The sequence below is a fragment of the Niallia sp. Man26 genome (assembly GCF_022049065.2).
Classification (GTDB): Bacteria; Bacillota; Bacilli; order Bacillales; family Cytobacillaceae; genus Niallia.
Genome location: NZ_CP095744.1, coordinates 1,038,089 through 1,153,431 on the forward strand (window position 1 = coordinate 1,038,089; position 115,343 = coordinate 1,153,431).

At 34.3% G+C, this 115,343-nt stretch carries 113 protein-coding genes (2 of these 113 running past the window's edge); 82 read left to right on the forward strand and 31 right to left on the reverse strand.

The annotated features are described in order from the left end of the window. On the forward strand, positions 1–88 hold the final stretch of the coding sequence (locus L8T27_RS24725; RefSeq protein ID WP_481858878.1) for a YczE/YyaS/YitT family protein. It extends 521 nt beyond the left edge of the window; the window shows 88 of its 609 coding nt (coding positions 522–609); its start codon lies beyond the left edge, outside the window; its stop codon occupies positions 86–88. 14 nt (positions 89–102) lie between these two features. After that, on the forward strand, positions 103–801 hold the full coding sequence (locus L8T27_RS24730) for a cyclase family protein (protein ID WP_233317947.1): 699 nt from the start codon (positions 103–105) through the stop codon (positions 799–801). A 225-nt stretch (positions 802–1,026) separates the two neighbouring features. On the opposite strand, the gene L8T27_RS24735 is transcribed toward L8T27_RS24730, so the two are convergent. Beyond that, positions 1,027–1,929 (reverse strand): LysR family transcriptional regulator, encoded by a 903-nt coding sequence (locus L8T27_RS24735; RefSeq protein WP_237943558.1) that lies wholly within the window; start codon positions 1,927–1,929, stop codon positions 1,027–1,029. A gap of 127 nt (positions 1,930–2,056) precedes the next feature. On the opposite strand from L8T27_RS24735, the gene L8T27_RS24740 reads away from it, so the two are divergent. Beyond that, positions 2,057–3,097 carry a 2,3-butanediol dehydrogenase gene (locus L8T27_RS24740; protein WP_233317942.1) on the forward strand — a complete coding sequence of 347 codons (1,041 nt, stop codon included), beginning with the start codon at positions 2,057–2,059 and terminating at the stop codon, positions 3,095–3,097. Positions 3,098–3,615: 518 nt separating this feature from the next. Next, positions 3,616–4,527: a CPBP family intramembrane glutamic endopeptidase gene (locus L8T27_RS24745; protein WP_237943560.1), complete on the forward strand. Its 912-nt coding sequence runs from the start codon at positions 3,616–3,618 to the stop codon at positions 4,525–4,527. A 108-nt stretch (positions 4,528–4,635) separates the two neighbouring features. Here the strand turns inward: L8T27_RS24745 and pdxR (L8T27_RS24750) are convergent, their stop codons facing one another. Further along, a complete protein-coding gene (gene pdxR, locus L8T27_RS24750) occupies positions 4,636–6,012 on the reverse strand; it encodes a MocR-like pyridoxine biosynthesis transcription factor PdxR (RefSeq protein WP_237943562.1) in 1,377 nt (458 codons plus the stop codon). 184 nt (positions 6,013–6,196) lie between these two features. Here pdxR (L8T27_RS24750) and L8T27_RS24755 point away from each other — a divergent pair, with 184 nt between their 5' ends. Next, the gene (locus L8T27_RS24755; RefSeq protein ID WP_237943564.1) at positions 6,197–7,066 is read left to right on the forward strand and encodes a dihydrodipicolinate synthase family protein; all 870 of its coding nucleotides are present in this window, start codon (positions 6,197–6,199) and stop codon (positions 7,064–7,066) included. A gap of 333 nt (positions 7,067–7,399) precedes the next feature. On the opposite strand, the gene L8T27_RS24760 is transcribed toward L8T27_RS24755, so the two are convergent. Next, positions 7,400–8,803 carry an MFS transporter gene (locus L8T27_RS24760; RefSeq protein WP_233317933.1) on the reverse strand — a complete coding sequence of 468 codons (1,404 nt, stop codon included), beginning with the start codon at positions 8,801–8,803 and terminating at the stop codon, positions 7,400–7,402. 915 nt (positions 8,804–9,718) lie between these two features. On the opposite strand from L8T27_RS24760, the gene L8T27_RS24765 reads away from it, so the two are divergent. After that, the gene (locus tag L8T27_RS24765; protein WP_237943566.1) at positions 9,719–10,159 is read left to right on the forward strand and encodes an SRPBCC family protein; all 441 of its coding nucleotides are present in this window, start codon (positions 9,719–9,721) and stop codon (positions 10,157–10,159) included. 512 nt (positions 10,160–10,671) lie between these two features. Here L8T27_RS24765 and L8T27_RS24770 read toward each other — a convergent pair. The 3 genes from L8T27_RS24770 to L8T27_RS24780 are packed head-to-tail and all read right to left on the reverse strand — an operon-like array spanning position 10,672 to position 12,009. Next, positions 10,672–11,196, reverse strand: a complete 525-nt coding sequence (locus tag L8T27_RS24770) for a permease (RefSeq protein ID WP_233317929.1) — start codon at positions 11,194–11,196, stop codon at positions 10,672–10,674. Further along, on the reverse strand, positions 11,193–11,675 hold the full coding sequence (locus tag L8T27_RS24775) for a hypothetical protein (RefSeq protein WP_233317927.1): 483 nt from the start codon (positions 11,673–11,675) through the stop codon (positions 11,193–11,195). The genes L8T27_RS24770 and L8T27_RS24775 overlap by 4 nt, the downstream gene beginning before the upstream one ends. Positions 11,676–11,679: 4 nt before the next feature. Beyond that, positions 11,680–12,009, reverse strand: coding sequence for a PadR family transcriptional regulator (locus L8T27_RS24780; protein ID WP_237943567.1), 330 nt, complete (start codon positions 12,007–12,009; stop codon positions 11,680–11,682). Between the two features lie 397 nt (positions 12,010–12,406). On the opposite strand from L8T27_RS24780, the gene L8T27_RS24785 reads away from it, so the two are divergent. After that, positions 12,407–12,862 carry a DinB family protein gene (locus L8T27_RS24785; protein ID WP_237943570.1) on the forward strand — a complete coding sequence of 152 codons (456 nt, stop codon included), beginning with the start codon at positions 12,407–12,409 and terminating at the stop codon, positions 12,860–12,862. Positions 12,863–13,429: 567 nt separating this feature from the next. Here the strand turns inward: L8T27_RS24785 and L8T27_RS24790 are convergent. Beyond that, on the reverse strand, positions 13,430–13,888 hold the full coding sequence (locus L8T27_RS24790; RefSeq protein WP_233317920.1) for a nucleoside deaminase: 459 nt from the start codon (positions 13,886–13,888) through the stop codon (positions 13,430–13,432). A gap of 567 nt (positions 13,889–14,455) precedes the next feature. Between L8T27_RS24790 and L8T27_RS24795 the strand changes: the two genes are divergently transcribed. The 23 genes from L8T27_RS24795 (at position 14,456) to L8T27_RS24905 (ending at position 34,232) form a co-directional block, all read left to right on the forward strand. Next, positions 14,456–14,794, forward strand: a complete 339-nt coding sequence (locus tag L8T27_RS24795) for a ribonuclease E inhibitor RraB (RefSeq protein ID WP_233317918.1) — start codon at positions 14,456–14,458, stop codon at positions 14,792–14,794. A 251-nt stretch (positions 14,795–15,045) separates the two neighbouring features. Next, entirely contained in the window at positions 15,046–15,519 is a 474-nt protein-coding gene (locus tag L8T27_RS24800) for an 8-oxo-dGTP diphosphatase (RefSeq protein WP_233317915.1), read from the forward strand. Positions 15,520–15,656: 137 nt separating this feature from the next. Continuing rightward, complete coding sequence (locus tag L8T27_RS24805; RefSeq protein ID WP_233317913.1) at positions 15,657–16,133, forward strand: GNAT family N-acetyltransferase; 477 nt, start codon at positions 15,657–15,659, stop codon at positions 16,131–16,133. Positions 16,134–16,375: 242 nt separating this feature from the next. Further along, positions 16,376–16,915: an SMI1/KNR4 family protein gene (locus L8T27_RS24810; RefSeq protein ID WP_237943572.1), complete on the forward strand. Its 540-nt coding sequence runs from the start codon at positions 16,376–16,378 to the stop codon at positions 16,913–16,915. 336 nt (positions 16,916–17,251) lie between these two features. Continuing rightward, complete coding sequence (locus L8T27_RS24815) at positions 17,252–18,208, forward strand: HEAT repeat domain-containing protein (protein ID WP_237943573.1); 957 nt, start codon at positions 17,252–17,254, stop codon at positions 18,206–18,208. Between the two features lie 209 nt (positions 18,209–18,417). Further along, positions 18,418–19,041, forward strand: a complete 624-nt coding sequence (locus tag L8T27_RS24820) for a hypothetical protein (protein ID WP_237943575.1) — start codon at positions 18,418–18,420, stop codon at positions 19,039–19,041. A gap of 234 nt (positions 19,042–19,275) precedes the next feature. Further along, positions 19,276–20,571: an IS110 family RNA-guided transposase gene (locus L8T27_RS24825; RefSeq protein ID WP_237943578.1), complete on the forward strand. Its 1,296-nt coding sequence runs from the start codon at positions 19,276–19,278 to the stop codon at positions 20,569–20,571. Between the two features lie 498 nt (positions 20,572–21,069). Next, positions 21,070–21,561, forward strand: coding sequence for a GNAT family N-acetyltransferase (locus L8T27_RS24830; protein WP_233317905.1), 492 nt, complete (start codon positions 21,070–21,072; stop codon positions 21,559–21,561). Between the two features lie 265 nt (positions 21,562–21,826). Continuing rightward, positions 21,827–22,267 (forward strand): SMI1/KNR4 family protein, encoded by a 441-nt coding sequence (locus L8T27_RS24835; RefSeq protein WP_233317903.1) that lies wholly within the window; start codon positions 21,827–21,829, stop codon positions 22,265–22,267. A 260-nt stretch (positions 22,268–22,527) separates the two neighbouring features. After that, complete coding sequence (locus L8T27_RS24840) at positions 22,528–22,965, forward strand: SMI1/KNR4 family protein (RefSeq protein WP_233317901.1); 438 nt, start codon at positions 22,528–22,530, stop codon at positions 22,963–22,965. 903 nt (positions 22,966–23,868) lie between these two features. Next, positions 23,869–24,273 (forward strand): hypothetical protein, encoded by a 405-nt coding sequence (locus tag L8T27_RS24845; protein ID WP_233317899.1) that lies wholly within the window; start codon positions 23,869–23,871, stop codon positions 24,271–24,273. Positions 24,274–24,469: 196 nt separating this feature from the next. Next, positions 24,470–25,309 carry a tyrosine-type recombinase/integrase gene (locus L8T27_RS24850; RefSeq protein WP_237943581.1) on the forward strand — a complete coding sequence of 280 codons (840 nt, stop codon included), beginning with the start codon at positions 24,470–24,472 and terminating at the stop codon, positions 25,307–25,309. Positions 25,310–25,526: 217 nt separating this feature from the next. Next, positions 25,527–25,982 carry a hypothetical protein gene (locus tag L8T27_RS24855; RefSeq protein WP_237943583.1) on the forward strand — a complete coding sequence of 152 codons (456 nt, stop codon included), beginning with the start codon at positions 25,527–25,529 and terminating at the stop codon, positions 25,980–25,982. A gap of 164 nt (positions 25,983–26,146) precedes the next feature. Beyond that, on the forward strand, positions 26,147–26,569 hold the full coding sequence (locus tag L8T27_RS24860) for a hypothetical protein (protein WP_237943585.1): 423 nt from the start codon (positions 26,147–26,149) through the stop codon (positions 26,567–26,569). 293 nt (positions 26,570–26,862) lie between these two features. After that, positions 26,863–27,234 carry a cupin gene (locus L8T27_RS24865; protein WP_233319559.1) on the forward strand — a complete coding sequence of 124 codons (372 nt, stop codon included), beginning with the start codon at positions 26,863–26,865 and terminating at the stop codon, positions 27,232–27,234. 167 nt (positions 27,235–27,401) lie between these two features. Continuing rightward, positions 27,402–28,697, forward strand: a complete 1,296-nt coding sequence (locus L8T27_RS24870) for an IS110 family RNA-guided transposase (RefSeq protein ID WP_237943578.1) — start codon at positions 27,402–27,404, stop codon at positions 28,695–28,697. 589 nt (positions 28,698–29,286) lie between these two features. Next, positions 29,287–29,850, forward strand: coding sequence for a hypothetical protein (locus tag L8T27_RS24875; RefSeq protein WP_237943586.1), 564 nt, complete (start codon positions 29,287–29,289; stop codon positions 29,848–29,850). 240 nt (positions 29,851–30,090) lie between these two features. Then, positions 30,091–30,447, forward strand: a complete 357-nt coding sequence (locus tag L8T27_RS24880) for a hypothetical protein (RefSeq protein ID WP_237943588.1) — start codon at positions 30,091–30,093, stop codon at positions 30,445–30,447. Between the two features lie 44 nt (positions 30,448–30,491). Next, positions 30,492–30,845 (forward strand): kanamycin nucleotidyltransferase C-terminal domain-containing protein, encoded by a 354-nt coding sequence (locus L8T27_RS24885; protein ID WP_237943590.1) that lies wholly within the window; start codon positions 30,492–30,494, stop codon positions 30,843–30,845. Between the two features lie 99 nt (positions 30,846–30,944). Next, the gene (locus L8T27_RS24890) at positions 30,945–31,664 is read left to right on the forward strand and encodes a GNAT family N-acetyltransferase (RefSeq protein WP_237943592.1); all 720 of its coding nucleotides are present in this window, start codon (positions 30,945–30,947) and stop codon (positions 31,662–31,664) included. Positions 31,665–31,707: 43 nt separating this feature from the next. Further along, positions 31,708–32,205 carry a GrpB family protein gene (locus L8T27_RS24895; RefSeq protein WP_237943594.1) on the forward strand — a complete coding sequence of 166 codons (498 nt, stop codon included), beginning with the start codon at positions 31,708–31,710 and terminating at the stop codon, positions 32,203–32,205. Between the two features lie 155 nt (positions 32,206–32,360). Further along, the gene (locus tag L8T27_RS24900; RefSeq protein WP_237943595.1) at positions 32,361–33,656 is read left to right on the forward strand and encodes an IS110 family RNA-guided transposase; all 1,296 of its coding nucleotides are present in this window, start codon (positions 32,361–32,363) and stop codon (positions 33,654–33,656) included. 429 nt (positions 33,657–34,085) lie between these two features. Beyond that, positions 34,086–34,232, forward strand: a complete 147-nt coding sequence (locus L8T27_RS24905; protein ID WP_237943596.1) for a hypothetical protein — start codon at positions 34,086–34,088, stop codon at positions 34,230–34,232. 108 nt (positions 34,233–34,340) lie between these two features. Here the strand turns inward: L8T27_RS24905 and L8T27_RS24910 are convergent, their stop codons facing one another. The 5 genes from L8T27_RS24910 to L8T27_RS24930 form a co-directional block, all read right to left on the reverse strand. Further along, a complete protein-coding gene (locus tag L8T27_RS24910; protein ID WP_237943597.1) occupies positions 34,341–34,919 on the reverse strand; it encodes a CBO0543 family protein in 579 nt (192 codons plus the stop codon). Between the two features lie 610 nt (positions 34,920–35,529). Next, a protein-coding gene (locus L8T27_RS24915) for an IS3 family transposase (protein ID WP_237943608.1) occupies positions 35,530–36,680 on the reverse strand; the annotation gives its coding sequence in 2 pieces (ribosomal slippage) (positions 35,530–36,431 and positions 36,431–36,680; 1,152 coding nt in all). Between the two features lie 202 nt (positions 36,681–36,882). Beyond that, a complete protein-coding gene (locus tag L8T27_RS24920) occupies positions 36,883–37,323 on the reverse strand; it encodes a hypothetical protein (RefSeq protein ID WP_237943610.1) in 441 nt (146 codons plus the stop codon). A gap of 416 nt (positions 37,324–37,739) precedes the next feature. Next, a complete protein-coding gene (locus L8T27_RS24925; protein ID WP_237943612.1) occupies positions 37,740–38,378 on the reverse strand; it encodes a glycosyltransferase in 639 nt (212 codons plus the stop codon). Positions 38,379–38,680: 302 nt separating this feature from the next. Further along, positions 38,681–39,535, reverse strand: coding sequence for a LysR family transcriptional regulator (locus L8T27_RS24930; protein ID WP_237943613.1), 855 nt, complete (start codon positions 39,533–39,535; stop codon positions 38,681–38,683). Between the two features lie 135 nt (positions 39,536–39,670). Between L8T27_RS24930 and L8T27_RS24935 the strand changes: the two genes are divergently transcribed. Both L8T27_RS24935 and L8T27_RS24940 read left to right on the forward strand, forming a co-directional pair. Next, complete coding sequence (locus L8T27_RS24935) at positions 39,671–40,765, forward strand: NADH:flavin oxidoreductase (RefSeq protein WP_233317269.1); 1,095 nt, start codon at positions 39,671–39,673, stop codon at positions 40,763–40,765. Between the two features lie 135 nt (positions 40,766–40,900). Beyond that, entirely contained in the window at positions 40,901–41,548 is a 648-nt protein-coding gene (locus L8T27_RS24940) for a DsbA family oxidoreductase (protein ID WP_237943615.1), read from the forward strand. A gap of 194 nt (positions 41,549–41,742) precedes the next feature. Here L8T27_RS24940 and L8T27_RS24945 read toward each other — a convergent pair whose 3' ends face one another. After that, a complete protein-coding gene (locus L8T27_RS24945; RefSeq protein ID WP_237943617.1) occupies positions 41,743–42,555 on the reverse strand; it encodes an AraC family transcriptional regulator in 813 nt (270 codons plus the stop codon). A 508-nt stretch (positions 42,556–43,063) separates the two neighbouring features. Between L8T27_RS24945 and L8T27_RS24950 the strand changes: the two genes are divergently transcribed. The 6 genes from L8T27_RS24950 (at position 43,064) to L8T27_RS24975 (ending at position 49,524) form a co-directional block, all read left to right on the forward strand. Then, entirely contained in the window at positions 43,064–44,614 is a 1,551-nt protein-coding gene (locus L8T27_RS24950) for an extracellular solute-binding protein (RefSeq protein WP_237943627.1), read from the forward strand. A 74-nt stretch (positions 44,615–44,688) separates the two neighbouring features. Further along, positions 44,689–45,843 (forward strand): glycoside hydrolase family 88 protein, encoded by a 1,155-nt coding sequence (locus L8T27_RS24955; RefSeq protein WP_237943629.1) that lies wholly within the window; start codon positions 44,689–44,691, stop codon positions 45,841–45,843. A gap of 154 nt (positions 45,844–45,997) precedes the next feature. After that, positions 45,998–46,966 carry an ABC transporter permease gene (locus L8T27_RS24960; protein WP_233317264.1) on the forward strand — a complete coding sequence of 323 codons (969 nt, stop codon included), beginning with the start codon at positions 45,998–46,000 and terminating at the stop codon, positions 46,964–46,966. A 19-nt stretch (positions 46,967–46,985) separates the two neighbouring features. Next, positions 46,986–47,888 carry a carbohydrate ABC transporter permease gene (locus tag L8T27_RS24965; RefSeq protein WP_237943631.1) on the forward strand — a complete coding sequence of 301 codons (903 nt, stop codon included), beginning with the start codon at positions 46,986–46,988 and terminating at the stop codon, positions 47,886–47,888. A gap of 10 nt (positions 47,889–47,898) precedes the next feature. Then, positions 47,899–48,522, forward strand: a complete 624-nt coding sequence (locus L8T27_RS24970; RefSeq protein ID WP_237943633.1) for a YesL family protein — start codon at positions 47,899–47,901, stop codon at positions 48,520–48,522. 504 nt (positions 48,523–49,026) lie between these two features. Next, complete coding sequence (locus L8T27_RS24975) at positions 49,027–49,524, forward strand: HPP family protein (protein WP_237944203.1); 498 nt, start codon at positions 49,027–49,029, stop codon at positions 49,522–49,524. Positions 49,525–50,301: 777 nt separating this feature from the next. On the opposite strand, the gene L8T27_RS24980 is transcribed toward L8T27_RS24975, so the two are convergent. Next, positions 50,302–51,117 carry a Cof-type HAD-IIB family hydrolase gene (locus L8T27_RS24980; protein WP_233317294.1) on the reverse strand — a complete coding sequence of 272 codons (816 nt, stop codon included), beginning with the start codon at positions 51,115–51,117 and terminating at the stop codon, positions 50,302–50,304. A gap of 192 nt (positions 51,118–51,309) precedes the next feature. On the opposite strand from L8T27_RS24980, the gene L8T27_RS24985 reads away from it, so the two are divergent. The 6 genes from L8T27_RS24985 to L8T27_RS25015 all read left to right on the forward strand — a co-directional run bounded on the left by L8T27_RS24985 (position 51,310) and on the right by L8T27_RS25015 (position 58,996). Then, positions 51,310–52,209, forward strand: a complete 900-nt coding sequence (locus tag L8T27_RS24985) for an AraC family transcriptional regulator (protein ID WP_237943635.1) — start codon at positions 51,310–51,312, stop codon at positions 52,207–52,209. A 444-nt stretch (positions 52,210–52,653) separates the two neighbouring features. Next, a complete protein-coding gene (locus L8T27_RS24990) occupies positions 52,654–54,036 on the forward strand; it encodes an MATE family efflux transporter (protein WP_233317260.1) in 1,383 nt (460 codons plus the stop codon). A gap of 31 nt (positions 54,037–54,067) precedes the next feature. After that, on the forward strand, positions 54,068–54,688 hold the full coding sequence (locus L8T27_RS28845; protein WP_282581451.1) for a sugar O-acetyltransferase: 621 nt from the start codon (positions 54,068–54,070) through the stop codon (positions 54,686–54,688). 115 nt (positions 54,689–54,803) lie between these two features. Beyond that, on the forward strand, positions 54,804–55,520 hold the full coding sequence (locus L8T27_RS25005) for a GntR family transcriptional regulator (RefSeq protein ID WP_237943637.1): 717 nt from the start codon (positions 54,804–54,806) through the stop codon (positions 55,518–55,520). 171 nt (positions 55,521–55,691) lie between these two features. Continuing rightward, on the forward strand, positions 55,692–55,973 hold the full coding sequence (locus tag L8T27_RS25010; protein ID WP_233317258.1) for an HPr family phosphocarrier protein: 282 nt from the start codon (positions 55,692–55,694) through the stop codon (positions 55,971–55,973). A gap of 365 nt (positions 55,974–56,338) precedes the next feature. Continuing rightward, positions 56,339–58,996: a beta-glucosidase gene (locus L8T27_RS25015; protein ID WP_237943647.1), complete on the forward strand. Its 2,658-nt coding sequence runs from the start codon at positions 56,339–56,341 to the stop codon at positions 58,994–58,996. A gap of 282 nt (positions 58,997–59,278) precedes the next feature. On the opposite strand, the gene L8T27_RS25020 is transcribed toward L8T27_RS25015, so the two are convergent. Continuing rightward, complete coding sequence (locus L8T27_RS25020) at positions 59,279–60,544, reverse strand: helix-turn-helix domain-containing protein (protein ID WP_237943648.1); 1,266 nt, start codon at positions 60,542–60,544, stop codon at positions 59,279–59,281. A 344-nt stretch (positions 60,545–60,888) separates the two neighbouring features. Here L8T27_RS25020 and L8T27_RS25025 point away from each other — a divergent pair, with 344 nt between their 5' ends. The 6 genes from L8T27_RS25025 to L8T27_RS25050 all read left to right on the forward strand — a co-directional run bounded on the left by L8T27_RS25025 (position 60,889) and on the right by L8T27_RS25050 (position 67,079). Then, complete coding sequence (locus L8T27_RS25025) at positions 60,889–62,199, forward strand: ABC transporter substrate-binding protein (RefSeq protein WP_237943657.1); 1,311 nt, start codon at positions 60,889–60,891, stop codon at positions 62,197–62,199. Between the two features lie 133 nt (positions 62,200–62,332). After that, complete coding sequence (locus L8T27_RS25030) at positions 62,333–63,187, forward strand: carbohydrate ABC transporter permease (RefSeq protein WP_237944204.1); 855 nt, start codon at positions 62,333–62,335, stop codon at positions 63,185–63,187. Then, positions 63,187–64,014 (forward strand): carbohydrate ABC transporter permease, encoded by an 828-nt coding sequence (locus tag L8T27_RS25035; RefSeq protein ID WP_237943658.1) that lies wholly within the window; start codon positions 63,187–63,189, stop codon positions 64,012–64,014. Before L8T27_RS25030 ends, L8T27_RS25035 begins: the two co-directional genes overlap by 1 nt. A 51-nt stretch (positions 64,015–64,065) precedes the next feature. After that, on the forward strand, positions 64,066–66,117 hold the full coding sequence (locus tag L8T27_RS25040) for a beta-galactosidase (protein ID WP_237943659.1): 2,052 nt from the start codon (positions 64,066–64,068) through the stop codon (positions 66,115–66,117). Positions 66,118–66,502: 385 nt separating this feature from the next. Then, complete coding sequence (locus tag L8T27_RS25045) at positions 66,503–66,640, forward strand: hypothetical protein (RefSeq protein WP_237943660.1); 138 nt, start codon at positions 66,503–66,505, stop codon at positions 66,638–66,640. Between the two features lie 163 nt (positions 66,641–66,803). After that, positions 66,804–67,079 carry a hypothetical protein gene (locus L8T27_RS25050; RefSeq protein ID WP_237943661.1) on the forward strand — a complete coding sequence of 92 codons (276 nt, stop codon included), beginning with the start codon at positions 66,804–66,806 and terminating at the stop codon, positions 67,077–67,079. A 655-nt stretch (positions 67,080–67,734) separates the two neighbouring features. Here L8T27_RS25050 and L8T27_RS25055 read toward each other — a convergent pair. Beyond that, entirely contained in the window at positions 67,735–68,547 is an 813-nt protein-coding gene (locus L8T27_RS25055) for a MerR family transcriptional regulator (protein WP_237943663.1), read from the reverse strand. A 101-nt stretch (positions 68,548–68,648) separates the two neighbouring features. Here L8T27_RS25055 and L8T27_RS25060 point away from each other — a divergent pair, with 101 nt between their 5' ends. Further along, positions 68,649–69,860, forward strand: a complete 1,212-nt coding sequence (locus L8T27_RS25060; protein ID WP_237943664.1) for an MFS transporter — start codon at positions 68,649–68,651, stop codon at positions 69,858–69,860. Between the two features lie 146 nt (positions 69,861–70,006). Here L8T27_RS25060 and L8T27_RS25065 read toward each other — a convergent pair whose 3' ends face one another. The 3 genes from L8T27_RS25065 to L8T27_RS25075 are packed head-to-tail and all read right to left on the reverse strand — an operon-like array spanning position 70,007 to position 73,061. After that, the gene (locus L8T27_RS25065; protein WP_237943666.1) at positions 70,007–71,101 is read right to left on the reverse strand and encodes a Gfo/Idh/MocA family protein; all 1,095 of its coding nucleotides are present in this window, start codon (positions 71,099–71,101) and stop codon (positions 70,007–70,009) included. 34 nt (positions 71,102–71,135) lie between these two features. Beyond that, complete coding sequence (locus L8T27_RS25070; RefSeq protein ID WP_237943670.1) at positions 71,136–71,873, reverse strand: ThuA domain-containing protein; 738 nt, start codon at positions 71,871–71,873, stop codon at positions 71,136–71,138. Between the two features lie 27 nt (positions 71,874–71,900). Beyond that, a complete protein-coding gene (locus L8T27_RS25075) occupies positions 71,901–73,061 on the reverse strand; it encodes a Gfo/Idh/MocA family protein (protein ID WP_237943671.1) in 1,161 nt (386 codons plus the stop codon). A 264-nt stretch (positions 73,062–73,325) separates the two neighbouring features. Here L8T27_RS25075 and L8T27_RS25080 point away from each other — a divergent pair, with 264 nt between their 5' ends. The 7 genes from L8T27_RS25080 to L8T27_RS25110 all read left to right on the forward strand — a co-directional run bounded on the left by L8T27_RS25080 (position 73,326) and on the right by L8T27_RS25110 (position 81,158). After that, complete coding sequence (locus tag L8T27_RS25080; protein ID WP_237943672.1) at positions 73,326–74,177, forward strand: helix-turn-helix domain-containing protein; 852 nt, start codon at positions 73,326–73,328, stop codon at positions 74,175–74,177. A gap of 1,349 nt (positions 74,178–75,526) precedes the next feature. Continuing rightward, on the forward strand, positions 75,527–75,856 hold the full coding sequence (locus L8T27_RS25085) for a PadR family transcriptional regulator (RefSeq protein ID WP_237943673.1): 330 nt from the start codon (positions 75,527–75,529) through the stop codon (positions 75,854–75,856). 665 nt (positions 75,857–76,521) lie between these two features. Further along, on the forward strand, positions 76,522–77,013 hold the full coding sequence (locus L8T27_RS25090; RefSeq protein WP_233317243.1) for a hypothetical protein: 492 nt from the start codon (positions 76,522–76,524) through the stop codon (positions 77,011–77,013). A gap of 13 nt (positions 77,014–77,026) precedes the next feature. Continuing rightward, positions 77,027–78,046 carry a hypothetical protein gene (locus tag L8T27_RS25095; RefSeq protein WP_237943675.1) on the forward strand — a complete coding sequence of 340 codons (1,020 nt, stop codon included), beginning with the start codon at positions 77,027–77,029 and terminating at the stop codon, positions 78,044–78,046. A gap of 284 nt (positions 78,047–78,330) precedes the next feature. Then, positions 78,331–79,191: an EamA family transporter gene (locus L8T27_RS25100; RefSeq protein ID WP_233317241.1), complete on the forward strand. Its 861-nt coding sequence runs from the start codon at positions 78,331–78,333 to the stop codon at positions 79,189–79,191. A 271-nt stretch (positions 79,192–79,462) separates the two neighbouring features. Continuing rightward, complete coding sequence (locus L8T27_RS25105; RefSeq protein ID WP_237943688.1) at positions 79,463–80,641, forward strand: MFS transporter; 1,179 nt, start codon at positions 79,463–79,465, stop codon at positions 80,639–80,641. Positions 80,642–80,747: 106 nt separating this feature from the next. Continuing rightward, the gene (locus L8T27_RS25110; RefSeq protein ID WP_237943690.1) at positions 80,748–81,158 is read left to right on the forward strand and encodes a MerR family transcriptional regulator; all 411 of its coding nucleotides are present in this window, start codon (positions 80,748–80,750) and stop codon (positions 81,156–81,158) included. Positions 81,159–81,233: 75 nt separating this feature from the next. Here L8T27_RS25110 and L8T27_RS25115 read toward each other — a convergent pair whose 3' ends face one another. Then, positions 81,234–81,785, reverse strand: coding sequence for a CBO0543 family protein (locus L8T27_RS25115; protein WP_237943692.1), 552 nt, complete (start codon positions 81,783–81,785; stop codon positions 81,234–81,236). A gap of 278 nt (positions 81,786–82,063) precedes the next feature. On the opposite strand from L8T27_RS25115, the gene L8T27_RS25120 reads away from it, so the two are divergent. Continuing rightward, entirely contained in the window at positions 82,064–83,419 is a 1,356-nt protein-coding gene (locus L8T27_RS25120) for a TrkH family potassium uptake protein (protein ID WP_237943694.1), read from the forward strand. Between the two features lie 113 nt (positions 83,420–83,532). Beyond that, entirely contained in the window at positions 83,533–83,973 is a 441-nt protein-coding gene (locus tag L8T27_RS25125) for a cell wall hydrolase (protein WP_233317235.1), read from the forward strand. Between the two features lie 116 nt (positions 83,974–84,089). Here L8T27_RS25125 and L8T27_RS25130 read toward each other — a convergent pair whose 3' ends face one another. Continuing rightward, positions 84,090–84,452: a hypothetical protein gene (locus L8T27_RS25130; RefSeq protein WP_233317234.1), complete on the reverse strand. Its 363-nt coding sequence runs from the start codon at positions 84,450–84,452 to the stop codon at positions 84,090–84,092. Between the two features lie 217 nt (positions 84,453–84,669). Here L8T27_RS25130 and L8T27_RS25135 point away from each other — a divergent pair, with 217 nt between their 5' ends. Then, positions 84,670–86,748, forward strand: a complete 2,079-nt coding sequence (locus L8T27_RS25135; protein ID WP_237943695.1) for a methyl-accepting chemotaxis protein — start codon at positions 84,670–84,672, stop codon at positions 86,746–86,748. Between the two features lie 125 nt (positions 86,749–86,873). On the opposite strand, the gene L8T27_RS25140 is transcribed toward L8T27_RS25135, so the two are convergent. After that, positions 86,874–87,716 (reverse strand): SDR family NAD(P)-dependent oxidoreductase, encoded by an 843-nt coding sequence (locus tag L8T27_RS25140; protein ID WP_237943705.1) that lies wholly within the window; start codon positions 87,714–87,716, stop codon positions 86,874–86,876. A gap of 135 nt (positions 87,717–87,851) precedes the next feature. Between L8T27_RS25140 and L8T27_RS25145 the strand changes: the two genes are divergently transcribed. Then, a complete protein-coding gene (locus tag L8T27_RS25145) occupies positions 87,852–88,211 on the forward strand; it encodes a MerR family transcriptional regulator (protein ID WP_237943707.1) in 360 nt (119 codons plus the stop codon). Positions 88,212–88,300: 89 nt separating this feature from the next. On the opposite strand, the gene L8T27_RS25150 is transcribed toward L8T27_RS25145, so the two are convergent. Genes L8T27_RS25150 through L8T27_RS25160 form a run of 3 tightly spaced genes read right to left on the reverse strand, consistent with a single transcriptional unit; the run spans position 88,301 to position 90,766 of the window. Then, positions 88,301–88,771 carry a FixH family protein gene (locus tag L8T27_RS25150; protein ID WP_237943709.1) on the reverse strand — a complete coding sequence of 157 codons (471 nt, stop codon included), beginning with the start codon at positions 88,769–88,771 and terminating at the stop codon, positions 88,301–88,303. Between the two features lie 26 nt (positions 88,772–88,797). Continuing rightward, on the reverse strand, positions 88,798–90,183 hold the full coding sequence (locus tag L8T27_RS25155; RefSeq protein WP_396953843.1) for a PepSY-associated TM helix domain-containing protein: 1,386 nt from the start codon (positions 90,181–90,183) through the stop codon (positions 88,798–88,800). A gap of 10 nt (positions 90,184–90,193) precedes the next feature. After that, a complete protein-coding gene (locus tag L8T27_RS25160) occupies positions 90,194–90,766 on the reverse strand; it encodes a DeoR family transcriptional regulator (RefSeq protein ID WP_237943711.1) in 573 nt (190 codons plus the stop codon). A gap of 256 nt (positions 90,767–91,022) precedes the next feature. Here L8T27_RS25160 and L8T27_RS25165 point away from each other — a divergent pair, with 256 nt between their 5' ends. Further along, a complete protein-coding gene (locus L8T27_RS25165; RefSeq protein WP_237943713.1) occupies positions 91,023–91,661 on the forward strand; it encodes a YcnI family copper-binding membrane protein in 639 nt (212 codons plus the stop codon). Between the two features lie 90 nt (positions 91,662–91,751). On the opposite strand, the gene pdxR (L8T27_RS25170) is transcribed toward L8T27_RS25165, so the two are convergent. Then, the gene (gene pdxR / locus L8T27_RS25170; RefSeq protein WP_233317226.1) at positions 91,752–93,173 is read right to left on the reverse strand and encodes a MocR-like pyridoxine biosynthesis transcription factor PdxR; all 1,422 of its coding nucleotides are present in this window, start codon (positions 93,171–93,173) and stop codon (positions 91,752–91,754) included. Positions 93,174–93,319: 146 nt separating this feature from the next. Here pdxR (L8T27_RS25170) and pdxS point away from each other — a divergent pair, with 146 nt between their 5' ends. Together pdxS and L8T27_RS25180 are read left to right on the forward strand one after the other, a co-directional pair. Beyond that, positions 93,320–94,201, forward strand: coding sequence for a pyridoxal 5'-phosphate synthase lyase subunit PdxS (gene pdxS / locus L8T27_RS25175; protein ID WP_233317225.1), 882 nt, complete (start codon positions 93,320–93,322; stop codon positions 94,199–94,201). Positions 94,202–94,663: 462 nt separating this feature from the next. Beyond that, on the forward strand, positions 94,664–95,509 hold the full coding sequence (locus L8T27_RS25180; RefSeq protein WP_237943715.1) for an aldo/keto reductase: 846 nt from the start codon (positions 94,664–94,666) through the stop codon (positions 95,507–95,509). 84 nt (positions 95,510–95,593) lie between these two features. Here the strand turns inward: L8T27_RS25180 and L8T27_RS25185 are convergent, their stop codons facing one another. Beyond that, the gene (locus L8T27_RS25185; protein ID WP_237943717.1) at positions 95,594–96,598 is read right to left on the reverse strand and encodes an aldo/keto reductase; all 1,005 of its coding nucleotides are present in this window, start codon (positions 96,596–96,598) and stop codon (positions 95,594–95,596) included. 598 nt (positions 96,599–97,196) lie between these two features. On the opposite strand from L8T27_RS25185, the gene L8T27_RS25190 reads away from it, so the two are divergent. From L8T27_RS25190 to L8T27_RS25225, 8 genes are all read left to right on the forward strand, one after another. Next, positions 97,197–98,354 carry a sulfite reductase subunit alpha gene (locus L8T27_RS25190; RefSeq protein WP_237943719.1) on the forward strand — a complete coding sequence of 386 codons (1,158 nt, stop codon included), beginning with the start codon at positions 97,197–97,199 and terminating at the stop codon, positions 98,352–98,354. 345 nt (positions 98,355–98,699) lie between these two features. Further along, positions 98,700–99,020: a PadR family transcriptional regulator gene (locus L8T27_RS25195; RefSeq protein ID WP_233317292.1), complete on the forward strand. Its 321-nt coding sequence runs from the start codon at positions 98,700–98,702 to the stop codon at positions 99,018–99,020. A 51-nt stretch (positions 99,021–99,071) separates the two neighbouring features. Next, entirely contained in the window at positions 99,072–99,413 is a 342-nt protein-coding gene (locus tag L8T27_RS25200; RefSeq protein WP_233317221.1) for a DUF1048 domain-containing protein, read from the forward strand. 240 nt (positions 99,414–99,653) lie between these two features. Beyond that, positions 99,654–100,415 carry an ABC transporter ATP-binding protein gene (locus L8T27_RS25205; RefSeq protein ID WP_237943726.1) on the forward strand — a complete coding sequence of 254 codons (762 nt, stop codon included), beginning with the start codon at positions 99,654–99,656 and terminating at the stop codon, positions 100,413–100,415. Continuing rightward, positions 100,416–101,165 carry an ABC transporter permease gene (locus tag L8T27_RS25210; RefSeq protein ID WP_237943735.1) on the forward strand — a complete coding sequence of 250 codons (750 nt, stop codon included), beginning with the start codon at positions 100,416–100,418 and terminating at the stop codon, positions 101,163–101,165. Between the two features lie 201 nt (positions 101,166–101,366). Further along, complete coding sequence (locus L8T27_RS25215) at positions 101,367–101,903, forward strand: sigma-70 family RNA polymerase sigma factor (RefSeq protein ID WP_237943737.1); 537 nt, start codon at positions 101,367–101,369, stop codon at positions 101,901–101,903. A gap of 4 nt (positions 101,904–101,907) precedes the next feature. Then, positions 101,908–102,828: a hypothetical protein gene (locus L8T27_RS25220; protein WP_237943739.1), complete on the forward strand. Its 921-nt coding sequence runs from the start codon at positions 101,908–101,910 to the stop codon at positions 102,826–102,828. 72 nt (positions 102,829–102,900) lie between these two features. Continuing rightward, complete coding sequence (locus L8T27_RS25225) at positions 102,901–103,701, forward strand: SMI1/KNR4 family protein (RefSeq protein ID WP_237943740.1); 801 nt, start codon at positions 102,901–102,903, stop codon at positions 103,699–103,701. Positions 103,702–103,783: 82 nt separating this feature from the next. Here the strand turns inward: L8T27_RS25225 and L8T27_RS25230 are convergent, their stop codons facing one another. Next, positions 103,784–105,235 (reverse strand): alanine/glycine:cation symporter family protein, encoded by a 1,452-nt coding sequence (locus L8T27_RS25230; protein ID WP_237943742.1) that lies wholly within the window; start codon positions 105,233–105,235, stop codon positions 103,784–103,786. A 298-nt stretch (positions 105,236–105,533) separates the two neighbouring features. On the opposite strand from L8T27_RS25230, the gene L8T27_RS25235 reads away from it, so the two are divergent. Further along, complete coding sequence (locus L8T27_RS25235) at positions 105,534–105,770, forward strand: DUF3953 domain-containing protein (protein WP_237943744.1); 237 nt, start codon at positions 105,534–105,536, stop codon at positions 105,768–105,770. Positions 105,771–106,123: 353 nt separating this feature from the next. Here the strand turns inward: L8T27_RS25235 and L8T27_RS25240 are convergent, their stop codons facing one another. Further along, positions 106,124–106,345 carry a hypothetical protein gene (locus tag L8T27_RS25240; RefSeq protein WP_237943746.1) on the reverse strand — a complete coding sequence of 74 codons (222 nt, stop codon included), beginning with the start codon at positions 106,343–106,345 and terminating at the stop codon, positions 106,124–106,126. A gap of 205 nt (positions 106,346–106,550) precedes the next feature. Between L8T27_RS25240 and L8T27_RS25245 the strand changes: the two genes are divergently transcribed. Genes L8T27_RS25245 through mnhG form a run of 7 tightly spaced genes read left to right on the forward strand, consistent with a single transcriptional unit; the run spans position 106,551 to position 112,282 of the window. Next, entirely contained in the window at positions 106,551–108,950 is a 2,400-nt protein-coding gene (locus L8T27_RS25245; protein ID WP_237943748.1) for a Na+/H+ antiporter subunit A, read from the forward strand. Further along, entirely contained in the window at positions 108,937–109,359 is a 423-nt protein-coding gene (locus L8T27_RS25250) for a Na(+)/H(+) antiporter subunit B (RefSeq protein ID WP_237944206.1), read from the forward strand. The genes L8T27_RS25245 and L8T27_RS25250 overlap by 14 nt, the downstream gene beginning before the upstream one ends. After that, positions 109,359–109,700, forward strand: a complete 342-nt coding sequence (locus L8T27_RS25255) for a Na(+)/H(+) antiporter subunit C (RefSeq protein WP_237943750.1) — start codon at positions 109,359–109,361, stop codon at positions 109,698–109,700. The genes L8T27_RS25250 and L8T27_RS25255 overlap by 1 nt, the downstream gene beginning before the upstream one ends. Further along, on the forward strand, positions 109,693–111,174 hold the full coding sequence (locus L8T27_RS25260) for a Na+/H+ antiporter subunit D (RefSeq protein ID WP_237943752.1): 1,482 nt from the start codon (positions 109,693–109,695) through the stop codon (positions 111,172–111,174). The genes L8T27_RS25255 and L8T27_RS25260 overlap by 8 nt, the downstream gene beginning before the upstream one ends. Before the next feature lie 4 nt (positions 111,175–111,178). Then, positions 111,179–111,655: a Na+/H+ antiporter subunit E gene (locus L8T27_RS25265; RefSeq protein ID WP_237943754.1), complete on the forward strand. Its 477-nt coding sequence runs from the start codon at positions 111,179–111,181 to the stop codon at positions 111,653–111,655. Between the two features lie 14 nt (positions 111,656–111,669). Beyond that, positions 111,670–111,939 carry a Na(+)/H(+) antiporter subunit F1 gene (locus tag L8T27_RS25270; protein WP_396953849.1) on the forward strand — a complete coding sequence of 90 codons (270 nt, stop codon included), beginning with the start codon at positions 111,670–111,672 and terminating at the stop codon, positions 111,937–111,939. Continuing rightward, positions 111,923–112,282 (forward strand): monovalent cation/H(+) antiporter subunit G, encoded by a 360-nt coding sequence (gene mnhG, locus L8T27_RS25275; RefSeq protein ID WP_233317209.1) that lies wholly within the window; start codon positions 111,923–111,925, stop codon positions 112,280–112,282. Before L8T27_RS25270 ends, mnhG begins: the two co-directional genes overlap by 17 nt. A 75-nt stretch (positions 112,283–112,357) precedes the next feature. On the opposite strand, the gene L8T27_RS25280 is transcribed toward mnhG, so the two are convergent. Together L8T27_RS25280 and L8T27_RS25285 are read right to left on the reverse strand one after the other, a co-directional pair. Further along, a complete protein-coding gene (locus L8T27_RS25280; RefSeq protein WP_237943756.1) occupies positions 112,358–113,134 on the reverse strand; it encodes a YibE/F family protein in 777 nt (258 codons plus the stop codon). Further along, positions 113,131–114,231, reverse strand: a complete 1,101-nt coding sequence (locus L8T27_RS25285; RefSeq protein ID WP_237943758.1) for a YibE/F family protein — start codon at positions 114,229–114,231, stop codon at positions 113,131–113,133. Before L8T27_RS25285 ends, L8T27_RS25280 begins: the two co-directional genes overlap by 4 nt. A gap of 479 nt (positions 114,232–114,710) precedes the next feature. Between L8T27_RS25285 and L8T27_RS25290 the strand changes: the two genes are divergently transcribed. Continuing rightward, positions 114,711–115,343: the 5' portion of a DUF3231 family protein gene (locus L8T27_RS25290; RefSeq protein ID WP_237943760.1), read on the forward strand. Its footprint extends 366 nt past the window's final position; 633 of the gene's 999 nt are visible here — the first part of the coding sequence; it begins with the start codon at positions 114,711–114,713; its stop codon lies beyond the right edge, outside the window.

Genomic DNA, 115,343 nt, shown 5'->3' on the forward strand with positions numbered 1-115,343 from the left:
CGTGTTTACTGGTCCACTTGTTCAGTACTTCACTGGTCATATATCAAAAATAATACTCCAAAAAGGAAAAGAATCAAAAGCTATTTAAGGGAGGTATTCTGTATGGAGAAATTTAAAATTAACTCATTTGATAAATATATTGATCTTAGTCATTCCATCTCACACGGAACAGTAACATTTCCAGGAGATCCACCAGCTTCAATTACAACATACCTTGATAGAAAGACAGTTTCTAAACAAAATGGTGGGGGACCTTATTCCAGCTCAGAAATTAATAAGATAACGTTAGTTAGTACAAGCGGCACTTATATGGATGCCCCATATCATGTGTTTGAGGATGGCAAAAAAATTAAGGATTATCCATTGGAGAAACTTGTCAATATCCCTTCAATAGTAATACAAATCTCAAATGATAGACCCTTTTTTGACGTACAAGATGTGGAAGGGATGAATGTAAAAGGCAAAGCAGTTTTATTCAGTAGTGGACATGATAGGTTATTCATGACATCAAAGTATGGAAATAATGCACCCTATTTAACTGTAGAGTTAGCAAATGTCCTTGTTGAGCAACAAGCAGCATTCGTCGGAATTGATACTCCATTAGTGGATAATATTTCAACCCTTTCTAATATAGGTACACCCGTGCACTATATACTTCTAGGTGCTGAAATCCCTATCTGTGAAGATATGAGAAATCTACAAGCATTACCATCTAGTGATTTCACCATAACAGCTGTTCCTCCTGCAGTTGATTTGGAGAGCTTTCCTGTAAGAGTATTTGCATCTATTCGTGATAATTAACAAACATATAGTTTATTACAATGGAACGTATAAATATAAATTGATTTAAAAAAGGTTAGCCAATATTGCTTGGTTAACCTTTTATTAAAGGAGTGTGAATAATTACATTCGGAGGCTTTTGTTGAATAAGTGGGTTTTTCCATAAGCACTCTCCAGATGTAAACCATATCGAACACAAGCTACTGAAAGAAAAAGAACGGATACTTTAAAAAAATAATTTCCGCCCTATTTAATTAGTATATTGCTAACTTTCTCAATAAATAGGTTTGTCTCCCTGGCAAGCTTATTGTCGTGTTTTTTAATCCAGCCAAAAGTGAAAGATGTGTCAGAGAAATTTTCAATTTCTAAAGCAACGATATTTTCTTTATATGGAAAGTTTTGATTAAATTCAGCTGAAATATCATGCCCAATAGTTATAGCCTCAAGTTTTAAAATAGTATTGGTGATTATTTGTGTATCTGTAGTTTTAAGAAAAATATCAATAGGTCCATATAAGCGGTTAAAATTTGATATAAAGCTTTGGACATATTCATCTTTATACAATACAAATAATTGCTCTTTCAGCACATTTGGTTTAATGACGTCCTTTGTTTTAGCTATAACAGAATCTTTTGAAGCGAAGACTAACAGTTTCCCTTTTCTAACCGGAGTGAATTGAAATCCGGTAACTGCATCCATATTTTTTCTATTGATGGCGATAAAACCAATATCAATTTTGTCATTCTTTAAATCTACAATGATATCCATACTTGATTTTTCGTTAATTTCAATCTTTAATTTGGAGTCCTTTTTTTTGTAATCTAGATAAGTATCAACTATTGGACCAATCAAGCCAGGAATGACCGTTATGCGTAGTAAATCATTTAAATGATTTATTTGTTTTGCTTCGTCTTCAATCTGATAGATCGCTTTTAATGCATTTTGAGACTTTGCTATTAAGAGATCCCCTTCTTTTGTTGGTATAGTACCAGCTCTTGTTCGATTAAATATTTTGATGTTTAGTTCATTTTCAAACTTAGTAATAGCCTGACTTAAAGCAGATTGACTAATATTTAATGTTTTTGCTGCTTCCCCTAGTGATCTTACTTTTGCAACTTCCACTATATACATTAACTGTTCTATGTTCATTTTATCATTCCTTAAGTAATACTTATTACATCATTAATTATATTAACTTTTGCGTAAGTATACAAATTGATATAATTATTTTTGTAGGCACTTACATTTATAAAATTTAAAAAAAGGAGACTTTACTATGAAAGTAGCTAGATTATATGGGAGTCAAGATCTTCGTATAGAAATGGTGCAAGAACCAATTGTTTCATCCGGTCAAGTAAAAGTGAAGGTTGAATGGGGAGGAATATGTGGTAGTGACCTTCATGCTTATTCACACGGTCAATCTCCAGAGCCACATCCAATTTCTAAACAGGCACCTCCAATCACACTAGGACATGAATTCTCAGGTACAATTGTTGAGGTTTCTGGTGATGTAACGAGCCACCAAGTTGGTGAAAGAGTTGCTATTGAACCACTTATTTATTGTGGTGAATGCTACGCATGCAAAAGAGGTTATTACAACCAATGCAGCATGGTAGGGTTTGTCGGTCTAAATCAAGATGGCGGGTTTGCTGAGTATGTGGTTGTAGATGAAAAAATGGTTCATAAGCTACCTGAAAATGTATCTTTTGAAGAGGGTGCATTAGTTGAACCTACAGCTGTTTCCTTTTATGCAGTTAGAGAAAGCGACTTGAAGCCAGGGGACTCTGTAGCTATTTTTGGTGCTGGTCCAATAGGTTTGTTAACATTATTGTCTGTAAAAGCAGCAGGCGCAACAAAGATTATTGTAGTGGACATATCTGAGGAACGTCTGGAAAAAGCTGCAGAGTTAGGAGCTACTACCGTTATTAATGGTATGCGTGATGATATTGCGGAACAAATCCTTGAACTGACAGATGGCGGAGTCAGTGTTGCTTATGAATGTGCAGGGGTACAACCGACAATGACCAACGCAGTTGCGTCCGTAAAACAAGGTGGACAAGTAATGGCAATAGCTGTATTTGGAAAACCAGTTGCTATTGATATGGGTCAACTATTGTATAAAGGTGCAAATGTAACTTCAAGACTTGCTTATAGACATATTTTCCCTGAAGTAATTGATATGATTTCTACAGGCCGTTTAGATGTTAAAGGAGTTATCACAAAAAAAATTGATATTGATGATATAGTCGAAAGTGGTTTTGAATCATTAATTAATGATAAAAAACAAGCGAAAATATTAGTACGACCAACAAAGTAAAAAATAGGGGAGCCTCCTTTGTATTAGAGAGCCGTCCTTATTTTTAGAAGCTTAGTGGAATAATAGTATTGTGGAGAAAATTAAAAGTAAGTCCCTTTCTACTTAAGAAAGGGACTTACTTATGGTATTATTTCATCTACTATTGCATTAAAGTTCTTTTTCATTAGCTGTTAAAGAAGTACATCATGTAGTTCCATTATCAGATTGAGCAAGAGTGGGCACACATGCAGCAAACTTAATTACCGTCGAAGTCTGTAATATATAGGACTAGACGGTTTTTTTATTTACCATTTAATAAATTTAAGAAGGATTAACGCTTGTTTTATGGCTTAACACTCATCTTTAGTGAAAGTGTATAAATCGGAGTAAAGTGTTTAATCATTGAAAGCATTTATTAGCGATAATGGAATATAGTGATAATATGCGTATATTAGGATAGAGACTTCTTTCACCTCTATTTTCTATAAGATTAGTCTACTAGTATGTGCCGGTATAAAAGCAGAAGGAGTGAAAGCATTTTGTTTAAAAACAGTAAAGGCCAGGTAAGGACAGGGTGGCTCATTTTTGTAACACTTATCATTACTTTTGTTATTCAAGCCATTTTTATGCTTCCAGTAGAGATGTACGCATTATTTACAGTGGCTTCAGACGGTGACGGTACAGCTGTGTTTACAATGGATAGAAGTGTTATTATGGATGGTCGACCGTGGTTAGATGTATTTTCCTATGCACTTGGTTATGTGGCTGCTTTAATTTCATTGCTTTTATTATGGAAATTCTTAAACAAAAAGAAAATACTAGATTTGGGTTTTGGTTTATTCCTAATAAATATAATATTTGGTCTACTATTAGGAGCTATATCTATTGCAATCATTTTCTTTATCCTGTTATTTACTGATAATATTGAATTAATCAACACACTTTCCAACCCAAACTTTTCAACTTATTCTATTACTTACTTAATCTTTTTTATTTTGGTTGGTTTGTTTGAAGAACTTGTATTCAGAGGCTATATCATGTCTACCCTTGCAGATAGAGGTCGTCGAAAGGTAACCATTTATATGGTGTCAGCCCTGATTTTTGGAATTGCACATTTGGCTAATCAAAATGTAACTCTACTAGGCATTTTCAATATCTTCCTAGTAGGAATACTATTTGCTTACATGTATGACAAAACACAGAGTATGTGGACACCAATAGGCTATCATATTACATGGAACTATTTTCAGGGAAATGTTTTCGGCTTTCCTGTTAGTGGAACAACGCCATATGGTGTATATACAATAGATGTGAGTAGTGGAAATGATTTATTAACAGGAGGTTCTTTTGGGTTAGAAGGAGGGCTTTTAGCTACTCTAATGATCATCTTTGGATTTATTTGTACTTATTTATTTTCTGGTAAAAGGAAGCAAACTTCTATTAGATTGTAGTGTGAGGGAAGGGATAAAGCTCAGTTCAATCAGAAAATGAGCATTAATCCTTCATAGATTAAGATGCCATGTAGTTGTTAGTAATTTACTAACGACTACATGGTATTTTTATGACCAAGCTTCTTTTAAAAGATGAACCCCTAATTGAATTTCTTCACATGTTAGGTTGCTAAAGCCAAGCTTTATAGTGGGCTCATTCATGTGATTTTCTAGCGTATATATGGAGGTAGGATACACTACTACTCCATATAATGAAGCGCGATTGATTAACCATTCTTCAGTACGGTTAAGATGGAGTTTAACGAGCACAAATAATCCAGACTGTTCTCCAATTATCGTTATAGTTTGTTTGAAATGACTCTTTAATTCTGAAACGATATAATTCATTTTTTGCTTATAAACAAGACGCATTCGTTTAAGATGGCGATTCCATTCACCATCTTTCATAAATTTAGCCATTGCAAGCTGATTATGAAGCGAAGCAGGGCATTCAAAAAGGTAAAATTGCTTTTTATACTGGTTTATTAATGAATCTGGAAGAACCATATAACTTATACGTATTCCAGGAAGAAATGACTTCGAAAAGTTCCCAAAGTAAATGACTCTTGTTGAATCAATGGAAGCTAATGCTGGGAATGGTTGCTGTGTATAACGGAATTCACTATCATAATCATCTTCAATAATATATCCCTGTCTGACACTGGCCCAATTTATAAGCTTTAACCTTTCTTGTATGGACATACTAACGCCTATTGGACTTTGGTGAGAGGGTGTTACATAAATCAGTCTTGATTCCTTCTGATTTAGTGTAGAAAAATCTGTACCTGTTTCACAAACAGGTACCGTTTCCAATGTAAAATCATGAAACTTCAAAGCTTCTCTAGCACCAACATATCCTGGATCTTCAACAATAAAGCTAGAGAAATTTTCCCTCAGAAGCTTCCCTAAATTAATTAACATAGGCTGAGTGCCACTGCTGATTATGATATTATTTGCATTTGTTTTGAGTCCACGAGATTGAAATAAATAGGCTGCAATTTGTTCACGTAAGCATTCTTCACCAAAAGGGTCTCCATATTGATAACTATGGTGCATAGTTAGAACTTGATTGGTCACTCTTCTCCAAGTTTTCAATGGGAAATGCTGTTGATCTACGGTTCCTGCTCGGAAATCAATGCGGGCATTTTTTAATTCTTTTTTTTCATTTTTAGTTGGCATTTTTACACTTTGATATAAAAGCGGATCTAATTCGTTTACAAAATAGCCTTTACGTCCATTACTACGAATATAACCTTCTGCCAAAAGTTGTTCATAGGCATTAAGTGTAGTATTTCTGCTTACCGAAAGGGAGTCTGCAAGTTGACGAATAGATGGCAGCTGTTCGTTAACGGAGATATTTCCATTCTCAATATATAATTTAAACTGTTCGTAAATTTGTTTGTATTTCGGTGCGTCGTCATTAAGAGCAAAAATAGTATTTTTCATTAAATGCCACCCTTGACATGTTTATTTGTTCATAATTGTACCTTTTTTTATGTCAGATTACATTATAGAATTTTTCTGAAGCCATCTATAAAACTTAATATTTCCCAATGATGAAGCAGGTATAAAGAATTTGATTCTAAGTGGCACAAGTGGTGAAGAAAATAAAAAATAAGGAGAACTTGAAATGAAAAATCCTTTTCTTGAATTCAGTGTTGCGATGGTAACACCGTTTACTTATGATGGAAAGCTAAATTTAGACGGTATACCGCCATTAATTGATTACTATAAAAAGAATAATGTTCCCTCCTTACTGATTAGTGGATCTACAGGAGAGCAACATTCTATGACTATAGAAGAACGTATTACTTTATTTCATAAAGTAAAAGAAGCAGCGAAAAATGAAGTTCTACTTTATGGAGGAGTTGCAGCAGTTCAAACGAAAGATGCGATTTCACTGGCTATTGCAGCAGAAGAAGCTGGTTTAAATGGAATTATGTTAGGTTTCCCTCCATACCTCCGAATTAATCAAGAGGAAGCCTTTCATTATGTAGCAAAGGTTTGTTCCCATACTTCTTTACCAATTATGCTATATAATAACCCTCCAAGAACTGGTTTTAATTTAAATATAGAAACATTACTTAGATTAGTTAAACAGTTTCCTCAGATTATTGCATTAAAGGAAGCGGGTGATCGAGCTACAGTAAAGGAAGTTAAAGAAAAACTCGGTTCTACATTTATTGTATTAACTGGATCAGACCAAACTATATTAGAAGATGCTGAACTTGGTTTTAATGGTATTTCTAGTGTGTTAGGAAATGTATTTCCTAACGAAATACATGAGATAGTTAAACAAATAAAGTCTGGTAAGATTAATGTTGCAAAGGAGCTACTCTCTAAACTGTCCCCTTATATGAAGACTATTACAGAGATTGGAGCACTTCGAGCCATTAAGTATATATTAGATAAGCAAAATGTATCTGCAGGTATTTGTCGGGAACCCATTTCTACTTTAAACAAAGAGGAGCAAATAATAATTGATGGTTTTCTTAAATAGTTAAGAAAAGAAGCAGTCGTTGAAGAAGTATAAACAAGTATCATTAAATTTATATTGGGAAATGCGTATAAACCTTGGTGTGTAAAGGATTAGACGTATTTTTCAATTTCAACTTAAGAAGGATAAACACTTATATTGGAGTTAACACTTTTATAGTTATGTGTAATTTATTTCAATTAATACTAAAAAAAGCACCAGCAAGTATGCTGATGCTTTAATCTATTGAGAACTCTATACATATAAACACGTTCTCTTTCAACCTTTGATGTAATAATAAGCTAAAAAAGTGTCAGTCGAACCTTGTCTAATTGGTGAATGTTAATAAAGCTTGCTTTATTCTTGTTCCGTCCGCCACCATAGTGCATCCTCAGGATTCTCAACAACTTCTTTAAATTCAGATTTCGTCGCAACTGTTGGATAAGATCCTTTTAAGGATTTTCCTGTAGTACTCTTAAATAAGAATAGTATTACAAAGAATCCGACAAGGCTTACGATTGTTAAATACCAGGCAGGCGCTAAGTTATTGCCTGTTTGGTGAACAAGCCAGGTGGAAACTAATGGTGTAGTACCTCCAAATATGGAAACAGAGACATTAAATGTTACAGATAGTGTTCGGTAGCGTATATCGGTATAAAACATTGCTGGCAATGAACCGGGCATAGAGCCTTCATATGTTGCAAGCAGTACGCCCAGAATAAGGATACCTAACGAAATAAATAGTAAGCCATTCAGATTCACGAAATAAAAAGCTAGTACAGATAAGAGTGATAGTCCGCCTAAACCAATTAAGAAGACATTTTTATTACCAATGTTATCACTTAACTTACCGAATAGTAATGTAAGTGGCACCATGATGACCATCACAAGTGTAATTAAAATAGTACCGGTCGTGCTTGATAAACCAATTATCTCGTTTAAATAGGAAGGCATGTAGGATAGTAGCATATAATTTGTCACATTAAAGAAGGCTACAGATACGAAACAGACTATTATATCTTTTTTATGATTTCTTAGAATAGAAAAGAAGCCTTCTTCTGTTTGTTCTTCAGCTTCAGTAGAAGAAATTTCATTTTCAAAAATAGGTGATTCCTCTAAGGTTTTTCTCAGGTACATTCCAATAAGTCCTAGCGGTAAACCAAGCAAGAATGGGATTCTCCATCCCCATGTGGCCATCTGTTCATCAGATAATGCGACAAAAAGTATGCTTGCTACGAGGGAAGCCAATATATACCCAGTTAGGGTACCAATTTCTAATCCACTTCCGAGGATGCTGCGCTTATTGTCAGGAGATGATTCAGCAATATAGACCATTGCACCAGCATATTCGCCTCCAGTTGAAAAGCCTTGAATAATTCTTGCGACTAATAACAGGATGGGAGCCCATATACCAATTTGATCATAAGTAGGTAATAAACCGATCAATAAGGTAGAAAAGGCCATTAAAATAATGGTTGTAGTTAAGACGACTTTTCTTCCTGCTTTATCACCAATTTTACCGAAGATAATACCGCCTAATGGACGCATTAAAAAGGCAATGGCGAAAGTCGTGAAAGTAAATATTAATTTTAACTCGTCATTTTGTACTGCACTAAAAAAGTTCTGGCTAATAATAACAGCTAAGTAGGAATATAAACCAAAATCAAACCATTCCATTGCATTTCCAACCCCAGTTGCAAACACACTTTTCTTTGCCGTTTGGATATCTACGATGTTAATCTTCTTCTTGTTAAACTTCATTTTTTCAACTCCGTAGTCTGTGGTTATACAAAGACAACAAATAAGTTAAACGGATGCTACTTATCATGCTGCTTACATGTATCATATTGTGCACAAAAGCATCTGCGGCATACTAAAAGTAAAAGATTCGAGCAGTGCCAAATTCTTCAGGTTAAAATTAATAACAAAAGTAAGTCATTCAAAAAAGGGGAATAGTTGTTCCCTCCACGTATTAAGTCCTTAAGTGTTCACTTTCAATCGTTCTACTTATAAAACCTTTGATTTTATCGCATACTAATTACCCGAAGGAATCTAATGTTATGTGAAAAAACTTAGTAAGGTGTGCTTATAATGCCATTCAGATAGGGTTAACTATTTTGAGTTTTAAAGTAGCAATAAGAAGAACGATTATATAATTTACATCGGAGAAAATTGATGATATCAAAAGAGGAAAGAAAGTGGAGAAATAATAACCATAATAATCAGGGAGAACAGATATATGTTGCTATTAATACGATGGTTTACACTGGATAGACACAAGGATTTAAATAAATGATTTTGGTTGAACTATTATTTTCTCTTCACCTTTAAATAAGAAGGCTGGCAAACTTCCTACTACTTCTATACCTGTTTTACTAATGGGAATTCCAGTTCCTTTTGGTAAACACCTAACAGAAGATACTAGCCTTTAATTAAATGGATAGCCTTTCTTTATGTGATAAATTCCATAAAGAATAGTATTAAGTAACATAAAAGTCGATTGAAAACGGAAGTTCTGTTTATTTCATTAAACAGCTGGGTTGTGGAGAATGTAAATAATTGGGGAAGTGGAAGTAGGAAAGCTATGTGTCATTATAGATGAAAGTTTATGATTTTTATGTAATAATTAAACTGTAGAGATGTAAAGTTACATACATAGGGAAGGTGGGGGTCATAATGGCAACAGGAACTCATACCGTAGTAGTTCCAGTAGATGTACAAGCAGTTTGGGATTATGTCAGTGATCTTGAAAAATGGGCAACGACAGTACCAGCCTATAAAGAACATAAAATCATAAATGACAAGCAATCTATTTGGACATTTGAAGGTAGTCTGAAAGGCATTAAAAAAACAATACAAGCACAGGTAGATATTACCGAATGGAATGAACCTTCAAATATTAAATTTGAACTAAAAGGTTTATCAGATAATTTTTCAGGAAGCGGTCTCTTTACTGCAGAAGATATTAATGGTGAAACAATGATGACTTGTACGGTGGAAATCCATGCAGGCGGATTATCTGGTGCAATGTTAACACCAATTATTAAATTGGCAGTTCCGAAAGTAGCATCTCGTTTAACAGAATCTATCGCACGTAAAATAGCAGTATACTCATAGTTTTCAAGATTGAATGTATTATAGATGATACATTCTGTAGTGGCTAATATAATGATATCTTGCTCTGCTAGAAATTTTATAATTAGCGGAAAGGGGGCTGTCCAAAAAGGATGGCCTCTTTTTTTATATTCAGGATTACTTTTCTAATTAAACTAAAGTGGCAGCACTTCTGTAATAAATGAAAAAAATCTTGCTTATGTAACAATCGGTGCAGTTTTGTGTTTAGTAAGCATATGAAAATAATAGGTGCAATAAGACAAAATAAAAGGACTAATTAAGACAATTAGTCCTTAGGAGAAAGGGGAATTTGGTACCCATTTGATAAATGAATTTTAGAAAGGCCAATTATAAGAGTTAGTGATTCTCTACTCTTTTCAAATTCGATATTTGCCAAAAAATTTAGAAAGTTCCAACAATATTATGGGATACTCCAATTTGGCGACTATCTTTACTATCTCTTCTATTATCCCCCATAACAACGCAAATCTGAATTGTCCTTAATGCTTTTAAATCTAGATTTTCTTTTTTATTTCATATTTTAAATTTTTGTCGGTCATAAATTTTTCGAAAAGAATTCCTGTTAAATAGTAAAACACGAGGCCAAAACAAATGTGAATAAGTGTAAATTTAGAGCCAAATGAAGTGATTTCATAGACTATAACTGGTAATTTCACTGTTGACCAAGCTCCTAAAAAAAACACTATATAGCGGACACTTGCTCCTTTTTTTAATAATAATACTGCAATTGGAAAGGCAATATAAAGAGGGCCTGCAGCCACCGTTGCTAATATTATAGTAAAGAAGACTCCGTATATCCCTGATTTTTCCCCCATATACCGAATAAGTGATTCTTTCTTTACCCATTGATCTAATAATCCCACCAAGATGAATATAGGAGGAAGTAGGAATAACATATCTAAAATACTTTTACTAGTTATCTGAACGGTTTTCAAAGCTATAGAGTGATTTATAAACGCAATTATAAGAAGCCCTAATAATAAGATGAAAAAGAACCGATATTCTTTTAGCTTTGTCATGTCATTACCACCCCAATAATCAATCCGAATAGAAGAGACATTATTATGGCAGAAATATTTCGGGCATAAGCAAATCTTCTTCCGAAAGTTTTTTGTTCCATAGATAAAGTTACGAGTCCTACTGACATCATTGTTGACATTAATACGGCTACTTGTGGAAGCGCGGCACCATTTTGAAATAATGTATGTCCAAGAGGAAAGACAATAAAGCTCGGTACTAAAGCAATAGAGCCGATGATTGTTGAGTAAATGATACCTAGTAAGCCGGAAGTTTCACCAATAATTGATGAGATAAGAGTCGGTGTAAATAACGATAATGCCAGCCCAATAAAAAGCATAATGGCTAATAAATCCGGTAAAACATTGCGAAACATTTTCCATGAACTCAATAAGGCAGCCTTTGTTTTATGTTTGTCTTTTATGAAGGAAATTCCCAAATAAATAGCGGCAATAGTATAGAGAATAATTCCACTAATCATTATTTTAATCGTTCCATTCTTTATATCTTTCTAGGAAAAACGATAAATTTTTAATTTTTTCTTCAATATCTATTTTAAATTCCTCTAATCTCTTTTTACCAACATCAGTGATTTTGTACATCCTTATTGGTTTATCTCTTTCAGATGCATCAAGATAAGATTCTACAGAACCTTCTTCCTCTAATTTTTTTAGTGTGCGATATAAGATCGAACTATCAATGGGATTAATGGGAAGTTCTTCCTCGCATTTTTGTAGGAGTTTCCCTCCATAGTTATCGCCCTCTGTTAAAAACAGCAATAGAAATGCACCTGTATGTCTCCCAGTATGTTTCATAAAGTATAAAACCTCCTTATTTTTTATCAATAATATAGTACTGTTAATAACAGTATGCTGTAGATAACAGTATTGTGTCAATTTTTTTATTGATTATAAAAAACTTTATTTGAAGGAATAAAAAGGGGAATTATGGATTTACCAAGTGTTATAGCGAATAAATAAAATTTTATACCGACTGTTTTAGGATGCATTTCTTTTTTTACTGAGGGGGAAGCATTCCTCTAATATATTACCTACGTAAAAACCAAATTTGTGAAGTGATACACTTAAATTGACTGGGGCATTAATGCTTTTATTGGCTATGGTGCTAACATGGCACTATAGTGGAAGAAGGGATATTTACGACTTTAGAAGAATATTGTTTTTTAGATACATATTAAAGGAGTGTATGAGTGTGGAAGATATAATTAATGCAATAAACCACTGGATACAAGCATTACCAAAGAAATACAACTCTATGTCAGATACAGAAATATCAAACCGCCCATTACCAAATAAATGGTCTAAAAAAGAGATATTAGGACATCTTTGTGACTCTGCAATAAATAATATTCAGAGGTTTGTGGATATTCAATATACGGAGCAACCTTATGTCATCCAATCTTATAATCAAGAACAATGGGTTGTAGTTCAGAATTATCAAGAAAGGCCGCTTGATGAAATACTGACTCTTTTTCAAAACCTCAATAAGCAAGTGATAAATATCATTAAGAATATTCCTTCTGAGAAATTAACCTATCTTTGTGATATTGGGAATAGCCAAAAAACATTACAATGGCTTATACAGGACTACCTTAACCATATGGAACATCATATTAACAAACAAATCTTAATTAAGGGAAACGACTAAATCTTAATTCCATTGAACTAACAGGGGAGTTTAGTGAAAGAAGGATGAAGCAAAACAAAACCATCAATGCTAAACTATTGAAGGTTTTACTTAATCCTATAAACGAGTGGTTTTTGTCTAACTAAAAAAATAGAGCTTGTATCAGGATCTTTTAATTCTAATAATCCATTTTCATGATTAAAAAAGCAAAAGTGTATTTTACTTTTGTATTTAACTTTTTGACCGAACGAAATATTACTAATATGGTCTAAATTCTTGGCTGTCGACATGATTTATAAAGGGAAGGTGACTAAGAAAAGTCTAATAGGACCCAATCTATTATGTGATGTATTTTAACGGTAACATAGTACTTGCCCATAAGTAAATCTTGTTGTACTTATCAACGGATAAGAATAAAATTAACAAACAGTCTCCATTTAGAATTAATTTTTTATTTTACTATAGGGGCAGTTTTGTTAATAAAAAATTTCAACTATAGAAACAAATGGCTAGTAATGAGAATTCAAATATCCATGTCATTCTAAGGTGCTTGAATAACATGGATAAATATTGCTGTGAACTATAATGTTAATGAGCAAATTTGTACCCTTCAAATACTTTTAACCCTTCAACATTTAAAACTTGTTCTACTACTACTGGCTTATTTGGACTTTTTTCAATAACTTCTTTACATGAAATCATGATATTACTACCTGCAATTTTGGCTAGTTGATCATGAGATACACTGTAGACTATTTTGCCTAAATTAGACCATACCATTGCCCCTGTACACATCACACAAGGTTCACAGCTGGTATACAAAGTATATTCGCTAAGATCAAAAATGTTATTTTCAGAGCAAAAAGTACGAATAAGTCCGATTTCAGCATGGTGCGTAGGATCACAATAACTATTAATTTTATTTTCACCAAACATTACTATTTCGTTATTTTTTACTAAGATAGCACCGAATGGTTCATTTCCATCCTCTCTAGCCTTTAAAGCCATTTTAATGGCTATTTCAATAAAATCTTCATCTTTTGTCATAAATAGTCCCTCCTGTCCGATGCTATTATAACGGAAAATTAAACAGTATGAAACTGAGTCATTCCGTTGAACAGTAATGCACAATTCGAGGATGCTGAACAAAATAAAGCTTAAGTGGACTAGAGTTAAACATTATGATCGCTACGTAGGTTATTTTCTTATTGTAGAAACGGGGCAGGTTTGTTTAAGTGAAATTGTTCACAATATAGTATTTTTATGAGTTAATCACTACTTTTAAAGGTGTGACCCTTAATTAACAAATAAAGGTATCAGAACAGTATAACTGTTCTTAACTCTTTTCCTGGATACATAAGTTAAATGCCGATAATAAGATCTTAAAGTTATTACCAATTGATACTGTTTATTGAGTTATAAATTCAAGTTTTCTGATTCTAAAAACATTCAGGTTTTAGGGACAGATAATTTAATATTTACCAGTGCAAGAGTTGTAATTTTGATGAGGAAAAAAAGCTATTTTAATTAAAATCAGGAATTAATTCTTAACGTATACAGTGCTATAATTGTTTTAATGATAATTGATTATAGTAGTAGAAAAGAGGGGATTTTATGGTGTTTTTTAGAAAACGAAAGTTTCCAAAAGATGAAGATGGAGATGTTTTACATGAATTAGATAAATATGGATGTGACTTTAGTGTAGAACAAACAGTGGAATTTGTTATCGATGTACCTAATGAGAATTCTGGCAAGCAAGTTCTTGAAGAGTTAAAGACGGAAGGTTACCGATGTGAAATGGACTATGATGAGGAAGAAGACATGTGGACTGTTTACTGCTTCATTGAAATGATGCTGACTTATGAAGGTATTGTTGAAGTACAGAACAAACTAAGAGACTTGATTCATCCGCTAGATGGAGAAATCGACGGTTGGGGAGTCGGGATTGAATAAGAAAATGAAGAATTAAAAGACTATAAATATATATAGTCTTTTTTTGTCATAACATTAGGGTTACTGGAATTGTTTTTGGTGCTAAATGGATATAATTCCTGTAAAAAATGTTTAAGTAACTTCCTTATGTAACAATAGGGATGCTATATATGCTTTGGCGCTAACAGGGAAGTTTAACGGAAGAAGGACTATCTTAATTACTCATAGAATTAATATAAAGATTAGTTTTGTGGGGGAGTAGTGGAAAAATAATGGGTCAATTAGTAAATGTTAAGATATGGACTGTTTGTATGATTCAAAAAGACGAGAAGGTTTTGCTTTTGAATAGACAACATGATCATTTTAAAGGATTTATTCCGCCTGGTGGCAAGGTTGACTTTCCAGAGAGCATTGTCCAAAGTGCAATTAGAGAAGTAAAAGAGGAAACAGGATTAGAGGTTAGTAATCTGATTTACAAGGGGCTATATGAATATGTAAATCCAGTTGTGAATGATAGATATATGATTTTTAATTACATTACAAGAGACTTTAAAGGAGAACTTCTTGAAGATGGTCCTGAAGGAAAAGCTAATTGGGTAAATATAGAGGAAGCCTACAATCTTCCAATGCAACCATCAATTAAAAGGAGATTTCCTTTATTTTTTAAAGATGGCACATTTGAAATTCATGTAGTATGGAATCACAAGGAGAAAAACGAAGGAACCGTTACTATACATAGCACTTAAATTTTTGAACCTAAAGCATAAGCTGCCTAAGGTAGCTTTTTTTGTAACAATTGTGGCAGCATAATTTAATAAAGCATTTTGGGTAAGAGCAAAAGTGTCAAATTCCAACCAAAACAAATACTGGGGGTAGAAAATTTATGGATATTCTTATTAGAAAAGCTAAGCAAAGTGATTATGAATCGTTGTTGCCATTATTTAGGCAGGTTCACGAATTCCATGTTTTTATAAGACCAGATCTGTACAAAGAGAATTCCACACCAGTCGAACAGGAGTTTTTTGAAAGCCAATTGATTGATGACAAACAGCATATTTTTGTGGCTACTACTGACACTGAATTAGTTGGTGTTGTAGTGACAAAGGAAGAAGAAGTAACAGAAAATACTTTTGTTAAAACGAGGAAAGTATTATATATAAAGAGTTTATGTGTTGTTGAAACACATAGAAAGAAAGGTATTGGAAAAAAAATAATTAAATACATTTTTGATTTTGGAAGAAGCCTTGAAGTTGATAGTATTGAATTGGGAGTATCCGAGGAAAATACAGCTGCCATTGGATTTTATAGGTCGATTGGGATGAAAACGAAGAGTAGAAAAATGGAGATTATATTGAACTAACTGGGACATTAATCTAAGTACAATTAATGTTCTTTTTTTATTTGTAACTAAAAGGGCAGCATTCCTGTAATAACTGAAGAGAAGCTTTCTTGTTTCACAAACGTGGCATTTAGCTCAAGAAGGTTTTTTTAATGATCGAACGAATATTTAAGAGCAAGAAGCAAAACTTACGTGACGAATTTGTTTGAATCTTCATAGGAAGAGCTGGTTTGTAAGAGTAAATATGAAAGGGGAATCAAATCATGAGCGAGGAAAATATGGAGGAATACTTCAATATAAATATTAAGATTATTCTTAAGGCGTTAACCGAAACTAAAAATACTGAAATATACTATTATGGTTCAAAAGTTGAGTATGGCTTTAATTTTAAAAAAGGTGCAACAGATAAAGAAATTAGTTATTTGGAAAACAAAATTGGTTATAAGCTGCCAAATGATTATAAAGAATTTTTGCAATATACAAACGGATTAAAATTTCGTCATTATGATGCTAAAATTTCCGATATAGAAGATATGCTTGAAAGCTATGAAATATTTGATTACCCAGATTATATGGTGGTTATTGGAACATCCTTGAGTTCACAACTACAAATAGCTATTAATCTTCTTACTAATGAGGATGATAATAGAATTTATGTCGTCGATCCAATTGCAGATGATTACTTTGTTAGTATTAACAGTAATTTCACTGAGTTTTTGAACAGATTTTTATCTTCATATGGTTCGGATTATTGGAATTGGGGAATAGACTCGACTAATAAAATTTTAAAAAACACTGAATAAAAAAACTTAAAATACTAAAGTCTCTGTCATTCTTGTTTAACCCTAGGTAATTTTTTTAGGTTTGAAATAAAATACCCATTACAAATATAGGTTTATGAATAATTATACTTAAGCTATAGGGGGCTTTCCTTCCTTTGTTATGTCGCTAAAATGGCAGTTTAGCTGAATAAGCTTGGGTAAAAATCAATTATTTCAAGATGAAAGAATCTTTAATTAAATCAAATTAAGGCTTAGTGCTTTTTTTATTTAATTCTCTTTAAGTTTTAGAACGACAGGGAGTTTATTGCAAGTTCATTATATAATAGAACTAAAAACTAACTGTGAGCAGGTGTTTTGATGGTGAATGAGAGAGAACTGCTGAGTATAATCAGAGAAATGGATGGACCTGGCACTATTTATAATGAAATGCAGGGAGTTTATACAAGTGAAGGATCTCCATCTTCGATTGCATACAATAAAGCAAGGTCGTTGACAGATACAACTTTAATTTCTTTTCTAAGTGACCTGTTAGAAAAAAGTAAAAAAGAATCAATTAAAAGGAATATCTATTTTATTCTAGGAAAAATTGGAGAGAATACAGGTGATAAGCGAGTTGTCGAGATTCTTTTACAAAGAATTGGAATAGAAACAAATAAATATACACTCGATACGATACTAGAAAGAATAGAAGAACAAGAAGTTATACCAGACTGTTATCCAATCATTAAATGTGTATCTGATGTAAGAGGGTCAGTCAGACATTCGGCTATTAACGCATTGGGAAGATGTAAAAATTCAGACGCAGAAGATGCATTAATAAAAGTCATAAGGAATTCAAAAGATGAGTATGACCTTTGTTATGCCATTGGTTCTCTAAGTATGATGGGTGCTACTAAAGCTATTCCAGACATTCTTCCTTTATTTAAAAATGAAAAAGGGGAAGTAAGACGTGCTGCTCTTTGTGCTATTGATAAATTGGGTGGTTCTGCATTCCTTCCCCTTTATATGGAGGCCTTAGGCGATCGTTCATTATCTGTAAAATATTATGCTCTATTAGCTATTAAAGATCATGGGGATGAAACAGCTATCGATGTTGTATATAAACGAGTAAGAACGATTTTAAGTAAAAAGCGGAAGATTAATAGTGACGAGTTAGTAGCAGCCTTTGAATTTCTGAATCAGTTCAAAAATCATGATGAGAAAATCGAAAAACTATTAGAATGGATAAAATCAAAAAAGTGGGATTTCCTTTCAGATACAGAAAAAGAAGGATTCAACAGTTGTTTTTCAACTAATGATCTATCTTACAGGTGACAAGAATTTCCTATCAAAAGGGTTAGGAAAATTATAATGGATTTGGATTTTTAGATTGCAATTTAACTTCCATAATTAAACTATCCGTGCCTTCCTTAGTTAACTAGGAAGGTCCTTTTCTTATGTAACAATCACGGCAGTTTAGTGAAAGAAGGTATTCTATTCTCCACATAGAAATAATTATTATCAAACATTCCTGGGAGGGGAAAATGAACCAATTTAGAGGGATCATACTGGAGGGCTACTCAAACGCTGGAAAAACATCTGTACTAAAATCATTAAAGCAACTACAAGCTGTTGATGATTATGCTGAACGAAGTATTGTTGTACTTAGTGAGCATTACTCCCAAATTATTCATAGAGCCAATGGAGAATTAAGAACACTAAACCAGAAAGAACATATTCAACTTCTAAAAGACAGAGTAACGATGTTGAAAAAATTAAGTGATTGGGAAAAGGAACTGGGACAACAACAACGTTCAAAAGGAATCTTTTTTATTTTAGAAAAATTTCACTTAAATCATAGAGTGGCATTTTCCGATTCTGAATTGTACGAAGTTAAACAAATAGAATTGGACTTATTTGAGATGGGGGCAAGGTGTGCGTTACTCACAATTTCTCCTGAGACTGTGGAAAAAAGAATAAAAAGTAGAAACCCTGAAGAATGGGCTGAAAAATCAGCAGAAGAAATTAAAACTGCTTGTGATTTATTAATAAAACAACAACATAAACTTAGGAGACAAGCCAGGCAATCAATCATTCCAACCATTGAAGTTAATACTGATAATAAAGACTGGGATGCTTACGCAAAGAAGATTTACTTCTTCAATTAATGTCTTAAGGGTAAAATTTAGGATGTCATTATTGGGGGAGTCATTCCTTTCTCTTAAGGAACAATCTAGGCAGCATTCCTATAATAAATAAAAACTAGCTTATGGCAGAAACAGGGCAGCATTCCTGTAATAAGTGAAAATGGGATTTGAAAGAAAAAAGACCTCTTGATAAGATAAATGTGTCCTCAGCTGGCCAGCTAAAAAGGGACAAAATATCTACTCGGAGGTCTCACTATGAATTATAACCAAAATCATAAAATAGCTCAAATCACACCTAAAACTTTAGTAATAGGTATTGATATTGCCAAACATCATCATGTAGCTAGAGCGCAGGATTATCGTGGAATAGAACTAGGTACTACTTGCTTTTTTGATAATACCCAAGAAGGATTTAAGACATTTATTGATTGGGTTAATCAAATAAAAGAGTCATGCGAAATGGAGTCTGTCATTACTGGAATGGAGCCTACAGGCCATTATTGGCTTAATTTAGCTCATATTCTAAAGGAGGAACAGATTAAGTTCGTCACGGTCAATCCTTTACACGTCAAGCACAGTAAGGAGCTAGACGATAACTCTCCAACTAAAAACGATGTAAAAGACGCAAAAGTCATTGCACAACTAGTCAAAGATGGTAGATACGCCGAACCAACGATACCACAAGGAGTTTTCGCGGAACTGCGTGTGGCTAAAAAATTACGCGATTTATTAAATGTAGACTTACAAATTGTGCAGGGACAGGTACACAACTGGATTGATCGATACTTTCCAGAGTTTTTTACCGTTTTTAAAAGTTGGGAAGGGAAGGCAGCTCTTCATTTATTAAAGCTTGAAGCATTACCGGAAGAATTGGTTAGATATACAGAAGAAGAATTACTTGAATACCTTAGGCAAGCAGTGAAACGTAGTATAGGGATTAAGAAGATTCAAGCCTTAAAAGAAGTAGCCAATCGCTCGATTGGCATCCGACAGGGTGCCATGATGGCTAAAATGGAATTAAGAACCTTAATCCAAAAGTATGAACTCATTCAAGCCAAGTTCGAAGAGCTTGATCAAACTCTGGATACTCTGCTTCAAGATATTCCAGGCGTTGATCAAATGTTAGAGATAACAGGAATTGGGCGCGATACAGTGGCGGGTTTCTTCGCTGAGGTAGGCGATTTGAGTGAATACAATCATCCCCGTCAGATAACCAAACTGGCAGGACTCAGCTTAAAAGAAAATACATCAGGTAAGCATAAAGGGAGGACCAGAATAACCAAACGTGGTCGAAAGAAATTACGAGCATTGTTATTCCGGGCATCTATGATTCTAGTAGCCAAGAATAAAGCCTTTAAAGCCTTACATCATTACTACACAACGAGATCTGACAATCCGTTGAAAAAGATGCAGTCTTTAATTGCTTTGTGTAATAAGCTCATCCGTATACTCTTCTCTATTGGTAAGAAACAGTTTGTGTTTCAAGAGGATAAGATGTTGAAGGACATCCCCCATATGCATGTATTTATCCAAGAACCAGTAGCAGCGTAATCACTATTAAACTAAACTTTTAACAAATAGATTTGAACAGATGAACAGACAAAATCAGCATGGGATTAGTCGGCAACGGAACTAACGTAAGGACAATGATCCTGTAGGGCAGCATGACCGACATCCACCTTATGGAAAGGTTGAACGAAGGAATGTAGGAGCGTAGACTCTGTGAGACTTGGGAGGGTAGACCCCCGTAAGAGATGTGGACATCCATTGGTGCGTACATACCTATTTATCCAACTTTTTGAAATGAACCGAAGGTTGGCTGGTTTCTTGTGCTCATTTTTTCGTAAACAGCTTGATTGTGTTCTTTTCTCTCTAACCAAATCTGTAAAGTTAAACAAGTTAGGTAGCAATATGGAGAAAAACTGCGTATTTAAGAGATAAGTGTTTGTTTATTGAGGGAGTTTAGTGTAATAAGAAAAACTACTCTTTTGTAATATAGTCATTGATGTTAAAATATTCCTAAAAATGAGAAAATATAGGTGATTTTACATGAAGTATAGTGTGCATAGAATGACTCAGGAAGATATAAAGCAAGTTCAAGAAGTTGCAAAAAAAAGTTGGAACAGTACATATGAGGGAATTATTCCAATGGAAATTCAAGAACGCTTCCTAGATACAGCTTACAATGATGAAATGATGCTAAGACGTTATAAAAAATCTATCGTTTTGGTTGCCAAACATGATGGAATAGTCCTAGGCTTTGCAAATTTTTCAACAGTAAGCAATGATGGGAAATCTGAGTTGGCAGCAATTTACTTACTACCACAATATCAAAGGAAAGGAATAGGCAGTTCTTTGTTACAAGAGGGTATTTCAATATTAGATGGAGTAAAAGAGGTTTTTATTAACGTAGAAAAAGAGAATAATCTAGGAAGGAAATTCTATGAAGCTAAAGGGTTTACAATAGTTAATGAATTTGATGATAATTTTGATGGTCATATTTTAAAAACCGTAAGAATGACCCTAAAAGTCAGAGCATAAGGACGCTTTGGAAGCGTCTTTTTTAATTGTACTCAAATGGTTATCAATTTTCTGTATCCTTTTGCCAAGAGAAGGTTTTATTACTTCTTCTATGTTATTACTACTGGAACTATAATGGCAGGTTAGCGTAAATAGAAAACATAATAGAATACTTATCAGTCCGCATTTTTAATCAGGCAAAAAAGCAGTATAATAATCTAGGTCCTAATAATTAAAATGCTGGGCCGTAACATTAAACATGATATACAAAATAGAAGGTGTAATAATGGATTTAAATGTTTTAAAAGTTTTTAGGCGCTATCCTGAAGAGGCTATAATTGGCGATGGAATTACTCAGGAAAACCTAGATCAATTAGAAAGAATACTAAATGTTAAGTTACCTAAAAGTTACAAAGAATATCTTTTAACATTTGGTTACGGCGGTATATTTGGACGATATATTTTAGGTTTGGAAGAACCTCCAAAGGAAGGTTCAGTAATTGACTCTACGAGGGAATATCTACAAAAAGGATTACCAAAAGGGTTTGTTGTAATTGAAGACGTACACGAATTTTTATACTGCCTTAATACAAATGAACTAAATGAAAAGTTTGAATGTCCTGTGGTTTCCTTTTTTCCACATAGCAAACCTTCTATCCGTGTAGATTATTCATCCTTTAAGGAATTCTTAGAAGACTTAATTGAAGAAGGTATTGATAACCTATAATAACAATGGGTTTTTTAATAGAAATCTTAAATAATTGTGCCAAAGAATGAATCGTTAAATGGTTACCATTTGTAAGGAGCCATTGTTAAAAAAACCTTATAGTTTTGCATTATTCTTAAAGATCCATAGAGTATAATGTTTACTTTTCTCACTTCAATCATTGCTCCTGCTCTATTATTGAAATTAGGAGTAACTATCGAGAAGTAGAGCATTGTAATTGAAGCAGTATTAAAAAATATACATATAGTTGGTGAAGGTTCTTGAATGATATAATAAATACCTTTCTCCTTAATTATCCAGAGGAATATACTATTGGAAAAGGCATAAAAGAAGAAACCATTCTAAGTTTGGAAAATATGTTGGACGTAACATTACCCAAAAGTTATAAGCAATTTTTAATCAGATATGGTTTTGTTGAAATGTTTGGTAGAACAATTTTTGGATACGAGCCTCCAGATGAGACTACAGTCTTGGGATATACGGAGAAATTCCTAAATCTTGGTTTACCTAAAGGTTTTATTGTAATTGAGGATGTACATGAATTTATATATTGCCTAAACACTGATGAAATGAACGACAACTTAGAATGTCCAGTGGTTTGCTATTTCCCTTATGGCAACCCATCGTACAATGTTGAATATTCATCTTTCGAAGAATACTTGGTAGATAACATTGAAGAAGGTTTAGAAAACCTATAAAAAAGTGGTGTTCAGGAACAGTCGGGGGCATGTTAATATTATTAATTTAAACGGAAATTTTTATTCATAGAGTAAAGATGGATTTTTACATAGCAATTTTAGGATCGTAAAAGGGATTCTTTTTTTGATTAAAGGGTGAGTTTGTGAATAAGTTCATTTAAACACTTATATCTCTTATAGGGCTATAGAGGAGAAGGAGAAACTTGTGTAGAGAATCTTTTTCGTGTAACAAACCTGGCAGCCTTCCTGTAAGAAATGTGAAAATAGTTTATGGAAGAAACGTGGCAGTTTAGTGGATGAAGGCAAAAGGCTACTGCAGAGAAAAATATCTGCGGACTGTTGTTTTAAAGAAGATAGTTATATAATGTACTTACAGGGTTATAATTGTATTTTTTTGTAAAAAGACTAAAATATATAATTGAAGTATTTATAATAAAAAGAGGTATATTATTTAAAATTCTTGTCGCCCTAATATTAATATTAAATGTAATTTTTCTTACAAATATAATTGATAATTTGTTGGTCATTTTAAGTATTTGGGTTGCAAATGGGATTGCTATTTCTTTTCTTCTCTTTGATAAAGATGAAAAAGATCTAAAAGAATCTAAAATATTAGGAGTTAATTAAAAAATCTTACCTTAATTATTAAGTTGCTGATTAAAGGGGTGTTACCTTAGGGTTGAATAAAGGTAACGCCATTTCTCTTTTGATTATCATTAGCAGCATTCCTTTAATAAATGGAAACTAGCTTATGTTAGAAACAGAGCAGCATTGTAAAAGAAGGAATAAAAGAAGGAATATAAAATAGGCACTTACAATGGATTGATTAGTCTGGTACAATTGTTATGCTACTTTTTACCAACTGTTTTATTGTAATAGCTTTAATTCATGGAGAGTGAAGTAATGAAAAGGTTTTTAACTGCAACACTATCTGTTGTTTTATTTGCAATATTATATTCTTGTGTTTTCTATGTACCCGATTTTGGTTTCTTTTGGTCCATTTTATTTGCTTCTATTTTTGCAGGACCTATTTATTACCTTATAGGAATACCGATATCACTTCTTATTGATATTGGCATGGAAAACATAGTAATAGAATCAAAAAAGGCAAAATATTTTCTCGTTTTGGGAATGTATTCAATAGCTGGTATTTTTGCTGGTGTTATATTTTTCATTATTTGGACTCAGTCTTTTCTTATAAAGGATGCCATTATATTTTCAATAATTGGAATCATTGCATCAAATATTTATTTTCATTTATCATTGTTGTTATCTAAAGTAAGATTAAAACCTATAGAACATTTATAATGGAGGCAGCTACAATTATGTGGCTGTTTTACGTAATTAGGGGAGCATACCTTTATAAATCCCCTATGGACTAACCAAGTTTGTTAAGAATTACACTTAAATAAACGGGGGCATTTCTTCTATATGTTTTATTAATTAAGTATAGTTTATAAATTACTAGTAAATACTGATTGATAAAAAGATAGGAAAGATGAATATGATTTTATCTGAAGCTTGGCAATTATATAAAGCAGATAAACAAATTCAAGGATACTCTTCCCAGACATTGAAAGCTTATAAGATTCAATCTGCCTTGTTCATAAATCACTTAGGTAATGTTGAGATAGAAGAAATTACAACGGAAACTATCAAACTGTATCTCGGAGAAGTTGGGAGTGATTTAAAAGCATCTAGTTTATGTCATCGTATTCGTTTTATTAAGTCGTTATTCAGATGGGCGCAAGAAGAAAAATATATTACTTTTAATCCAAGTACGGCAATAAAAGAACCTAAATTAGAGAGTAAAATTCCAAAGTTTTTAACGGAGGAAGAAATAGAGCTATTAAGAGAAGCATGCCTCAGTCCCTTTGAAAAAGCGTTATTTGAATTTATGTATTCTACTGGTTGCAGAATAGGAGAAATAGTAAACTTAGATCGAAGTTCTATCAACTTCTCCGAGCAATCCGTTATTGTATTTGGTAAAGGGAAAAAGGAAAGAGAAGTTTATTTTAATACTCGATGTAGTATTTGGCTAAAAAGATATATAGAAAACCGAACAGATAGTGAAAAAGCTCTATTTGTAACGGTCCGAGCTCCACATCGAATGAGCATTGCACAGATGAGATATGTCATTAAGCAGATATCCAGAAGAGCTAATATTAATAAGTGTATACATCCACATCAGTTAAGACATAGTTACGCAACCACTTTAATTAATAATGGAGCACCATTAGAAGTTATTCAAAATTTAATGGGCCATGAAAAAAGTGAAACTACTAGGATATATGCTTATTTAAGTGGTCAATTAAGACGTGAACTTTATAATAAGTATTTCTAAAAGAACTGTAGGGAATTTACAGTTCTTTTTTTACGTTGTGAGAAATAATTGAATAAAAAATGGAATACAAGTAACTTTTTACAAAAAATAGAGTCTAACATACTAAAGGAGGGCAATAGTTTGAAAATGAAGGATTGAGAGAAGGATTTCAAGAAGCTTTAGGAAATATAAAAATGTCAGTATGAGCTTAGGTAAAACTCATGAAATGAGGAAGTTTATGAGAAAAAAACACATTATTCCTGTATGTTTAGTATTAATTATCATAGTTATTTTTGTTGTAGCAGTTATTATTCAATCAGAAAGTGATAGTCGCTATTTATTAACGGCAAATCAGAAACAGGCTATTAAGAAAGCAAAAATGGCAAATGAAGATTTATCTGACGCAGATATTGATAGTTTTACAATTGGTCAGGGGAAATATTTACTTGATCAATATTTTAAAGAACATAATTTAAATTATCGAATAGGCACAAAAGAATATATCGATTTCTTAGCTAGCATTATGGAAAATAGTGAAACGTATAAAGATCCTGAATTCACCATAATCGATGCTTATGGGAGCGTGTACGTGACAAAAAATCAAGAAAAGGAACCACTATTTTTTCGATTCCATCTAGATTCAGTAACCCTAGACAAAACTATTAAGGAAATTCGAGTTGAAAATACAAAATAACAATTAATAAAATAGAAAACAGAAATGCTGCCCTTTAGTGCTATCAAGTAGATGTAACCTACATAAAAGATGGTGAAACACATGCAGATACGATTGATTTGAAATAATAAAGTGAGAAAGGGTTCTTACTTTTTTTTGTTTTTTCAGGGAAAGGAGAGACTGGGATGAAAAAGAAAAAGTATAAATGGATTACAATTTTCCTGCTTGTTCTTCTTGTGGGGAGTATATATTTTTATGTCAACAGTATTAGAATTTCTGGAGTATCTAAAAATGGTATGTGGAAGGTAGTATATAAAAAATCCCTAGATGAAGCCGAACAAGGCGAGTGGTATGGAAGCATTAAGCAACTAGATAAACAAAAGATAAAAGTTAAGGGAATAAAATGGTTAGAAAACGGAAAAACAATAGCAGATTTCACAGAATTTAATGAAGGTAGAGATGAAGCAGGAGCTGAAACTAGACTAAATCCGTTTTATGTGGAAGATTTGTATGGAAGTAATCCTCCGAAAAAGGGTTATACTTATAAGATATCCGTTATATGGGAAAAGGACGGTAAAATGCACGAAGACAACTTTGAAATTAATTAAATAGTATAAGGAAATTGTTTTACATATCATACTTTTTCTTGTATAACTCAAACGTAATAGGGTACTCCAAATAAAGATAATAACATACCAAGTTCGTTAAGATTGGATTGGATTGTTATCTGACACGATTAATTGGAGGCCTTCCGTTTATGCAATAATAGGGGAGCGTTCCTATAATAAATGAAAAGCTTGCTTATGGTAGAAACAGGGCAGGATAGTGGAAGAAGGATTTTATTAATGAATTGTAGAAGGTAATTCATACATCAATAAAATTCTTATTCTAGGAGGCTTGTATGGAGTTTTATAAATTTGATAAGGACAATGGTATAAATGTTTCAAAGTTCAACTCTAATTTTATTATGTCTCGTATTATTCAAACTGACCAGGAAACAAATATTGGTTGTATGCATTTGGAAAGGAACGGTATTGTAGGTTACCACCAAGCGGTAGTTCCTCAGCTTCTTTTAATACTGAACGGAGAAGGCTATGTAAGGAATGAAACATCTGAATATTATAAAGTGGTATCTGGAGATGCTGTATTCTGGGAAAAAGATGAGTGGCATGAAACAAAAAGCAGAGAAGGTCTAACTGTTATTGTAATTGAAAGTAAGAAATTGGAACCTTCCTTATTTATGCAGTTGGAAAATAAATTGGTTAAGGACTAAGGGAGATTTCCATTTACTAAGGAAATCTCCCTTTCTGTCACTATCAGGGCAGCATTCCTGTAATAAGTGAAAATGGGATTTGAAAGAAAAAAGACCTCTTGATAAGATAAATGTGTCCTCAGCTGGCCAGCTAAAAAGGGACAAAATATCTACTCGGAGGTCTCACTATGAATTATAACCAAAATCATAAAATAGCTCAAATCACACCTAAAACTTTAGTAATAGGTATTGATATTGCCAAACATCATCATGTAGCTAGAGCGCAGGATTATCGTGGAATAGAACTAGGTACTACTTGCTTTTTTGATAATACCCAAGAAGGATTTAAGACATTTATTGATTGGGTTAATCAAATAAAAGAGTCATGCGAAATGGAGTCTGTCATTACTGGAATGGAGCCTACAGGCCATTATTGGCTTAATTTAGCTCATATTCTAAAGGAGGAACAGATTAAGTTCGTCACGGTCAATCCTTTACACGTCAAGCACAGTAAGGAGCTAGACGATAACTCTCCAACTAAAAACGATGTAAAAGACGCAAAAGTCATTGCACAACTAGTCAAAGATGGTAGATACGCCGAACCAACGATACCACAAGGAGTTTTCGCGGAACTGCGTGTGGCTAAAAAATTACGCGATTTATTAAATGTAGACTTACAAATTGTGCAGGGACAGGTACACAACTGGATTGATCGATACTTTCCAGAGTTTTTTACCGTTTTTAAAAGTTGGGAAGGGAAGGCAGCTCTTCATTTATTAAAGCTTGAAGCATTACCGGAAGAATTGGTTAGATATACAGAAGAAGAATTACTTGAATACCTTAGGCAAGCAGTGAAACGTAGTATAGGGATTAAGAAGATTCAAGCCTTAAAAGAAGTAGCCAATCGCTCGATTGGCATCCGACAGGGTGCCATGATGGCTAAAATGGAATTAAGAACCTTAATCCAAAAGTATGAACTCATTCAAGCCAAGTTCGAAGAGCTTGATCAAACTCTGGATACTCTGCTTCAAGATATTCCAGGCGTTGATCAAATGTTAGAGATAACAGGAATTGGGCGCGATACAGTGGCGGGTTTCTTCGCTGAGGTAGGCGATTTGAGTGAATACAATCATCCCCGTCAGATAACCAAACTGGCAGGACTCAGCTTAAAAGAAAATACATCAGGTAAGCATAAAGGGAGGACCAGAATAACCAAACGTGGTCGAAAGAAATTACGAGCATTGTTATTCCGGGCATCTATGATTCTAGTAGCCAAGAATAAAGCCTTTAAAGCCTTACATCATTACTACACAACGAGATCTGACAATCCGTTGAAAAAGATGCAGTCTTTAATTGCTTTGTGTAATAAGCTCATCCGTATACTCTTCTCTATTGGTAAGAAACAGTTTGTGTTTCAAGAGGATAAGATGTTGAAGGACATCCCCCATATGCATGTATTTATCCAAGAACCAGTAGCAGCGTAATCACTATTAAACTAAACTTTTAACAAATAGATTTGAACAGATGAACAGACAAAATCAGCATGGGATTAGTCGGCAACGGAACTAACGTAAGGACAATGATCCTGTAGGGCAGCATGACCGACATCCACCTTATGGAAAGGTTGAACGAAGGAATGTAGGAGCGTAGACTCTGTGAGACTTGGGAGGGTAGACCCCCGTAAGAGATGTGGACATCCATTGGTGCGTACATACCTATTTATCCAACTTTTTGAAATGAACCGAAGGTTGGCTGGTTTCTTGTGCTCATTTTTTCGTAAACAGCTTGATTGTGTTCTTTTCTCTCTAACCAAATCTGTAAAGTTAAACAAGTTAGGTAGCAATATGGAGAAAAACTGCGTATTTAAGAGATAAGTGTTTGTTTATTGAGGGAGGTTTGTTGAAGAAGAATTAAAATTAAAATAGCCATATACTTACTGAATTTTAAAATAGGTAATTAATCAAGAACGGAGTGTTCCATAAATGATTATTATTTATAACTAGTTAGTATTCTGTTTAAATAGCTTAGCTTTAGGCATAACTTAGCTAACATTAATAGTAGGAAGTGAACATAATGTCGGTTTTTATTCAAAATAGCGATATAAGCATTATTAACTCAATTAAGTTTAAAAAGAGGAATCTCACAGTTTTAAGTCTTGGAGTAAATTTTAGAGATTTTGAAGGTTTTTCAAATAATTTTATAAAAAATACTTTTGAGTTTCCTTTATTCTTTGTATTATCAACTGAGTTAATGGATGATGAAGATATAGAAAAGGTGAAGGAATTACATACTGATTACTTATGTAATAAAAAAAATGAATGGATGATTCTTAAAGTAGAGTCTGCTGCTCAATTAAAACTAACAACGAGACATTGTGAGGGGTTTGCTTCTAATGGTTTCCGTTCGTTTATGATAAAAGGTGAGAGTTTACTATTGGGTGAGTTATGTCCAAGTGTGAATTGGAATCATCCAATAGAATTCCCTGATCTTAATTGGGACAAGGTAATAACCTTAATTGATATAGAAGAAGTTGGGTTAACGGTATTCACTGATGATAATAGAATCAATAGTACATTAAAATTGTTAAATTATATTCCTAAAGAGTATGAAATTGATTTGAAGAATTGTGATATTTAATTTAAAAGTTCATAAGCTAACAGGTCTTTCCTTAAATAATGGAAGGTTCTTTTTTATACAACAATCTGGTCAGAATCCTTATAATAACTTAAGCATTAACCAGTGCAGTTTATGTGCTTCTGGTACTATCGTGGCAGTTTAGTGGAAGAAGGATTTGAAGAAATTAAAAGGAAATTAAATGGTTTTGTTGAATCCTAATGACATGTAATCCGTTAATATGTGATTGGGAGTTGTAAAAAAATGACTTGGCATCCTAATAAGTTTTCTACTGAAGAAAGATTTGAAGTTGCTGATGAAATACTTAATGAGTTACTAAAAAAATACAAAAAAAACCTTCTCTCTGTTGCTATAGAAGGGTCTACTGCAAAGGGAATGGATGGTCCTGAATCCGACTTAGAATTAAGAGTAGTAATAAATGGGCGAGAGAACAGTTGGGAAGCTTTTTTTTACAAAGGTATGTTTGTTGGAATTAGTTTTAGTACTCTTGAAAAAATGAAATTGAAAGCAAGAAGTATTGATTATGAGTGGCCAGTAAAAAGTGATTCTCTTTTTACAAGTAAAGTTTTATATGATTCAACAAATCTCTATGAAAAATAAGGAATACCGCGAAAGAAGCAGAAGAACAAGCGGACTTTAACATCTTGATTAAAGATGCACTTACTGATATGTATGAACATGTTTATGAGGTTTTTGCATTAAAGGATACAGATTCTATACTTGCTGCGCATGAATCAAGACAAGTTGCATATTGGGCGGTAATGTCCGTTGGTTTAAAAAATAAGCACAGATATTTATCAAGTAGGACAATGTATAAAGAAAGTTTTGAGTTGGAATGTTTGCCTGAAGAATTTGAACAGAAAATACGTGGTTTACTATCTTTAAATACGGATGTCCAAAGTTTAAAAAATAATGTGGGAGGATTATGGGTTTCTATTCTTAATTGGATTGAAAATATTAATATAAATCTTGATAAAACGGAACTTTCCTTTTTATAAAAGAGGTACTGTATATCAACTTACTTGTTTCTAAGCATCCGGACATGCATTTTAAATAACTTAAAAGAAACGGTAACATTGTGTAGGGAGTGAGAATAAATGGATAAACTACTCCAGCAGTTACAAAGTGTCAGTGTTCATTACATTAAAAGTGATCGTTTAATCATTTTAGAAATTCTGGAGAATAACATTACTCAAGCTTCAGAAATAGATATGCTAATAAACAAGCTATTAAATAACCTAAAAAACAGTAAGATAAAAAAAGTAAAGTTTGAGTGTCCTAAAACATTATTAGATAGCTTGAATATTACTAGAAATAAAATGAAACTTGTTGGGGAGAGGGTTATATATACGAGGCCTTTTACAAGACCATTAGATAATTTGGTACCAAATTATGAGGTTTGGTCAATTTCTGAGCATAACTCTATCTCCTTTTTATCTGAAGTAATGGGTAAAAATTTTATTGATACAGAGAAATTCCTAATAGGAATGAGGACGGAGCTTCCATCGCAAGCAGAGAAAATGTATACAGTGTACATAGTAAATAATGAACCAGTTGGTGTAGTTTTTCCTCATATAGAACCGAATACAGACAAAGAAGGTCGTATTTTTTGGATAGGCATTCATCCGAATTTTATAGGGACAGGGATGGGGAAGAACTTACATTCAATAGGATTATACAGATTGAAAAATGATTTTAAAGCAAATTATTACTTAGGAATGACTCAAGTTGATAATATACCGATGAGAAATATTATGGTATCAAACGCTTGCATTCAAAATAAAAATACAGTCATTTCTTTACAATATTCCATTTAATAATAGTTTGTTCGTAAAGTAATTAAAGTATGGGGAGGGAACCATGGAACAAGTTAATTTTTTTGAAAGCAGTCTTTTTAGTTCAGATGTAGAGAAAACTTTTCTAGTCCATAAGAAGATCATTAAAGAATATATTCCAGAAGCTGATGTTCAGCACGTTGGAAGCACTGCTATACCTAAAAGTTTGACCAAAGGAGATTTGGATATACAAGTACGTGTATCTTCTCAACATTTCTCAAGGGCAGTTCAGATACTTTCATCCTTGTATGAAAGTAATAACGGTAGTGTAAAAACGGAGTTTTTTAGAGCTTTTAAAAAGGATTCGACTATTCCTCCTTTAGGAATTCAATTAACTGTAATTGGCTCTGAATATGATTTCTTTTGGAAATTCCGGGATGTTTTATTACATAATGAAGCTTATAGAATCGAATATGATAACTTAAAGAGAGAGTTTGAAGGAAAAGAGATGGATAAGTATAGAAGTCAAAAAAATATTTTTTTCCAAAAACTAATGCAAACTCCTGAATTTAAAAAACTTTAAACGTTTATTATTATTTTTTTGCTTCGTCACTAACGTGGCAGCATTCCTGTAATAAGTGAAAATGCGATTTGAAAGAAAAAAGACCTCTTGATAAGATAAATGTGTCCTGAGCTGGCCAGCAAAAAGGAACAAAATATCTATTCGGAGGTCTCATCATGAATTATAACCAAAATCATAAAATAGCTCAAATTACACCTAAAACCTTAGTGATTGGTATTGATATAGCTAAACATCATCATGTAGCTAGAGCACAGGATTATCGTGGAATAGAGCTTGGATCTACTTGCTTTTTTGATAATACTCAAGAAGGATTTAGGACATTTATTAATTGGATTACTCAAATAAAAGAGTCTTGCGAAATGGAGTCTGTCATTACTGGAATGGAGCCAACGGGCCATTATTGGCTTAATTTAGCTCATATTCTAAAGGAGGAACAGATTAAGTTCGTTACGGTCAATCCTTTACACGTCAAGCACAGTAAAGAGCTAGACGATAACTCTCCAACTAAAAACGATGTAAAAGACGCAAAAGTCATTGCACAACTAGTCAAGGATGGTAGATACGCCGAACCAACAATCCCACAAGGGGTTTTTGCAGAACTACGAGTGGCAAAAAAATTACGTGATCTATTAAGTGTAGACTTACAAATTGTGCAAGGACAGGTACACAACTGGATTGATCGATACTTTCCAGAGTTCTTTACCGTTTTTAAAAGTTGGGAAGGGAAGGCAGCTCTTCATTTATTAAAGCTTGAAGCATTACCGGAAGAATTGGTTAGATATACAGAAAAAGAATTACTAGAATACCTTAGGCAAGCAGTGAAACGTGGTATAGGGATTAAGAAGATTCAAGCTTTAAAAGAAGCCGCCAATCGCTCGATTGGCATTCGACAAGGTGCTATGATGGCTAAAATGGAATTAAGAACCTTAATCCAAAAGTATGAACTCATTCAAGCCAAGTTCGAAGAGCTTGACCAAACTCTGGATACACTGCTTCAAGATATTCCAGGGGTTAATCAAATGTTAGAAATAACAGGGATTGGACGCGATACAGTGGCGGGTTTCTTCGCTGAAGTAGGCGATTTGAGTGAATACAATCATCCTCGTCAAATAACCAAATTGGCAGGACTTAGCTTAAAAGAAAATACATCAGGTAAGCATAAAGGGAGAACCAGAATAACCAAACGTGGTCGAAAGAAATTACGAGCATTGTTATTCCGGGCATCTATGATTCTAGTAGCCAAGAACAAGGCCTTTAAAGCCCTACATCTTTACTACATAACGAGACCTGACAATCCGTTGAAAAAGATGCAGTCTTTAATTGCTTTGTGTAACAAGCTCATCCGTATACTCTTCTCTATTGGTAAGAAACAGTATGTGTTTAAAGAGGAGAAGATGTTGAAGGACATCCCCCATATGCATGCATTTATCAAAGAACCAATAGCAGCTTAATCACTATAAAACTAGCTTTTAACAACTAGAATTGAACAGATGAACAGACAAAATCAGCATGGGATTAGTCGGCAACGGAACTAACGTAAGGACAAGATAAGATCCTGTATGGCAGCATGACCGACATCCACCTTATGGAAAGGTTGAACGAAGGAATGTAGGAGCGTAGACTCTGTGAGACATGGGAGGGTAGACCCCCGTAAGATATGTGGACATCCATTGGTGCGTACATACCTATTTATCCAACTTTTTGAAATGAACCGAAGGTTGGCTAGTTTCTTGCACTCATTTTCTTCGTAAACAGCTTGATTGTGTTCTTTTCTCTCTAATCAAATCTGTAAAGTTAAACAAGTTAGATAGCAATATGGAGAAAAGCTGCGTATTTAAGAGATAATTGTTTGTTTATTGAGGGAGGTTAGTGTAAGAAGGATGAAACAAAACGAAACCATCAGTGCTAAACTATTGATGGTTTTACTTAATCCTATAAATGAGTGGGAAAAGTTGATGGATGCAGCGTCTGTTATTGGAAAAGATGTTGCTTTGTTTAAGGATAGGATACCAGGTGTGCTAATTTAGCACACCTTTTACATACATATTCATCTCAAAGGGGAATTAACAACTGAGATTACTCTGACAAAATATCATGAAGAAAAGTCCCATAGTTGTTTTCTTAATATGTAAAAATCACTTAATTTTTTTGGCTTTTTGATTTAAATGTTTAAAGATATATGTAATTCCAATTGTAAATAACAATATTAAAATATAATTTAAAAACAAATAGAAGAAATTCATCCCTTTATCTAATTGAATTAAATTTAATAAGCTTATTACTGGTTTGAAAATAAAGGATAATATTGCTGAAAGTATAATACCATATATCAAAATACTCTTATCGTGTTTAAGACACCATTGATATAACAACATAAATGATATTGGAACAAGTGAAGCATCTAAAGCGAAATTGACTGGCAAAATGGGAATGGCTTGATATGGATAAATAACATGTGCTGTCCTTGTAGCTAGAGCATCAGAATATGTAAACCACACATGAATATTAAAGCCAAAAAAACCGATATGAAAGGCTCTTTTCTTATCTATTAAGAAGTAAATAATGATTAGTGGGACTATTAACATTAAGACAATAAACCAAAAATGCCAATCCTCCCAATTTGAGTATTCTCTCCAGTAGTTTAACCACATTTCTACAACTTGGTCTTGTTGTTTTATGATTTGTTTTAATTGTTGTATTTGTTCAGTTGTCAATTTAACTCACCCTAGTTAGATATTAGTACTTTTATTATCTTCAGTTTCAAAGAAAATATTTAAGAGAGGGTAGAGGATAAGTAAAAAATAACAAAGAGTTTTCCATGTGTAGGCTCTTCTTTTTAATTTACCTGGCCAGTCTGCCTGAAGGGGAACTTACTTTATATTTGGAGATTTTCTCGTATGGGGGACAATCAGGGCAGCATTCCTGTAATAAATGAAGATATCCCTTTCTTGTGCCACAAACATGGCAGGTTAGCTTAAGTACAATTTTTCACAATATTTATCATTTCCCAGATTGTTTCTTATAGCTATAATAAAGATTGAGTACAAAGGAAAAATAAGGAAAGTGAGTTTGAGATATGAACCTTGTTAAATATTTTAGTATACAGTGTGCACTAATTGGTGTAATTATCCTAACTAATTTCTACCTAGGAAGTTATATTGGTAAGCCATTTACATACACGGACTTAATGGCAATACTTATTGAATTCACTATACTGATTCTTGCTTTAACTCTTTTTGATAAATTAAAAAAACATCTAAAAACTATTCCTGTATTTAGCAAGGTGGATTTGAGTCAATAATTTGGACACAAAAAAGTTAAGTATTAAGCGGTTCTTCTAATCTGATCCTCCATAGCTTGAGGTGTTTGATAGCCGATGCTGCTGTGAATTCTGTTTCTGTTGTACCAGCCCTCTATAAACTGAAACATGGCCAGCTTCGCTGCCCGGTAGTCTGTGTACTGGGTATGATAGACTTCTTCTTTCTTTAATATGGCGTGAAATGACTCTATACAGGCATTGTCATAAGGACAGCCTTTCTGACTGAAAGACTGCCTGATTCCGTATTTTTGGACATGCTGAGTAAACTCACTGCTGGTATATTGTGAGCCAAGATCGGTATGAAGAATTAAGCCCTTTCGGGGCTTTTGAGAAAAACAGGCGTTTTGAAGTGCTTCGATCACTAATTCCGAAGTCATAAAACGAGAAAAAGAATAGCCAACAATTTTTTTCGAATGCAGATCCAATACAGAGGCCAGATAGCACCAGCCGTCTTTTACCGTAGGAATATACGTAATATCCGCCACCCATTTCTCATTGATCGTACAGGTAGAGAAGTCTCTTTTTAAAAGATTACCCAGCTGCACAACCTTTTCTTTTGAGGGGAAAGGACGGTATTTTTTCCTGGTAATCGAACGGATGCCTGCCTTTCTCATTAAGCGCTGGACACGCTTCAGGCTTAAACAAACCCCATTGTTTGATAAGGTCTTATGGATTTTCGGTGCGCCATAACGCGCCTTACTTTCCAGGTGAATCCGTTGGATTTCCTGCGTGAGTTCCTGGTTTTCCAGTTCACGTTTTGACGTCGTTTTTTCAAGGGAGCCATAGTAACTGCTTCTTGGCACGGCCAGTACTTCGCACATTTTCTGGACGGGATATTGATCCTTGTGTTCCTCGATAAAATCGATGAGCTCTGATTCGGTTACTTTTTCGCGAATATGGCCATAGCCTTTTTTAGGATTTCTACCTCCTGTTTTAACCGAAGGTTTTCTTTCTGAATCTCGGCTAACTCTTTTGGTGTAAGCGCCTCTTTTTCTGAACCAATAGGGGTAAAGTCTTTCACCCATTTATAAATAGTTACTTCTGATACGCCATATTCGCTGCTTAATTCTTTAACCGGGCTGCCGGAATGATACAAATCCACAATCGTTTTCTTAAAATCATCGTTATATTTTTTGCCTGCAGGTTTACGTTCCAATTCGGACACATCCTCTCAAAATAATTGTAAGGACTTAATTAAATTGTGTCCATGAAACTATACTAACTCCAATATCTTATACTGGAATATTGTCTATCCTTATTAACATTTTCCTTTTTAGTGTATTCAGTTCGAAGTAATAAACGACTGAGGGGAATATAAAACCTATTGTTCCAGTTGTTTAAATTAAAGGATTTTTAATCTAATTTGTTAATATTAAAGGATTATAATCTGATAATACTTCCATTACTTCATCACGAGTAATATAAACATGATGCTCTAAATTTGGATGTGTCGTGCTATTGAAAAGGGGATTTTGATTGTCAAACCAATTAATGTATTCTGAGTTTTCCATTTTAAAAAAATATGCTTTTCCTTTTTCTTTTAAATTTGATTCATCAACCTCTAAATTATATAAACCAAACCTTCCTATCTCTGTTGTATATCTAAAGGACCAAACATAATATTCCATAGGTCCGTTTAATTGGTTATATACAATTTCCGTTATATTGTCGTCATAATCTTCCAAGATTATTTTAAAATAGTCATCATGTTTAATAATACCCCTAAAAAGAATATGAACAGGATGATTAGAGTTTAGGTTTGTTTGTGGTTGCCAAATTTTTAGACTCTCAACGTGCATATGCTTCTCCCCTTATTATTCATATGTAATCTTACCCCACGATTTCCCCTTACTAACTTGATATCTTGGTACCGGTTTTTCGGTTTCTCTGTACTCATGTACTTAATAAGTAAATGTTTTCCCTTCACTATTCATATAATTTTGGGGGCAATTGTGTTGTACGTTCTGCATTTTTCTTTTGGATTGCTATTATAATTAATTATTATTCAATTAGTATTGTCTTTATTTAAAAAGTTGAAAGGAAAAAAATTTCTTATAACAACATTAATGGGAAACATTAAATTATTGATTGGATAATTAGACCTTAACAAAAATTTCCCTTTTTTCTGTCCATCTATATTTACCAATAGCGAGGGAGTGGCTATCAATAATATGACAGGCACCTCTAATAGAAATAGAGGTGCTTGTTCCATTTATTATTTGAATTTATCAGGAAACTGTTTTACAACTCCAGTTGAAATAGCATCAGCCATTATGATTATATGAGTTACACCCTCATCAATTGAGATGATTCTAGCATTCCAGTCTTTTTCCAGGCTTGCAGTTAAATCATTTGTGACTAATTGGAGATGCATAGCTAATAATTTCTTTAGCTCTTCCTTTTTGAGGAAAGGGTTGGCTTCACTGAGAAAAGCAGCTATATCATCTGCATTTCTATCCCATTCTTTGTTTAGCTGAGTCACTGTAGTTTTATTTCCGCTTTTAGCTGCATCTATAATTTTTCCTGCTATAACAATATGCTCCTTAAGCAGCTCTGTCAGTTTGTTCCCTGCTTTCTCGCCGTAAACAGGCTTTATTGCATTTCCAATATCCTCTTGATTTTTTAGAAGTCTCGTCAGAACCTGTTTTTGATCCTCTGCACCTGCTGTAGTTGCGCTTGTAATATAGTTGCTTGTCCACAAAACATGATCTAACCAAAGCTTTCGGAAATTATTTTCAAAATCTACCTGTGATTGGCTAATGTGTTTTTCTTGCGGTTTAGCGTAAGTATTTGTTCCCGTCACCATGATTAAGGAAAAAAGCAAAATCCAGCTCATTAAAAATATCTTTTTCATCAAAAATTGCTCCTTATTAGTTAGTAATTGCTTATATTATTTTCAATAGTTTTGGATTTTTTATACATAATAAACGGATTTAATGATGCTGTTTAGAAGGATATTTTTTAAGCTACAATTGGTTCTTAGAAAAAATTTGTTCGGACAAGAGAGGAAGTATAAATAATGAATATATAAAGCTGCATTCTGCGTCTTATTAACGTTTAAAATGCTTAGTAAAAAAACTTCTAATCCTTGATAGAAGTTTTTTATTGCCAACGCCATTTTTCTACGTAAAACTGCGTTATTTAAAAGAGAAATTGTTACTCCCAAGTTATTGCGTGCTTCTGCACAAGACTTATCATACTGCTTATAGATGGTGACAACCATTTATCTTTGTGATAAGCCAAATAAGTGGATAGTGAATTTTGTTCTTTTGTAACTTCTTCTCCTATGAAGATCCCGCCTTTAAGTTCTTCTTTTACAGAAAAGTATGGAACAAGTGATACGCCTAACCCAGCTTTTACACAGTGTTTGATTGCTTCTATACTTTGGAATTCTAGACTATCTTTAATATCTAATTGATTTAATGAAATATATTCGTCAAATACAGATTTATAACTGCATCTTAAATCGGAATATAGCGCTGTATTTAAAGCATCTTTTTTATTTTTAGGCTGGATGAAGACCATTCTTTCTTTTACTAATTCTCCTATATGCAACTCTTCTTGTTTCCAATTTTCCTTTTCTAATATTAAAGCTAAATCTATATCACCACTCTGGAGGCTCTTAGTAACATCATAATTTTCTAATGACTTAACGTGAAGGCTCACTTTCGGATATTTCTGCTTGAATTCAAGCAGAATCTGAGGAATTCGGCAAATGGTTAATGATTCCGATATTCCAATGGTTAATTCACCTTGAGGTTCCTTTTCAATAGTAAGTGACTGATTGTAAAGCTCAATTATTTGATTTGCATACGGAAGAAATTGCTTACCGAAGTGAGTTAATATTATTTTTTTTCCGAGACGGTCAAAAAGTGGATTACCTAATACCTTTTCTAGTTCTTTAACATGGGTAGTAATAGAAGACTGTGCGTAACCCAAGTGTTCTGCTGCTTTATTAAATCCGTTCTTTTCAACGATGGTTTTAAATGTAATTAAATGGCGAAGCTCCAAACTAACATCTCCTAATAATAGTTCAATATTTTTGAACTATCTTATCAAATATATTCGTTTTACTAAACTGTACTCTTCATTTAAGCTAATAACAGTAAGGATGTCAATTACTTAATACAACAGGAGGAAAATGACTTGGATAAAAGTATTTTGTTTCAATCTTTGATAATGAATAAAACAGAATTAAAAAATAGAGTTGGACTAGCACCAATGACTCGAATTAGTGCGACAGTAGACGGATATGTTACGGATAAGATGGTCAAATATTACCGTTCTTTCGCAAAAGGTGGATTTGGGTTAATTATTACAGAAGGTACGTATATTGATGATAAAAGTAGCCAAACGTATCAATATCAACCAGGTATTGCATTGGATGGACAAGCACAAGCTTGGAAAAAGGTTGTGGATGCCGTTCATGAAGAAGGCGGTAAAATTTTTATGCAGTTACAGCATAGTGGACCACTCTCACAAGGAAGTCACTTTTCAAAGGACACAATTGCCCCATCAGCAGTAAAGCCTAAAGGCGAACAGCTTAAATTTTATTTCGGAGAAGGGGAGTTTAATGTTCCGAAAGAAATGACAAAAGAAGAAATGAATGATGTGAAAAAAAGCTTCGTAAATGCTGCTCAAAGAGCAAAGGCTGTTGGATTTGATGGGGTTGAAATCCATGGTGCCAATGGTTATCTCTTAGATGCATTTCTTACAGAATATACAAACCTGCGCACTGATGAATATGGTGGAAGTACTGAAAACCGAGTAAGATATTTAGTTGAAATTGCATCTGAAGTGACTAAAGCTGTTGGAAATGATTTCATAGTTGGAATGCGAATCTCTCAATCACAAGTAAACGATTATTTCTACAAATGGTCAGGAAAAGAAGAAGATGCAAAAATTATTTTCACTTCCTTAGGTCAATCAGGCTTAGACTATATTCACGTCACAGAGTTCGAAGCATGGCAGCCAGCATTTGATGGAGGAGAGGAATCTTTAGTTTCTTTAGCGAAAAAATATAGCCAACTGCCCATAATTGCGAATGGTCAATTAGAAAAAATAGAAAAAGCTGCTGAAATCTTAAATAGCGGTGATGCTGATATTGTAACATTAGGAAAAGGTGCTTTAGCTGATCACGATTGGGTTAAAAAAGTGAAAAATAACGAAGCTTTATCAGTATTTAAACCAAATGATGTGCTTTACCCAGCAGCTAATATTAAGGATTTCGAGATTGAATAGAGGCGATTAAAGAAAACGGGCAACAGCAGGATCAGCAATTCCCCATTTTATCTGATGTAGCAGTTGTTTTTATGTAAGCCAAAAACATGGCTTTGCAAAAGTAGGAGATTATGAATCAAATCGGAGTGAAGCATTTTGACAGTCAAAATTAAAGTTTATTCAGATTATGTGTGCCCTTTCTGTTTCTTGGCAGAAGCACCATTAGAAGAAGCGATAAAAGGAAAAGATGTAGACATAGAATGGATGCCATTTGAGCTGCGTCCGTATCCAAACGAAACGTTAAGGCCAGAAGGAGATTATTTACAAAGAACTTGGAAGCAGTCTGTTTACCCAATGGCTGATAGGATGGGAATTAAGATTGTCTTACCAAATGTATCACCACAACCTTATACTCACTTGGCATTTGAAGGTTTTCAATATGCTAAGGAGAAGGGAAGGGGAAATGAGTATAACATTCGTTTACTGCGTGCATTTTTCCAAGAAGAACAAGGTATTGGTAACATGGATGTTCTTACAAAGCTAGCAGGTGAGGTTGGCCTCGATGTACAAGCATATCGAACGGCACTGGAAAATAGAACGTTTCGTGAAGAACACCAAAAGGCATTACAACATGCTTATACTGAAGCTAACATATCTGCAGTTCCTACCTTTATTATAGGAGATACAGTCGCTGCAGGTATTCATTCGAAGGGAAATCTAGAGAGAATCATAAATGAAGAAATAAGCAAGCAGAATTCTAGTGAAATACCGGAAGGACTGGCTTGTGGAATGGATGGATGCTAAAAATTAGTAAATTTAAGATTCGTTTACTTTGAGCGATACTTCTAGTATCGCTCTATTCATTTGTTTAAAGGGACGGCGACTTCGCCTAAATCAAAGAGACAGATGGGAAAAATCTGAAGCACAATTCCTAACAGGCGAGCTTTTAAGAAAACTTTCTTTATTGCTTATTTTAAAACATTACATATCCGTAAATTTTAATACTTACTTGTGCTTTCAAAAAACGGCATATTACGATAATCGGATGGATTTCTGCCGGTTTCTTTTTTAAATTGACGAAAGAAATGTACTTCGGAAGAGTAACCACACATTTCTGAAATGTCATTCAATGTCAATTCTGTATGAGCAATGAGATATTTAGCTTGATCAATTCTGAACCGAATTACGTCTTTGTGGAAAGAGATGCCAAAAAGTTTCCTGTACAAATGCTGGAAATAGGAGGTGCTTATTCCTAAAGTAGAGGCAACGTTCTCTGCCTTATACGACTGCATGACATCAGACTGAATGCGTAATCGTAAATCTCTTAATTTTGAATGAAAAGGACTATAGTTATCATCACTGCCTATTTCAAGATAGTAGGACATTAGTTTATTAATAAGGACTTGAAGAAGTATTGAAACATTTTGCTTCTTAAATTCTTCTCTTGAATAGTTATACTCCCAAATAATTTCTTGAAAGATAATATTAATATGTCTGGAATCAGCTAGATATATAAGAGTATTAAGAGGAAAGTTCATCTTGTCAAAAAGCGTAGAATCATGTGATTCAAAGCGCAGCCAGTCATCAATATACACTCCATCTGGATTCTCGTAATAATAAGGAGTGTTAGGACTAATAATTATAGCTTCGTTAGGTCGACCTTTCATGGATACACCGTTAACATTATAGATTGCATTGGATTTCAGTGATAATAAAACATAACAAGGGATACCATGGGGTTTTGACATTCTAAACGTTAAAGGATGACGCATATTTATTCCGCCATTTATTATCGAAAAAAGTTCGTTCATTTAGAATGCTCCTTCCTATAATGCTAGCGATACTAGTGATGAAGTAAGTTTAGAAGTATTGCTTTTAAGGAAACTTTCAAATTTTTGTATAAAGCTAAGTCTAGTGTCATGTCTACGTTAATTACATTCTATTTTCAGGGTCTATGCTTCACTTATATTTTAATAGTTGATTTGGCGCGTTTTGAAACGCTCACAAATATTTGAATTTATTATATTATAATCAGAAAATTTTTCATAGGGTTCTTGTTCAATTGTTCTAAACATGGCAGAAAACAAAAAAGTTAAAAATGTTAGTATTTATAAATTACGTAATTGTTTTTGAACTCGGTTTTAAATAAACTACAAATACAGTTTGGTACTGATTTTCCATAAAATCTTTCGAAAGGATCGAAAGATTTTTAAAGAAACCAAATTGTAAGCGTAACCATAAGCGTGATTATGTTTTAAGCAGTAGATTTTTATCAGTGCGATAAAAATTATTAATTAGTGAAAGGGGAGAGAGGTACGAATGAAAAAATTAAAAAAGTTATGTTTTTTCACATTCCTTATTGTGTCAGTAGTATTAGCTGGTTGTCAGAACAATAAATCGAATGCAGTGGAGGATGGGACATTAACTATTTGGAGTACGTGGATGACGCCTAGTCCAACAGTCAAAAGCTATGAGGAATCACCTTTTCATCAAAATTTAGAAAAGGAATCTGGTGTTAAATTAAAATGGCAGTTTCCAACGGAAGGTTCAGACTGGAGCCAGGCGTTTAATTTAATGCTCTCTGAAAAACAATTACCAGACCTGATTTATTATGGCTGGATGGGAGTGGCTGATAAATACATTAATGAAGGGGCCATACGAGATCTGACAAAAGATATTGAGGAAAAAGCACCAAACTATTGGAAGTTTTTAAATGAACATCCTGAGTTTGATCGTGCAATGAAAACGGATGATGGAAAGTATTATATGTTTGGCTTCTTTAGAGAACAGCCGTATCAAGCTTCTTACATGGGGCCAATGATTCGCCAAGATTGGCTAGAGGAACAGAACTTATCAATGCCCGAAAATATTGCAGATTGGACCAAAACTATTGAAATTTTCCATGAGAAATATGGTGCTCAATTAACCTTTCAAACTGGTTGGCGTATGAGTCCAGGATTTGCAGGAGCCTTTGATGCTCATGGGTCATTTGACACTCGTTATTTCATTGATAAGAATGGCCAAGTACAGTTAGCACAAGCTCAGCCTGAATGGAGAAATTATATGGCTTGGTTTAACGATTTATATAAGAAAAACTTAATTGATCCTGATTTTGCAACAATTGATGATCAAGGCGTGAAAACAAAGGCATCTCAAGATAAAACTGGTGCAACTATCATGAATGCCGGAACTTTATTAGCAATGAATACGGATGCAACAACAAATGAAACGGGTGCCGAGTGGGTAGGCGCACCATATCCGAATCAAGCAGATGGCACAAAATCAGCATCAATCTTCACAGAAGATTTATATAATGCACAAGGCATCGCAATCTCAACATCATTACCAGAAGAAGAATTGGATGAAGCGTTTAAATTTTTAGACTGGGCTTACACGGAAGAAGGAATGCAATACTGGAATTTTGGTAAAGAAGGCGAAAGTTGGGAAATGGTAGATGGGCAACCTACCTTTACTGACTTAATAACAGAAAATAAGTTAGGTAAAGATGAAGCAATTGCTCTTTATACAGGTAACTGGTTATCCGGACAAGGTGTTCAACTTTCACGATTTATTGAACAACGTTTGGATGAACCATCATTTAATGCTTCAAATTCATGGTCAGATGGTCAAGAAGAGGCAATCGACTCTATTTTCCCTGCAGCTGTTTCTATGACATCTGAGGAACGTAAAGAAGCTTCTAATCTTGAAAATACGATAAATACTTATGTTAAGGAACATGCATTAAAATTTGTGACTGGAGAGGAAAGCCTAGACAAGTTTGATGACTTTGTAAAAGAATTAAATAATCAAGGCTTGGAACGACTGTTAGAAATTCGTCAAGCTGCCTATGAACGTTATTTAAAGCGCTAAATATCCATAAGCTGATACCTGTTTTTGAAGGTTATCAGCTTTAAAATCATTATTACTATTAGGAGTGAAGAAGCTTGGTTGGAAGGTATCAAACGGAATTTGAAACGTATTTAGATAAATGTGTAGACAAATTAAAGTGGGTAAGTGAAAGGAATCGCAATGGAATTCCTTATTATGTATTAGAGGATGGTAAATACAACAATATGGATAATGCATATACCAAGTCAACCACAGGCGATGTTAGTTGGTGGACGAATGGTTTTTTTGCAGGTATGCTGTGGCAGCTTTACAACTATACTCGAGAAGAAAAGTATCGTGAATGGGCAAGAATTCAAGAAGTCAAATTGGATCGATGTTTTGATATTTTTCAAGGTTTAAATCATGATGTAGGTTTTATGTGGCTGCATACATCGGTGGCAAACTATCAAATGACACAGGATCCAAAGGCAAAAGTGCGTGCTGTCCATGCGGCTAATATTCTTGCTGGACGGTTTAATCTTAAAGGAAATTTCATACGTGCGTGGGGTGGGATAGATAATCACTGTACAGGGTTGGCTATCATTGATTGTTTAATGAACTTATCGTTATTGTATTGGGCAACAGAAGAAACCGGTGATCCTAGATTCGAACAAATCGCACGTACACATGCGGATATGGCACTTGACCAGTTTATACGTGAGGATGGTTCAGTCCATCATATTGTAAAATTCGATGCTGCAACAGGAGAAGTAATAGAAGCGGAGCGCGGTCAGGGATATGAGGTAGGAAGCAGCTGGACTCGTGGTCAAGCTTGGGGTATTTATGGTTTTGTGAATAGCTTCCTTCATACAAAGGATGAACGCTACCTTGATGCGTCAAAAGAAATTGCAGATTATTTTATAAAGCACTTACCTGATTCGCATCTAGCACCTATTGACTTTCAACAGCCTGCAGAAGATGACTTTGAAGATAATAGTGCAACTTGTATTGCCATTTGCGGATTGTTGGATTTGGGAAAAGCACTCAATAAAGAAAAAACAGATGGAAACAAATATATTGAGGTTGCAGAAGAAATGCTAAAAGCTCTTTGTGAAAATCGTTTGTGTTTAGATTCGACTAGCGAAGCATTGGTGGAACGTTGCGCAGTTGCCTACCATTTTGACAAACATATAACAACGTTAATTTATGCTGATTATTTTCTACTGGAGGCATTACTAAAGGTTAACAATCAAGAATTAAAAATGTGGTAAGGGAACGACCGAACCACTAATGTTGTTGAATTGGAAGGATGTTCAGGATGTTGTAAAGTTAGTGTCTTTGGTCTAAACGATTGAACAACTTGGGGTGTCGCTCTTAGTTGGTAAAAGAATCGAAAATGGATGATTGTTGAAAGGGGGAAAAAAGTTGTCGGACAATAACCTAGCAATAAACAATAACCTACCAACAGAGAATAATCCGAAAATTAGTTTTTATAGTAAGTTAAAGAAAGATTTTCAACTTAATAAGATAAAGTATTTAATGGTATTGCCTGTAATAATTTACTTTCTTATCTTTGCTTATAAACCAATGTATGGGTTACTGATGGTTTTCCAAGATTTTAGTCCTCGTTTAGGTATATCGGGGAGTACATGGGTTGGATTTGAGAATTTTCAGCGCTTTTTTGCTGATCCGAGTGCTTGGCGTATCGTTAAAAACACATTTAACATTAGCTTTTGGAGTTTAGTATTTGGCTTTCCAGCACCAATTATTTTAGCGCTACTGATTAACGAAATTAGAAATAAGTTTTTTAAACGTATCGTCCAAACTGTTTCCTACATGCCTTACTTTATATCCATCGTAGTTTTATGCAGTTTAATTAAGTTTTTTACACAATCCGATGGACTAATTCCCGAATTCTTTAGCTATTTTGGGATTGAAAAGACTAATTTATTAGCAGAACCTAGTGCTTTTGTTCCGATTTATGTAATTTCGGATATATGGCAAACAATCGGCTGGGATTCTATCATCTATCTAGCAGCCTTAGCTGGTATTGATCAAGAACAATATGAAGCTGCAAGAATAGATGGTGCCAGCAAATTACAACAGATTTTCCACATTACTCTCCCAGGATTGAAAACAACGATTATTATCTTGTTAATATTGCGAATGGGAACGTTGCTTAACATGGGGTTTGAAAAGATATTGCTTCTTTACTCTCCATCCACTTATTCAGTGGCAGATGTAATATCAACTTATGTTTACCGTATGGGTATATTAAATGCAGATTATAGTTATGCAGCAGCAATTGGACTACTCAATACATTAGTTAACGTTACATTGTTGTTAATAACGAACCGCTTAGCAAAGAAATTCGCAGGTTCTGGCCTATTCTAATAGAAAGGTGGTTGAAGATATGCTTAGAAAACGAAAAGTTAGATTACTGAGAGAAAGTAAAGGCGACCGAGTTTTCTCTTATATTAATACTATTATCATGATATTAGTAATCATCGCTTGTTTTTACCCTATATGGTATGTAATCGTCGCTTCATTCTCCAGTTCAGCGGCGATTAATGCGAATATTGGAAAATTAATTTTCCCAAAAGATTTTACTCTAGGGGCCTATTCTAAAGCGTTAAGCCACCCGTTAATTATCTCTGGTTTTCGAAATATCTTTTTGATGTTGTTAATCTCCTTGCCTATTAATATGTTAATGACCATTCTGTGTGGGTATTTTATGGCTTCCAAGAATGTATTGTGGAAAAATGCAATCGTTTCCTTTTTTATGTTTACGATGTTCTTCCATGGTGGCTTAATTCCGAGCTTCTTGAACCAAAAAGAATTGGGCTTATATAACAATATTTGGGCATTAATTATCCCAGGTGCACTGAGTTTGTTTAATGCCATAATTTGCAAATCTGCCATTGAAGGAATTCCTGATAGCTTGGTAGAATCAGCGAAAATAGATGGTGCTGGGGATTTTACCATTTTAGGAAAGATTCTAGTTCCAGTAATTAAACCGACTTTGGCAGTTTTGTTGCTGTATTATGGTGTTGGGTTATGGAATAACTGGTTTAATGCGTCCATTTATATTACAGATAATGATTTATTACCAATCCAAAACATTTTAAGGGCTGTTTTATTAGCAAATAATGCATCGCTAAATCAAGGGGCTGCAAGTGCAGATGTTGTTAACCAATATGCTGAGACGATTAAGTATGCAGCTATTTGTATCTCAACTATTCCAATTCTATGTATCTATCCATTCCTGCAAAAATACTTCGTAAAGGGTGTTATGATTGGGTCCGTAAAAGGTTAGGAGGTACTTAATGCTGAAGCATTTTATAGATTCAAATAGTAAAATTTATAAGTTTTCATCCTATCTAATGGATTTGTTTACATTAAATCTGCTGTTTTTAATTACCTGTTTACCAATAGTTACAATTGGTGCCAGCACATTAGCTCTCTCAAGAGTTACTATGAAAATGGCAGAAGGGAAATTGTCTTTTCCAACAAAAACTTATTTGCAGGAGTGGAAAGACAACTTTCTTCGTGGAACTACAATTGAGCTGATTTTGATTATTTATGGAGTTTTGTTAGTTGTTGCGATAAGGCTGTTACCAATTCTCCCGATTATATCCTTTGTTATTGTAGGTGTTGGTATTCTCTTAGCGTTAATTACCTTTGTAGTATTTTGCATCTTTATTTTTCCGTACAGTGCACGTTATGAGAATTCATTGCTAGGTAGCTTTCGTGTCGTATTACAGGTTTCTTCATTAAATCCTAAAATAACAGCTGGTTTGCTAATCCTTATAATTGCTGTAGCAGCAATAATGTCATTAGATCCTTTTTGGTTAATCTTTGTTTCTTTCTTCTTTTTTATGATTGGTTTTTCAACAGTCAGCTTTGGTATTTCTCATATTTCTTTAAAGCTTTTTACTCCTTATGAGTAGAAAAAAATCTGAAACTATATAAGATAATTCCAGTATGTTCATTGATTAATGCTAATCAGATTAATTTGTTATACCTGGATTGGTTAACCTACAAAAGCATTGGATGAAAACAGCAAGATAAGATGAGAGGGCAGTTCCTTTATTACTGTTTTTAATGATGTGATTAACATATCAAGTATAAGTTTATACGAAAACAAAAAGGCATCGGTTCTTGTAAGCTTACAGATGTCTTTTTGTTTTTTTTGATTACATAACTTGTTAGTATATATGTTTTGTATAGTGTTTCGTTAAAACTATCGAGGGAAAATGAAGGGTTCTTTGCAACTTTTAAATGTTCTATTGTTATAAACATGACATGCAAATTAAGAAGTAATGGGATTCACTAAAGATAAGAAGTAGTGTAATATATTTAGGATAGTTTTTTAACAAGGAGGCAGACATCTTTTGATTACAGAAGGAAATCTTGCAAAAAAGGAACATAATGATGAAAATACTTCCTATTTAATGAAAATGAAAGGGGGAGGAGAAAAGAGCCCTCTGAAAGTAAATATAAATGATATTATAACAGGATTTATGGGTGGGGCTATAACCATTTTTATTCTCGGTTTATTAACACGTTTTACCTATACTCCTTTGCTAATAGCTTCATTTGGTGCAAGTTGTGTATTAGCATTCGGACTCTGGAATTCACCATTATCACAGCCTAGAAATATTATAGGGGGCCATTTCATTTCCACTTTAATAGGATTAATTATTTATCATTTATTTGGTAATGAACCATGGTCATTGGCTTTGGGAGTTGGGTTAGCTATCGGTTTAATGATGTTAACGAAAACAACCCATCCTCCCGCTGGAGCAGATCCAATAATAATAATACTCGGCTCTTATTCATGGGAATATCTATTTACACCAGTAGTAACAGGATCTATTGTAATTGTACTGTTAGCATTAGTTATTAATAATTTAAGAAGCAACAGGAAATATCCAGTTTTTTGGATATGAATTATTGGTTAAAAAATAAAGAATACGTTAATGTAAGGGCGACCGTCGAATCCACTGGTATAAATGGGGTTAGACGGTTTTTCTTTGTGAATTAATCAATCTAAAGAGGATTAATGCTTATATGGAGAGTTAACGCTAACTTATTGCATGAAAGTCTGTGTTTAAGAGAAAAATGTTTGTTTAGGAGGGAGATAAGTTTAATTACTTTATTTGGTAATAATGTTATGATAAGTATAAAAAGGCAATGGAAAGAGTGAGATTAATGAATCATGTCACTACCAGAAGACCATTATACTTTTGGCTATCCATCACCTTATTACTTTGTGGAATAGTTTCATGGATGCCATATTTAGCTTTTAAAATTCAGGAACCTTATGGATTGCTTACTTTAATCATTAACCCTGTTGGAATGATCCTAGGAATACTCTCAGCAAAAAAATGGGTTGCTTTAAGTAATTTAATTATGATATTTAGTATTTTTCCCGTAGCAATATTTGTATATCTGTCTAAAGGGTATATTCCTATGTGAGGGTTCTGTTTTTATTCAAAGCTTAATTAAACTATATCATCTCCAATATTCCAAATGATGGTGAAAAGGCTATTCTTAAAGCATATACAGTAGTAGGCTAGTTAAAAGCAGTTTTAGAAATTACTTATATGATTTTTACAAGCCCAAATGAATGAAGGCAACTTTCAAAATCTGTGTCCAGTAGAATCCGAAACACAGATCATAAAAGTTGCCTAAATATAAATTGTAGTTATGTTACTTATCTAGTTTTATTTAAAATATTTATTTAATGTATAAGCAATTCCGTCTTCTTCATTTGAACGCGTAACTTCATCAGCTACAGCTTTTAAATCGTCTACGGCATTAGCCATCGCAACTCCGATACCAGCATATTCGACCATAGTAGCGTCATTATGTCCATCTCCGAAAGCAATCATCTCTTCTTTTTTGTATCCTCTAGGAATTAGCACTGTATCTAATGCTTTTGCTTTATCAATTCCTTGAGCAGTAAATTCAAAGTAAAAGGGAGCTGTAAACACACAATTTAACGTATCTTTGAAAGGCTCCATCATCTCTTTGTAATGTTTCTGAAGATAATCATCAGATCCTGCAGTTAGGATTTTATTTAGTGGATAATCAGCAAATGCCGCCAAATCATCTACTTCACATAGTTTATATTTACCACCACGGGATTCGTATTTCATTATGTTAATATCATTACCATTATACTTTATTTCATTATTGAAGACATCAGTTACATACATATAGTTATCTTTATCAATCATAGGAATTACTTCAAATTTTTTCATATGCTCAAGCACGGCTTGACCTTGTTCAACAGTCATTGTTTCATTAAATAATACTTCATTGGTTTCACAATCCACGACTTTAGAACCGTTAAAAGAAACTAAAAGTCCATGATGCTTTTCCATTTCTAATTCTTTCGCAAAATCCATTAATCCAGATGTTGGTCTACCAGAAGCAAGAACTAAGATTGCTCCAGCTTTTTGTGCCTTTAGTAAAACCTCTTTTGTTTCTGCAGATATCGCTTTTTCATTATTCGTTAATGTACCATCCACATCCATAATAATTACTTTAATATCATTCACAATTGAATCCTCCCTTGAATTTACCGTATAAGTATTATTTATAATATCTTATATTTATTATCTCTTTATCAGTTCTCTTTCAATAGCAATATTATATTATTTATACTTGCGTTTTCCATCAAAATTGGGTTTAATATTATCAAAATCGTATTTTCTTTGGAGGCAATCATGAATTCAGTATTGGAAATATTTTCGGATTCATCTGAACGAGTAAACTATAATATACCTGATTTCCCTTTATATGTGCGAAAAGGAAGATTACTTTACTTTGATAAATATGTTGCACCAAGTCATTGGCATTCCGATTTAGAATTTATTTTAGTACTTGAAGGTTCTATGGAATATTTTGTGAATGGTCATACGGTTAGTATTGAAAAGGGAAATGGTATTTTTGTAAATAGTAAGCGTATGCATTATGGTTATTCTAACAATATGAATGATTGCCACTTTATTGTTGTAGTTATTCATCCTATATTGCTTGGTGAGCACACTCAAGTAGGAAAAGTCTACCTCGAGGAAAAATTCGGATTATCTACTGAAGACTATATATTATTGAATGAACAAGTTCAATGGCAACAAGAAGCACTGACGAAATTAAATGAAATATATGAAGAAATGCATGAAAACGCAAATCCACTTCGTTTAAATGCACAAGTTATGTCTCTTTGTGCAAATATAGGAGACCATATACAAAAAGTCCCTAGGAACCATGTTGATGACAATTCCTGGGGGACAGTCTGGAAAATGACAAATTTTATTCATGAACATTATGAAGAAAAAATAACACTGGATGACATTGCGTTTGCTGGCAATGTTTGTAGAAGTATATGCTGTAATTTATTTAGTAAATATATTGAACAAACTCCCAATAATTATCTAATAGGCTATCGAATTCAAAAAAGTTGCGAAATGCTAAAAGAAACAAATAGATCTATCAGTGAAATTGCAATTGCGTGTGGTTTTCAAAGTGGAAGTTATTTTTCCTATACTTTCCGTAAGAAAATGGGCTATGGGCCACAGGATTATCGAAAGCAAATTACAATAGCCAATCCTAGTTCTATTTACTAAAGTTATAATTTAAAATGTTCTAATGTATTTTGTCACATCTAATTCAGAAGTAAGAATGAGGCTGAGTTATAAGTATGTAAATCTGCATAAAAACCGAACTATTTTATCGTTTTTGATAATTAGTTCGGTTTTTTGTGTATTCGGTGTTAATACAATAATTAAAAATCTTAGTAGAATGGATGGGAGCGTTATGAAATGAACTAATTTTAAAGCCATATCCCAAATTTAGCTGAAATTACATTATTCGTGTTTAGATAGGTTATATATTGTTTTGTCTCAAACACTATTTTTATACATTTTATGTACAAGACCTAAGTAGAAATATAAGGGACCATTCTTATGAAATACACGATTTCGAAAGAATGATATTTGATTTTGATGGAAGTAATCTATGTAAACATATACAATTTATTTATATTTAAAATAAGAAAGACGGGGTGTGAAGTGTCAAAACAAGAAAAGAAATCAAATAGTGAATTTAATCGTACCCTTAATCGTTCCTTGTTTTCGTTAGTATTACCAATAGCATTTCAAAATTTAATTTCAGCAGCTGCCATTGCGGTAGATGTTATAATGCTTGGTGTCATTAATCAATCTGTAATGTCTGCCGTATCACTTGCGGGACAAGTAACTTTTGTATTGTCGCTATTTTATATGGGTATTTCAACTGGAGCAGGTATACTCACGGCTCAATATTGGGGAAGGAATGACGTAAATGTAATTCAACGGGTATTTAGCATTACTAGTATTTTTTCACTGAGTATATCGATAATATTTTTTGTGTTTTCGTTTTGCTTTCCCGAAGTGCTAATGCGATTACTTACAAATGATACGGAGTTAATTTACTATGGAAAGATCTTTTTGCGTACTGTGTCGTTTTCGTATATCGCAATGGGACTATCTCAGGTTTATTTTAGCGTGATAAAAAGTATGGAGAACGCACGATTCAGTGCATGGATTAGTTCCATTTGTCTTTTTCTTAATATCGGCTTAAATGCACTTTGTGTTTATGTATTCTTTCCGGGTATGCCGGAAAAGGCCATTACAGGGGTAGCTGCGGCAACTGTATGTGCTAAGTTCGTAGAGCTTGGATGTTGTATCATTCATTCAATCAGATACAGCCAAGTTAAATTTCACCTACCATTAAAAGATAAGATTAATCGTCAGTTACGTAAAGACTTTCTAAAATATACAATTCCTATACAAGCTAATTATTTTGTATGGGGCGGTGGCTTAACAGTTGCTACATCCATAATCGGACATGTAAGTGCTGATATGGTTGCGGCAAACTCTATCGCAACCGTAGTTAGAAACTTAGCAGTTGTGTTTTGTGCAGGTATCTCTAGCGGAGGTGCTGTGCTTATTGGAAAATATTTAGGAAGCAATGACACAGTGATGGCAATAAAAGCATCCAAAAGAATCAATTTATATGCATTGCTTTTAGGTATTGTAGCAGGCGGGACTATATTGGTGATAAAGCCATTGGTGTTCCTTATTGTAGACCTAAACGTTAATGCCCAATCATACTTAGATGGAATGTTATATGTATGCGCTTACTATTGTATTGGTAAGTCCATTAATTCAACAATCATTGGGGGTTTTTTTCCAGCTGGAGGAGATGCGAAATTTGGGCTTTGGTGTGATATTGTTGTAATGTGGATTATAGTATTGCCATTAGGCTATTTGAGTGCATTTGTGTGGAATTTACACCCTATATTACTGTATGCGGTACTCAATTTAGATGAAATTCTCAAGCTGCCGTTGGCTGTATATCGTTATAGTCAATATAGATGGGTTAAAAATATTACAAGAGATGTGGCATCATAATGAATAATAGAATGAAAAGGAGAAATGACATATGACAATGAGAGAAAGAATCCATTCAGGAAAGTTATTTACTGATTATTGTGAAGGATTACCAGAAGATAGGATGCAAGCTAAAAGAAGAATGATGGAATTTAATGCAACAAGACCAGATGCATTAGCAGACCGAGTTCAAATAATGGCAGAAATATTCGGTAAGGAAACTAAAGCATGGATTGAACCACCATTTTATTTTTGCTATGGCACAAATATTGAAATTGGAGAAGGTACTTACATTAATTTTAATTGTAATTTTGTTGATGACACGAAAATTATCATTGGAAAAAAAGTATTGTTTGGTCCGGCCGTAACAATTGCTACTGTTGGCCATCCAATCAATCCTAATTACAGAGAGTATATGTATGCTGAACCAGTAAAAATCGAAGATAACTGTTGGATTGGAGCAGGAAGTATCATATGTCCAGGGGTAACCATTGGTGAAAACAGTGTTATAGGGGCTGGAAGCGTAGTGACAAAAGATATTCCAGCTAACTCAGTTGCTGTTGGTAATCCTTGCAAAGTAATGCGAACAATAAATGAACATGATATGGAATACTACTATAAGGACAGAAAAATAACACAACAAGACTTAGATGAGGAAGCAAGCTTAAGGTAGTGTAAGATAAGCTAGGTAAAACGAGTGAGCAGTGAGTGGCGAAAAAAATTTTCCCACTCACATAAAAAAAATCTGCATTATATAATATTACATCGTTGTAAAAGCGAGGATCATAATGTTGAAATATCAGTATATTGCTTTGGAAATGGAAAGGTATATTACAGAAAATGCATTACAACAAGGAGACAAGTTACCTATAATTGAAACGTTAATAAGTCACTATAAGGTTAGCAAAAGTACTATTATAAAAGCACTTAAACTGTTGGAGGACAAAGGAATTGTTTTTTTGGTGAGAGGAAGTGGGATTTTTGTAAGAGGCCAAAGCAGACAAGGTTATTTTAATCTATTGCCATCCCAGAAATTTCAACAAGTTAATCATAATAGTTCTCCTGCTTTGCAAAAAGTAGTCGGCATGGAAATAGTAAGTGCATTACCAGAGGTTGCAGATGCTCTTGATATAGACAAATACTCAAAAGTATATTCCGTAAAGTTAGTTCATTATATGGAAAAGCAAGTGTTATGCACGGAACAAGTGTTTTATAATAAGGATATTATTTCTTATCTGGACAAAGAAATAGTTTCTAATTCAATTAATAATTATTTGAAAGACGTCTTAGGATTAAAAATAGGATTTCCTGATATTTATATAAATTTGGATAAACTGAACTCTGAAGAAGCAAGTTTTTTTGGATTGAAATTAGGGGATCCAAAGCTGTGTAAAGAAATCATTTACCATCTTACAAGTGGGCAGCCATTCTGTTACTCAAAAGCAATATATCATTATAAACAAGCTAAATTCGTTATTAAAGGAAATAGTTTTAATTCCATATGATTTATGTTAAGTCAAAAATACATAAATAATTGATTTTTAAAATGAATAATTTCACTTTTTTAATTCGTTTAATAAGTTGCTAATGATGAAAGTCCCACTTGATAAGGGATAAAAGATATTTGATTAGTTGAAAGGAATACTCAAAATTAATTTGTGTTTGAGGTGCAGATTATGTTGAGAAGTCAGGTTATTGTTAATCTTCCAAGAGGACTACAGGCAAGAAACACATGTTATTTTGTTGCAATTGCTTCTTTGTTTGATTGTAAAATACATATTATTTATAAGGGAGTTACTAGTGGGATTGATTTAATGGATATTATGAATTTAAATGTTTTGGAGAAAGACGAAATAATTTTAGTTGCCAATGGAAAAGATGAACAGAAAGCTATTTCCACTTTGGAGAAATTTTTTAACGAAGGAAAGTTGGATAATAACTCCTTAATCATACCATAGCTGCACTTGGAAATGATAATAAATCATTAAGAATCCCTGTTCAGAGAAATGAATGAACTCTGTATAAACTCAACCGTCAATAAGCGATGATGAGTTTAGATTGAATTTAATATTAGTTGAATAATTTTCTTATCGTACATTTTATAGCCAAAATGTACGATTTTTTTATTTTATTGGAATGTTATTATTTTCTATATTTTAGGGGAAATTATCTCAGATTCGATGATTTGGAATGATGAATAATGTAGCCTATTCATTACTACAAAATTCTGCTCTTAGGACTATAAGGCATTAGATCTAGAAAATCATAGTTATATAGGAGAAGAACGTTGAAATTACTAAAAATAATAAAAAGGAGTGGGATAATGGCCGATTTTTCAGTAGTGAGACGCAAGTTGATGAAAGTCATGATTCTTTTCGCGATGATTCTTAGTCTTTCAACATTACCTTTAAATGCATTTGCCAAAGAGTTTCCGTGGATGAACAAAGGTCTTTCTGCTGAAGAAAGAGCTCGTACTTTAGTCGGAAAAATGTCATTGGAGGATAAGGTAGACTTTATTACCGGAAACGTCAACAGTGATTACGGATTTTATAATCAGGGATTAGCAAAATACGGCATACCAGCCTTACAAATGGCAGATGGACCAGTTGGAGTCCGCATAGCTAATCCTGAAATTCAAAATAGACAATCAACTGCCTTGCCTTCTGCAATAAGCCTTGCAGCAACATGGAATATAGAGACTGCAAAAGAATATGGAAACCTGATTGGGAATGAAGCTTTTAATACGACGCATAATGTTATGCTTGGTCCTGGACTTGACATTGCCCGCATTCCTTTCGGCGCAAGAAACTTTGAATCTTTCGGTGAAGATCCATATTTGCAAGGACAAATGGCAACAAGCTATGTGAATGCTCTTCAAAGTAATAGTGTTTTGGCGACAGCCAAGCATTATTTATTGAATAATCAAGAGAAAGACCGCTTTACGATTGACTCTCAAGCAAGTGCGCGAGCAATAAATGAAATCTATGCAAGACCATTTGCAAGCATCATTGAAAATGCTGATTTAGGAAGTGTCATGTGTTCATATAATAAGGTCAATGGTATTCATGCTTGCAATAATGTTGATTTACTAGCAGGTCTACTTAGAGAACGCTTAAACTATCAAGGATTTGTCATGAGTGACTACGGAGCTAATAACAGCACAGTTGATTCTATTAATGCCGGACTTGATTTAGAAACACCGGGAGAGCCTTCTGGAGTATGGGGAAATAAGCTTCTACAGGCTGTATATGAAGGGAAAGTAAAAAAAGAGACAATTAATCAAAGTGCTTATCGAATTCTTTACCAAATGTTTAAAAAAGGTTTATTTGATAACCCCACGCAGAACAATCCAATTGATATAAAAGCCCATGGGGAAATAGCTCGTAAAATCGCTGCTGAGACAATGGTATTGTTGCAAAATAAGAAGGATGTTTTACCATTAAATACACAAAAGCTGAAGTCAATTGCGGTCATTGGACCTGACGCGGATAATGCTTCAGCAGCTGGCGGAGGGAGTTCTCTTGTTAATCCTACTTATACAGTAAGTCCGCTAGAGGGTATAAAGAGACGTGCAGGAGCAAATGTACAAGTTGAATATGAGGCAGGGACAGATCCAGTTAATACCGGTGATATTTTTCCTGGGCCTGATGCAGTTCCTTCTTCTTTCTTATTGCCAGCTGCAGGTTCAAAAGAGAATGGTTTAACAGCTGAATACTGGTCGAATGAGAATATGGAAGGAAATCCAGAATTTAAACATACCGCTAAACAAGTTAGCTTAAATCTTGGTTTCTATAATTATAAAGGTTTTAACGCACAATCAACTAAGTTAGACAAACTGCCAACTAGCTTAAATGGCAAGATGTCTGCAAGATATACCGGTGTAATAAATGTACCGAAAACAGATAAATACACCTTATCTACGACAAGTTATGGATCGAGTAAAGTGTATATTGATGGAAAGTTAGTGATTGATAATGCTGGTGAAGAACTGAAAACAGTACAACAGACAATTTCTTTGGAAGCAAACAGAAATCATAATTTGAAAATAGAGTATAAAACAGACTACAAAGAGGCTCCTGGATATAAGAATGGCGGACAATTACGCTTTGGATGGAAAGCTTCAGACAAAATTATTGACAAAAATATCAAGCGTGCCGTTAACTTAGCGGAAAAATCAGATGTAGCGGTTATTGTAACAAGAACGTATGATAGCGAAGGTTACATAGATCGGTCAGATATGGAACTGCCTAATAACCAATCACAATTAATTAAAGAAGTCGCAAAGGTAAATAGAAATGTCGTGGTTGTTAATGAAAGTGGGATTGCTGTAAAGATGGGTGACTGGAAAGATAAGGTCGCTTCTATTGTACAAGCATGGTATCCAGGTCAGGAACAAGGAAATGCTATAGCTGATGTATTATTCGGAGATGTTAATCCTTCTGGAAAGCTGCCAGTCACATTTCCTGTCGATGAAGACTCAACACCTGTTTCTACGGAAGAACAATATCCTGGAATTAATAAAGTTATAAAATATACAGAAGATATATTTGTCGGTTATCGTGGCTATGAACAAGCTGGCATTAAAGCAGCTTTCTCCTTTGGACATGGTTTATCCTACACTAAATTCGATTATGAAAATTTAAAAACAAAGGTTAAAAATTCGTCAGAATCCACTGATCCAATGGTTGAAGTTACTTTCAATATAATAAATACAGGTAGGGTGACTGGCTCTGAAGTAGTACAAGTATACATTGGTAAACTTCCTGCTAACATAGAGACATCTCCCAAACAATTAGCAGGATTTAAAAAAATTGAACTAAAGCCTGGGAACGAAAAGAAAGTAAGAATGAAACTCGATTCAAAAGCCTTCTCTTATTATGATGAAAAGAAAAACAAATGGATCTTTCCTTCAGGAGAAGTAGCTATATATGTAGGCAGCTCTTCAAGTGATATTCGTCTAGCAGGAAGTGTAACTATCTAAAGCGAAATCAATTTAAAAAGATAAAAAAGTCCAAATTGAGGGAAGGTGTTATCTTTTATCATTTAACGCTTAAGTAAATTTGGCAGCAAAACCGTCTAATCCTTGATATATAGGGGGTTAGACGGTTGTTTTTTTAAAGCTTTTATCGCTTCCGTACAAAGTTTTTTTGATTAATTTATTGCTGTATGTCACTGCCGCTACAGAAAAAAATCCAGTTCTTAAGAGACATTATGTATCTCTATGAATGATCCGCAATATTAAAAGAGAGAATGCTAATTTGAATCAGAAATTAAGATTTTTCTCCTTTCCGATGTTATTTTTCATGTATTGCTTTGGTGTAAAACCTGTAAACTTTTTGAACACCTTAGTGAAATAGCTTTGATCGGTAAAATTAAGCAGGGTATATATTTCTGATAAAGAGTAATTAGAAAATATCATTAATTTTATGGCTTCATCAATTTTAGATTGCTGAATATATTCCGTAACTGAAATCCCAACCTCTTTTTTAAATAAGTTTGAAAGATATTTTGGATTCATGGAGACATAGTCAGCAAGGACAGCGAGAGAAATATTTTCGTATATATATTTAAATATGTAATGCTTGCAATCACTTATTGTTTTGGAGCTTTGCTGTCTTTTACCTTTATATACTCTTTCAGCAAAGTCCAAATAGGCACTTTCAGTAAGTGTCTCAACCTCTTTAATCGTATGAAGTTCCTCAATATCCTGAATATACTTATCTCCTAAAGTATAAGCAATTTCAGGATTTAAACCACCAGCAATTGCCGCTCGAGTAGCCAGCGTAATCCCTGCTATTTTTAAGTTCTTATGACTTCTTATTTCACACTGCTTTGACAATACTCCAAATTCAAAATCGGATCTTTGATGAAAGGCTTTATAATAGATGATTAGATCTTCTTTATTTCCATCCGTAATATATTGATATAATTTCTTTTCGGCAGCAGGGTCATGATGAAAGGAGGAGTTTTGACGTAAATCTGAAATGCTTTTGTCTGATACTTGGTGTTGATGGAAATTATCTATTGAATAGAGATTTTTTTCCGTAATGTCGTTCATGTCAAATTTTTCTTTAAATAAAACATAAGAAAGAAGAATACTTGATTTAATTAACCTCCATCTACTTATTACAGGCAAGGAATAAAAATAGTCTTTTACTTTTGGGGTGAGTTCACCTAAATCATTTGCATAAAATATGTTGGTTAACATTGCTTCTGAAGGATTTGCGAATACCGTTGGGCCTAAGAAAATTGTCCCGATGTACGTATGGTTTTCAACAATAGGAATTAGAACAAACTGTTCCTGAAATATAGTTGAACACATGATTGGAAGTGTTTTCTCTTTTTCTGATAGATTGATGCTTTTTAAATGCTCCTCATAGGAAGAAAACATTGGATTATGAGGTAGGTTAGATGAATGATTGAGTATTAATTTACCTTGTTTGTCTAGGACTGAGATTGGGATACTCGTTGTCTCATTAATTAAATTGCAGCCAAATTCCAAACCAATTTCTCTGAATGTATGATCCATTATAAAATCCCCCTTAACTATTTATAGTGAAATTTGTTAAAGCACAGTTTTACGGTTAAAAACAGGTTGCTCAAACTAGGGAGGATATGAAAGAGAAATTCGGAGAGAACGTAAGGTATCCTTTAAGAACGGACATGGAAAAGTAAGCCACTTGAAAGGAAAAGGTAAAAAAATATATTTTTAAAAATGATTAAGTACCATTTTAGTGGAAAATCTACCATAAAAATGTTCTGAATAAATATATAATTCTAACTAATCCTCCTTGTAATGCTGATTATTTTAAAATGAAAACGCATCCATTACAAGGGTATTATGTTCTAAACATTAAGGGGAGTGAGTGACAAGTGAGAAAGTATTGGTTTATTAGTTTTTTCATGATGATGTCTTTAATACTAGGTGCCTGTAGTAATAGTGCATCAAATTCCGAAGATCTGACCATTCCAGAAAACCCAGAGGATGTAAAAGGGGAAGTTACTGTATGGGCATGGGCGCTAGAAGCCAATTACTTAGAAAAAGATGTAACACCTGCGTTTAATAAGATTTATCCAAATGTAAAAGTAACAGTCGAAAATCTAGGGGTAGACCAAGTGTATCAAAAACTAAGTGCTGGATTATCAAGTGGTGGTAGTGGTTTACCTGATTTAGTCCAGGTTGAAAATAATCGTGTTCATTCATTTACTAATAAATTTCCTGATGCTTTCACAAATCTTAGTAAGCTAGGTTATAGCGAACATGAAGATAAGTTTTCGACCTCTAAGGTGGAAGGTTTGAAGGACCAAGACGGTAACATTATCGCTGCACCAAGAGACTTGGGTCCAGTAGGCGTAATTTATCGCAGAGATATTTTCGAGGAGGTAGGGATAGATCCTGAAAGTATCGAAACATGGGATGACTATATCGAAGCTGGTAAGAAAGTAGTTGCCCATACAGGCAAGGCATTTTTAGGGACTGATAGTGAGGCGCTTTTGCGGATTATGCTGCAACAACAAGGTAAATATTATTTTACGGAAGATGGAAAATTAGATCTTACTTCACCTGAAGCAGAGAAGGCCGCTGCTATCATCCAAAAGATGAAGGATGCAGGGATTATTACGTATACAACTAACTGGGATGGTCAAGTAGCTGCGATGAAAAACAGTGAGGTTGCGTCACATCCAGGGGCTGTATGGTGGAGCGGAACTATGCTAGAACAGATGCCCGAATTAGCAGGTAAGTGGGATATGTTTAGACTTCCAGCTGTTGAAGAAGGTGGAGTTAGGGCTGCAAATGATGGAGGATCTGCTTTAGCGATCCCAAGTTCGTCTGAGAATAAAGTAGCTGCTTACGTGTTTGCAGAATTTGCCACAACTGATGTGGATTCGCAAATTCTAGGATTAACAAATAGGGGGTTATTCCCATCCTTATTAGAAGCATATGATAGTCCGATCCTAACGGAAAACCAAGAGTATTTTAACAATAAACCATTCTTTAAGAATTTTTCAGATACAGTAGCAGACATTCAACCGATTAACCATGCTCCAGCTGAACTAGAGGTTAGATCAATCATGACAAGTGAATTTCAAGCGTTTTTACTAGAAGATAAAGCGGCGAAGCAAATGTTAATTGATGGGGAAAAACAATCGAAGCAGCAAATAGGAATAGAAGTCTCAGAATAAAAAAGCTAATAGACTAGGCGGACTAGTCCTCCTAGTCTAATTCTAACTATATGGAGGAGTGATGATATTGCAAACAGGTCGTTCTTTAAAAGAGGAGTCGGAAGCCGTTATACAGCCTAAAAAGAAGAAAAAGCTGCTTACCGCTAAAAGTACACCCTATTTCTTTATTGGGCCAGCTCTTCTGCTGTTTTTAGCTTTTACCGTTTATCCAATTATCGCTTCCTTCTTACTGAGCTTTAAGACAAAGGTTATGGGGGAGTTTACATTTTCTGGTTTGGCAAATTACACTAGACTGTTTAGTGACCCGCTATTTTATAAAGCTTTGGGAAATACATTCATTATTTTAATCGTCCAAGTTCCAATTATGTTGCTTATAGCAGTTATATTAGCTGTTTTCCTTAATTCAACATTACTAAAAATGAAAGGCTTTTACAGAGTAGCCTTTTTCACTCCAGCTGTTACTTCGTTAGTTGCAGCGTCTGTCATATTTGTTCTTATGTTAAATACAGATTATGGATTAATCAATTATTTATTATCCTCTATTGGGGTGGAGAAGGTTGGTTGGTTAACAGATCCATTTTGGGCAAGGGTTTCCTTAATCGTCGTAACCACCTGGAGATGGACGGGGTATAATATGGTCATTCTTCTCGCAGGGCTGCAAAGTATCCCCCACAGTCTTTATGAAGCGGCTAGTATTGATGGAGCAGGCTCCATTCGTAAATTTTTTACGATAACGATTCCACAATTAAAGCCAGTATTATTATTTACTTTCATCCTCTCCACAATTGGATCATTCCAATTGTTTGATGAACCTTATAATTTAACAAGCGGTGGACCAAACAATGCAACACTTACTTTAACCTACTACTTATACAACCAGGCCTTTGGTTACTTTGACTTTGGGTATGCTTCTGCGATTGCTTATGTCATTGTAATATTTATTGCATTCTTTTCTTGGATTCAATTTAAAGTAGTGAGGGATGACTAATGGGAAATCATAAATTGCTGAAAAAAACTTCTTTACACATTTTTCTACTAATAGGGGTTGTCATATCTCTAGCTCCTTTTTATTGGATGGTGGTAGGAGCTACTAACCCATCTGGGGACGTGTTATCCTTTCCACCTAAACTGGTGCCAGGAGATTATTTATTTGAGAACTATAAAAACTTAAGTGAATCAATTGATATTGTTCAAGCAGTTCTTAATTCATCTGTCATTTCCATTATTTATGTACTTATGAGTTTATTAGTCTGTTCGACAGCAGGATATGCTTTTGCTAAATATAAATTTAAAGGAAATAATCTGATTTTTGCATCCTTCCTGCTTGCGATGATGATTCCATATCAAGCAACAATCATTCCATTATTCCAAGTATTTGGTTCATTAGATTGGATTAACACCTACCGAGCTGTTCTATTACCACAAATTTGCTATCCTTTTGCCATTTTTTTGATAAGGCAAAATATGAAGGGTATTCCAGATTCATTGTTAGAAGCAGCTAGGATAGATGGGGCAGGGGAATTGTATATATTTTTTAGAATAGTGTTACCAACCATGAAGCCTACTTTGGCTGCAGTCAGTATTTTCTTGTTTACACACCAATGGAATAATTTTATGTGGCCATTAATTGTCATGACAACACAAGAAAACTATACACTGCCTGTTGCGTTATCTACCCTTGCAGGACTTAATTCTATCGATTATGGACAATTGATGTTAGGCACAACTATTTCTGTACTTCCAATTATGATAGTTTTCCTCCTTCTTCAAAAGCACTTTGTATCGGGGATTCTTGGAGGGTCTATTAAGGAATAGAAGGAGTTATGATTTTATGTAAGATAAAATTAAATCTATGGAGGAATAAATATGGAGAAAAGATTAGTAGAAAATAAATTAAAGCTTGGTGTATGCTACTATCCGGAGCATTGGTCAGAGGACCTATGGGAGGACGATTTTAAGCGCATGAAAGACCTAGGTATCACTTATGTTCGTATGGGGGAATTTGCTTGGACAATATTTGAACCGGAAGAAGGGACTTTTTCCTTTGATTTATTTGATCGAGCAGTAGCTAAGGCTCATGAATTTGGATTAAGTGTCATTATGGGAACACCAACAGCAACCCCTCCAGCTTGGCTAACTGAGAAGTATCCTGACGTACTAAATGTTGCTCAAGACGGTATTTCCTATCAACATGGTGCACGACGCCACTATAATTACAACTCGGAAAATTATCGAAAGCTATCATCGATAATTGTTACCCAAATGGCTCAACATTACGGCAGCAACCCAGCGATCGTAGGATGGCAAATCGATAACGAGTTAAATTGTGAAATTGATGTGTTTTATTCAGAAGCAGATCACCATGCGTTTAGAAAATGGGCAAAAGAGAAGTATAAAACACTGGATAACTTAAATAGTGCCTGGGGAACAGTATTTTGGAACCAAACATATACGAGCTGGAATCAAGTTTATTTAACTCGTAAAACTGTGCCGAATTCACCTAACCCTCATCATATGCTGGATGAAAAACGGTTTATTTCTGACAGTGCCATATCTTATGCTGCATTACAAGCAGACATTTTACGTAAACATGCACCGAATCATTGGATTACAACGAACGGTATGTTCAAGCATATAGATAATCATAGAATGACAAATGAAATACTTGATTTCTATGCCTATGATTCTTATCCAAACTTCGGAAGGGTAATCGAAGACCACTCAGAAAAGCCGTTGCGAGACAGAAAATGGAGCTGGAATTTAAGTGTTGTAAGAAGTATTTCACCAAACTATGCTATTTTTGAACAACAATCTGGTTCTGGTGGATGGACAACGAGACTTGAACAGCCCTCTCCAAAGCCAGGTCAGCTAAGACTTTGGACTTATCAATCTATCGCTCATGGTGCAGATATGGTGATGTATTTTAGATGGAGAACGGCTACAAAAGGAACGGAAATATATTGGCATGGAATCAATGACTATCATAATCAACCAAACCGCCGTGTAAAAGAGGTTGAACAGGTCAGCAGCGAGGTGCAGCAAATTGGGGAGAAGATAGCAGGTTCCTCTTATCAAGCAGAAGCTGCTTTAATTTCGAATTATGATAATGAATGGGATGGAGAGTTTGATCAATGGCATGGGCCATATGCTACTAAAAGTAAGGATGCATGGATTAAAGCTTTTCAATATAATCATATCCCAGTAGATGCCTTTAACCTGCATTCAGAAACTACAGTTGATGATTTAAAGAAATATAAAGTATTAATTTATCCACATGCCGCAATTGTCACCAAGCAACAAGCTAATCTATTTAGTGAATATGTTCAGCAAGGCGGAAATATTATTTTCGGATGCCGTTCAGGCTATAAAGATGAAACGGGTCAAACATATATGAAGGAATTCCCAGGATATCTTGCTGACTTGGTGGGCATAACAGTAGAAGAGTTTACGAGAGTTGCTCCTTTTGAACAGGTACCGAGCATTAACTTTAAAGGAGCACATGATATTGAGGCGAATGATTTCAACGAAGTCCTGCAACTACAAGAAGATGTAGAGGTAATCAGTACATTCGCGGGCGCACATTTTGAAGGAAAACCAGCTTTAGTCAAACGTAATGATGGATTAGGTAGTAGTTATTATTATGGTGGAGTATTTAATTTAGACTTGGCTTCCCTATTAATCAATGAATTTGAACTTAATAGCTATCAAGACAAATTTAAGCTGCCTGAAGAAATTGAGCTAGCTATTCGACAAAAGGATGGGAATGACTATACATTCTTATTAAACTATTCTGATAAACCACAAGAAATTGTTGTCAAAAAAGAGTTTAGAAATATGTTAACAGGTAATCAAGTATGTGGTGGGGTTACTTTAAAGCCTTATGGTGTATTGGTGCTGGAATCGAAGAATACCAAATAAGCTAATCATTGTTGGGAATATTAAATATAAATAATAACTTATTTGGTAGGGGAGCTTCATTAACGTTAGCAAGTGATTCGAAGTGACTCCTATGTCAATTGGCTGCTTACTGGGGCTTGAGTTCGATTTTTAATTGGACTCATGCCTTTTTAATTCCCTTAAATTCATATGTGATTAAATTGGGATAGAAAATTACTAATTGTTTTCCATGATAGATTCCTTCTCATTACACAAAATTGTCATAGAAGTTAGTCGATTAACATCAATTTTATATAGTACTATCGGGCTTTTTTTATAATTAACAGAATGTTCAAAAATAAAACCGTATAGATGTGTTATATTTTCGCTGAAACTCTAAATTAATTTAGATAAGGAGTGTCATTCAATGAAAGTATTTAATGTAAAGCGCATAGGGGGTGTAATGTTAACTTCCATCTTGTTAGCAGGGAGTATTTTACCGCATGTTTCTATTGCAAAAGAAAGTGCACTCCCCTTTATTGGAGAGTTACCGGAGAAGCTATAGATACAGCTTCTAATAATAGGGTGATGGATGATTTTATTAACGAAGATAATTCTGAGGAAGTATTGAAACAAATGGTAATGAAACTATTTGTTTCATAACTGATGAGGAGTTTATTAAGGCAGCTGAGCCTTCAGGAATTGAAATTTCTGCTGAACTTAAAAAAATGGCCAGAGGTGCAGGGGTTACAAAAGTTGTTTGGACTGGAGCGAAGAAAAACGGAAATGTACAATTAAATCTTTCTAAAGTGGCTTTAACTACAATTAAAGGAATTGGTGTTGCAGGTTCAATGTGCTGGTATATAATAAATATGGCTTTTCAAAATTATGTTTTGGCCGGAAGGAGTATGGCTATTGTGGGTACTATTTCAGCTGGCAATACTAAAAATGGACGAATATACACTGTTAAGAGCTGGAAATATAAAGGCTTCGTGAATCAATAATGGTCAGTTTATGGTCAAAAAGACAATCGTTAGCAGAACGATATAGAAATAACACCAGTAAATATACTAAAGCTAATAAAATTATGGAGTTTCTTTTAATAATAATTATAGCGGTTATAGTAGTATCGCTTTTTGCGGATAATAATTCTTTTGTCAACAGCTTTGTGATGGATATACTAATATATCCTGTATATTGGATATTATATACAATAATTGCCATATTGGATATTCGTGGAAGATTGGATAATGATAGAAAAATAAATAAAGGCAACTGACCTTAGATAAGGAGTAAGTAAGAATCTTATTCTTTTGGGAAGTTACTTAATAGATGTAATAAAAGGTTAAATATTACATTTTTTTAGATGAACTTGTGAATAATTGCACATAAAAAGGATTTTCCTACTTTAGCGAGTGTTAATCGATGAAGGATTAATGCTCTTTTTTTGCTTTGGCATTAACCTTGAGCAAAGTTAAATAAGAAAATGAGCTATAAGGCCATAAAAATCCGCCAAAGACAGCATTATTAGATTCGGATAATTATGTCCTTCTATTAAATTTACATTATTGCTTTCATTCTTGAATCTTAAGCTCCAATCTTCCATTTTCATAATCGAAAAAACCAATTGCATGGGTGTCCATAAGTTGTCTTTGTTTCCTAAAGTTTCACTTTAATACTTATTTTAGTAATATATTCTTCTTCCTGTTTTGAAACCAAAGAATGAAGTAGATACTCTTCATATGCATCCCCATCTATAGTTAATTTCCGGAAGGCTATTTCTTTTAACAAGTAAGAATAAGCGATTTTTATATTATCATATGATCCTTGATAATAATAGATAGCATACAAGCCAGCAGGTTTCTGAGTAGTTCCTGGTCCTTCCATCCGACAAAATAAACAATCAGCTTGTAGAAAGTTTTCACTTAACAGATTTTTCTTATTAAGAACAGAACCAAATGCTGCTGCTCCATTAACGCCTACTTCTTTTAAAAACTCATCATAAATATGCGATAAATCTTCCACAGAGGCTTCCCAATCAATATTTTTCGATGAACTGAAAAGAACAGATTCTGCGGGAAGCTCTTTTAGTATCAACTCCCCAATAATTACATTCTTCAACTCATTTGTTACTTCAATTAATCGAGAAAGAAATAATTGATTCTCCTTAAGTTTATTAATTTCCTTTTCAATATTTTCAACTTGTCTTGAAGCAAGTTCATTTAATTTAGGAACGGAAGGTGATGCGAAATAAGATTTTAAATCATTGATTGGAAAGTTAACGGAACGAAGTGATTGGATTGCGCTAAAGGTATCTAATTGCGGCAAAGTGTAATAACGATAGCCATTTGAGTGTATACCTGCCGGATTAAATAAGTTGATTTTATTATAATACAGCAAAGTATCTTTTTTAACACCAAATAAATTTGCAAATTCTCCTGTTGAAAATGTTTTTATGTGATTATTTATCATCTTTATGAATCCTCTCTTTACTATGGAGTTACTCCACACTTTATAATAACACTCAGTCAAGTGAATTTCATTTCTAAATAAAAAGGATTGGTGTTAAATAAATGAAGGAACTTCTTAAGAATAGAGTATTTCTAATAGTACAGGGGGCAGACCTATTACAACAAATTGGAATTTGGACCCGTAATATGGCTTTGCTTTTTTATATTATGGAAAGAACGAATAATAATCCGACAGCAGTTTCTTTACTAACTACATTAGAATATTTACCTATATTTATCTTTTCTTTAATTGGCGGAACATATGCTGATAGGTGGAACCCCAAAAAGACTGTGGTCTATGGAGATGCTTTAAGTGCTCTTTCTATGCTGTTATTATTGATACTAATATCTAATGGAGTTTGGCAATCTGTTTTTGCAGCGACAGTAATATCTGCAATTATTAGTCAGTTTTCACAACCATCTTCAGCAGTCATTTACAAAAAACATATTCCAGTGAATTTGGTGGGTAGTGCTATAGGGATCAGCCAAAGTTTAATGGCGATATTTACTATTTTAGGTCCGGTGCTGGGAACATTTATATATACACAATTAGGGTTAGAAACATCCATTTGGGTATTGTTTGCCATTTTCACCTTAGCATCTGGACTACAATTGTTTTTACCGAAAACAGAGAAAAATAAATCAAAACAGGAAAGAAAATCAGCATTAATAGACGTAAAAGAGGGACTAGTTTACGTATTTAAGCATAACAATTTGAAATATATTGCTTGCTTATTTTTTATTGTTGGTATTTCTTTTGGAATTACTCAACCATTAGATGTGTTCGTAATCATGGAAAGGTTAGGATTACCTAAAGAAAGTGTTCAGTGGTTTGCTGCTGCAGAAGGAATCGGGATGTTGCTTGGGGGAGGACTTGCGGTAACACTATCGTCGTTTGTTGAGAAATATAGCAAATATGTCTTAACAACAACCATAATAGCTCTTTCTCTTATTACCATTATTGAAATCTTGTCATTCTGGCCACTTTTAACTGCAGCTGCGCGGATATTATCAGGACTGTCTGCTGCTTTTTTTCAAGTAATATTTAGTACAATGATGATGAAAGAAGTTGCTTCTGATTATATTGGCAGAACAAACGGGATTATTATGCCACTAATGATGGCAGGTATGCTTTTAGGCAGTGCTAGCTCAGGATTTATTGTGCTTAAAGTAGATTTATTTGGTGCTTATGTTTTATCAGCTATTTTAACACTTTCCTGTATTATTTTGACAAGTCGACTTCAATTAGAGAAGGTTGAATTAAGAACGAACTAATTAGATACAAAAAGGGGTTCTAATAAAGAAGGGGAGATATACCTTTTTAATATTGTCTATCGGCATTTTGTAAGACAATTGAATTACACAACAAAGGCTGCCCTTAAAAAGGGCAGCCTTTGTAAAAATTTAGCCTTTAATTACTTTCAATTACTCTGTATTTTTATGGAGACTGGCTCGGGACGATTACATGTACTTTCCATCATATAATGTCTGCCGCTATCAGAGGAATCGTGGAAGCCATGCATTGCTTCTAACACATGATACGCTAACTTGCCATTGGCCCGGTAGTGACCACCATCCATAATCGCTTGGGCCATATCTGCCACGCCAAGTCCTCTGCTGTTTTGAGCGTGACCGTATTCTAAAGGCACCTCTTTAAATTCAATTTCGTCACGTTTTCTAATCTTAACAGGTCCACCAAATGTGTTTGGATCAGGAACTAGTAATGTTCCTTCGCTGCCGTATATTTCAATAGGTGGAAGAGATGTACCGCCAAATGCATCGAAGCTTGTGGTGATATTTCCAATCACCCCTGAAGCAAAATCTATAACACCTGAGATATGGGTGGGAATCTTTACGTCGATCGTAGTACCTGCTTTTGGTTCGCTCAGTACTGTTCTTTCAGGATAGCTGATCCGGGTGAAGCCGGAAATTCGCTTAATTGGTCCTAATAAGGCAACCAAGGCTGTTAAGTAGTATGGTCCCATATCAAACATTGGTCCACCGCCGACGTCATAATAGAAGGCTGGGTCTGGATGCCAATGTTCATGACCGCGGCAAATCATAAACGCAGATGCACCGATAGGCACACCAATTTCACCTTGCTCTATTAAATGGATGGCTGTTTGAATTCCTGCACCTAAGAAGGTATCAGGCGCACTGCCAACAAGCAGATTTCTTTCTTTTGCTGTTTCTAAAATTTGTTTGCCTTCATCGCGTGTAACTGCCAGCGGTTTTTCCGTATAAACATGCTTGCCTGCTTTAAGTGCTTGAATACAGACAGAGGCATGTGCTTTTGGAATGGTTAAATTGATCACAAGGTCAATCTCCGGCTCATTCAGCAGTTCCATCACAGAACAGGCTTTGGGAATATTAAATTTTTCAGCTTGAGAATGGGCCCGCTGTATATCTAAATCGGCACAGGCGACAAGTTCGAGATGAGGGAATTTCGGACAGTTTTCCATATAAATAGAACTAATATTTCCACATCCAATGATGCCAACTTTAAGTTTTTTCATAAGGGTCCTCCTAGATTTTAGTCTAAAGGCTTTTTTATTGACTGTCTCCCATACCAGTATAGGTACGCACATTTCCGAAAGACGAAGCTTCATCTACTTTATGGGCCAGTGCCTTTCCAGCAGCGGCCCATAAAAATCCTCGGCGCATAATAAGTGAGACTTCCGGCATTGCAACAATATTGGCCTGATGACCTAACGAATTATAAAATACATTTCCGTGGCCCCAGCGTTTTGTCCAGACAACAGGCATATCTACTGCTTTGTTGGCTGAATGAGGGCCGTGAAACATTGGAAAGCGGGTAGTTGCTAACACTTCTACAGCTGGATCATAATGAAGGTAATATTGCTCACTAGCGACTTTAAAATCAGAAATATCCTTTAACAGCGGGCTAGACGAATGCTTAATGTTTATAGTGTATTCCACGCCATCATTACCAGGATGAGCGACCCAATTTCCACCCGTCATAAACTGCCAGTCAACATTATTTCGGAAAGAGTCACACATTCCACCATGGCATCCAGCTAAGCCGACACCTGTAGCCACTGCTTCAGAGATATTTAAGACATACTTTCTTTCGATTTCTCCCATTGTCCAATGAGGAACAATCAAGTCTAATGACTGTAACTTTTCCTTGTCTGCATAAGAGTCTAGTGAATTGGAGACTTCTACTTGGAAATTTTCTTCTTCGAGGATTCCTTTAAAAATGTCTGCAACTTGTTCAGGCTGATGGCCATCCCACCCGCCCCAAACAATCAAAGCCTTTTTATTCATTTTCAACCACACACCTTCAACAGTATTTTAAACATCGGAAATTCGAATCCATTGGCGTTTCTCAATTGATAAATCAACCGCTTCCAAAACTTGCTGGCACTTGACGCCATCACGGAAGTTTGGGACAGGCTGACGATTCTCACGGAATGCTTCCATAAGTTCTACTACTTCGTGAATAAACGTGTGTTCATAGCCAATTGTATGTCCCGGCGGCCACCAATTTTCAGCGAAAGCATGACTTGGATCAGTTGCTAAGACGCGGCGGAAACCCTGTACATCTTCATCATCATCAGTAAAATAAACTTGCAGCTCATTCATCCGCTCAAAGTCGAAAATAACACTACCTTTACTTCCATTGAGTTCAAACGTATTCGTACAGCGATGGCCTGCAGCAAACCGTGTCGCTTCAAAGCTTCCTAATGCTCCATTGGCGAAACGAGCTAGAAATAAGGTAGCGTCATCCACCGTAACAGCTGCTTTTTCCTCGCTATTGCTGCCTTTTGCAGTTAAACCGGACATTTGGGCAGGAATTGGCCGCTCTTTAATAAAGGTTTTGCTCATCCCAATTACCTCTTCTATATCGCCAATTAGGTAATGAGCCAAATCAATCAGATGAGCGCCAAGGTCTCCATGTGATCCTGAACCGGCAATTTCTTTCTGCAGTCTCCAGGCAAGGGGAAAGTTAGGATCAACAAGCCAGTCCTGTAAAAAACAAGCTCTGAAATGATAAATTTCACCTAATTTACCTTCATCTAAAAGCTTTTTTGCCAGTATAACAGCAGGAGCGAAGCGATAGTTAAATCCAACCATATGTTTAACCCCACAAGCCTCAACTACTTCAAGCATTTCTCTAGAGTCCTTTAATGTAAGCGCTAACGGTTTTTCGCAAAAAACATGCTTGCCTGCCTTTGCTGCAGCCAATGCGATTTCTTTATGTGCATCACTTGGGGCATTGATATCGATTAAATCAATATCGTCTCTTTCCAATAAAGTCTTCCAGTCGGTTGAATACTCCTCCCAGCCAAATTGTTTGGCGGCAGCTGAAACACCGCTTTCATCCCGGCCGCAAATGACCTTCATTTCAGGATGAACAATGTTCGGGAAGAACATGGGAAGATCTCGGTATGCATGACTGTGCGCCTTGCCCATAAATTTATAGCCGACCATTCCAATTCTGAGTTTCTCCATAGTAATCTCCTTTTTTGATAGATGTAAAGACAAGGACAGAAATAGAAGGATAAACAAACCTTTCCCATTTTAGTGAGTATTAAGAAAAGTGATGATACCAAATGTAACAATAGTAAAAAGGGGAGCATGCCCGCAAGAGATAGATCAAAGCCTATGTCTGTGTGTCTAATATTGGTAAATGTATCATTTTTTCGTTTGACACAACAAGATAAAACTTATATAATCCTAGACAAAAATTATCCTATTGGGAAAAGGTGAACCTCAATGTTATTATATGAATCCCACCATTTTGATTTCATTTCAAACTATGACTCCAGCAATTTAAACTTTCCAAGCCATCTCCACCGTTGTTTTGAATTAATCTTTGTTGTTGGTGGCGAAATGGAAGTGATGATTGAAGAAAGAAGTTTTCATTTACACACTGGACAATATTTACTAATATTACCGAACGAAATTCACTCTATTTCGACAGTATCTCAATCAAGGGCTAAAATATGTATTTTTTCACCTGATTATGTACCGACCTTTCAAAAGATGATCGAAAATCGTTCCCTTGAAAATCCCATTTTCTACCTATCTGTCCAGGCAAAAATACTTCTATCAAAAACACTCTTTAAAGATGACCTCAACTTGTTAGAACAAAAAGCTAGTCTTTATTTGTTATTATCCGAGTTAATGGCCCAAACAAGCCTCATTAAAACAGAAAAAAAAGACTCAGCATTGCTTCATACCTTGTTAACATACATACAAGAACATTTTACAGAACCGATTACTTTACAGAGTTTAGCTGGCACACTTGGATATAGCTATAATTATTTATCGAAATACTTTAATGCTCGTGTCAAAACATCGTTCACAGAGTTTTTAAATGATACTCGGGTTAACTATGCTTGTCATCTGCTCAGAACAACAGAAAAAAATATCACGGAGATTGCTTATCTTTGTGGATATGAAAACATCCGCTCATTTAATCGGAACTTTATCAAAAAAGTTTTATGTACACCAAAAGAATACCGAAGTACACTTCCATCACTTTTTCTTGGTTTGCATCCTGTCCACAACATAAAAACTGCTGATGATAAAGATACCGAGACTGACTTATATGGCAGAATATGAGTTACTCAAAGCAAAATAGATGTTTAGACATTTTTATACTGAGTGTTTAAAGTTTTATTATCTTTGGTGACTTACTTAATTCCATAAAAAAATCCAGAGAAAGGATAAGGTTTTATTACCTGTTTTCCTTTCTCTTTTCGGCATGCTTGTAAAGAAAGAGCGATTACCACACCTCTTATTACACAAAGTTGTCATGGATTTTGGTTAATTTACATCAATTAATAGATAGTAATATCGAACTTTTTAGCTGGTTAACAGAATGTTCAAAAAATGAGTTAGGAAATTATGTTACCTTTTTATTGAACAACCACGTGACTTATTAAGTAACTGTTCAAGTAAACGCATAAAGAGGTGATAATAATCCCGAAATCAAACAGTCTAAATAATTTAGAATCATTACTTTAGTAAGTGGAAATATATCTTTCTAAAGTGTCACTAACTACAATTCAGAACTTAAGGTTACAGGTAATATGGTCGCGGTTTTATAATATATGTGGTTTTCTAATTATGTTGGTGTTACAACGAGTATGGTTAAGGTAGTTACAAATGCCTTTAAAGCATTCAGTATTAAGCATGGAAAGAAATATACTATTAAGAACTGGATATTCAAAGGAGCTGTGAATCAATAATGACCAGTTTATGGTCAAAAAGACAATCGCTAGTTGAGCGATATAAAAATAACAGCAGTAAATATACAAAATTTTTAATATTTTGCAAATTGTTTTTGTAGTTGTTGTTACACTTTCCGTAATATCGCTTTTCAAGGACGAAGATTCTTCTATTCTCAACAGTGTTTTTTTAATAATTTTAGATACAGTTTTTGGGTTGCTTTATCTTATAGTATTAATCTTAGTTATTCGTGGAAGATTGAAAAATGATAGGAAATATAAATAAAGGCAACATATCTAAGATAGGTAATAAGCAAAGTTGGGAAGGCTAACGGCATCAGACCCAATACCAAGGTTCTGATAATTAAAAATGACAATGTTCAACAGCATCCTTTGGATGCTGTTTTTTTAATAAATAAGATGGAGAGAAGTAATGAAACCTACTGATTAAGAAGTTAAAACTTACGCCCATTGGAAGTAGAAAGCAAAATTTGAATAGTTTCCTTGATATAAAAATACTATATCTAATTATTACGCTATATTAGATAATTATGCTAGTAAAAATAACTAAAAAGAGAGAAGGGATGGCTATGACAATTTTTAAAATATATTTTCTAAAAGGAATCTAATTTTACTTTCTTATAAATATATAGAGGCAGAAAAGTTTCTAAAAAGTAGTATATACAGTACCCTTTAATGCTTATTAGCGTTAAATTAAACAACAGATGCTGGTGATAAATAATGAACGCTCAGTTTAAAAAAGGTGTACTTGATTTAATAGTCTTGTTAATAATAGATAAAGAGGATGAATACGGGTATTCACTAGTAAAAAAAATATCTACTAAAATAATCATTTCTGAAGGTACTGTTTATCCGATATTAAGAAGATTAGTTAGAGAAAAAAACCTAACCATATATAATAAGGAGTCTAAAGAAGGGCCATTTAGAAAATATTATAGTATTACAAAGGATGGGATTAATAAACTAGAAACATTGAAATATGAATGGAATGAATTTTTTCTAATAATTAACTGCTTTATTGAAGAGAATGATAAATATAAACAAGATTAATTTTTTTAGAGTATATGAATGAAAATGAAAAAACAAAGAGTAGATATGTGAAATTTTAAAGGATTAACACTGTATATACTATATTATGCTTGGAAATAATGTTGGTTTTAAAAGTGTATTAAGTAATGTGTAGGCATGGAACCGGTAATGTACCGAGCTATGCCTTTTTTTATTATAATCCTATTTATGTTAAGTAATTTCTATTACCCCATAGAGAGTACTATGCTTTAAACCATAATATACATAAGATACTACTTTATAAACAAAATATTGAACCTCCATTATTTCGATAGTATTTTGAGAATATACCAATTAAAAGGAATAGGAATTGAACACAGCTTTTAATAAGGAAACTAAGGAAAATAAACAAATGGATCAAAGTTAATTCAAAATATGTATAAGTATTACTTCATTAATAAAGGGTTAGAACTATCCCTTCGTTAGTTGCTGAGTAATGTTCCTTTAATTGGTATAAGCAATGTGTGTTCATGAAGTACCTTAGTAACTTATTGAGATTGGTGAAGGGGGAATGTGATTTTACTGCGATAAATGGTTCAAGCAATTAATTAACTATATCTTAAGAGAAATAGTAAAACGATAGCTTTAATTATTCACCATTTGTATCATGCAGAAAGAACTAATACGTTATAAAGGAGAGGAAAACAATGAATAAAAAAAGAAATCTGTTAAATAAATTTGGTGCGGTTGCTTTATCGGCAGGTATTCTAACGGGCGGATTTTTACCAGTTGTAGGACATGCAGCTGAACCAGAAGTGACAGCTGAATCAAGAATAATAGAAAAAGATATTGTATTAAGTGATGAATCTACAGTTATTTTTAGTGATAATGTAAGTAGAGCCACAGTAACAATTAAAGGAAACTTAACAGGTTCCAAGCCACCTCTTTTAAAGCCTCGTGCAACAGCAAAAACTAGTACAAGTCAAAATGTGTATTCAATTAGAGCAAAAGTAGATAGTAATAATAATGGAACTAGTACTTCTTCATCTGGATGGAAAACGTTAAACAATACTTCTATAGCAAATAGTGGGCAACTAATAGCTAATACTACTAAAGCAAAATTTACTGGATATCATCAAATGAAAATTACTAGTTCTTCAAGCTGGTTTTCTACTGCTAATACTAGTTTAACTTATTGAGCTAGTCGTTAAAATGATGGAGAAATTTTCAAAAGGGAAGAAAATAGTTTTTTGTTTGCTAGTAATTACTATTTTCTTCTTTTCTTCTTATTATATTAATAAACAAAGTATAAAGCCCACTGAGCAATCTTCTGAAATGATTTCTGATACACCGCAAGACGTTTTAGATTTAGGGAAAGGTTATTCTCTTGGAGTTGATATTCCTATGAACAGTAATGCCAATCAAAGTATAGATAATGTTAATGGAAGAATTTTAATGGATACACCACAAGATATTTTAGCAGTTTCGTTTTCAAATAACTTAAGAGACGAACCATTTATCCTTAAAATTTTCTATGATTATGAAGAAATTAAATTTAAACCTTTGGATGAAAATAAGTTTGATTCATCATATATATTTGAATTAGAGACCGGAAATACCATTACATTACCCTTTGAGTTAAATGGAGATATATTAAAAGATAATAAATCACATAAACTTACAGTTGGTATATATGCTTCTCCAAATGAACATACTAAAATCCAAAAATTAATGACAAATTTTTTCGGGATGACTTTAGATTATGAAATTTTTTATGAAGATAATGGAACAATATCTTTAAAAAATCAAGATTCGACAATAAGTAAAACAGTTGATGATGTATCTTTTGAAGGGTTAGTAATTAATAATAATATTGGAAATATGGACGAAGCTTTATTCCCACCATATTCAATAAAGGTAAAAAAAGAAGAGAGAATAGAACTAGCATATTTTGCAAATTTAACTCAATCTATACCTGAGGAAGTAGAAAATTATTTGATTTTATCTATGCTGGATTGGAAACAAATTAAAATGAATGGCCACTCCTATTTATTATTAGATAAAAATTCTATAAATCCAGAATATGGGACATATTATATCACTGCACCAGATAAAGCAGGGTTATATGAATTTGTTGCCTTTATAATACCTAATCCAGAAAATAGAAAAAATGAAGATAATTATTTTCCGATCGAAACCGCATATAAATTCACTATAGAAGTTGTTGATTGATTGGTTACTATCTGGATTACTTTTTTCTAAAAATGGCAGCATTAATCTAATAGGATTAATGCTCTTTTTTATTTAACCTCTGTTGAGCCAAACGAGAATGTTAGTTAAGTAAAAAACGGAAAGGGATTGTTAGAAAAGGCCTTTGGTTGTTGTTATTGTTAGTTTTGTTCTTTTCTTAAATTTGCACATATATCTATAAAAATGTACGATACAAGATGTAGGTTTACCGATTAATATCAATGAGTATCCATTGTTCCAAATAAATAGATAAAGAGATGATTAGCATGAGTATTATATTGGCATTATTAGCAGCAGTATTTGCTGCATTAACGGGGATTCTAGCAAAGATAGGAATAAAAAATGTAAATTCTAATTTGGCTACAGCGATTAGAACTATTGTTGTATTAATCATGTCTTTCTTAATGGTTGTGGTTACTAATAACTTAGATAATATTTTTCTAATTAATTGGAAGGACTTTATCTTTATTGTACTATCTGGAATAACAACTGGACTATCATGGCTTTGTTATTTTAAAGCAATACAAATAGGGGATGTTTCAAAAGTAGTGCCTATAGATAAATCTAGTGTAGTAATGACAATACTCCTTTCATTTATTATTTTAGGTGAGCCTGTTACAACAATGGTTGTTATCGGTAATACTCTGATTACAATAGGTACATTTATATTAATAGGAAGACTCAAAAAAAATTCAAATACGTCCTATTCCAACTCATACATATTATTATCTTTCCTATCAGCAATCTTTGCCGCACTAACAGCGATTCTCGCGAAGATTGGTATAGAAGATGTAGATTCAAATACAGCTACTTTCATACGTACCATCGTAATTATTATTTTTGCTTGGGGGATTGTATTCTTTCAACGTACACATACTCAAATGAAAACCATAACTAGAAAAAGCTATATATTCTTAATCTTATCTGGTATGGCAACAGGGCTGTCATGGTTATGTTTTTTTGCAGCTATTTCCATCGGGAAAGTGTCTATAGTCACACCAATAGATAAATTTAGTGTGGTGATTACGATGATTTTAAGTATCATTATATTAAAAGAGAAGCCGACGAAGAATACCATATTCGGATGTTTTATTATCACAATAGGAACTATTTTTCTTTTATTCTGAGTTTATTTCATAATTGTTATGTCCCTTCATTTAAGGAAGGGTTTTTTTATGTCTAATAATGTTTTAATGGCTTCTAACTTAATTGAATTAAGTGTTTCTAACTAACATTTATCTTATAGGTGTAAGAATTAACAATCGTCAGTCATCCCTTATATAAAATAGCTGCTTCTTTCTTATAAGCAACGACCATGTACTTGCTTTAAAGTAAACTTCAAACTGTATAATTACTTTCCAAGTGCTTTAAATATTTTGGAAAGTAGGCTTGATACAAATGAGAAATTATCCAATTTCTATATTTATCTTAGCAATAGGAGCATTTGCTATTGGTATGACTGAATTTGTGTTAATGGGTATTTTGCCTGATGTTGCACAGGACTTAAATATACCCATCTCTAAAGCGGGGCACTTTGTTTCTGTTTATGCCCTAGGAGTTGCTATAGGTGGTCCAATTATGACCTTGCTTACATTAAAAATGCCTCGAAAGAAATTAATTCTCTTATTGATTCTTTTTTCTATAATTGGAAACCTTGGCTCGACATTTGCGCCTAATTATGAATCTTTAATTTTATTTCGTATCATCGCTTCGCTTACACATGGAACCTATATGGGTGCTTGTGCACTATTAGCAACTAATTTAGTTTCAAAAGAACGATCCGGACGTGCAGTTAGTTTTATTTTTGCAGGCCTTTTAAGTTCAAACGTTTTAGGAGTCCCAATAGGGACGTTTATCGGTCAACAATTAAGCTGGAGATATAGCTTTGCGGTTATTACAATTCTAGGAATCATTTCATTTCTCGGAATTATAATGTTTGTACCTTCCAGTAAAGATCGAGCAGAATTTAATGTGAAAAAAGAAATTCTTGCTTCAATCAATCCACAAATAATTCTGGCATTGTTCATTACTTTTTTCGGATTTGGAGGAATGTATTTAGCGTTCACTTACATTACACCCATTTTAACAAACTTAACTCACTTTGAATCGAGTAGTATCTCATGGATACTGTTAATATTTGGAGTAGGTTCAACTGTTGGGAGTATTATTGGTGGAAAACTGTCAGATTGGAGGCTAATGCCTTGGCTTAATATAAATATCGTTTTACTTATATTAGTAATGATTTTATATGGGGTTGTTAGTTCAAATAAAGTATTAGTTATTCCTATCACATTTATTTGGGGGTTAATTGCATATGCGCTTCTACCTACTATCCAGTCCCGGCTAGTACTTCTAGCAGCAGATGCTCCAAACCTTGCATCCACTTTAACTAATACAGCTTTTAATATTAGTATCTCTTTTGCTTCCTTCTTTGGGGGAATCATTATAGATTCATTTAGTTTAGCTTATATTTTCTATATTGGTGCTCTTCAATCATTTGTAGGTCTAATACTTGCATATATTAGTTATTTGGTAGATAAAAGACTTACAATTAGAAAAAAACTACTAAAAATCTAATGTATGATGACTACTAGATATGGTTTTTTAGGTTGCGTTAAAGTTTACTTTAAAGTTTATACTGTTTACAGAAGCAGAATATAACACTCATAAGTGAGGTTTCATTATGGCAGAGTATATGATTAAAGAAGTATCAAAAAAGATGAAATTACCTACTCATACTATACGTTTTTACGAAAAAGAAGGGTTATTACCATTCGTAAAAAGAGATAAAAATGGTTATCGTGTTTTTCGAGAAGAAGACCTTGGATGGTTAGATTTTATTGTTTGTTTAAAAGTAACTGGAATGCCAGTAAGTGATTTAAGAGAAATTATTACCCTAACAGTAAATGGAGAAAATAATTTTGATTCAAGACGGTCTATATTATTAAAACAATTTGCAGTTCTAAAAGAAAAACAAAGGCAACTAGATAAAGCCTTTGACAAAATAGAGGTTAAGTTAAAGTATTTTGATAACCTCGAGCAAGAATTTAATCAAAATTCTAAACACGAAAGTAATTTAAAATCAGAAGTGTAAATTATATATAGTGAATAAAGTCTGCCATGTTGGAATTGGCAGACTTTTTCTTATATGTTCAGGTTCATACTCCCTTTACTCTTCATTCAACTTCGTAAATCTATCCTTTTTAGATAAATAATCAGCAATTAAATAAATAATAAATATTACGGGAGCCGAATAATACATTTTCCAATGAACAGGGTGATATATCCCAATGAACTTAAGAAATGGCAGGATGACAAAAGATACTATTAGTGATAATGCAAGTGCTTTAATATAGGGACTTGTATTAGGTTTTACTTGCAATAAGAACATGATTGAAACTGGTATTATGGAAATACTCCAAGGAAAATAATTATCTGTAAATGGTATGACTTCATAATGATAATGAAAAAAACCTAGAGAATTGCCAACTAGATCAAGTAAGGAGGATAGCAAGGCAGTAAAAGTTCCTACGTAAAGTAGGCGGTCTGTGCTATTTCTCTTCCTAAATATAATAAATATTACGATTGAAATGATAAGCAATAAAGCACCGAACCACCATTGGAATGTAAAAAGGGAATGATCAAACCACATTTGTAATTTTTCATCTTCTAGCAGTTGTTGTTTTTTAGCAAAATCGTCAAAAACATGATTGCTTTTCATAAGGAACTCCTTGTACATGTTGTCATATATATATTTTTAACTGTTAATGGAAAATTATCCGTTGTTCCTGCTAAGAGGGAAATCCTTTAGAAAGCCCTTGTAACACGATTAGAAAAACTTCTTTTTCAGAGCTGCAGTTGGTAAGGGAGTATGGAATATTAGCAACTAACTTTTTCTTTATATTGCTTACGTGGTATTTCAGTTTATTATCCAATATAAAGGACAAAATAAATGTAAGTATATAAGTTCGTCAGAAAATATAAAGAAGTTGGAGAAAAATGAAAAGTAAAATAAAGATTTTAACAAAACGACTATCTGCTGCTCAAATAATTGTTTTTTATTACATAGTAGCTGTGATGATTTCAACCATTTTGTTGCTGCTGCCTATAACTCAAAAGCAGGATACAGAGCTCGCACTAATTGATGCGCTCTTCATTTCAATAAGTGCGGTAACAGTTACAGGATTAGCTACGGTAGATGTGAGCCAGCTGCTTAGTGTTCCCGGTACGTTTATATTTTCGGTCATCCTCCAGTTTGGTGGTATTGGAGTCATGGCATTCGGTACAATACTATGGCTTGTATCTGGAAAAAAGATCGGATTAAGAGCAAGAATACTCATGACTACAGAACAGAACAGCCCGACTTTTTCCGGAATCGTTCGGCTTATACGATTGATTTTCTTTTTCTTTGTCACGGTTGAGCTATTAGGGGCTATTGCCATCGGTACATATTTTCTGAAGTATTTCCCTACATGGCAAGAGGCTTATTTGCAAGGTTTCTTCGCTTCTGTTGCTGCTACAACCAATGCTGGTTTTGATATTACTGGAAAGTCACTAATTCCATTCGCAGATGATTATTTTGTGCTAACCTTTAATATTGTCCTTTTTATTATCGGATCCCTTGGATTTCCTGTGTTAATGGAGGTAAGTCAGTGGGTCAGACATAAGGGGAAGAGCACATTCCAATTCTCGTTGTTCACAAAAATTACAACAGCAACTTTTTTCATACTGATTGTTGTTGGATTTTTTATCATCTACTTGTTTGAGTACAATCATTTCTTTGCAGATAAGCATTGGCATCAATCCTTTTTCCATGCTTTGTTTTATTCCATATCTTCAAGAACTGGCGGAATGGCGATCAGCAATGTGAACGAACTATCGCTACCTACCATTTTGTTAATGAGTATATTTATGTTTATAGGAGCATCTCCAAGCAGTGCTGGCGGGGGGATAAGGACCACAACGTTTGCTGTGATGCTGCTAACGATATACAATTATGCAAACGAAAATAGAACAATAAAAATATTTAAAAGAGAGATTGATGAGGAAGATATCATTAAGTCGTTCATTGTATTCACTACAGCTATGATACTTTGCAGTGTAGCAGTTGTCATTCTTACATGCATCGAATCAAGGTTTTCCTTAATGGAAATTTTATTCGAAGTTTCCTCTGCTTTTGGCACTGTAGGCCTTTCGCTTGGAATTACTCCAGATTTGAGTGCTGCTGGTAAGTGTGTAATCATGCTATTAATGTTTATCGGGAAGATCGGAATGTTTACCTTCCTATTCGCTATGGGAGGCAAATCAGTTAAACATCCGTATCACTATCCAAAAGAGCGTATCATTATAGGATAATAATGTTATATTTCTAAGAATGTATAAGAAGTAATAAATTTATCTGTTAATATTTCATTAACAATGTCATATAAGCTGGCTTTTTTTTCATACAATATTTTGGAGGTGGAAAAATGGCCAGAATAGCGTACAGAGATTCAGACATTGACTTAATGGCAAGAATGATGAGAGCTGAAGCTGAGGGTGAAGGAAATCAAGGCATGCTCTATGTTGGAAATGTCATTGTAAACCGTGTTGTCGCCAACTGTACAGACTTTAAAGATTTAAGAAATGTTCAACAAGTCATTTTTCAAGTTCAAGGAGGAAATTACTCTTTTGAAGCTGTTCAAAAGGGCAATGTGTTTTATCAAAGAGCAAGAGAGTCTGAAAGAAGATTAGCACTGCAAACGGTGAAGTTTTGGAGAGATCATCCAGCGAAATTTGCTTTATGGTACTTTAATCCAAGTGGTGCATGTCCCCCAACCTGGTATAACCAACCTTTTACGGGGCAATTTAAAGAACATTGTTTTTATGAACCAGCGGCTGGAACATGCGAAAGTGTTTATAGAGGATGAAATGAAAAGGAGCTGGAAAAATGCAAATTTATTTTTGCATATTTTCGGCTTTTTTAATTTGGATGTAAATAGGGGTCAGTAACTGACCCCGTTACAATTAACAATGAACGTTAACCTTATATACTGTACGCTTCATCAATAGAATCTACAAAAATTCCAGGAAAGTTAATTTCTTTTACACAATTTTCAACCTGCATTCTTGAAGCTGGAGTGGAAGGATTAATAATGATTATCTTTTTAAAATTAGCCATCGCATATAATTTTAAAACGAATGTGATATCTTCCACCACATGACCAGCCACTTTTTCTTGACCGCGTCCATCAATAATTAGTTTATACCTTGAAGGGTTAATCGTATTAACGATGGTTTGAAACTCGCTTAAATATATTTTTGCATCTTCTTCTTTAAAGAAACCGCCGACTTTTACAAATAACGTGCTTTTTTCTTCATCCAACTCAAAGGTATATAGCTTCCCCATTTTTTCCTCCAATGTGTAAAAATAACTACTGGTATCATAATACATAAAACGACTACTTTCGACAATCCTGCTTTTTTTACCTCTTATGATACGTAATACTCTCAAAAAAAACCATATGTCGAAAATTGCGGTTTTTTCGTTAATGTCTTCATTATTCTTTATCCCTTGACGATAGTATCGATATAGCACTCTAAAATTAAAGTAAACAGGAGAGATTATGAGAATCAAACATCGTAAGAAGAGTATTGCAACATCATTGATTTCGTTTGTTGTTCCTATTATTATCGTTGCGCTAGTCGTTATTTCGTCCATTGGATATACATTTTCCAAACAAATTATTAAGCGACAGTTGGACTATGCAATGAATACAAAGCTTGAGGAAACTGCTCAAGGTATTAATATTATTTTGGAAAAAGAGAATGGTTTAGCGCAAAGTCTTGCCAAAACAGTTGAAGTAAATTCAGATTTATTAAAGGAAAAGGATTATGATGATTTGTTAAAAAATTATGTTCCTATGTATAGTGAATCATTTGGTATGGGTGTTTGGTTTGAACCGAATGCTGTTAAAGGCAAGCAGAAATATGCACCATATGCATACAAGGATGGAGATAAGATTATCCTTGATGATTCATATACTACTGGAGACGTTGATATTTGGTCGACAGAGTGGTATAAAGTTGGTTCTCAAACAGATGGTGGCTGGACGACAGCATATTCTGACCCTGCTACTAATGTTTCGATGGTTACAACTGCATATCCATTTAACAATCAAAACGGTAACTTAATGGGTGTAGTTACAGTAGATGTGGATATTAGCAGTATTCAAAAATTAATTACAGAAGCAGAAATTGATTATGAAGGAAAAGCCTTATTGGTACAGAGTGATGGGGTACTTCTCGGTGGTGTAGATGAGAAGCGGTTAACAAAGGAAAGCATATTGGATGATCAAAATGATTCTCTTGCAGCTGCTTCTAAGTACATGTTAGCGAACGAAACTGGCAAAACAGAATATACAGCTGATAATGAAAAGTACTATTTCTACTTCTCGACTATTCCTAATACAAACTGGAAGATAGGGATCAGTGTAAGTGAAACACATCTCTTTAACAGCTTAAATGATTTGCTAAAAATATTCGTTATATCTAGTTTTGTCTCCATCGTGCTGGTAACTTTAGCGATAGTTGTTTTTTCAAACCGTATGGGTAGAACAGCTAGGAAATATAGCAAAATAGCAGAAGTTGTCGCTGATGGTGGGTTAGTGAACAAATTTGAAGAGAAAGATTTAGCTAGAAAAGATGAGTTGGGGGATATTGGAAGATCTCTTTGCAACATGCAGAATAACTTAACAGATGTTATTAATAATTTTCAAGCTAATGCATTAAGTATTGATGATCATGCTCAAAATCTGTCTTCTTTTTCTCAGCAAATGTCTGCCACTTCAGAAAATGTTGCGACAGCTATAACGACTGTGGCTGAAGGAGCAACAGAGCAACATCAGAGACTAAAAAGTGTAAATTCAGGGCTGAATGAATTTGGAACAAGCTTGGATTCTATGGCGCAATCCATTAATGATGTTGATTCTAGCACTAATTCCATACTAATGATGGCTAATGAAAGCAGTCAAGAAATGAATATGATGATTAAGGCTTTCGGCTCACTGAATGAAACGTTTAAAGAATTGATAGAACGAGTGAAATCAGTAGAACTAAACATCCGCAATGTAAACGAGATGACAGAAATAATTAATTCCATTTCTGAGCAAACGAACCTTTTAGCTTTAAATGCGGCGATTGAAGCAGCTAGAGTTGGTGATTCTGGAAAAGGCTTTGCGGTAGTTGCGAATGAAATAAGAAACTTGGCAGAAAAAAGCAGAGAGTCTTCTGAAAAAATTGATTCTATTATTAATGGTGTGTCTAAAGATACTACGCAAATGGTTGAATCAGCAGAAGATGTAAACAAAGAACTTCAATTACAAAGAGAACAGTTAGATACAACTATTCACTCTTTTGAAGGAATTATCCATGCAGTAGAGGAAGTATCTCCTAAAATAAAAGAAATTAAAGAATCGTCCATCAAAATTCAGAATGATAAGAGTACAATAATGAAGGAATTGGATCAGACTGGAACGATTGCAGAAGATGTAGCTGCATCAGCTGAGGAAATTTCAGCATCAGCTCAGGAGATGTCTGCTTCAATTGAAGAGGTCAGTGCATCAGCTGTAAGCTTAGGTGAGATGACCAATGAAATGAAACATAAAATAAACTTTTTCAAAATAGAGAAAAGAAGTAGTAATTAATAAAAATATTATGTAAACAGGTGCGAAGCTTTATATTCGTACCTGTTTTTTTTGTAAGTTAACATTGCCGATAATAGATAATTAAAAGGCTGTCTTAGAAAGTCTCGACTGCCTGCAGTACTCACTCATAGAGGCAAATATTCTTTTTCGTATACAGATTGTACTTGTCGTAAAACTTGAGATCCGTGCTGTTTGAATTTGAACGAAGCAGGCTTTCCTTTAGATATATAAAATCCAGTTTCTTCCGGGGATCTGTTCAACCCAGAAAACAAATGGCTTGCTCCTATACTAGGATGGGGACCAAACAAATGAATGAACGGCTGTATAATCAGTGGCAAGCCGCCATTTCTGCCTTTACGCATTGTATTGTTATTGCCCGGATCAACGCTGATAATTGTCACGCCTTCTCTCTTCAGCTCTGGTGCCAATGCATATGTCCACAACGTAATTGCCAGCTTAGTCGTTGCATAAGGACCAATCAGCTTCTGAAATTTAGGCGGGTTTGCCAATTCCTCCGGGACGAAAGATCTTTTAAATTTAAATGCCTCTGAACTAGTCTGGATAACGATACCCGGTGATCCCTTTTTCAAAAGGTCAAGCAGTTCCATCGTGATAATGAAGGGAACGACTGTCTGGAGTTCATAATGCAATTCTCGTCCTTGCGGAGAAAAGAGGAGATTTGGGAAACTGCCTCCTGCATTATTGAAGAGAGCATCCAGCTTCGGTTCGTTCTCCTTTATTTGCCTTAAAGCAGATTTTAGTTTCGTAAAATCAGATAAATCGGCAGTATAAATTCGGATATCCTGTTGACGGATTTTTTGTTGGAGCTCCAGCTCTTCCTCTGGAAATTCAGAGCGTATTAAAGCAGCTACCTCCCAGCCATTCTCGACTAATTTCTTCGTCAGCTCCAAGCCTATTCCGCTGTTTGCTCCAGTAACAAGAGCTGTTCTTTTTTGTGTTTGTACCATTTTTTTAACCTCCTATTAATGAATGACTGTAGTATAAAACATGGAGCTAACTTCAGGTCAAGAGTAAAGATTATAGCTTGACCTGGAGTTGACTTCATGTTTTATAATTACATCTAAAAGAAGGAGGCGATTGTCGTGTATACAATCAAGCAGGCAAGCAAACTGACTGGGTTAACCATTGATACAATTAGATATTATGAAAAAGCAGGCTTGCTTCCTAAGATTAAACGGCTACCAAATGGACATCGTGCATTTTCACCATCCGATATTGAACGGTTGCAAATGGTCATCTGTATGAAAAAAGTAAATCTTAGTTTAGAAGAGATAAAATTATATCTTGATATAACGGAATCAAGTAAAATGATTCCTGAAATGGTAACAGGTATGCTCGAGCATAAAGAAAAAATAAAACAACAGATGGCTCAATTGCAGACTGTATTAGATTTTATTGATGAAAAATTAGCTGAAGGAACATGGCTAAAGAAGAAAGCATAAGAGTTTGTATGCTAAAGAATTTGTCCATACATAAGCTGACTTTTTTGGCACAAAAAAAGAGCTTTTCCGCTCTTTTTCAAAGTCTACTATTAATGATGGTGCTCCTGACTTTCTTCTTGTACTTTGACATCCTTTTGTAAATACTCTAGTTCACTGTCCGAAAGCTCTCCGACAATAAATTGCTTTTGCGGCATAATGATTGAATCGTTATTACTAGCATGTAGCTTTACAAAATAAAGACCATCACTGTCGATTTTTACCGTTATACTATAAACTCCATTCCCTTCATTCTTAGCATCTCTCATATTTTTCTGGATAGTGCCATCTTGCTTCCATACCTCATAATGGACATAGTCTGCGTGTTCTACTTTTTCACCATTTTGAGTAAGTGTCACCTTAATGGTAGCTGGTTCTTTTGCTTTTAAAGAAGAGGGGATTTCTAATTGAGCTTCAAGGGGTGTTTCTTTTTTATATAAAGCAGCTGCATCTTCCTTAAGTGAACATGCACTTAATAAGAGTAAAGTTAAAGCAACTACCAAGCTATTTCTAAACTTCTTCACGAATAAGCCACCTTTTCATTATCTTATTAAGCATTTAATACCTTTTTCACGGCCGGAATTCTTTGGATAATCAATAAGTCAACAACCCATACAATAATAAGGGATAATCCCACTAAAGGGAACACAATGCCTAATATAATCAGTATGAAAAGAAGGTATCTCATTTTTTTAATACTTGGAGCCTTTGGTGCTCCTAATTCTTGTTTAGGTTTACGTTTCCACCACATATAAACACCGGTAATAGCTACAAGAATGGTACCAAGACATATTAGAAGGCTGATTAATTGGTTAATCAAACCAAATTCTGTGCCTTTATGCAAGGTAATACCGATAGCAATCAACTTACCCAATGGTCCGTAATGATCATAACGGTAATCAGCTAACACCGCCCCGGTATATTGGTCAATATGAATGGTCGCTTCATCTTTTGCTTTTGGCGGAAAGGCAGAAAATGTGTAAACACCTTCTTGGGTTGTAGGGAAAATAACAGAATAGCTAGGGTGCATTCCTTCTCGATTGGCAATATCGACCACATCATCAATAGAAAGAGGGGTATAACCTTGTATGTCTGATTTTGGCACATCTAACGTTTCAGCAGCCCAAGGGACTTCGGCAATATCTTTTGTTTGTACTGATGATGTTGGAGCACTTCCTACCCAAACTGATGGAGGATAGCCTTCTCCTGTATTAGTAACTAAAGATTGGAAATTAGTACCCCAGAACCCTGACCAAGGTAATCCTGTTAAGATTAAAAATAACAATCCGCCTGTTATCCAAAACGCAGGCACGGCATGTAAATCTCTTCTGAAAATTTTCTTTCCTTTATGCAGTCGCGGGAATAGTATTCCAGCAAAGCCTGTTTTCTTTTGTTGCGGAAACCATAAATATATTCCAGTGACAATTAATACAATTGCCCAACAAGCAGCTAGTTCTACTATTCTATCACCTAAAGTGCCAGCCATTAATTCTCCATGAAATTCTTCTATTCTATCCATAATTCTGTCTTCACTATTCAACTCACCGAGAATTTTGCCTGTATAAGGATCAACAAATAGTGTTAAAGACTCGTCTTGGTAGTTTATATTCACTTCACTTGAACGTGCTTCACTATCCCCAGGCAGATAGCTTGTTATATTTGCACCGGGATATTCACTTTTCACGATGTTAATTTGCTCTGACGGGGTCATTCTGTCTTCTTGCTTCGTAACCTCGTAATAATCTTTATATAAAACTTGCTCAATCTGTGGTTTAAATAAATATATAGATCCAGTGACAGCAAGAATAAGGAGAAACGGTGCAAAGATTATCCCAGCATAAAAATGCCATCTCCATACGGCTTTATATAAAGAGGCTTTTGTTTGTTTCGTTTTTTTTCCCTTTTGCACGGATTTCTCTGCTTTCATTGACTCCATTCTTTTCCTCCTATTTTGGGTGACAGCAATTCGAGCTTTGCATGTGTGAGTTCAAAGCTGTAAATACTTGCTCAAAGTTATAGATGTCTCCTCCAAATCCTGTTTGAAACTTAATGGCTTCATCCATTGAGTTAAAAGTAAGAAGCTGTGGTTGACAGCAATTTGAATGAAGGTCTGGATTAATCAGAAAGAAGCCAGTTTTAGCACTCAGTGTTGTATCATGAAGAAAATCACGACATATGATTTGAGATATTTCTGCTTGAGTTTCTTGATATCTAAGCAATCCACAATGAATACAACATGTTTGTTCTACCTGGTGATTTGTTTTTATTAACTGCACAGATAATCTTGTGTTAATTCCTTTATAGCAATAGGAACAATGATTGGAGGGCGTAATGGTTTCTTTAGTCAGGGAAATGCCGTTCGATGTCTTTACAATTTTCTGTTGGTCAATAAGTTGTTTAATATCACGATATACCGTCATTTCCGATACATTTAATTTTCTGCTGATATCAGATACCTTTAATGTTTCTTCTTCCGTTAGCCATGATAATAGCTGTTTTTGTCTTTCTATTGGTAACATTGGTTTCTTCCACCATTCTTTCTAATAATTCAACCTAGAAACAGGGTAATTTATTTACTGGTTATTTGACAAGAGATAATATGATAAATAATGTTAAAATGATGTTAATAATAACAAATGTTCACAAAAAAGTCACAAAGTTAGGGAAAGGAGCATTTTAAGATATAGTTAGATTTGTTATGATTATGATTGTTAGTTACTAAGATTTATACAGTGTATAAATGGGAACATTTTAAAAGAGGAGTTGTGTATACATATGAAGAAGAAGCTTTTTGCGTTTTTATCAGCGTTTGCTGCCGTTTTTCTTATTGCACTTCCAGCAAGTGCACATGTAACTGTTAATCCTTCAGAGTCTGCAACAGAGGCTTGGGAAACATATACAGTAAAAATACCTGTTGAGAAGGACATTGCGACAACGAAGGTAACACTTAAGATAGCAGATAATGTGGATTTTAAAATGTACGAACCAGTAGATGGTTGGAAAGTAACAACCGAAACCAATGATAGTGATAAGGTAACTACTGTGACTTGGGAAGCAGAGAATGATCAATCAGCTATTCAGCCAGGTGAGTATAAGCGATTCAGCTTTACAGCACAAAACCCGTCTGATGCAGGAGAAGTTGTTTGGGATGCCTTTCAATATTATGCAGATGGAAGCATAGTAGAATGGACTGGAGATGCGGATGCAGAACTTCCTCATTCTGTAACACAAATTGCTAAGTCTGATGCAACTACAGATAGCCATGGACATACACATGATGCTGATTCTGCTGATGAAGATACGGCAAGTGCAGAAGATGATCATGAGCATAGCTCTACAAGCACAGTGTTATCAATCATTGCCATAATCGTTTCTGTTCTTGCTATTATCTTGACTTTTGTGAGACGAAAATAACATAAATTAGGTAAGCTGCCTGGGTAGGCAGCTTTTTTTGTTATCTTCCTATTTATGGAGAGAAATAATGCATTATTAATTTTTTGCTGCTTAGAACCATGCCTTTGAAAGCAATATTACGCCTTCTTGAATCTTACTCTCATCCATACCAGCAAAACCAAGCAGAACTCGAGGATATTTTTGATCTGGTAATTGTTCATAGAAGGAGGAAACAGGATACACCAACACGCCATTCTTTTTAGCTGTGTCAATTAGCTCTTGCTCTGACATATCATTACGCGGCTCTATTACTATATGTAATCCGGCACCTGAACCCATAATTCTGACTTGATTGTACATGTTCGCTTTAAGAGATGTTAGCAATGCATTATGTCTTTTCTTATAGACATTTCTAACTTTATTCAGATGTCTTGACCAATGCTCGCTTTCCATAAAGAGTTTTAATGTATATTGATGCTGTCTGGAAACGGTTTGTTTATAACCAATATACTTCTCATGGTACGTAGCTAATAGATGTCTTGGAAGAACCATATAACTAAAATCCAAAGATGGAATCAGCGATTTAGCAAAAGTCCCCATATAGATAACTTTTTCATAACTGTCTAAGCTTTGAAGGGCAGGAATAGGCTTGCCTTCGTATCGAAATTCACTATCGTAATCATCCTCTATTATATAGCCATCTGAATCCTTCGCCCATTTAATTAATTCTAATCGTCTTTGGATTGGCATAACAATTCCAAGAGGGAATTGATGTGCAGGTGTGACAAAGACAGCTCTGACCTCGCTTGCTGTTAATTTCTTTATATCAACTCCATAACTATCAAGGGGAATCGGATGCACTGCTTTGCCATATTCCTGTAAAACAATACGGACTCTATTATAACCAGGCTCTTCAATCCCATATGTGTATTCTCTGCCAATGATTTTACATAACATACTTAACAGATATTGTGTTCCAGCTCCTATGATAATTTGATGCTCTGAGCATTTAACTCCGCGAGATTCATACAGATATCTTGCTATTTGCTTACGAAGATCTAGATCACCTTGTGGGTCGCCATATAGTAACAGCTTTCCTTGTTCAGCAAATATGCTTTTCATCGTTAATTGACTCCATAATTTAAATGGAAAATGCTTTAAATCTATTTCTCCATATTTAAAATCATATAGAATTCTTGAAGATTGCTCTTCTTGTTGACTGCAATTGTTATTCAAGATTTCATCATGGATAGCATGTGCGTTTTTGTCTAAAAACAGCTCATGCTTTATATCCTCAACAAATAAACCTTTTCTTTCTTCGCTTCTGATGTAACCCTCAGCGAGGAGCTGCTGATACGCAGCATTAACAGTGTTTCTGCTTAAGTTTAAATGCACTGCTAATTTCCTTTGAGAAGGCAATTTACTATGAGGAGGAATATTTTCTGATTGTATTTCATTTTTAAGAAAACGATAAAGTTGTATATATACGGGTGCATCACTTTGAGTATCTAAAATGGGAGTTATTTCTAACATGGTTTTGACCTCCATCAAACTGGTACCTGAATAATTTTAATATCTGGCTCTTTTAATAGTTCCAGATTAATTACTATAATTAGTTTACAATGCGCATTTGAAAAAATAAAGGTTGATTACATACTAAATCTATAGGAGGAATATGAATGAAAACTGGTACTAATCGAGTAAAACGTGGAATGGCTGAAATGCAAAAGGGCGGCGTTATCATGGACGTTATTAACGCCGAGCAAGCGAAAATTGCTGAAGAGGCAGGAGCAGTAGCAGTAATGGCTCTTGAAAGAGTTCCTTCTGATATTCGTGCTGCAGGTGGAGTAGCGAGAATGGCTGACCCTTCTATTGTAGAAGAAGTTATGAATGCAGTATCTATCCCTGTTATGGCTAAAGCACGTATTGGACATATTGTGGAAGCTAGAGTGCTTGAAGCATTAGGCGTTGATTATATCGATGAAAGTGAAGTTTTAACTCCTGCAGATGAAGAATATCACCTAAATAAAAATGAATATACAGTACCATTTGTTTGTGGATGCCGGGACCTTGGCGAAGCAGCAAGACGCATCGGAGAAGGTGCTTCCATGCTCCGCACAAAAGGCGAACCAGGAACAGGAAATATTGTGGAAGCAGTCCGTCATATTCGAAAAGTAAATGCACAAGTTCGTAAAGTAGTTCATATGAATGAAGATGAGCTAATGACAGAAGCAAAATTATTAGGTGCTCCCTACGAGCTTTTGCTGGAAATTAAAAACTTAGGGCGCCTGCCAGTAGTTAACTTTGCAGCAGGAGGTGTTGCAACACCTGCAGATGCAGCATTAATGATGCAATTAGGAGCAGACGGAGTATTTGTCGGCTCAGGTATCTTTAAATCAGATAATCCTGCTCTATTTGCAAAAGCAATTGTGGAAGCAACTACTCACTACCAAGATTATAAATTAATTGCTGAAATCTCTAAAAATCTAGGAACAGCAATGAAAGGGATTGAAATTGCTAGTCTTGCTCCGGAAGCTCGCATGCAAGAGCGCGGTTGGTAAACTGATAATATAGTAAAAAAAGCCAAATTCACCAGTATGGGGGATTTGGCTTTTTTTGCGCTAAAGGAATAGCAGAGAAATAAAAAAGAGATTGGCAATGCATCAAGTTATTTAAAAAAAAAAAAAAATATATATATATATATATATATATTTTGCCAAGGAAGAAGTATAAAAATCTTTTTTCTAAGCCTTTCAGCCATACAGTCAAAACTATCGCAACCAGTAATTAAAGTATACCGTACTTTTTTGAGAGGAATAGGTAATCATTTGATAGAAATGTGGTACCTATTCTTTTTTTATATAAAGGATAATGAAAGGGTTAAAACTTTTTTTGCTGATATTCCTTGGACCATCTGTGAATTATCCAGAAGTAATTTTTAAAATTCCTGTGTTGACTTAGAGTAACACGAATCTAGTAAGATTATGAAGTGCAAGGCAGTAAACTTTTAGGAGGAATATTAGATGGAAACTGTAACTTTATCAAATGGAATAAAGATGCCTATTTTAGGGTTTGGAGTTTATCAAATTAATGACCTTGAAGAATGTGAGCGTATAGTAGGCGAAGCAATAGCAGTTGGCTATCGATCAATCGATACTGCTCAAGCTTATGGGAATGAAGAAGCAGTTGGTAGTGCAGTACGTAAAAGTGGTATACCTCGTGAAGAGTTCTTTATTACTACAAAGGTATGGATTTCAAATGCTGGCTATGAAAAAGCTAAAGCATCAATGGATGAATCCTTGCGTTTACTGCAAACAGAATATATTGACCTCATGTTAATTCATCAACCATTTAATGATTATTATGGTACGTACCGTGCAATGGAAGAGTATTATAAAGCAGGGAAAATCAAAGCAATTGGCGTAAGTAATTTTTATCCAGACCGTTTGATTGATATTGCTCAGTTTAGTGAAATTACACCAATGGTTAACCAAGTGGAAACACATGTGTTCAACCAGCAAAAACAGGCCCAACAAATAATGGAAAAGTACGGAACACAAATTGAATCTTGGGGACCTTTTGCAGAAGGGAAAAATGACTTCTTTCATAATAAAACGTTAAAAGAAATCGGGGAGCAATATGACAAATCTGTGGCCCAAGTGGCTCTGCGCTACTTAATCCAGCGTAAGGTTGTTGTTATTCCAAAAACGGTAACGAAAGAGAGAATGGTTCAGAACTTTGAAGTCTTTGATTTTGTTCTATCACAAGAAGATATGAACAAGATTGAAAAACTTGACCAGGAAAAGAGTTTATTTTTCTCTCATTATGATCCAGAAACAGTTAAATTTTTGACAGGGCTAGTAAGATAACCTAGGATTTTACATAGTAAACTAACAGTAAAAACCCTAATGTCCTGCTTATAGGAAATTAGGGTTTTCTTATATATGGCTTTTTTACTTAGAATTTAAAGCACCAACCACAGGATGTGGAACATAAGGCTCTTCCAAATATGCAACTTCTTCAGTGGTTAACTTCACTGATAACGCACCGACTGAATCTTCAAGATGAGAAATTTTCGTAGCACCTATAATAGGAGCTGTTACTGGTTCTTTCTGAAGCAGCCATGCAAGTGCTATTTGGGATCTAGCTGCACCATGTTTTTCTGCTAACTCGGCAACTCGTTCCACAACTAAACGGTCGTTATGCTCTGTTGAACCGTATTTAGACTTTTGCGTTGCATCTGTTTCAGAACGGAGCGTATCTTCTGACCAATCACGTGTTAATCTGCCTGAAGCTAACGGGCTGTATGGAATTACGCCGATTTTTTCTTCTTTGCATAATGGAAGCATCTCTCGTTCTTCTTCCCGGTATATAAGGTTAAGGTGATTTTGCATAGAGATAAATTTCGTCCACCCGTTCTTCTCAGCGGTATGGTTCGCTTTCAAAAACTGCCATGCATACATGGCTGATGCTCCTATGTATCTTACCTTACCAGCCTTCACTAAATCATGAAGAGCTTCCATCGTCTCTTCAATCGGTGTGTTGTAATCCCAGCGATGTATTTGGTACAAATCGATATAGTCTGTTCCAAGACGTTTAAGACTTTTATCAATTTCACTCATAATATGTTTTCGGGATAGCCCTTTACTGTTTGGACCTTTGCTGTTTAAATCTTTGCCTAATGGGAAGTAAACCTTAGTTGCAATCACAACTTCATCTCGATTAGAAAAATCTTTAAGAGCACGTCCGAGAAATTCTTCACTCGTACCATCTGAGTAGACGTTGGCAGTATCAAAAAAATTAATGCCGGACTCAACCGCTCTTTTAATAACCGTACGACTGCTTTCTTCATCAATTACCCAAGGATGCATCCAGCGTTCCTTCACACCAAAACCCATACATCCAAGGCAAAGTCTAGATACATCTAATCCTGTGTTGCCAAGTTTCGTATAATCCATTGCAATTCCTCACTTTCCCAAATGTTTTTAATCTTTCATTACTAGTATAAAATTATACAGCATTCTTACAATTGTTAAATGATTGGAATATGTATATTAATGAACAGTTTTAACGGAAATGTACATTATCTTTGGTTGAAAGGGAAAAAAATTTTTGTTTATTTATATGTATAAGTATGGAAGAAATGGTCATAATAAGTGATGACAGTTTTATGCACAACACTGTTAACGGCCTTACTCTTTTTGAGTAGGGCGTTTTTTTTTATATGTGGGCGTTGGATGTATAGGAAAAAGAATTTTTCTATTAATAAGTGCAAGCGATTTTTCCTTCAATTATTACAGTTGCGAAACAAGCAGCAGTTTTTATTGCGTTATTATGGAGTTTAGGTGTGTTTGGTTAACATAAAAGAGAAAAGCTAAAAGTCAAAATGGTATAAAAATTTACAAATACGATAGAGATAAATAACTATTTATACTTTTTGGTTGAAAAACTTCTGAAAGCTAAATTATAATTAAAATTATAGTGGTACCTTAATTAAGTGGTTTTTTCATAAAGAACCTCAATTTAAGCATAATCAAATTTTAGGAGATAAAAATTATGAATACACCTGCAAGCCAAACAAATCAAGCGTTCACCAGAAATAACCCATTTCAAGCTAAAGTTCTTAAGAATATTAACCTAAATAGCACAGGTTCAAATAGGGAAACAAGACATCTGGAATTATCTTTAGAAGGATCAGGAATTACTTATAATCCAGGTGATGCTCTAGGTATATACCCGGAAAATGATTCAGTATTGGTAGAGTCCCTGCTTCAAGAAATGAAGTGGGATGGAAATCAAAACATTGTTATAAATAAAACAGGTGATCAGCTTCCTTTAAAGAATGCTTTAACAACATACTTTGAAATTACTTTATTAACTAAGAAAGTATTACAGAACTTTTCTAAAATGGTTGATAATGAGAATTTAAATAGTCTTGTTGCTATAGAAAATGCTTCAGCTTTAAAAGAGTATATGTATGGTCGGGATTTATTAGATATGATTCAAGATTTCGGACCATGCCAAATTGAAGCTCAAGAGTTTGTGACATTATTAAGAAAGATGCCGCCGCGCTTGTATTCGATTTCTAGCAGTCAATCGGCTCACCCAGATGAAGTTCATTTAACAATCAGTGCTGTGCGATATACATCTCACGGCAGAGACAGAAATGGTGTTTGTTCTGTTCAATGTTCAGAACGAACTTCTGAAGGAGATACACTTCCTGTCTACATTCAGGCGAATAAACACTTCGGACTGCCAGAGTCAAATGAGACAGATATCATTATGGTTGGCCCAGGAACGGGAATTGCTCCTTTTCGCTCCTTTATTCAAGAACGTTCTATTAACAAAGGCAGTGGAAGGACTTGGCTGTTCTTTGGGGCGCAACATTCACAAACAGATTTCCTTTATAAAGAAGAGCTAGAAAAACACCAAGAAAATGGGGTTCTTACAAAATTAACTACAGCTTTCTCTCGTGATACAGATGAAAAAGTTTATGTCCAAAATAAAATGCTGGAATCTAGCAAGGAATTATATGAATGGTTACAAGGTGGAGCGCATTTTTATGTTTGTGGTGATAAGGAATATATGGCTAAAGACGTTCATAACACTTTGATAGAGATATTCTCAAAAGAAGGAAATATGAGTCAAGAAGAAGCAGAAGAAAAAGTGCAAGAACTGCAAAAGACTAAAAGATACCAAAAAGATGTGTATTAATTAGTTGCGATAATGCTAAGTAAATGAGCGTATTTTCCGGGAACATTAATCTAAGATAGATTAATGTTCTTTTTTGTGTTTAAAGAGTTGTTAGCAGGCAATCCTAAATTAACTTATATTATTTTCTTGAAAGAGACCTTCAAGGTGGCAGGGAAAGCAAATGGGTATTAGCTGGTTTTTAAAATATGTAATAAATCCAATTGACACTCTTCGTTACTCGGTGATACAATGTACTTGTAATAAGTAATACTTAATAGCGAGATGGCCAAAGCTATTGAGTAAATAGGTTAGCTAAGGTACTAAGTGATACTGAATATAAGTCTTATATTATAGGAGGTGCCGGGCATCGAAAATTTAACGGAAATGCTGAAAGGTTCGTTAGAAGGATGCGTGTTGGAAATCATCAGCCGTCAAGAAACATATGGCTATGAAATTACTCGCCGCCTGAACGACCTTGGATTTACTGAAGTCGTCGAAGGTACGGTCTACACCATTCTAATGCGATTAGAAAAGAAGAAACTAGTGAATATCGAGAAGAAACCATCGGATATGGGACCACCACGCAAGTTTTATTCACTTAATGAAGCAGGCCGTCAGGAACTAACATTGTTTTGGAAAAGATGGGATTTTGTTTCGTCAAAAATTAATATGTTAAAGACAACTTAACGATAAGATATCACGTGTGCATTGTTCTGCTTATTAAAAGGAGGAATAAACATGATGGAATTATTTAAAAAATTAATAGGTGATAAAAAAGAATACAAGATGATGATGGCAAGGGTAGAGGCACTTCCGGAGGACTACCAGTTTGTATTTAAGAAAATTCAAGACTATATGTGGAAATTCTCAGCGGGCAATGGTATGGATATGCTTCATATGCAATATGAATTAATTGATTTATTCGAAGCAGGCTCCGCAGAAGGAAGGCAAGTGCTAGAGATTACTGGGGAAGATGTTGCTTCCTTTGCTGACGAACTAGTGGCTAATGCTAAAACTTATGTCGCTAAATACCGTGAAGATTTGAATAAGAGCATCATTGATCGATTAGGAAAAAAATAAAATTACAAGCGATAATACAGACTGAATAGCTGGTTGAAATCAAAATTTGCCACCTTCGTTATTCAGTTAAATTTTTACGTCAGTACTAAGTATCACTTATTATCAGTCAGACTAAATAGCGGAGTATAATTGGTTGCCTCTACAAAATAACAGTAACAGATAAATACTTCGCATTGTCTAAAAGGCAGCAGCTTGTGATTGTTGAACAAATCCTGCTGTCTTATAAAAGGAGGAAGAAGAATGAGCAATGCCGTTATTTCTGTAAAAGGATTAAAGAAATCATTTAAAGAGAAGGAAGTTTTAAAAGCAGTCGATTTTGAGGTGAAGCAAGGGGAAGTTTTTGCATTGCTTGGCTCAAATGGAGCGGGTAAGACGACAATAGTCAATATTCTCTCAACCCAGTTGAAATCTGATGAAGGGCAAGTGAGTATCTGCCAATTTGACGTCAGGGGTCAGCCGGAACATGTTCGCCAGAGTATCAGCTTAACAGGACAGTTCGCCACATTAGATGACATGCTCACTGGACGTGAAAACCTAATATTAATTGCCAAGTTGCGGAGAGTTTCTAATCCTTCCGAAGTTGCTGACAATCTGCTTGCAAGATTCAGTCTGCGTGAAGCGGCCAACCTTCGGGCAGATAAATATTCTGGCGGAATGAAACGCCGGCTTGACATCGCCATGAGTTTAATTGGAAAACCAGCTGTTATTTTTTTAGACGAACCGACGACAGGGCTTGACCCTGAAGCACGGCTTGAAGTCTGGGATACTATCAAGGAACTTGCTGGCAGCGGTACGACTATATTGCTTACGACCCAGTATCTAGAAGAAGCAGAACAATTAGCGGATGGTATCGCCATCTTGCATAGTGGAAAAATCATCACTACAGGTACTCTTACAGAATTAAAAGAGATGTTTCCACCAGCTAAAGTGGAGTATATCAAAAAGCAGCCGTCATTGGAGGAAATCTTTCTCACAATCATCGGTAAAAAGGAGGGCATTTAAATGAAAAATAATACTGGGGTGTTACTGGGGCGGTTAATGCGTAATATAATGCGCAGCCCTGACACAATTATTACAGTAGCAATTACACCAATAATGATGATGTTGTTGTTTGTCTATGTGTTTGGCGGAGCTATACAGACAGGAACAGACAATTATGTTAATTATTTATTGCCGGGAATCTTGCTTATGGCTATAGCAAGTGGTGTTGCCTACACATCTTTGCGGCTCTTTACAGATGTGAAAAGCGGTCTGATGGCTCGTTTCATTACGATGCCGATTAAGCGCTCCTCGATATTGTGGGCTCACGTGTTTACGTCTATTTTCTCTAATGCGTTAACAGTTGTGATAGTTATCCTCGTTGCACTCTTAATGGGATTCCGTTCAAGCGCTAATATCTTGGATTGGTTCGCCGTAGCTGGAATCCTGGGATTGTTTACACTAGCATTGACATGGCTAGCGATTATTCCTGGATTGAAAGCAAGTTCTATGGAAGGAGCAACAGCATACTCGTACCCGCTCATTTTTCTGCCGTTTATCAGTTCAGCTTTTGTTCCCACTGAGACCATGCCTAAAATTGTCCGTGCGTTTGCTGAAAACCAACCTGTTACTTCAATCGTGAATACGATTCGAGCTTTCTTATATGAAGAGTCTGTTGGCCACGATATTTGGCTAGCGCTAGCCTGGTGTGTCGGCATTATGGTCCTTGCGTACTTCTTTGCTAGTAAAGAATTTAAACGGAAGCTAGGGTAAGGTAAGTATCATCTTACTTTACAGTTCGCCAATACGACTGTTTCAGTCAGAAAGACTCTTTAAAGCTTCAACTATTAATTAACATGAAGGGAATTCATAATTTTCTCGATGGATTCCCTCCTATTCTGGAGAAAATGAAACATTTTACTGTTTTGAGTCGTCAATAGTTAAACCAACCAGAAGGAGATGTTTTATTGCGTAATGATATTAAGCAAAGAGGAATCCCATCCAAAGCGACGTGAGGAAATATTAAGAGAACTTATTGGTCTCTATGCAGAAAGTATTAAAATGTTAGCTTATACATATGTGAAAAACTGGTCAGCTGCAGAGGATATTACACAAGACGTATTTATAAAGTGTTATGAACAATTGGAAGGTTTCAGAGGGGATAGTACATATAAGACATGGCTTTATAAGATTACCCGAAATAAATGTAAAGATTATTTGAAAAGTAAATGGTATCGATCGTTTATTCCTACAGATTTTATGAAAGAAAAGATTGAAACAGCGGAGGAACTTTCTACTGAAGATCAAGTAATAAACAAATTTGATGACTTAGAATTATCCCAAAAGGTATTAACCCTGCCGACTAAGTATCGAGAAATTATTATATTATTTTACTATGAAGAGTTAAAAATTAAAGAAATACAAACTTTAACAAATTTGAATGCTGATACTATTAAAACTAGGTTAAGGCGAGGAAAACAAATGCTTCAAAAGAATGTAGAAAGGGGTTAAGGGAATGAGTGAAGATTTGAAGTCTTTAAGAAGGAGTTTGAATAGTACTGTTCTAAAACATGGGAAAATGAGTATTGCTGACAAGGAAAGATTGTATCAAACTGTTATTTATCATAAAGACTCAAAAAAACGTTTTTCTTTTGCACCCGTACTCTCAATTGCTGCTATTGCTTGTTTTGCTCTTTTTATTGGTAGTTTTGTATTTAAGCAAATGGAAAACACGGAAAATCAGCAAAATCAACTGGCTCTAATTAACAATCAAGAGGAGAATGAAGAAAAAACAAATAGTAAAAGGGAAGAACAAAAAGGTAATAATTCAAATTTAGCAAGTTTTCTATATGAACTAAACCTTAAGCTAAGTGATGCGGCTACAAGAACTCCGATTGGAAAGGATTACGCAACCGAAGTGGGGAAGTTTGCCGAAAATCTTTCTGGTGAATATACTTCAAAGGAGAAAGAGACAACGATTGCAGATAAGTTGATGGAAATAGGTTCACTAGGTAAAAGTCTACAAAAGGCAGATAATGATGAAAAAAGAATGGAAGATATTGTAGAGCTACAAAGAGTAGTTAACCAATCGATAATGATTGCAGAAGTTCATGGAATTATAGATGAAAGAAATAATATTATAGAAAAAACTGAATTTGAAAACTTAGATAGTTGGTTAAGCAGTTTAAAAGAAAGTATTCATGCTGATTCATATGAACCATATAGTGATCGCAGACAATACGAAAATCATATAGGCAATGCTGCTAAAGCATATGCTAAGAATTTTGCAGCGTTAGAGAAAAATACATCTGTAAAAGAGCAGTTAGAGGAAATCGCAGAAATATCCAATCAAATTGAAATAGAAAAAGAAAACGCAAAGAGAACAACATTACTGAATAAATTGGATGGAATGGTTGAGCAACTGTTAGTAGATTAGTAATACAAGAGATTACATGTGGCTGTATAAGTGACAAGAAAAAACTATTATCGTTGGAAAGGCTGGTTTTAAATGGACATTTGGCATGTTGAATCAAGCCAATACAGATTGGATAATCTGTCAGATGAAGATATACATTTGGCAGAAGATTATTTTGGAGTTAAATTACCTGCTGATTACATCAAACTATTAAAAAAACAAAATGGTGGAACACTAATATATAATGCACTACCTTTAGCTTTAAATAGATGGGATGGAGATGACTATTTAGAAATAGATAATCTTCGTGGAATAAAAAAAGATAAAGGGATAATGGAAACAGATTATTTCAAACAAGAGTGGGGGATTAGGAAAAGTAATATTATTTTAATCAGCGGGGATGGTCATAGTTGGTTTGCCCTAGACTACAATCATGGCGAAGAACCAAAGGTTATATATATTGAAACAGATTCAGAAAGAATCACCCAAATATATGATACTTTTCAAGAATTCATCAACCACTTATACGTACATGATCTCGATCAGGAGGAAGGCTTGAGGACAACGCCACTTCCAACAATTGAGGATGCTAGAAAGTTAATTAATAGTACCGAAGAGGATGATATTATAGAGGGTTTTGATATATTTAATTCGTTTATATATGATGAAAGTATCCATGAGGAATATTTTGGTTATGTAATGAATTTTATAAAAAGTGGAAATGAAGATTTAAAAGATTATGCCGCAGAAGCGGTATGGAGAGTAGTAACTGCACAATATGTAATAGATAAATCTTTAATTCAGAAAGTTATTGTTGAACTTAAAAATGATAAAGATCCGACCATTCAATATTTTCTTGAAGAAATAGAAGAAACTATTAAAGATATAAATTAACTTCTTAATACAAAAATAAATCTAGTTCATTATTGACTCGTAAAGAAACCACCCGCACTTAAACGGATGGTTCATAGTTTTATTAAACAGCTTTATCGTTCTTTTTATCTTCCTTTACCCAAAAGTCCGCATTTTTAATGCCTAAAGGTTCAGGATTAAACACAGGATCTAAGCCTTGCTTTTTCTGTTTTTCATAATCTTTTAGTGCAATAATAGCTGGTTTTGCCAGTATTACGATAGCAATCATGTTAAGCCATACCATTAATCCTAAACCAACATCTCCAAGAGCCCAGGCGAGGCTGGCTGTTTTTACAGTGCCATAAAAGGTTGTAGCAAGTAAAACTAGTTTCAACAAGTCTGAGAATAATCTATTATTTTTATTGCGAAGCAAATAAGTCAAATTTGTTTCTGCGATATAATAATAAGCCATAATTGTCGTGAATGCGAATAAGAAGAGGGCAATTGCTACAAAACCGGAACCAAACCCTGGGATTATACTGTCAATCGCAGCTTGGGTAAATCCTGGTCCTGCCTCTACACCTTCCACATTATTGACGATCATAGTTCCGTTGGGTGCTTCTGTATTGTACATTCCAGTAAACAATATCATAAAGGCAGTAGCTGAGCAGACAAGCAAGGTGTCGATATATACAGAGAATGCCTGCACAAGCCCTTGTTTGACTGGATGAGAAACCTCTGCAGCTGCTGAAGGGTGTGGTCCTGTTCCTTGACCTGCTTCATTGGAATAGATACCTCGTTTAACACCCCATGCAATTGCCATGCCCATCATGCCGCCAAATGTAGCCTCTAGATTAAAGGCGCTTTTGAAAATTAGGGCTAAAACACCTGGCAGTTCTTGAATATTAATGACAACGATAATGATGGACAAAAGTATATAACCAAGGGCCATTATTGGAACAACTACTTGTGCCACATTGGCTATCCGTTTGACACCGCCAAATATAATAAAACCTAGCAGTACAACTATCACTATTCCTGTAATGTATGTAGGAATATTAAAGGCATTTTTCATTCCAACTGCTATTGAATTTGACTGTACCCCAGGCATTAATATTGCCATGGAAATGATTGCTGCACCTGCAAAAAGAAAGGCAAACCACTTTGAGCCAATTCCTTTTTCAATATAGTAGGAAGGTCCACCTCTATATTGTCCATCCTGGTTTACTTTATATATTTGGGCAAGTGTTGACTCGATAAACGCTGTGGAAGCTCCGATAAATGCCATGAACCACATCCAGAACACAGCACCAGGCCCCCCAAAGGCAATTGCGGTTGCAACTCCAGCTATGTTACCTGTCCCAACCCTTCCAGATAAAGCAATTGAAAGTGCTTGAAAGGAGGAGACACCTGCATCTGAACTTTTTCCTTGGAACATAAGGATGATCATTTCCTTCACATGTCGGATCTGAAGGAATCTGGATACAAATGTAAAAATTAGGCCGACTATTAATACAATATAAATGACTGGAGTACTCCATAATATCCCGTTTATAAAAGTTACTATTTCTTCCATAAATACACTCCTTTTTTAATTGAATTTTTAAAATTCTGAATTATATTATATTTCACGATAAGATATAAAACAATAAAAATTATTGCCCTATCTGAAAAGTTAAGTACCTTTTATTAAAAGAAAGAAAAAATAATGTAATCATAGGCTCTATGGGCCTTATGGAATTACGTTTACTAGCACCTTTTAATTAAATATGCTATCATGTTGAAAATAAATATACTGTAATTGGAGGAGCCTGTCACCGAAGGAGACTTATGTCTTTTGATGATAGGTTCTTTCTTGTTTAGGAGGAAAATTGGTGGTGACAAGAATAAAGGTTTTTTTTGCACTTGTAGCGGTTATACTAGCTCTTATCGGTACTATAAAAGAAAGCACTATAATGTTAGCATTAATGTATTTTTTTCTTGGATTATTATTTTTAACGATTGGGTCTACTGAATTAAAGAAAGAACGAAAAATCCCTTCTATCTTAATGATCCTTTTAGCGGGATTCTTTATTATTGGCTCTATTTATATTATGATATTTGAACTTTAAGAAGGAAGTTATTTTATTATTAATATATTAGAATGGTATCGTAACAAGAGATTATGAATAAATTTAAGGAGATGTATGGTGTTAATTTTAAAGAATGGCTTAGGTGTTTGTAATAATATATAATTTATATACGTAAGTATATAGTTAAGATAAAATAAAACAAAAAAATAAGTTTTATTACTCAAAATAGGGGTATAAAGGATTTGTACTTGAATGGATTCTAATTTTAAGATAAAATGGTGCAGATAACAATTCAAGTTACGATAATTACATGATAATGTGAGTAAAAATTGGAGGAGCCTGTCACTAGGGGATAACTATGCCCTAATGACAGGCTTTTTTTATTTTTACCTTTATAAAACTTTACTAACTCTGACGTATTCTCTAGATTGAAAAGCTTCTATTTTATTTTGAAAGACTTTTTCCAGTTCATTACTAATTGGAATTATTTCTTCCATTTCTTTGTCATGTATGAAGAGAGAGTATTCACGTTCTTCCCTTTGATCCAATTGCCAAAAACTAAGAAAAAGTAACAGAAATAAAGAACTGGATATAGAAACTTTCATTTTCATCAAGGCACCACCACCTCTATTAGGTTCGGTAAATTGACAGTATTTTATACAAATTACCATCTAAATGAATTTATATAAGTGGTTTTCACATATTTAGTAAGTCTAGAGAAGACACTAAAAGAGTTAGTAACGTAATTATTAAGTATTATACAGTCAAACATAATTTGTTTTTCATGTTTAAAATAATAGATAATTAGGGGGGATTTTTTTGTCTTTGCTTCATTTAGCGATAATTTCACCATTCTTACTTGCCATCTTTATACCAATCCTGTTTAAGGTTTTTAGGCGAGTACATACTGGGTGGTTTGTTCTTACATTGCCAGTCCTTTTGTTCAGTTATTTTTTATCTTTTATTTCAATCACTTCTGCTCAGCAAACTGTAACAAAATCCTTTGCTTGGATTCCTTCTCTTGGAATAGACTTTACGGTTAAGGTCGATGGTTTAGCTTTATTATTTGCGCTTTTGATTACAGGTATCGGTTCTTTAGTGGTTCTTTATTCGGTGTATTATTTACAAAAAGATAAAGAGCAATTAAATAATTTTTATGTATACTTGCTGCTATTCATGGGAGCTATGCTCGGTGTTGTTCTGTCAGATAATTTGATTGTTTTGTATACCTTTTGGGAATTCACTAGCTTTTCTTCTTTTTTACTAATTGGCTATTGGTACAAACGTGAAAAGTCACGTTATGGTGCTAAAAAATCAATGCTGATTACTGTTTTTGGTGGTCTTTCTATGTTAGGAGGTATTATTCTACTCTATGTAATGACAGGGACCTTTAGTATTTCTGCAATTATTCAGCAATCGAATGAACTATTCACAAATCACTTATTTATACCGGCAATGCTTTGTATTTTACTTGGGGCTTTTACAAAATCAGCGCAATTTCCCTTTCATATCTGGTTACCGGATGCTATGGAAGCTCCAACGCCTGTAAGTGCCTATCTTCATTCAGCAACAATGGTGAAAGCAGGGATTTATTTAGTAGCGAGAATGAGTCCAGTTTTTGCTGAAACCGCTCTATGGGTTTGGTTAGTAGCAGGGGTTGGGATTGTCACATTGTTTTGGGGATCTTTCTCAGCCGTTAAACAAACAGACTTAAAAGGTATCCTTGCCTTTTCAACGATTAGTCAACTTGGGATGATTATGACATTGCTTGGTATTGGAGGAGCTGCGTTACACTTAGATTCTATCAACAATAGTTATTATATGGTTGCTACAGTAGCAGCAGTATTCCATCTAATCAATCATGCCACCTTTAAGGGTGCACTTTTTATGGTAGTTGGGATAGTCGATCATGAAACCGGAACAAGAGATATCCGTAAGCTTGGTGGGTTAATGCCTTTCATGCCAATTACCTTTACAGTCGCGATTATAGGGACGTTTTCGATGGCTGGTCTTCCGCCTTTTAATGGGTTCTTAAGTAAAGAAATGTTTTTCACTGCTATGGTACGTGTACTAAGCATGGATATTTTAAATATGGAAACGATTGGAATATTGTTTCCTGTTATCGCTTGGATTGCTAGTATTTTTACTTTTGTGTACAGCATGATTTTAGTATTTAAAACGTTCTCTGGCAAATTTCAGCCTGAGAAGCTAAAGAAAAAACCGCATGAGGCTCCAATTGGCATGTTAATTCCACCGATTGTTTTGGCTTCACTTGTTATTGCATTTGGATTTTTTCCTAATGTTCTATCAAATACCATTATTTCACCAGCCGTTTCTGCTATCATGCCTGACTTTGCAGTTGATGTTCATATTTCATTCTGGCATGGTTTTAATACTGAGCTATATATGACTATTGGTGTTATTGCAATTGGTTTCTTGCTGTACAAGACTTATCCAAAATGGAGAGAGGTTTATAAGATTTTCCCTGAGAAACTGTCCTTAAACCATCTTTATGATGGTGCATTAAATAAGACAGAAATGGTTTCTCGCAGAATAACCAGCAGTATTTTAACGGGATCTTCTAGAACGTACCTTCTCTACTTATTCATCTTCTTTATTCTTATATTAGGATCTACGTTATTTATTAAGGATGCCTTTAAGTTTGATACAAGTAATATATCAAACATTCATATTGCTGAGGTCATCCTTGCTGTCGGTATTTGCATTGTAGCGATAAGCATTCTTTTCGTTAAATCACGATTGACTTCAATTATTTTATTGGGAGCGGTTGGCTATTCTGTTTCCTTATTTTTTGTGATATACAGAGCTCCTGATTTGGCATTAACTCAACTTGTTATTGAAACAATATCTGTTGCGTTATTTTTGCTTTGTTTTTATCATTTGCCAAAGTTAAAGAAGCGCGAAGAACGAATCTCGTTTAAATTAACAAATGCCCTTATTTCTGTAGGGGTCGGAGCTCTTGTTATTCTGATTGGCTTATCGGCACACAGCAATAAGTTATTTGATTCCATTGCACACTATTATATTGAAAACACATATAAAGAGGCAGCGGGAAAGAATATGGTAAATGTCATCTTAGTTGATTTCCGCGGACTTGACACCATGTTTGAAATTACTGTCCTGGCAATTGCAGCGATTGGTATTTTTGGTTTAATTAAGCTACGCCTAAAGGGAGGGAAGAAAACTGAAAACAAATGATGTAATTTTACAAACCACAACGAAAATCGTATTATTTATCATTCTTATCTTCTCTGTGTTTATTTTCTTCACAGGTCATTACACACCAGGAGGAGGCTTCATAGGCGGTCTATTAACATCTGGTGCCATTGTGTTATTACTATTGGCTTTTGACTTAAAGACGGTAAAAAAAATATTGCCATTTAATTTTTTGCACATGATTGCAACAGGGCTTCTTTTTTCCATAGGAACAGGGGCTGGAGCGTTGATTTTCAACGTTCCCTTCCTTACGCATGCATTTACTCATATAGATATTCCCATTTTAGGAGACCTTTCCTTGCATACAGCTACGATTTTTGATTTAGGTGTGTTCTTAGTAGTTGTAGGAGTAACAATGACTATTATTCAAACGATTGGAGGAGATGAATAATGGAAATTATTATGATTTTTGTTATTGGAATTTTATTTACTTGTGCAACCTATTTAATGCTTTCAAAAAGTTTACTTCGAATTATTGTGGGGACCGGATTACTTAGTCATGGAGTACACATGCTCCTCCTAACCATGGGTGGTTTAAAAAAAGGGGCGGCACCATTGCTTGGGGAGAAAGCAACATCTTACACTGATCCAATTCCTCAAGCGTTAATATTAACAGCTATAGTTATCAGTTTTGGGGTGACAGCCTTTTTCTTAGTTTTAGCCTATCGTGCCTATCAAGAGCTTGGTACTGACAATATGGAAAAATTGAGAGGAATGGATGGCAATGATTAATTTTTTACTTTTACCCATACTGATTCCATTAATTACTGGAGTTATTCTGATCTTCTTTTCGAAAAACATCATCGCCCAAAGGTGGATTTCAGGAATATCCTCCATTATAAATGTTATTGTATCTGTTTTATTAGTACAAAAGATTAGACAGGGTGGTATACAAACACTGGATGTTTCTAGCTGGGAGGCTCCATTCGGGATTACGCTAGTATCTGACATGTTGTCAGCGTTGCTTGTTCTTACTACTAGTATTGTTGCTTGTACTACACTTCTTTACTCTTTCCGAAGTATTGGAGAAGAGCGGGAGAGGTTTTATTACTATCCATGTTTTAACTTTCTAATTGTTGGCGTAAATGGCGCATTTACAACAGGAGATATATTCAATTTGTTTGTATTTTTTGAAGTGATGCTAATGGCATCTTATACCCTTATTGTACTTGGAGGAACTAAAATACAACTGCGTGAATCTATAAAATATCTTCTCGTAAATATTATTGCTTCCGCTTTATTTGTTATCACAGTTGCTTATTTATATTCAGTTGTTGGTACTTTGAATATGGCTCATATTTCAGAGAGAATAAGTGAAGTGGGGCAGTCAGGAATTGTGACAGTTATTGCTATGTTATTTTTAGTTGTATTTGGATTAAAAGGAGCGGTTTTCCCTTTATACTTCTGGCTTCCAGGTTCTTACTATGCTCCGCCCATTCCCGTAATGGCGTTATTCGGGGCTTTGCTGACAAAGGTAGGGGTATACTCGATTATGAGAACATACACTTTACTTTTTTATCATGATACTGGCTATACTAGCAAGATTTTAGCCATTCTGGCCATTTTTAGTATTATCTTTGGTTTAATTGGTGCACTTGCTTTTTCGGACATCAAAAAAATTATTATTTACAACATAATAATTGCAGTTGGCGTTATTGTTTTTGGTATTTCTGTGATGACACCAGATTCGCTTACAGGTTCGGTGTTTTATTTAATTCACGATATGCTTATTAAAGCCACGCTATTTCTCTTAGTAGGTATTATCATCAGTATTACTGGAACTAGTAATTTAAAAGAGATTAGTGGACTGATTAAAAAATACCCTGGTTTAGCCTGGACCTTTTTCTTAAGTGCATTATCCCTTGCAGGAATTCCTCCTTTAAGTGGTTTTATCGGAAAGCTTTTAATTGTAAAAGGTGGTTTTGAAGCAGAGAATTACCTTGGTGCTGCTATTGTATTACTATCTAGTCTGCTAATATTGCTTTCGATAATGAAGATTTTTATAAATGGTTTTTGGGGTACACCTCGTTCCTATGAGGGAGAGGAGAAAGTACCAGTGAAAACTTTAATGATTGCACCAATAATCCTAATTATTATTTCGATTTTATATGGTGTTGGAGCTGAAGCGGTTTATCCGTATATCTCACAGGCAGCTGAGACATTGGTAAAACCAGAAATCTATATTGATGCAGTCTTAAAGGAGTGATAACGTGGCCTTTCAAATATTATTAAATGTGTTGCTTGGATTTATGTGGATGGTAATGACTGTATCGTTTGAACCTGTTGCCTTTTTTAAAGGATATCTTTTTGGTTTGCTAATCCTCTATATATTCAGGAATTTCTTTTCATCTCGATTTTACCTTTTTAGAATACTTGCTGTATTGAATCTCACATATATTTTTATTAGAGAATTAATCAGCTCAAACATAGCCGTTGTAAAAACGGTCTTAAAGCCAAAGTTGGATATGAAGCCGGGTATTTTTGCATATCCCACCATTTTAGAAAAGAATTGGGAGATAACCATTCTAGCAAATCTGATCACCTTGACACCTGGAACTTTAGTGATTGAAGTATCTCCTGATAACAAAATATTATATGTGCATGCTTTGGATATTAATGATGCACAAGAATCCATTGACTCTATTAAAAACACATTTGAGAAAGCAATTCTGGAGGTGGGGCGATAATGTTTGAAACATTTATGTATATTGCAATATTGTTAATCGTCATTGCTATGATAGGATTTACCTACAGAGCAATTAAAGGCCCAACAACACCTGATAGAGTGGTTGCACTAGATGCTATCGGTATTAGCTTAGCAGGTCTTACCGCACTAATATCCATTGTATTAAATACGAGTGCTTTTCTTGAAGTTATTTTAGTCATTGGTATTCTGGCATTCATTGGTACTGTAGCCTTTTCTAAGTTTTTAGAGAAGGGAGAGGTGATTGAAAATGACCGAGATAGTTAAGGTGATTGTTGGCTTATTAATTGCCATTGGAGTTCTTCTTCATTTAGTAGCTGCTTTAGGTGTTATAAGACTTCCAGACGTATATACAAGGAATCACGCAGCATCCAAAGCATCAACACTTGGAATCATGGTTATTCTACTTGCTACTTTTCTATATTTTTATTTTATTAATGGTCATTTTAATTCAAGGATTTTACTGGGGATTGTTTTCTTCTTTCTAACGTCACCTGTTGCAGGGCATTTAATCGGTAGAGCTGCCTATAATTCAGGCGTAGAGCTATGGGATAAAAGTATACAAGATGATCTTAAGAGTAGTAAAGACGAAAAGAGACTTCAGAAATAAGGAATATAAATAACTCAAACCCTTCCGTTTAAATAGATGGAAGGGTTTTGGAGTTTCCAAAATAAGCTAACTGTTTTAACTTACTGTATTGTTTGATTTATTAGCTTTTGTTAAAAAGTACGCAGTTACCCAAGCAGTGATAGGAATAACAATCGCAACTCCAATACCAGAACAAAGTATGGTAATCATTTCGGAGCTAAAAATTTTTGAATTTACTACTTCCCCAATAGAATAAGCCAAATCTTTAAACCAAATTAACAAAGCCAGATATCCTCCAAAAAAGGCGAAAAACAACGTATTTGTACTCGTTCCTAATATATCTCTTCCAATACTCATACCAAAAAGGAATAACTCTTTTCGGCTTATGTTTGGGTTATGATATTGCATTTCTCGCATAGGGGAAGAGACGGCTATAGCGGTATCTGTTATCGCACCTATCGTACTCATAATAATGACAGATGCTGCAATTTTTACAAAATCTAAGCCTATGAAAAAGGAAAACATACCAAGCTCTGCAATTTCTTCTTCACCAAACCCTTGAATCTTCGCCTTATTAGTTGTGTAAATAATAATTATCAGCAATAAAACTGTAGAAATAAGTGTTGATATAAAGGCCGGCTTTGTCTTATTATTGACTTCGTTTATATAGAACAAATTGATACAGCTAATTATGACACATGCAACAATAGTTAAAATAACTGGATTGAAATTTGCGTCGTTCATTAGTATAACCGTGAAAATAATGACACCAAAGTTCAAAAATATAGCAAAAAAAGACTTTACACCCTTTCTTCCACCAAAAATGAACATTAAGAGAAATAATATAACGGCAAGCAATACTAATACATTCATAGACTTTTCCTCTTTCGATTCACAAAAAATATAGTTGTGTATAGGCCAATAGGAATTGTTAGTACTATTCCTATGCCTCCGGCTAAAGCTCTAGCAATTTCTAATGATAGGTTCAGGGAAAGAGTATAGCCAAATGGTGAGCCATTTTTAAAATAGAGAATGAGAAGAGGAATCGAACCGCTGACATACGCAAAAAACAGAATATTAGTCATCGTCCCCATAATATCTCTGCCAACTTCCATGCCAGATTTAATAAGAGCCTTTATCGGTATATGATTATTTTTATCATACAATCCAAAAACGGTAGAGGACATTGTAATGGCTACATCCATTACAGCTCCTAATGAACCAATGAATAAACCAGCCATAAAAACCATTTTGTATGGGCGTGTAATAAATTGCAGTTCCTCATAGTGAAGTCCCTTCTCACCCGTTATGAAAAGAACTAGATACGTAATTAATAAGGAGCTAAAGGTTCCAAGCAGTGTAGCAATAATAGCAGCATATGTCTTTTCATTAAATCCATTTACTAACAATAAAGTAACTATAGTAAATAATATAACGCTAAAAACACAAATCCAGACTAAGCTCAAGGTTGAATTATTTATGTATAAATCCAATGCGTAAGATAACAGGAAAGCATTAACAATTAAACTGATAATGGACAGCAACCCTTGCTTCTTTCCAATCAAAAGTAAAACTATCATAAAGACCCATGCAATTATCAGTAAATATTTATCACGTTTCATATCAAGTATCGTGCCAGTTAATTTACCGTTATGATTATCATTGAGGGTAACAAATAAATCATTACCTACATGAAATTTATTATCTAAAGCTTTAGAATCTGAATATTCATTAATCAAATATATCTTTTTACCTTTGTTACTGCCATTTTGTAATTCAGCAACGATATTTTGTACATAGATCCGATCTTCATTATTTGCATCTTTAACTGCAGTCACTTCTTCTATATTTGTTTTCATGACCTTAGCAATAGTTTTTTCATATAAAGGATAGTTATTGTGAACAAAAATAATAGAGAGTAGAAAGGAAAGTAATATAAGTGTATACATTACCTTGTTTTTAGTTGTCATATGTTTAATAAGTCTACTTAACAAGTATCTTCACCACCTTATAAAATGTTAGTAAGTTTGACTGAGTTTCAAAATGTTTCGCAGAGGAAACATTTTGCCTATAGATACAATAACACTACTCAGTACGTAATTACAAAGAAGAATAAAAAAGAAAAGATTCTTAATTCTCTGTGAGATAGGAACTCCTTTCTAGGGTAGTATTCTGATTTATGGAATTTGAAATGATAAAAACTAGGTATGAAAAATTAAAAAATTCGTTTGGAATATACTTATCTTCAAGGGTAGCAGATCCCTTATGAATTGCTTTCATTGTGGTATAAAGAGTACTAATTAAAACATAATAAAGCTAGGAGTGTCTGAATAATTTAGGAATTTCTTTATTAATGTAATTCAAATTAGAAAATGTCCTAGAGTATAAATACAATGAGAAGAAGAGCTATGGTAAGTAAAGGGCTATAGTAAAAACGGAGGGAACTATTTTGGAAAATCATCATATTCGTCTCACATCATCTGAAATTGGTGGATTATGGGCCAATTATCTTAGTGATTCTCTTTACATTTGTGTGTATAAGTATTATTTAGCAACAGTAGAAGACGCTGAAATCAAAACAGTGTTGGAGCATGCATTAGATTTATCACAACAGCATGTAAAAGTTATCTCAGACATATTCAAAGAAGAAGGTCATATTATACCACATGGTTTTACAGATGAAGATGTTAATGTAAATTCTCCTCGGCTATTTTCCGATGAATTTTTCCTTCTATATACAAGACAGATGACTAAGGGAGCTTTAGCAACTTACAGCGTCATATTGCCTCATACCTTTCGTAAGGATGTAAAGGAACATTTTATGTCTTGTATTTCTTCGACTATGGAGCTGTTCAATGAAACAGCAAGTATATTATTATCTAAAGGACTTGAAATTCGTTCTCCCTATATCCCTTATCTAGAAGAAGTAAATATGGTAGAGCAACAAGGGTTTATAGCAGGATGGTGGGGAAAGCAAAGACCATTAACAGCTAGTGAAGTTACTCACTTATTCTCTAATATCCAAACAAATCATCTGGGGTCAGCAATGGCTACTGCTTTCGGACAAGTAGTCAAATCAGAA

Excerpts from the sequence above, each read along its gene's own strand:
- L8T27_RS25205 (WP_237943726.1), top strand. The coding sequence starts at position 99,654 with ATGAGCAATGCCGTTATTTCTGTAAAAGGATTAAAGAAATCATTTAAA.
- L8T27_RS24830 (WP_233317905.1), top strand. The coding sequence starts at position 21,070 with ATGAAGTATAGTGTGCATAGAATGACTCAGGAAGATATAAAGCAAGTT.
- L8T27_RS24835 (WP_233317903.1), top strand. The coding sequence starts at position 21,827 with ATGGATTTAAATGTTTTAAAAGTTTTTAGGCGCTATCCTGAAGAGGCT.
- L8T27_RS25090 (WP_233317243.1), top strand. The coding sequence starts at position 76,522 with ATGAATAAAAAAAGAAATCTGTTAAATAAATTTGGTGCGGTTGCTTTA.
- L8T27_RS24845 (WP_233317899.1), top strand. The coding sequence starts at position 23,869 with ATGAAAAGGTTTTTAACTGCAACACTATCTGTTGTTTTATTTGCAATA.
- L8T27_RS24755 (WP_237943564.1), top strand. The coding sequence starts at position 6,197 with ATGAAAAATCCTTTTCTTGAATTCAGTGTTGCGATGGTAACACCGTTT.
- L8T27_RS25115 (WP_237943692.1), bottom strand. The coding sequence starts at position 81,785 with ATGAAAAGCAATCATGTTTTTGACGATTTTGCTAAAAAACAACAACTG.
- L8T27_RS24770 (WP_233317929.1), bottom strand. The coding sequence starts at position 11,196 with ATGACAAAGCTAAAAGAATATCGGTTCTTTTTCATCTTATTATTAGGG.
- L8T27_RS25130 (WP_233317234.1), bottom strand. The coding sequence starts at position 84,452 with ATGGGGAAGCTATATACCTTTGAGTTGGATGAAGAAAAAAGCACGTTA.
- pdxS (WP_233317225.1), top strand. The coding sequence starts at position 93,320 with ATGAAAACTGGTACTAATCGAGTAAAACGTGGAATGGCTGAAATGCAA.
- L8T27_RS25010 (WP_233317258.1), top strand. The coding sequence starts at position 55,692 with ATGTTGAGAAGTCAGGTTATTGTTAATCTTCCAAGAGGACTACAGGCA.
- L8T27_RS25160 (WP_237943711.1), bottom strand. The coding sequence starts at position 90,766 with ATGTTACCAATAGAAAGACAAAAACAGCTATTATCATGGCTAACGGAA.
- L8T27_RS25165 (WP_237943713.1), top strand. The coding sequence starts at position 91,023 with ATGAAGAAGAAGCTTTTTGCGTTTTTATCAGCGTTTGCTGCCGTTTTT.
- L8T27_RS24815 (WP_237943573.1), top strand. The coding sequence starts at position 17,252 with ATGGTGAATGAGAGAGAACTGCTGAGTATAATCAGAGAAATGGATGGA.
- L8T27_RS24735 (WP_237943558.1), bottom strand. The coding sequence starts at position 1,929 with ATGAACATAGAACAGTTAATGTATATAGTGGAAGTTGCAAAAGTAAGA.
- L8T27_RS24855 (WP_237943583.1), top strand. The coding sequence starts at position 25,527 with ATGAGAAAAAAACACATTATTCCTGTATGTTTAGTATTAATTATCATA.
- L8T27_RS24820 (WP_237943575.1), top strand. The coding sequence starts at position 18,418 with ATGAACCAATTTAGAGGGATCATACTGGAGGGCTACTCAAACGCTGGA.
- L8T27_RS24950 (WP_237943627.1), top strand. The coding sequence starts at position 43,064 with ATGAAAAAATTAAAAAAGTTATGTTTTTTCACATTCCTTATTGTGTCA.
- L8T27_RS25180 (WP_237943715.1), top strand. The coding sequence starts at position 94,664 with ATGGAAACTGTAACTTTATCAAATGGAATAAAGATGCCTATTTTAGGG.
- L8T27_RS25060 (WP_237943664.1), top strand. The coding sequence starts at position 68,649 with ATGAAGGAACTTCTTAAGAATAGAGTATTTCTAATAGTACAGGGGGCA.
- L8T27_RS25220 (WP_237943739.1), top strand. The coding sequence starts at position 101,908 with ATGAGTGAAGATTTGAAGTCTTTAAGAAGGAGTTTGAATAGTACTGTT.
- L8T27_RS25270 (WP_396953849.1), top strand. The coding sequence starts at position 111,670 with ATGTATATTGCAATATTGTTAATCGTCATTGCTATGATAGGATTTACC.
- L8T27_RS25065 (WP_237943666.1), bottom strand. The coding sequence starts at position 71,101 with ATGAAAAAACTTAAAGTTGGCATCATTGGATGTGGAAATATTAGTTCT.
- L8T27_RS25070 (WP_237943670.1), bottom strand. The coding sequence starts at position 71,873 with ATGAATAAAAAGGCTTTGATTGTTTGGGGCGGGTGGGATGGCCATCAG.
- L8T27_RS24920 (WP_237943610.1), bottom strand. The coding sequence starts at position 37,323 with ATGCACGTTGAGAGTCTAAAAATTTGGCAACCACAAACAAACCTAAAC.
- L8T27_RS24965 (WP_237943631.1), top strand. The coding sequence starts at position 46,986 with ATGCTTAGAAAACGAAAAGTTAGATTACTGAGAGAAAGTAAAGGCGAC.
- L8T27_RS28845 (WP_282581451.1), top strand. The coding sequence starts at position 54,068 with ATGACAATGAGAGAAAGAATCCATTCAGGAAAGTTATTTACTGATTAT.
- L8T27_RS25105 (WP_237943688.1), top strand. The coding sequence starts at position 79,463 with ATGAGAAATTATCCAATTTCTATATTTATCTTAGCAATAGGAGCATTT.
- L8T27_RS24900 (WP_237943595.1), top strand. The coding sequence starts at position 32,361 with ATGAATTATAACCAAAATCATAAAATAGCTCAAATTACACCTAAAACC.
- pdxR (WP_237943562.1), bottom strand. The coding sequence starts at position 6,012 with ATGAAAAATACTATTTTTGCTCTTAATGACGACGCACCGAAATACAAA.
- L8T27_RS24890 (WP_237943592.1), top strand. The coding sequence starts at position 30,945 with ATGGATAAACTACTCCAGCAGTTACAAAGTGTCAGTGTTCATTACATT.
- L8T27_RS25015 (WP_237943647.1), top strand. The coding sequence starts at position 56,339 with ATGGCCGATTTTTCAGTAGTGAGACGCAAGTTGATGAAAGTCATGATT.
- L8T27_RS24805 (WP_233317913.1), top strand. The coding sequence starts at position 15,657 with ATGGATATTCTTATTAGAAAAGCTAAGCAAAGTGATTATGAATCGTTG.
- L8T27_RS24905 (WP_237943596.1), top strand. The coding sequence starts at position 34,086 with ATGAAACAAAACGAAACCATCAGTGCTAAACTATTGATGGTTTTACTT.
- L8T27_RS25210 (WP_237943735.1), top strand. The coding sequence starts at position 100,416 with ATGAAAAATAATACTGGGGTGTTACTGGGGCGGTTAATGCGTAATATA.
- L8T27_RS24880 (WP_237943588.1), top strand. The coding sequence starts at position 30,091 with ATGACTTGGCATCCTAATAAGTTTTCTACTGAAGAAAGATTTGAAGTT.
- L8T27_RS25230 (WP_237943742.1), bottom strand. The coding sequence starts at position 105,235 with ATGGAAGAAATAGTAACTTTTATAAACGGGATATTATGGAGTACTCCA.
- L8T27_RS25100 (WP_233317241.1), top strand. The coding sequence starts at position 78,331 with ATGAGTATTATATTGGCATTATTAGCAGCAGTATTTGCTGCATTAACG.
- L8T27_RS24800 (WP_233317915.1), top strand. The coding sequence starts at position 15,046 with ATGGGTCAATTAGTAAATGTTAAGATATGGACTGTTTGTATGATTCAA.
- L8T27_RS25040 (WP_237943659.1), top strand. The coding sequence starts at position 64,066 with ATGGAGAAAAGATTAGTAGAAAATAAATTAAAGCTTGGTGTATGCTAC.
- L8T27_RS25085 (WP_237943673.1), top strand. The coding sequence starts at position 75,527 with ATGAACGCTCAGTTTAAAAAAGGTGTACTTGATTTAATAGTCTTGTTA.
- L8T27_RS24865 (WP_233319559.1), top strand. The coding sequence starts at position 26,863 with ATGGAGTTTTATAAATTTGATAAGGACAATGGTATAAATGTTTCAAAG.
- L8T27_RS25125 (WP_233317235.1), top strand. The coding sequence starts at position 83,533 with ATGGCCAGAATAGCGTACAGAGATTCAGACATTGACTTAATGGCAAGA.
- L8T27_RS24780 (WP_237943567.1), bottom strand. The coding sequence starts at position 12,009 with ATGAAACATACTGGGAGACATACAGGTGCATTTCTATTGCTGTTTTTA.
- L8T27_RS25135 (WP_237943695.1), top strand. The coding sequence starts at position 84,670 with ATGAGAATCAAACATCGTAAGAAGAGTATTGCAACATCATTGATTTCG.
- L8T27_RS25050 (WP_237943661.1), top strand. The coding sequence starts at position 66,804 with ATGGCCAGAGGTGCAGGGGTTACAAAAGTTGTTTGGACTGGAGCGAAG.
- mnhG (WP_233317209.1), top strand. The coding sequence starts at position 111,923 with ATGACCGAGATAGTTAAGGTGATTGTTGGCTTATTAATTGCCATTGGA.
- L8T27_RS24945 (WP_237943617.1), bottom strand. The coding sequence starts at position 42,555 with ATGAACGAACTTTTTTCGATAATAAATGGCGGAATAAATATGCGTCAT.
- L8T27_RS24740 (WP_233317942.1), top strand. The coding sequence starts at position 2,057 with ATGAAAGTAGCTAGATTATATGGGAGTCAAGATCTTCGTATAGAAATG.
- L8T27_RS24825 (WP_237943578.1), top strand. The coding sequence starts at position 19,276 with ATGAATTATAACCAAAATCATAAAATAGCTCAAATCACACCTAAAACT.
- L8T27_RS25055 (WP_237943663.1), bottom strand. The coding sequence starts at position 68,547 with ATGATAAATAATCACATAAAAACATTTTCAACAGGAGAATTTGCAAAT.
- L8T27_RS25080 (WP_237943672.1), top strand. The coding sequence starts at position 73,326 with ATGTTATTATATGAATCCCACCATTTTGATTTCATTTCAAACTATGAC.
- L8T27_RS24850 (WP_237943581.1), top strand. The coding sequence starts at position 24,470 with ATGATTTTATCTGAAGCTTGGCAATTATATAAAGCAGATAAACAAATT.
- L8T27_RS25075 (WP_237943671.1), bottom strand. The coding sequence starts at position 73,061 with ATGGAGAAACTCAGAATTGGAATGGTCGGCTATAAATTTATGGGCAAG.
- L8T27_RS25140 (WP_237943705.1), bottom strand. The coding sequence starts at position 87,716 with ATGGTACAAACACAAAAAAGAACAGCTCTTGTTACTGGAGCAAACAGC.
- L8T27_RS25215 (WP_237943737.1), top strand. The coding sequence starts at position 101,367 with ATGATATTAAGCAAAGAGGAATCCCATCCAAAGCGACGTGAGGAAATA.
- L8T27_RS25260 (WP_237943752.1), top strand. The coding sequence starts at position 109,693 with ATGATTAATTTTTTACTTTTACCCATACTGATTCCATTAATTACTGGA.
- L8T27_RS24970 (WP_237943633.1), top strand. The coding sequence starts at position 47,899 with ATGCTGAAGCATTTTATAGATTCAAATAGTAAAATTTATAAGTTTTCA.
- L8T27_RS24860 (WP_237943585.1), top strand. The coding sequence starts at position 26,147 with ATGAAAAAGAAAAAGTATAAATGGATTACAATTTTCCTGCTTGTTCTT.
- L8T27_RS24875 (WP_237943586.1), top strand. The coding sequence starts at position 29,287 with ATGTCGGTTTTTATTCAAAATAGCGATATAAGCATTATTAACTCAATT.
- L8T27_RS25190 (WP_237943719.1), top strand. The coding sequence starts at position 97,197 with ATGAATACACCTGCAAGCCAAACAAATCAAGCGTTCACCAGAAATAAC.
- L8T27_RS24775 (WP_233317927.1), bottom strand. The coding sequence starts at position 11,675 with ATGATTAGTGGAATTATTCTCTATACTATTGCCGCTATTTATTTGGGA.
- L8T27_RS24790 (WP_233317920.1), bottom strand. The coding sequence starts at position 13,888 with ATGACAAAAGATGAAGATTTTATTGAAATAGCCATTAAAATGGCTTTA.
- L8T27_RS25155 (WP_396953843.1), bottom strand. The coding sequence starts at position 90,183 with ATGGAGTCAATGAAAGCAGAGAAATCCGTGCAAAAGGGAAAAAAAACG.
- L8T27_RS24980 (WP_233317294.1), bottom strand. The coding sequence starts at position 51,117 with ATGGATGTGGATGGTACATTAACGAATAATGAAAAAGCGATATCTGCA.
- L8T27_RS24795 (WP_233317918.1), top strand. The coding sequence starts at position 14,456 with ATGGTGTTTTTTAGAAAACGAAAGTTTCCAAAAGATGAAGATGGAGAT.
- pdxR (WP_233317226.1), bottom strand. The coding sequence starts at position 93,173 with ATGTTAGAAATAACTCCCATTTTAGATACTCAAAGTGATGCACCCGTA.
- L8T27_RS24810 (WP_237943572.1), top strand. The coding sequence starts at position 16,376 with ATGAGCGAGGAAAATATGGAGGAATACTTCAATATAAATATTAAGATT.
- L8T27_RS25285 (WP_237943758.1), bottom strand. The coding sequence starts at position 114,231 with ATGACAACTAAAAACAAGGTAATGTATACACTTATATTACTTTCCTTT.
- L8T27_RS24730 (WP_233317947.1), top strand. The coding sequence starts at position 103 with ATGGAGAAATTTAAAATTAACTCATTTGATAAATATATTGATCTTAGT.
- L8T27_RS25225 (WP_237943740.1), top strand. The coding sequence starts at position 102,901 with ATGGACATTTGGCATGTTGAATCAAGCCAATACAGATTGGATAATCTG.
- L8T27_RS25095 (WP_237943675.1), top strand. The coding sequence starts at position 77,027 with ATGATGGAGAAATTTTCAAAAGGGAAGAAAATAGTTTTTTGTTTGCTA.
- L8T27_RS24985 (WP_237943635.1), top strand. The coding sequence starts at position 51,310 with ATGAATTCAGTATTGGAAATATTTTCGGATTCATCTGAACGAGTAAAC.
- L8T27_RS24895 (WP_237943594.1), top strand. The coding sequence starts at position 31,708 with ATGGAACAAGTTAATTTTTTTGAAAGCAGTCTTTTTAGTTCAGATGTA.
- L8T27_RS25200 (WP_233317221.1), top strand. The coding sequence starts at position 99,072 with ATGATGGAATTATTTAAAAAATTAATAGGTGATAAAAAAGAATACAAG.
- L8T27_RS24975 (WP_237944203.1), top strand. The coding sequence starts at position 49,027 with ATGAAAATGAAAGGGGGAGGAGAAAAGAGCCCTCTGAAAGTAAATATA.
- L8T27_RS25110 (WP_237943690.1), top strand. The coding sequence starts at position 80,748 with ATGGCAGAGTATATGATTAAAGAAGTATCAAAAAAGATGAAATTACCT.
- L8T27_RS25005 (WP_237943637.1), top strand. The coding sequence starts at position 54,804 with ATGTTGAAATATCAGTATATTGCTTTGGAAATGGAAAGGTATATTACA.
- L8T27_RS24870 (WP_237943578.1), top strand. The coding sequence starts at position 27,402 with ATGAATTATAACCAAAATCATAAAATAGCTCAAATCACACCTAAAACT.
- L8T27_RS25280 (WP_237943756.1), bottom strand. The coding sequence starts at position 113,134 with ATGAATGTATTAGTATTGCTTGCCGTTATATTATTTCTCTTAATGTTC.
- L8T27_RS25020 (WP_237943648.1), bottom strand. The coding sequence starts at position 60,544 with ATGGATCATACATTCAGAGAAATTGGTTTGGAATTTGGCTGCAATTTA.
- L8T27_RS25255 (WP_237943750.1), top strand. The coding sequence starts at position 109,359 with ATGGAAATTATTATGATTTTTGTTATTGGAATTTTATTTACTTGTGCA.
- L8T27_RS25185 (WP_237943717.1), bottom strand. The coding sequence starts at position 96,598 with ATGGATTATACGAAACTTGGCAACACAGGATTAGATGTATCTAGACTT.
- L8T27_RS25120 (WP_237943694.1), top strand. The coding sequence starts at position 82,064 with ATGAAAAGTAAAATAAAGATTTTAACAAAACGACTATCTGCTGCTCAA.
- L8T27_RS24760 (WP_233317933.1), bottom strand. The coding sequence starts at position 8,803 with ATGAAGTTTAACAAGAAGAAGATTAACATCGTAGATATCCAAACGGCA.
- L8T27_RS24765 (WP_237943566.1), top strand. The coding sequence starts at position 9,719 with ATGGCAACAGGAACTCATACCGTAGTAGTTCCAGTAGATGTACAAGCA.
- L8T27_RS25045 (WP_237943660.1), top strand. The coding sequence starts at position 66,503 with ATGAAAGTATTTAATGTAAAGCGCATAGGGGGTGTAATGTTAACTTCC.
- L8T27_RS24925 (WP_237943612.1), bottom strand. The coding sequence starts at position 38,378 with ATGAAAAAGATATTTTTAATGAGCTGGATTTTGCTTTTTTCCTTAATC.
- L8T27_RS25035 (WP_237943658.1), top strand. The coding sequence starts at position 63,187 with ATGGGAAATCATAAATTGCTGAAAAAAACTTCTTTACACATTTTTCTA.